The organism is Erythrobacter sp. S43, assembly GCF_057364955.1.
The window spans coordinates 560,109-675,451 of record NZ_CP200285.1 but is presented as its reverse complement, the minus strand read 5'-3'; the positions used below and the strand labels follow the sequence as shown (position 1 = coordinate 675,451).

The following is a 115,343-nucleotide window of genomic DNA, read 5'->3' as shown; positions in this document are numbered from 1 at the left end:
CCGTATGATGAGGCCGACATGTCATCACGGATCGCGCGGGCGAAGTCGCGATAGAGATTGGCGAAGGCCTCGACATACCCCTCCGGATGGCCTGATGGCAGGCGACAACGGGCAAGGGCCTCGTCGCAAAGGGGTTTATCGATTCCGGCGCGGTGGATGATGCTGGTGCCATCGCCGCGGTGCTCCGTTAGCGTGTTCGGCTCCATTTGGCGCCAATGAAGCCCGCCATTCGCGCCATAGACGCGGATTGAAAGGTCATTCTCATCTCCGGCGCACACCTGACTGGAGATCAGGGTGCCGGTCGCGCCGTTTTCCAGCGTGAAGGCGATCTCTCCGTCATCATCCAGCGGGCGGTTCGAGAAATGGCTGCGCAAGCGTGATGACAGGGTATCCATGCGGGAATTTGCGATGAACTCTGCAAGGCTATGGGCATGGCTGCCAATGTCGCCCAATGAGCCCGCTGGGCCAGCCAAAGCGGGATCAACACGCCAAGCCGCCTGCTTGCTGCCTTCGGCCTCTGCCGCCGAAGCGAGCCAGCCTTGCGTGTAGGAAACGATCACTTTGCGGATCGGTCCGAATTCCGGCTGGCTGGCGATGTGCCGCGCCTGCCAAACCATCGGATAGCCCAAATAGGTATGTGTCAGGCCGTACTGAGTATTGGAGTGAGCAAGCACTTCGGCGAGCTCTTCCACCTCGGCGAGGCTAACCCCCGCTGGCTTGTCCGACATCACATGCAGGCCGGATTGCGCCGCACCTTTGGCCATCGGCACGTGCAGATGATTGGGTGTCACAATCGAAATGCAGCGTGCGCCGTCAGCCCGCGCAGTTTCGTCTCTCAGAAGAGACTCGTAATCTGAATAGCATCGGGCAGGATCAAGTCCGAGTTGAGACCCGGTGTCGCGGCAGTTTTCCGCATCACGGCTAAAGGCGCCCGCGACCAGATCGATCTGCCCGTCCAGCGCAGCCGCCATGCGATGCACCGCGCCAATAAAGGCACCGTTACCACCGCCGATCATCGCCATTTGCAGGCGTGCAGACATAGAGTGCTCCCTCCCAAGAACATCCCTTTCATTGCAATCTTGTCTTACGTTGTCAATTTGTATTACAAGAACAGCAGCGCAAAGGACCATGTGTTCACAAGACTGCAATTGACATCGGCGGACCGCATGCGATCTTGGCGCTTGGGATAGAGGAGAGAGGCGTGCCACCGGGCGCCGCGGATAGATCAATCAACCATGTAGTCGTGGTCGGCGGGGGAACCGCTGGCTGGATGACGGCTGCCGGACTGGCGAGTATGCTCGGTCCAACGGGCTTGCAGATCACTCTGATTGAAAGCGAAGCGATTGGTGTCGTCGGCGTCGGCGAAGCTACTCTGCCGCATATCAAGCAGTTCAACGACACGATCGGCGTGGACGAAGCCGAGTTCATGGCGGCGACATCTGCCACGTTCAAACTGGGCATTGAATTCGTCAATTGGGGCCGCAAAGGCGACAGCTACATCCACCCATTCGGGGAGTTCGGTCTGCCCAATGATGGCGTGGCGTTTCACCAATATTGGCGCAAATTCGCCGATGCTGAATCCACCGGTCCGCTCGACGATTATTCGCTTCCAGTGATCGCCTGCCGACAAGGCAAGTTTCAGCCACCCAGCGATGATCCGCGATCTGTCTTGTCCACTTACCGCTACGCGTACCAATTCGATGCGCTGCAATATGCGCCTTTCATGCGGGCCCATGCAGAAAAGCGCGGGGTGACCCGGGTCGAAGGCAAGGTGGTGGATGTAGGAGTGGATGGTGAGAGTGGGGCGGTCACGGCGCTTACGCTCGACGATGGCCAGTTGATTGAAGGCGATCTCTTTATCGATTGCACCGGCTTTTTCGGATTGCTGATCGAGAAGACGCTCCAGACTGGATATGATGATTGGAGCAATTGGCTTCCGGCGGATCGTGCCGTTGCCGCGCCTTGTGAAAGCGCTGGGCCATTGCTTCCCTACACGCGGGCTACGGCGCATGAAGCGGGGTGGAGTTGGCGAATTCCGCTGCAACACCGCACGGGCAACGGGCATGTCTATTCCAGTCAGTTCCTTTCCGATGATGCCGCGCATGACACGCTCGTTTCCAACCTAGAGGGTCAGCCTCTCGCAGATCCGCGTGTGCTGCGCTTTGTAACGGGTAAGCGCCGTAAGCTGTGGAACCGCAATGTGGTGGCGATTGGCCTATCAGGCGGGTTTCTCGAGCCGCTGGAATCGACCAGCATTTACCTGATCCAGGAAGGCATCACAAAGCTGTTGGAGCTGTTTCCCGACACGCAAGACTGCGACGTGGAAATTGCCGAATACAATCACTGGATGGACCTGCAGTTCGAACGGATCCGAGACTTCCTGATCCTGCATTACAACGCGACCGAACGCGATGATTCCGACTTTTGGAACCATATGCGCACCATGCAGGTGCCCGACAGTCTGCGCGAACGGCTGGATCTGTTTCACGCACATGGCCATGTGTCAGCATATGAGCACGGCCTGTTTCTGGTCCCGAGCTGGATTGCTGTCTTGATCGGGCAGCGGTCCATGTCTGATGGATACGACAGCCGCGTTGATCGCTTGGATGATGGGCAAGTCCGTCAACATCTCGCTGGCCTCAAAGCGCATATGGAGAAAGCCGCTTCCAGCATGGAAGACCATGAAGCCTTCCTGCGGCGCTACACCAAGTTGAGCGAAGCCGCATGACTGTCAGGCCGATAATGGTGCGCGGGCCGGCGATGCGGGTTGGTATCATCGGTGCCTACCTTGCCGCCAGAGCGCTCCGTAAAGGGATGGAGATTTTCCTTGATCCCAAGGCTGAGGATGACGGCAAGGTGCTTTTGCGGCCTGACTTTGCTCGCTTTCATGCCGAGGTCGGGATCGAAGCAAAAGTGCAAGGCCAAGCCCAGTCTGTTCTTGCGACCACGGTCCGATCTCATGTTGGTGATGTGAGCCTGCCTTTCTCACCGTTTGGCCTCGCCAATGGCGGCGTGGAATTCCATCATTATTGGAAGCGCGCGAGCGGATTGTCTCAGCAACCAAAACTGAGCGCGTATTCGCTTGCGCTTGCCTTAGAAGGGCGCGCGCATTCTACGGATTTGTCGCGCCTGCCTCTTGTGGTCGGCACGCGGATCGACAGGTCGACTTACGCGAACTTGCTTCTGGATGAGGCGCAGGCGCGCGGTGCCAAGCTGATGACCGACGACACGCAGAGCGAAAGCCCTGATGGCTTAGTGATCGACTGCTCTGAATCGGATCACCCGCCGCTTTGGAAAGACAGCCTTATCCGTGTTGCAAGCGAAAGCGACATAGACGGGCTGGAGGCCCTCACAGCCCTGAACGCCGCAAAGCGTCTGGTCGGATTATCGGGTGATGTCAGCGCAAGAGGCGCCGAAGTCGTGGAGTACAATCGGCTGACGCAGGGTGAGGTCGAACGCATCGCCGATATGCGCGAGCTGTTGATGGGCGAGGACCCTCGCATGGTTCAAAGCCCAACTTTGAAGCGCAAGGTCGATCTGTTTGAAGCCTGCGGGCGCATTCCAACGGAAGACTTTGAAGTGTTCACTCCGCCCGAATGGCTGGCGGCACTAATGGCGCGAGGCGTGATGCCGCGCCGCTATGATCGGATCGCAAACCTTATGCCCGAAAGCGACCTGCTCAACTGGCTGTCTGCCCTTCGTCAGCAGATTGTGCAGATCGCCGTCAAAGGAGTTGCCGCATGAGCAATCGGCCTATCAAGCGCGTGGTCATTGCCGGCGGCGGCACTGCTGGCTGGATGACTGCAGCGGCCTTGGCCAAAATGATCATTCCTTCGGGTGTTTCGGTGACTTTAGTGGAATCCGAAGCGATCGGGACTGTCGGTGTTGGCGAGGCAACGATCCCGCCGATCGCCAAGTTCAATGCTCAGCTCGGCATTGATGAGAACACCTTCGTCAAAGAGACGCAGGGTACCTTCAAACTGGGCATCGAGTTTGTCGATTGGGGCGGGCTGAACGAACAGTATTTCCATCCATTCGGACGCTATGGATTCGATCTGGAAGGCGTGGATTTTCACCAGTTCTGGCTGCGCTCGCGCGGGCTGGGTGAAGCTGCCGGTTTGGAAGACTATTCACTCAATTCGAAGGCCGCTTACGCCGGAAAGTTCCTGAAGCCGGAAGCCGATCATGGGCAGGTGATCGGGCAAATTGGCTATGCTTATCATTTTGACGCGTCGCTCTACGCCGCGTTCCTCCGGCGCTTTGCTGAGGGGAAGGGCGCGGTCCGCATTGAGGGACGGATTGAGCAGGTCGAGCAAGACAGTGAAAGCGGCCTGATCGCGGCTCTTCAACTTGATGGCGCGCGCCGTGTGGAAGGCGACCTGTTTATCGACTGCACCGGGTTTCGTGGCCTTTTGATTGATGGCGCATTTGGCTCTGAACATGTCGATTGGATCCATTGGCTGCCTTGTAATCGGGCCGTCGCCGTCGCCTCCGAGAAGCATGGCGATCCCGTGCCCTACACACGCTCAACAGCGCGCGAAGCCGGGTGGCAGTGGCGCATTCCGTTGCAGCACCGGACTGGCAACGGTCATGTCTATTGCGATGAGCATATGAGCGCCGAGCGGGCCGAGGAGGTTCTGCTATCTAACCTTGATGGCGCCCCGATTAGTACGCCCAATCACCTGCGCTTTCGCACCGGCCATCGCCAGCAGTTCTGGGCCGGAAACTGTGTGGCGATTGGTCTTTCATCGGGCTTTCTCGAGCCGCTGGAATCCACCAGCATCCACCTGATTCAGATGGGCATTGCAAAGCTGGTCGCTTTGTTTCCCGGATCGGCGGAGGCTGCGGGCGAACGAGCGGAATACAACCGCCTGATGACCGATGATTTCACGCATATCCGTGACTTCCTCATTCTCCACTACAAGGCGACGAAGCGCGATGATGCGCCTTTCTGGGACTACGTCCGCAATATGAGCATACCTGACAGTCTTGAGCGCAAGCTGGAGCTGCTGAAATCACGCGGGCGCTTCTTCAAATATGATGCGGAACTGTTTGACCTGACCAGTTGGCTCGCTGTGGCAGAGGGACAGGGTTGGGGGCCAGAAGGTCACAGTCCCGTTGCCGAGCGGCTAAGCGAAACCAACCTCAACCAGAGCCTGTCCAATATGCGCGATGTTTACACCAAGACAGCGGCGGCGATGCCCAGCCATCAGGCGTATATTGATCGCTTCTGCAAAGCCGAAGCCGCCTCGATCAAGGCGAACGCCGCGTGAGTGCGCAGGTCCTCGATCGCGTTGTCATTGTTGGCGGCGGAACCGCCGGTTGGATGACTGCGGCAGCGCTCGGCCATGTGCTTGAAGGGTCTCCGACCAAAATCACGCTGATCGAGTCCGAAGCCATTGGAACGGTCGGCGTCGGGGAAGCCACCATCCCTCCGATCATTGCCTACAACACCATGCTTGGCATTGATGAGGACACTTTCGTTCGTGAGACGAACGCGACATTCAAGCTCGGCATTGAGTTCGTCGATTGGCTGGAACTGGGTCACAGCTACATCCATCCGTTCGGCGATTTCGGCCACGATTTTGATGCCATTCCGTTTTACCAATACTGGCTTCACCGCAATCTGGCTGGCGAGAAGGATGACTTGTTCGCCTATTCTTTGATGGTTCAGGCGTGCCGGTACGAGAAGTTCATGCGGCCGGTGAAAGACCGCCCGCAATCCGCCTATGCCGGTATCAATTACGCCTTTCAGTTTGACGCCTCGCTTTACGCTGCATTCCTTAGACGTTTTGCCGAGGCCAAAGGTGTCGAGCGGATCGAGGGGAAGATCGAGACCGTCAATCAGGACGCTGACACAGGCTTTGTGACTTCGGTGGCGCTGGAGTCCAAGCAGGAGATTGAAGGCGACTTCTTCATAGACTGTTCCGGTTTCAGGGGGCTGTTAATCGAGCAGGCTCTGCAAACCGGATATGAAGACTGGCGCAAATGGTTGCCATGCGATCGCGCGGTGGCGATCCCGTGTGAAAGCAACGGTTTTGCTATTCCCTACACACGGGCCACGGCGCGCGAAGCCGGTTGGCAGTGGCGCATCCCCCTTCAGCATCGCACCGGTAATGGTCACGTCTATTGCAGCGAATTTATGGATGACGACACCGCAGAGACCATACTTCGTGGCAATCTCGATGGTGCTCCGATAGCCGACGCCAACCGCATTCGGTTTATGACCGGCCACCGCAAGAAGTTCTGGAACAAGAACGTTCTCGCACTTGGCCTTGCGGCGGGCTTTATGGAGCCGCTGGAATCGACCAGCATCCATCTGGTGCAGACGAGCCTTGCGCGCCTGCTGACCCATTTCCCCGACAAACGCTTTAACGCGCCCGATATCGATGCGTTCAACGCGCGCACACTCAAGGAGTATGAGCGCGTGCGGGATTTCCTTGTGCTGCACTACACGGCAACAAAGCGAGACGATTCCGAATTCTGGCGTCATTGCCAGACCATCGAACAGCCAGAGGAGCTGAAACGGCGCATCGCCCAATTCCGTGAAGGCGGGCGAATATTCGAAGAACCGAACGACGTTTTTGGCACCGCGAGCTGGCTGGCGGTGATGTATGGACAGGGCATCGAACCCAAAGCCGCAAACCCGCTTATTGCGAAGCTGCCGATGTCGAGAATCGACTCGATTGTGCGGCAAATTGGGGCAACAATTGATAACGCGGCCAAAGAAATGCCATCGCATCGCGCGTTTATCGAGAAAAATTGCCAAGCTAATACAATAAATTAAATTTCGCCTGTGGCCATTCTGCAAGCCTACGAACAACTTTTGACAATTCACGTTGACAACGGTGTCAAGATTGGGTCAAATCAGGATAGAGAAGATTGTGTTTCCCGGTTATGGGATGCATTGGGGAGGGAAAATTGACAAAGAAGGCTCGCATGAGCGCCATTAGTGGCGACGTTTCGAAGGTTCTGCTTTCGAGTGTTTCAACCTTGGGCTTGCTCACGGCAGCCCCTGCATTTGCGCAGGACGTGGACGAAGATCCCGAAACGCAGGCGCAAGAGGAAGGTGAACCGATTATCGTCACCGGCCTGCGTGAATCGCTGGCTTCGTCGCAGGCGCAAAAGCGTAATGCGGACACGGTTGTCGATGTTGTGACCGCATCGGACATCGGCGCACTGCCCGACCGTTCGGTCTCTGAGGTCCTTCAACGCGTTCCCGGCGTCAGCGTTCTTCGCTTCGCAGGCGTCAACGATCCCGACCACTTTGCCGTTGAAGGCAGCGGCGTAAACGTTCGCGGCCTTCCCTTTGTTCGTTCCGAACTGAACGGGCGCGACGCTATTGCTGCAAGCAGCAGCGGTGTGCTGGGCTTTGAAGACGTTTCGCCAGAACTGCTTGGCAGCGTCGTTGTTTTCAAGAACTCTTCGGCCGACCTTATCGAAGGCGGCATGGCGGGCACGATTGACCTGCGCACGCGTCTTCCTTTCGATCAGAGCGGTCTGGTTGTCGCGGGTTCGATCGAGGCCAACTATGGCGACCTTCGTGAAGAGTGGTCACCATCTGGTTCGTTCCTGATCTCCAACACGTGGGACACAGCCGCTGGTCGCTTTGGTCTGCTCGGAAACATTGCCTACAGCGAGCTGCTCTCGCGCGCAGATGGCACCGGTCTTGTCGATTTTGTCGAAACCGCAAACGGCTTTGTTCCATCGGGCGGCAGCATTCGCACCCAGGAATTCGATCGTGAACGCCTGACGATGGCGGCGGCTGCGCAGTTCGAGACAAATGACGGTCGCTGGCTTGCCACGGCTCAGTTCCTGCGGTCAGATTCCGATCTGGTCTGGGGCGAGAACGTGTTCGAAACTGCTGCAGACGGTGCGGGCGCGCGTTCTAACCTTGATGCAAGCGATTTCACATTTGACCAAAACGGCATCTTCACCAGCGGTACGATCACTGACAACTCGCAATGGCGCGGCCCCAACGCTGCGGCGTCGCTGCTCGGTTCGACCGGTGGCCAGCAGCTGGCTCTCGATCGTCAACGTGCTGAGAACGACATTACCGAAGACTTCGGCTTCAACCTGAAGTTCTCGCCCACTGACAATCTGCGTTTCAACTTCGATGCGCAGTATATCAGTTCGACGACCGATGTGACCGACATAACGGTTCACCGTTCGATCTTTGCGCCTCTCTTCATTGATGGCCGGACCGGATCTGTTCCGAGCATCGAATACATCACACCCCCGGGTGAAGGCACCGACTACTTTTCCGATCCGAGCAGCTATTTCATCCGCTCGGCCATGGATCATCGCACTGAAAACGAAGCGGAATCGCTCGCCTTCCGTGGTGATGTTGAATACGATTTCTCAGGCGATGGCTGGATTAAATCGGTCCGTGCCGGTGTCCGTTATTCGCAAGAAGAATTTGAACTGCGTCAGTCGGACTTTAACTGGGGTAACATCTCGGAAGTCTGGAGCGGTCGCACGTTCAACGGTGGCGGACCTCTGCTCCTGGCAGGTGGTAATGCCGATGCGTCAATCGACGCTCTGGTAGCGCCGCTGTTTGGGACTGCTGATTTCAGCAACTATCAGCGTGGCTTGCCAACCGGTCTGGGCGGCCCAGTGCCGGCCTATGTCGGCCCGTTCGCGTCTGATTATGCTGGGTTTGAGACCACTTTTAACAACATCCTGAACGCCATCGGCGGCAGCCCGTCAGGCTGGACTCCGCTGGCTGGCCGTGCGGGTGTCATCCCGGGTACGCCATATCTGCCGAGTGAAATCGGTTCGATCGAACGCGACAACTTTGCAGCTTATGCCCGGGTGGACTTCGGCACTGACGAAGGTCAGGATGTGGTTCTAACCGGTAACATTGGTCTGCGCTATGTTCGCACCGATCGCAGCGTGGACTCCTCGCTCACGGTGAACAGCTTTGCGCAGTTCTTCCCGTTTGCAAACCTTTGCGATCCGGCCTTCACGCCAACCGATCCCTCGTTCACAATCCCGGATTTCTGTAATCTGGATCTGGTCGGGCTCGAAGCGGCGCTGGGCAATGGCTTTAATATCAGCCGGACGGTGTCACGCGATTATGATGAGTTCCTGCCAAGCTTGAACCTCAAGCTTGATATTCCGGGCGGTCATGTGCTGCGTACTGCGATTTCGAAATCATTGACGCGCCCCGGCGTGGACCAGCTGAACGAGCGCGTTGTGCTCCAGACGGTAACTGGCCCGGCAATTTCCGATGGTTCAGGCGGTACGATCAATCCGTTCGCCGGATTTGTCGGCAGCGCGACGGGCAATGCATCGCTCGCCCCGCAAACGGCATGGAACTTCGATATCTCGTGGGAATGGTATTTCAGCCGGACCGGTTCGCTTACGGTTGCTGGTTTCCATAAGGAAATCGACAACTACATCGCGTTCGCTCCGGTCGCTGTTACGATCCCTGCGGACGATGTGCCCGCTGACTTTGTCACAAACGGCGATATCAACCCGCTGCTTCGCAACACCGAGGTCAACTCGACAGAGAATGCAAGCGTTACCGGCTTCGAAGTTGCGTACCAGCAATTCTACGACTTCCTGCCGGGCTTCCTGAGCGGCTTGGGTGCACAGTTTACGTACACCTACATCGACTCCGAAGGGGTGGATAACCAGCTTGATCCGTCGATACCGAGCGATGATCCGCCAGCTGCGCGTTTTGCCATCGACGCAGGGATCTTCCCGCGCATCTCACGGCATAACATCAACGCGGTTGCTCTCTACGAGAAGGGCCCTGTCCAAGCACGTGTCGCGTATAACTGGCGCAGCGAATTCCAGCTGACACCGCGCGATGTGATCTTCCCGTTTGCGTCGATCTATCAACCGGCCACCGGTCAGTTGGATGCGTCGCTCTTCGTTGATCTGACCGACAACATCAAAGTCGGTGTGCAGGGTGTGAACCTGCTCGATGACATCACGGAAACAACGCAGACGGCAAATGATGCTGGGGTGCAGGCACCGCGGAATTACTTCCGTAACGACCGGCGCTACACCTTGATCCTTCGCGCCAACTTCTAAACCCCGGAAACCGCATGGTTTCCTCTCCAGGGACGCCCGGTCGACATGAGTTGGCCGGGCGTTCTCGTATCTGGATCAAAGCGCCGATCCGCGGGTGTCGGATCTTAGAGTGAAGCTAGATGCGCGGCGATCTCCGCCTCGGAAACTACGTCCGCATACTTGGCGTTCATATCGAACAGGTTTGCTTCATGCGGGGCCTCGTGCCTGTCTCCGCAAGCATCGCGCACCACAGTGGTGATGAAACCGTGCGACATCGCATCGACGCAGGACGCGCGCACGCAGCCGCTGGTTGTCAGGCCAGTCAGGATCACATGATCGACGCCAAGGCTGGTGAGTGTTGAAGCGAGCGAGGTACCGAAGAAGGCGCTGGGATATTGTTTGGAAATGACCAGCTCGTCAGCCTTCGGCTCCAATCCCTTGGCCCATGCACCCATCGGATTGCCTTCGACAAGATTGCGCAAGACAGGAGCTTTCTCGAAAAAGCGTCCGCCATTCGCGCCGTCGGGCTGATAAACCACATTGGTCAAGATCACGGGTATCCCCGCGGCGTGAGCTGCGGCCCGAATACGCAGAGCAGAAGCGAGGGCATCATCGACATCGGCGTAAAGGTCGCAATCCGGGTCGAAATAGCCCTGAACGAAGTCGATCAGGATGAGCGCAGGCGAGCGCCCAAACCCTGCCTTGCCGTCATACGCTTTTGCGTAGTTTGCACCGAGATTGTCAGACATACGGATTTATGTGCGCCAATTTATGCGCGGTTGCCAGTGCGCAGCGACTCTGCCTGAGGGCTCCGCACTGGCTGCGCAAGACGGTTTTAGAAGCGCATCCCGACCTCAACGCCGTAAAGGCGACGCGCTCCGGGTGAGATGAAAGATCCACCAAACTCGATCGCCGGAATGGCTTCGGCAATGTACTCGGTGCCCAGCACGTTGTCGCCGAAGGCGAAGATGCTGAAGTTGCCAATCTCGATCCCTGCGCGAACATCCAGAACACCGAACGCTTCCCGTTCGGCGATGCTGTAATTCGCATCACCAAAAGACGCGGGCAGGAAGTTCACCTGTGAAATAGGGATTAGGCCCGAGAAGATCGTCGGGCGATCCTGATCCTGAACCGAGTGGAACCACGTCGGGCCGGTGATGCGGTAATCGGCGCGGAAGATGAAATCGACCGTGTCGCTCATCGGCGTATCGATCTCTGTGCCGAGATTGATCGTGTAGTCGGCCGTGTAAGGCGACTCATTGCCGACCGTATACGGACGCGATGAGTTCGCCTTGATTTCGCTGTCGGTGACGTTGAACGAGCTGAAGAACTTCCAGCCATCGATCACTTCGGCGGTCAGGTTGAGCTCAGCGCCGAGCACTTCGACTTCATCGATGTTCGAAACTACGCGTAGCAGGCCGAAGCTGCCGACGAAGAACTCGAAGAACTGCATGTCGTCGATCTGGGTGTAATAGCCCGCGAGATCATAAGTGATCGCGCCGCCGGCAAAGTTGCCCTTGATTCCGACCTCGAACGCGCTCGATACTTCCTTGTCATATTGATCCAGGATGGTGACATCCGCGTCGATCGTGCCTGGCGTCACGCCGTCATTAAAGGCGGCGTCGATGATAGCAGAGGAACCTTGGTTGTTGAAGCCGCCAGACTTAAACCCGATGCCCCAGTTGGCATAAATGTTCATGTCCGGGTTGGGTTGCCAACTCAGACTGATCTTCGGCTGCAGCTGTCGGTAAGTTTCGCTTTGCGGTGTAAGCGGGCCGAAGGCTTGACCCGGGTTGATCGGGCCACCTGTAATCGGATCAAGGGCGTTCGGGACGAGTGACTCTGTTGAACGGTCTTCAATGTCGTAACGCAGCGCGACGCCAGCGGTGAAGTTACCTAACTCGTATTCGAGATTACCGAAAGCGGCGTAGACATTGGTATCGAAGCTGTCCGCGAGCAGAAGCGAAGTCGGGTTGATCGTGTTTGGGCCGTTGAAAAGCTGCGGGATCGCGCCTTGGCCAAGGTCCGCACCAAGACTGACACCCGTTTCACGGTCCAGCGTGAGGAAATAAGCGCCAAGCTGCCAGCTGAGCGGGCCGTCATTATTGGACGATAGACGGATTTCACCGCTGATATCGGTCTGCTGCCGCGACTGGAATTGCGTCCCGTCACACGTGCTCGGGCTATATGGGCCGAAGGTAGAACCGTTGACCGGATCAAACAGGAACGGCACCGGCGTCGGGCCGACAAAGCCCGGCTGGTTGACTGGAAAGCCCGTTAGGGCCGCGGTCGAAGCGAAGCATGCGCCGGCAACGTCCGCAGCGGTCTGTGTTGGGGCAGGGAAGGGAATGTAGCGAGCAAAGTCCGCCGATGTGCCATCCGCCAACAGCGCCTGATCCACGTCGGAATAAAGTGCCCATGCGGTCAGGCTTACCCCGCCGAAATCATGTTCGATCTTGGCCGAGATATCGATCGTGTCCTGATCGTTGGACGGTACGATATTGCCGTAATAGTTGAACGGGTGATCGTTCACGTTCTCATTAAACGCCGGGTTGAACGCGGCGAACTGCGGAAGGTGGAACGAGGCGTTGAAGTTGATCGAGGAGCCGCGCAGCTCGGAATAGCGCGCCTTCACATCGAGCTCTGTATCAGGCCCAAGATCGGCAATCACCCGACCATCGATCGACCAGACTTCTTGATTGTCGACATTGTTGGCGTTGAGGAAATCATTCCGGAAGAAGCCGTCTGTCCGGCGGTAATAGCCTGACAATACGAAACCGAGGCCGTTGCTGATTGGGCCTGCAATGTGGCCGGTTGCTTCGACAGTTTCCTGATTGGCGTAGGATGCGCGGACCGCGCCTTCAAACACGTCCGTCGGGCGTAGAGTTGAAAGGACAATCGCACCGGCGGCAGCGTTACGGCCGTATAGTGCGCCTTGCGGGCCTTTGAGGATTTCGACCTGACGAAGGGTCCCCTGCGTCTGATTTAGTTGCGCGGTGTTGGTTTTGAGGATGCCATCAACCACCAGCGCGACCGAGCTCTCTGCATCGCGTGCGCCGTTGATGCCGCGAATGTTGATCTGCGTGTCGCCCGCTTCAGCTGTGCCGGTGACGATGGTGACGCCTGGCACGAGGCCTACAAAATCTTCCGTATTAACGGCTCCGGTCTTTTCCAAAGCATCAGCAGTGATGACCGAAACGGAGGCGGGGACGTCCTGAAGCTGCTCGCTTTGGCGGCGTGCGGTGACGATGATTCCCGAGTCTTCGGCGCCATCGTCAGTGGCAGTTTCAGTATCCTGAGCCATCGCTGGCGTCAGTGGCAGCATCGCACCAGCGGCTGCTCCGATGGCAAGGATCGTCTTGAATTTGCGCATTAATCAGTTCCTCCTGAACCGTCATGATCTCGGCGCGCAGCGTTCAGGTAAGATCCCAAGCCTTCCTGCCCCGCAATTGTGTGACGCACACTCACCCCTTCAAAATCCAAGTGTTGCGCTGAGCTGCTCTTATTGTATACAATATTTCCGAGTCAAGCAGGAGTCTTCGTGGTCAAAGCATCTGACCTTGCCTATCAAACGATCCGCGCCATGGTGCTGTCTGGTGAGCTTTCGCCGGGGGAGCAGCTGCGCGAAGAAGCGTTGGCGGAACGGTGTGGTGTATCCAGAACGCCGGTCCGTGATGCGTTGCGGCGACTCGAGGCTGAGCTGTTGGTTCGCCGAAATGAGACGCAGCGGGTCTTCGTCGCAGATTGGTCGCTGGGCGATGTGACCGACGCATTTGAACTGCGCGCGATGATGGAAGGCTATGCCGCTAAGCGCGCAGCTGAACGGATGGACGAAGCAACGCTGCAGCGGCTTCATACTGAAAATAAATCACTTTATGAGGCAATTCAGGGTGATGAGCCGGACGTGGCCAAGTTCCTTGAGCACAATAAGAACTTCCACGAGATCGTGCTGGAGGCGGCAGACTCGCGGCGTTTGACCACGCTTTTGATGACGTTGATCGAGCAGCCGGTGATCTGGCGCACGGCCCAGCATTACGGGGATGAGGCGTTTCACCGCTCTTACAGCGAGCACGAAGATCTGCTCTCCGCCTTCGCGGCTGGAGACGGCGCTTGGGCCGAAGTGGTGATGGCTGGGCACATCAGACGGGCGTATCACGCCTATGCAAGGGCGCATCAAAGCCTTGCCAAGAAAGATGCGGCGTAACACAAATGTATACAGAAGGTTCCGAAAAAATTGAATTGGTCGAAGTGGGGCCACGCGACGGGCTCCAGAACGAGCCCGATATCGTGGCGACTTCTGACAAGCTTTCCCTGATCGATCAGATGCTTGCTTATGGCGCGCGGCGAATTGAGGTGAGCAGCTTTGTGCACCCTAAGCGTGTGCCGCAAATGGCCGATGCCGAGGATGTGATTGCTAGCCTGCCCAATATTGAGGGTGTGACCTACATCGGTCTCACGTTGAACAAACGCGGCGTAATGCGCGGTCTTGCGACCCGAGAAGGTGGGAAGCGCGGGATCGATCAAGCAGGTTGCGTTCTCGTAGCCAGCGACACTTTTGGTCAAAAGAATCAGGGCCAGACCATCGCGGAAGGCATTGCCGAAAACCGCGATATGATCCGCTTTGCCAAGGCAGAGGGACTATCAGCCCAAGTCACCATCAGCGCCGCTTTCGGCTGCCCCTTTGAAGGAGAGGTGAAGCCTGAGACCATCCTCGCCATTGCAGAGGAGATGGCCGCAGAAGAGCCAGTGGAGATTGCGCTGGCCGATACGATCGGCGTCGGCGTGCCCGCTCAGGTTGAGGATTTGTTTGGCAGGCTCGGCGAATTGCTCGGCGGACGCATCCCGACGCGCGCGCACTTCCACGACACACGCGGGACTGGCATCGCCAATGCATGGGCGGCATATCAATCGGGCGTACGCATCTTTGACGCATCTTTGGGCGGGCTGGGCGGATGCCCCTTCGCGCCCAACGCAACAGGCAATATCGCCACCGAAGACCTGATCTACATGATGGATCAGTCGGGCGTGGCGAGCGGGATCAATCTCGAGGCGGTGATCCGCGCCAACCGGGATTTTGCACAAATACTAGGAAGAGACTTGCCCTCGCGCGTGGCGCGGGCGGCCTGACAGCCGGTTTAGGAGCTGAAAGACGATATGACTTACAGACTGGGCGTCGATGTCGGCGGCACATTCACCGATCTGCTGCTGTTTGACGAAGCGAATGGCACGTTCTGGCGGCACAAGACGCCGTCGACACCGCATGACAGCTCCGAAGGCATCTTAAACGGCGTCAAGGCGATCACTGCCGAAGCGGGTGTTTCGGCGAAGGACATCGCCTATTTCCTCCACGGAACGACTGTGGCGACCAATGCCGTGCTGGAAGGTAAAGGCGCGAAAGTCGGCCTGATCACGACCGAGGGGTATCGCGACGTAATGCAAATCGCACGCAGCTTCGTTCCCGGCGGTCTGGCCGCGTGGATCGTGTGGCCCAAGCCGCAACCGCTCGCTCACCTCGAAGACACGGTCGAAGTGCCCGAGCGTATGGGCGCAGACGGCGCGGTGGTGCGCGAGCTGGACGAAGCCGCCGTGCGCGCGGCGCTGCAAAAGCTGAAAGGCCAAGGCGTCGAGGCGCTGACGGTCAGTCTGATAAACGCCTATGTGAATGGCGCGCATGAGGCCCGCATTGGCGAAATCGCCGCGGAAGAACTCCCTGGCGTTCCGGTTTCGCTGAGCCACGAGGTTCTGCCCGAGATGCAGGAATATGAGCGCACGCTCTCAACCGTCGCCAACGCGGCGGTGCGCCCGGTGGTGAGCAAATATGTCTCCAACCTGCGCACCAAGCTTGAAGAAGAAGGGCTGGAGGGCAAGCTCTCGCTGCTGCGGTCCGATGGCGGCTTGATGAGCAGCCACAAGGCCGAAGAGCATCCGGTCAACATCCTGATGTCCGGCCCCGCTGGCGGGGTGACAGGCGCGAAATGGGTCGCGAAGAATGCGGGGCTCAACAACATTCTGACGCTCGATGTGGGCGGCACGTCGACCGACGTTGCCCTGATCGAAGGTCTCGAGGCGCGGCGGGTGCGGACCACAGAAGTCGGGCACTTGTCGGTCCGTGCTTCGGCGCTTGACGTAAAGACTGTTGGCGCAGGCGGCGGCTCGATTGCCCACGTTCCCGAACTCACCGGTGCACTTCGGGTGGGGCCGGAGAGCGCGGGGGCGGTGCCGGGACCGGTTGCCTACAACAAGGGCGGCGAACTGCCGACGGTAACTGATGCGAATGTGGTGCTCGGCTATCTTCCGGAAGATTTGCTCGGAGGCTCGTTCAAGCTTGACCGTGAAGGCGCAGAAAATGCTGTGCAGACCATCGCCGATGCGCTGGGCGTGAGCCTGATGGAGGCCGCGCGGGGCATCATCGACATTGTGAACGAGAACATGTTCGGCGCGCTGCGCATGATCTCGGTCCAGCAGGGCTATGACCCGCGCGAATTCGCCCTGATGGGCTTTGGCGGCGCGGGACCTCTGCATGTGAATGCGGTGGCGAAGCTGATGGGCAGCTGGCCCGCCGTATCGCCGGTTTCCCCGGTGTGCTTTGCGCTCTGGGCGATGCGACGACGCAAATGCGCACCGAGACGGCACGGAGCTTCTCGAAACTCGCCAAGGATACAAGCATTGCCGATCTGCAAGCTGTTCTGGATGAAATGGCGGAGCAGACACGGGGTGAACTGATCACCGACGGGGTGGCCGAAGGGGACATAACCTCTCAGTTCGAAGTTGATGTCCGATATGCAGGCCAGGCCTTCGAGGTCCCGCTCACCATCGACAAAGAAGGGCTTGAGAAGGATGGCATCGAGGGTATTCTGGCCCGCTTTGATGAAGAGCACTTGCGGCTCTTCACCTTCAACATGGATACCCCGCACGAGATCGTGAACCTGCGCGCCGTGGCGCTGGGTCAGGCACCGGCGCTGCCGGCGAATGAGTTGCCCAAGGGGGACGGTGATCCCTCAGCGGCGAAGATCCGTGATCACACGCTATGGATGGATGGCAAAGAACAGGCGGCGGTGATCTATGACCGCGCCAAGCTGCGTCAGGGCGATACGATCAACGGCCCCGCCATCATCACCGAGATGGACTCGACCACGCTTGTCGAAAGCGGCTGCGTCGCGACGGTCGACACAGTCGGCAACATCCTCATCAATCCAGTGCAGGAGGGCTGATCCGATGCCAGCACAAATCATCGAAACCAACGATAAGCCCTTTGACAAGGTCGCCATCGATCCGGTGACGCTCGATATTATTGAGAACGCACTGCGCAATGCCCGGATCGAAATGGACGCCACGCTTGTGCGCACCGCCATGAGCCCCGGTATTCGCGAGCAAGGCGATGCTTTCCCGCTCATCGCTGACCCATCTGGGAAGATGATCGTGGGCCAGTTCGGCAGTTTCATCGACGGCTTTCTGAAAGGCTATGACGACACGTTGGAAGATGGGGACATGATCTTCCTGTCCGATCCATATTCCTGCGAAGGCGCGATCAGCCACTCGAACGACTGGCTGGTGCTGCTGCCCGTGTTCAAGGACGGCCGCCTAATCGCTTACACCGCGATGTTCGGCCACCAGTCGGACATTGGCGGTATGGTGCCCGGCTCGATGCCCATCGGCGCGTCCAGCATCTTTGAAGAAGGCGTGCGTATTCCGCCCGTCAAGATCTGGAAGAAGGGTGATTACAATGACGATCTGATGAAGCTCGTCATGCATCAGACGCGCAAACCCGATTGGTGTCAGGCAGACCTCAACGCCCTGATCGCCAGCTGCCGCGTGGCGGCGAAGCGGGTGGTCGAAATGGCCGACCGCTTTGGCGATGACGTCTATGTTTCGGCGACGCAGGAACTGCTCGATCGCAACCACCGCGCGATGAAGGCGCTGATCGCGATGGCCGTGGCCGAAGAGCCCAAGAGCTTTGAGGACTACATCTGCGATGATGGTAAGGGCTATGGCCCATATAAGATCAAATGCACGATGCGGCGCGAGGGTGAGAAGGTCATCCTCGATTTCGACGGCACCGATCCGCAATCGGCCGCTTCGATCAATTTCTACCTCAACGAGAACATGTTCAAGATGTTCTTCGGGATCTACATGATCATGGTCTTCGACCCGCAGATCATGTTCAACGATGGCTTCTACGATCTGATCGAAGTCCGCATTCCCGAAGGTTCACTCCTTAAACCGCAATTCCCCGCCGCGCTCTCGGGTCGTACCCATGCGTTGGGTCGGATTTTCGATATTCTCGGGGGCTTGCTGGGGCAGGGGACGCCCGAGTTTCTCAATGCAGCCGGGTTCTCGTCCTCGCCCCACCTTTTCTACTCCGGCTGGGATACGCGCGGAGACCGTGGCCGCGAATGGTTCCAGCTGTTCCAGATCGGCTTCGGCGGCATACCGGGACGTCCGCTGGGCGACGGGCCGGACGGGCACTCGCTGTGGCCCGGCTTTACCAATGTACCGAACGAGTTTCTTGAGCGGTATTTCCCGCTTCGGATCGAGCGGTATTCGACCGAACCCGACAGCGGGGGCGCAGGCCTTCATCGCGGCGGCAATGGCATTCACATGACCTACCGCTTCCTCGCTGATGGTGCGATTGCGATCCATGATGATCGTTGGTTCGTCCCTCCATGGGGCGTGAACGGAGGCCATCCGGGTGCACGGGCGCGCAAGGTGATCGAGCGCACCGATGGCTCCACCGAAATCGTCGGCAACAAGATCGAGGATGTCGAGGTTAAGGAAGGCGATTTGCTGCACTTCATCACATGGGGCGGCGGCGGCTGGGGTGACCCGCTGGAGCGTGATCCCGAGGCCGTTGGTCTGGAAATCCGCCAAGGATTGGTGACCGTGGAAGGCGCGCGCCATTACGGCGTTGTCGCGGATGAAGCTGGTGATATCGACACCGCTGCGACCGACGCTTTGCGTGCAGAAATCAAGGGGTCTCGCGGTGAACTGCCGCTGTTCGATTATGGCCCCGGCATCGAGGCACTGCGCGCTTCTTGTGAAGAAGAAACCGGTCTGCCTGCTCCTATCCAGCCCGTCTGGCATCAAGATGATCTTCGCGAGGCAGCCGAATAATGGGTGCATTGGAAGGCGTGCGTGTCGTGGAAATGGGTCAGCTTTTGGCTGGCCCGTTCTGCGGCCAATTGCTCGGCGATATGGGCGCGGATGTGATCAAGGTTGAACCGCCTGGAGCGGGTGATCCCATGCGCTTGTGGGGGCAAGGCGAAGAGAAAGTGCAATGGGAAGTGATCGGGCGAAACAAACGCTCGGTCACCTGCAATTTGCGCATTCCCGAAGGTCAGGAATTGGCGCGCAAGCTGATTGCGAAAGCCGATGTGCTGGTGGAGAATTTCAAACCGGGCACGCTGGAGAAATGGGGCCTATCGCCCGAAGAGCTGCACAAGGACAATCCCGGCCTGATCATCGCGCGAATGTCCGGCTATGGTCAGGACGGCCCGTATTCCAACCGCGCAGGTTTTGGCGGGATTGGCGAGGCGATGGGCGGCTGGCGCTACATTGTCGGCGACCCGGACCGTCCGCCCGCACGGATGGGTATCTCCATCGGCGACACTCTGTGTGCGTCCTATGGTTGCATGGGCGTGCTCGCCGCTCTGCATCACCGCGAGAAGACGGGCGTAGGGCAGGTGGTCGACACCGCGCTGTACGAATCCGTACTTCAGGTGATGGAGGGGCTGGTCCCCGAGTTCGACTTCAACGGCTTTATTCGCGAACGCTCGGGTTCAATCCTGCCCGGCATCGCGCCGTCCAATGTCTATCAATGCAAGGACGGGCATTTCATGATCGGCGCGAACAAGGATGAGATTTTCGCTCGCCTTGCCGCCGCCATGGGTCAGCCTGAGCTGGCCGATGATGATCGCTACGCCACCCATATTGCGCGCGGTAAGAACCAGACCGAGCTGGACGATATGGTCAATGCCTGGACAGGCACTTTGGCCGTGGATGAGGTCGAAGCGGCGATGATCGAGCACTCGATCCCCGCAGGCCGGGTCTACACCGCACCCGACATGCTCGCCGACCCGCACTTTCAGGCTCGCGAGGCGATCATCGAGGTCGAAACGGCTAACCGCGGCGCAATCAAAATGCAGAACGCCTTCCCGAAACTTTCCAAGACGCCATCAGGTGTGCGTCGGCCTGCACCCGCCACGCCGGGTGAGCACAACAGCGAAGTGTTCGCCGAAGTGCTGGGGTTCGGAGATGCTGAACTGGCCGAGCTGACGGCCAATGCAGCAATCTAGGTCGTCGGAGCCATCTGCATAAAGCCAAGATCAGGGCTGCCGAAACGCCCGATATTGGGCGAAATGCTCGGGACCTCTGATGGCGATACGCCAAACCACTGTGCAAGTGTCGATGAATACTCATCAACCGACGTGTCGGGCAGCAGGCGTCCGCGCCCGACCTGGTCAGCTGTTTCGACCGAAACGTGCGGTGCGCGGCCATAGTAACGGCCTCCATTGACGGCGCCGCCCATAACGAAGTGGTGGCTGCCCCAGCCATGGTCCGAACCATCGCCATTCGAAGCAAGGGTGCGCCCGAAGTCCGAAGCGGTGAAGGTCGTGACCTGATCAGCGACACCCAGCTCCATCGTCGCCCGGTAAAAGGCATCCATCGCGAAATCGAGGCCAGCCAGCAGACCTTCGTGCTGCCCGATCAAGCCGTCATGGTTGTCAAAGCCGCCCATCGAAACCAGGAACACCTGCCGTGTGACACCCAGCGAATTGCGCGCTGCGATGAGTGACGCGACGGTGCGCAGCTGATCTGCCAGCCGGTTCCCTTGCCCAAAGTCAGTCGCAACGCCGGAATTTTCCAACGCATCGTTGACGAAAGCGCCGTATTGTACGGACCGATCATTGATATGCGCGTAGTCCGCAGCAAGCACATTGCCCGAGCCACTTCGAAGGATCGTATCAAGCGAAGCAGCCGCTTCGTTTGAGCTGTATAGCCGGCCATTACGCAGCGGCCGCATCAGCGTCGCACCACTGGGAGACACTTGATACGGAACAGAGCTCTGGCCGCTCAGGAAAACTGCGTTGCCGGAAACGTTGATGCCCGTGAACATCGCATTGGTGTTGCCGCTTTGCGCAAGGTCACCCATCCGGCCGCCCCAACCAGTGGGAGCGCCTTCCGGTTGAGAGCTTTGCCAAGTTGCCTGTTGGTCGTTGTGCGAAAACAGCTTCGGTGGACGAGGGACGGAGTTGTTGTCGTATTGCGCCCGCGTCATCGGTGCGAGAAGTGGGCCAACGTTCAAGACTGGTGCAATCACGCCTTCGTCAAAACGCGTCTTCATCCGCCCGAGAGTTGGCGCCATCGCATATTGGATTCCGTCTGTCAGCGTCTGGTCGTCCGGCGTCGTCAGCACTGTGTTTGCGAGCGAAGCGCGAGACAATGCGATGCCGCCGCCGCCTTCGCCGCCTCCGCCACCGCGAATCTCAGAGTAGCGCGCGTAGTTATCCGGATCGAACGGGATCAGCGTGTTGCCGTGGTCATTTCCACCATAAAGGAAGATGCACACCAGAGCTTTGTAGCCACCAGAGGATGAAAAGGCTGCGGCCTCTCCCAATCCAGCAAGGCCCAGAGCGTAGGACGATGCCGCGCCCATAGCCGCCAACTGGCCGGAGCGACGCATGAACGCGCGACGCGATAGTTCTGCACTTTTGCCAATAAACATGCGTCGGTTCCTTACTTCTGGATCAGATAATCGGTGGAGGCCAAGGTCAGAAAAACCCCGACATGGACCCTGCGCAGCCGGTCTTCATCTTCTCTGTCCGCTCGAATTTCGACAGACTCGATGGCCGTCTGCATCGCATCGCGCACACTTGTAGAGAGTTGGTTTCCGGTAAGCAGCAGGTCGAGCCGATCGATCAGCGCGACAGCATTGTCGGCAAGGGCTGCTTCTTCGGAATAATCCAGCTCGATATCCCTGAACAGGAAGCCGGACGTTTCGACGGCGCGTTCCATGAAGTTGATGTAGCCCGCAACCGACGTTTCGTTCACCAACTGAAACTCCGGTGCAAGCAGGCTGTTATCCGCCACTTGCGAATTGGTGGGAAAATAAGTGGGCCGGAAGAAATTGAAAACGGATGGCGAGCGCAACGGCGACTGGCCTAGTCGGCTCGCCTTGTCGGACATGTCCCGCAATTCCCAATCGCCACTGATCGAGCGGATGCCGAAGGTGCGGCCCAACTGGGCAAAGCGCAGCATCGGTTCGCGAAGCTTGCCGAAACCGGCATTGCTGACATTGGCAGGATCAAGCGCTTCGTCATCCAACAGGATGGCTTTGAAAACCGCGCCAAGATCACCGCGTGCGCCAGAGCCGTTGTTTTCGAACACGGAAGCAACGCGCTGAACGTAACCCGGGCTCGGGTTACTCGTCACCAGACGCTGAATCATCTGCTTGGAGAAGAACGGGGCGACATTGGGATGATTGAACAGATGGTCCAAGGCCATGGTCAGACTGTCCGCTGCATTGGTACCTGCGGGAATTGTCAGTCCAAGGAAGGTCTTCTCTTCATCGGAATGGAAGCCCTCGCTTCGGGGATTGCGCCAACGCGAAGGATCAGCGGTCATAGGCTGATAGACATAGGCGACATCGGGGATCTGGCCGCTGCCATTCACTTCGGGCGTGAAGCCTATTCCAGTGTAGTCGAAGTCATAGCCGGTGAAGACCTTTGAAATGCCTGTGACATCTTCATTGGTGTAGGTTTCAATCGGCTGGCCGCCAGAAAGCCGCTGGGATCCATCGAGGTTGAGTTCGAACAACCCGATGGAGAAAAGCTGCATGATCTCGCGGCCATAATTCTCGTCAGGCACTCGTCCGCTGCGTGGATCTGCCTTACGGTTGCCACGCGTGTTCAGGAACACGCCCATGGCCGGGTTAAGTGTGATGTCTTCAATCAGATCGCGGAAATTGCCGAAAGCGTGCTGGTTTAGAACGTCCCAATAGGCGCCAATCGCCGAGCTTCGCCAAGTGATCTCGATACTGTTCAGGGACACAACGAAAAATTCAGAGAGCGCAAGGGCAAACCGTTTGCGCAGCGTATTCCCGCCCGTCATTAACTGTGACCAAATCATGTAGTCACCGACAGTGCGGTTAAAGTAGTAGCGGTTGGCATCAACCTGATCAAAACCGCGATCCGCCATGAACTGGCGTGAAGACTGGTCGTTCTGCGTCTGCATGCGACGATCCAGCCATGGCTCGTATCCCTGATCGCGCAATTGCGCGATGGCAGAGGTGCTTACGGCCAGATCGGCTTGAGACAGAAAGCGCGCAGCTTCCGCATCGCTTTGCGGGGCCCGGGCTTGTTGTATGGGAGGAGGGTTGCCGCCGGTGCCGCCACCGCTCGGAGGAGCGCTTCCGTCGCCTCCGCATGCTGCCGTGGCCAGCGCTGCTGCCCCTGCCACCGCGATGCGGGGTAGAGCGTTCTCTTGTGCCTCTGCTTCGCTGGATACTTCCGTGATCTCTAGTTCTTCGCTCGTTTCCTGAGCGTGCGACGCCGCCTGACCCGTCATCTCAATATCCCGTCGTTCCTGGTGCGACGCATAAAGCAGATCGATGCTCAACAGCGAATGATCATGGATACTTAATGCGGCTGTAAGGTTTTGACGCGCGATGAGCCGCTTGATTGCCCAATTGTTAGCAAGTTTGACTGACCATTCTTACAAACATCGCTTGCTATTGTTTGTCTGTTCCGTTCAATTGTTTCGACTTCCAAGCAGTATGGGGCGGCGGAGTGGAAGATAAAGAAGCGGCGGTCGCAGATCGCCCGGGGTTCAGCGCGTTTATTTCTTACAGCCACGCGGACGCGGCGGATGTTCGGAAGCTGCATGCAAAGCTTGAAGCGTATCGGCTTCCCAAAGGCTTGGGGCACATTGATGCTCTCAACTCACGAACGAACGGACTTGGGCTCGGCAAAGTCTTTCGGGACCGAGAAGATCTGTCCGCGGCGGAAAATCTCTCCGATGCTGTCACCGATGCGCTGTCCCGTTCCGAAGTCCTGATCGTCGCCTGCTCGCCCGACGCCAAAGCATCGCATTGGGTGGGGCAAGAAATCGCCTACTTCCGCGAGCACTGCCCCGGCCGCCCGATCCTCGCCGCGATCATGCGGGGGAGCCTGCCGAGGCATTTCCCGATGCGCTTATTGAAGGCGGCGTCGAACCGCTCGCCGCGGACCTGCGCAAGGACGGCGATGGATGGAAACTTGGCTTCCTGAAAGTGGTAGCCGGCATTGCCGGTGTGCCGCTCGACGCGCTGGTCCAGCGCGAAAGTCAAAGACAAATGCGCCGCGTGATGGCCGTCACGGGCGTGGTTGCACTGCTCGCCATAGTCATGGGCGTCATGACGACGATGGCAATTCAGGCACGCAGCAAAGAGCAAGCTCTACGGGAAAGCAGCGATGCTTTTATCGAGGAGCTGCTGACCGATGGACGGGAGGACCTGATTGGCCTCGGCAACCTTGAAGTGCTGGATAAGTTCAATGAACGCGCCTTGCGGTTTTATGAGCGTCAGGGCGATCCGGAGAGATTGCCGACCGACAGTCTGATCAACTGGGCGAGCATCTTGCACGATATCGGTGAAGACCAGACCAAGAAGAAGAACGGCGATCTCGACAAGGCTGAAGGTATCTTGGCGGATCCATTTCGGGCCACGACGATCCTTATGCAGCGCGATCCTGAAGAGCCGGATCACATCTATGCCCACGGCCAAAGCACCTATTGGGTGGGGCGGGTCAAGGAACTGCGCGGAGAATTTGAAGAAGCGGACAAGGATTTTCGCGCATACAGAACGCTCTCGCGCAAGCTTGCCAAGTTAGAGCCAGACTCGTTTCGCGCAGCCAAGGAGCTTGGCTTCGGAGAACTCAACCCGGGTATCATTCACTTCGAGTTCGGAAGGCTTGAAGAGGCCGCCAAAAGCTTCGATGCCGCGATTGCCTTCCTTACACTGGCAGACGAGCGCATGCCGGATCAGCGCGTGGCGGAAGAAGGTCTCGCCAATGCGAGAGCATGGCGTTTCGATGTCCACTACAACCAGGGCGAATTTGAACAAGCCCTCGACCAGCGACTGAAGAGCGCTGTGATCATCCGGAAAATCGCAAGAGATCACCCGGAAGACAAAGAAGCAGAATTCTCATTGTTGATCGCCGAACGGGCAATCGCGCTGACGCGGTGCAAACTGGGTGATGGTGATGAAGCGCGGCGCGAACTGACGCGCGTAGAGAACGGGGTCAAGGCGCTGGTCGCGCATGACCCGGAGAATTCGGACTGGTCTGATTTTTTGAAAAAGACGCGGTCTGACGTGGCGAAATTAAGCGGAAAGGAACAATGCGATGCCAATTCAAACTGAAGAAGAGATACAGGAGCTCATTGAAAAGGCCAATGGCGTTGCCACTTTTGCCGATCCTGACAATGAGGGAACTGAAGGTTCCAGATCAGGGAAATACACGGGACCTGGAGGGCGAGAGTACCGTCATCAAGGCCCTTGGATTGATGACCCACATGGATTTGCGAAACCTGAGCATGTTTACTTCTATTTCTTGAAGTTTGACTCTTCCGGTAAGCTTTCTAGCAGCATGACGTCCGAGGCGATTTCGGGAGACTTGGACTCTACCGTCAAGGGGCTCATTGAATCCGAATTGAGTGGTTCATCGATGGGCACGGCCGATATTGAAGACGTTCTCTGGTGGAAGCCCTCTTATCTGGTGGTGTATCTCGATTTCCCAGCTTGGGAGCTGATTGATCACTCAGATGCGAGTGACAAGAATGCGAAAAGAAGCTTCTCTCTGCATTTTCCTGAAGGGAAATACCGAGGCATTCCTCGCATAAAAAATGATAACTTCTTCAATGCCGAAAATCGCACTATTTCTATTGTGCGACCTAATGAATCCTCACCAACTAATGTGAGATATCTTTCGTGCCGAAACTTGCATCTTATTCCCCCGACTAATCGTCGGCGGAAACCGGGGAACCCTGCGCCCAACAATCAAAAAACGCACGACGACTACAAGTTTGATATTGCCTACAAAGTTCCGATTCCTGGCATCTCGTCAAACAAAAAGCTTGTTGTTACGATTGACCCAGGCGGCCGGAATACGGGGCCATAACCACTGATGCGATTGTACAACCAAATCCTCTCTCTCGCCCGTTCCGGCAATCCGGTTCGGGCGTGGGAGAGGTTTGGCTCTTCGGGGCTTGCGGAGGCCACCGGCGATATCAAGGCGCTCACGCTTAAGGGGCGCTTGCTTAAGGATCTTGCGGATCGAGCGGCGGGTGATGAGAAGTTGCGGCTCTATCGTGAGGCTGCGGATGCCTATCTCGCCGCCAATGCGATCCGCACCGATACCTATCCGCTGATCAACGCCGCGACGCTGGCTTTGCTTTCACAGGATACGCCAAAGTCGGCGGAGCTTGCGCAGCAGGTGCTCGGCCTGATCGAGAGCGATCCTGAGGAAGGCGAGACACCCTATTGGCGTGAGGCGACGCGGGCGGAGGCGTTGTTGCTGTTGGGCGAGCGGGCACAGGCCGAGGGCGCTCTCAAAGACGGCATCGTCAAACTTCCGCGCGCGTGGGAAGACCACGCCGCCACTATCGGCCAGTTCGAGCGTATTCTAACCGCGCAGGGCGGGGACGCCGCGTGGCTCGACGCATGCAGGCCCGCGCCTTCGGTGCATTTCACCGGGCTGATCGGGCTTGATCCCGACGATCCCACACTTGCGCGGGCGATCGAAGAAACAATCACTCAGCTCTCCCCCGGCTTCGCCTATGGAGCGCTGGCGGCGGGGGCTGACATTCTGCTGGCTGAGCGGTTGGTCGAGGCAGGCGCGCTGTTGCATGTCGTCTTGCCGTTTGACCGTGCCACGTTCCGCGCGGTCTCAGTCGAACCCTATGGCGCGCAATGGGCCCCGCGCTTTGATGCCTTGATGGAGCAAGCAGAGAGCATAGCCGAGCTGTGGCCCGAAGATGGCGCTCAGGAGCATCTGCACCCAATGGTCCACGCAGCCAATCTGGTCACGATGGGCCTATCCTTGCGCCGTGCGCACAGTTTGCGCACCGAGGCCCACGCGCTGGCGATCAAGGCCATTGGTGAACCACAACGATCGAACTTGGACATTTGGCAAAGCACTGGCGGGCAAGTGCATTGTGTGGAGACGCCTCGGGTTGCCAACGGCACGACCGGCGGCGTCACTCTTTCCGTTCAACTCAATGCTGTGCTGAGCGTGCGCGGCGCCGATCCCGCGAAATTGCTCGCCGGACAGGGGCTTGATGTGATGCCCGGCGATGAGACAGTTGAGTTTACCGGTTCGTTCGACCAATGTCTGGCGCTCTCCGCGCAATTGCATACCACTTTCCCCGAAGCGGCGGCAGGCTTCGTCACCTCGCTGATCCAGGCCGAAGACGCGCGGCAGTCAGCGGCAGCTCTGGCGTCCAGATTGGCGCTCAGCGCGGGCGAGGGACAGATCTATTCGGGGCCAAACGCGGCCATGATTGCCAAGGCGCTTGATCCGGCGCGGCGCGTCGAAGAACTTGGCGAGATCGGCACGCTGTCCGGCCCGCTCACGGTTTTCTCTATCGCCTGAGCAAAGGCTCAGAGCACCAAATCTTCCAGCATCCTTCGCGAAACGATCCTTAACCTATCTTCATCGCGTTCGATAATCCCGCGTCTTTCGAGGGCACTGATCGCGCGGGAGCCGGTTTCGCGCGTCGTCTGCGCGGTTAGGGCTAGGGCGGCGATGATCGGCGGCGGCGAGATTTCATCTTCGTCGCCAGCCATCCTTAGCAATTCGCGATAAAGTCGGCCCGTGGCAGACAGAGTCACGCGCGCGGATAGGCGATCGATCACAGCGCTCAACTGCGCGGCGTAAATCCGCGACATGCCGCCACCCAGATCAGGGCATTCTTCGATCAACCGCCGCAGGGTTTGCGTTTCAACCTGCAAAGCCTCGACCGCGCCGAAAGCCCGCGCGTCATAAGCGCTCTCATCCTCATGCTCGAACGCGCCGACCAGTTCGCCCGGCCCGAAAGAGGAAAGGACAGTGACCTGACCTTCCGCCGATACGGCTTGCAATTGCACCGTTCCGCCCAGGATCAGCCACAGCTGATCGGTCGCATCACCTTGGTGGATTAGGATAGCTTTGGCCGCAAACTCGCGCTCCGCCATGGCATCGGCAAGCGCATCGGCAGAGCCTTGCGAGCAATCCAGCACGCTTGCCAAAGCACCCGCTCTTTCAGCCTTTTGCCCGTTACCGCTCAACGAGAATTGCCCCTGTCTATCAATAAGACGGCAGCCTAACCATACCCGACCAAAACGCCAAGTGGGTTGCATTGCGCCACCCGCCAGCTAGGGTCGCGCTCGCATTCGGGATTATTCTGCCACGCGGCTACTCCATTCAGGGCCCTGCGAGAGAGCAGCAGTCGAATGCTGGCGAATAACACACGTTCATTCATGTCTGATACGCAAGACCAAGCATCACCCGAAACCGAAGCACCGATTGATCCGCCGCTGGTGGAACTGCCGATCGATACGCATGATCGCGGTTTCTATGACGGGTTCAGCCGTGAGGTGACGATCCCGGCAAAGATCATCGTCACGATGATTATTGTCTGGGCGCTGTTCTCTGCCGCATCGGAAACCCTGTTCGTTTCAATCTTTGGCGAAAGCGCAGAGCAGACGCTGGCCCGCGCCAACAGCAGCATCATTTCGCAGTTCAGCGGTTGGTATGTCTTTCTAGTTGCGGCCTTGATCGTCGTGTCATTGATCCTCGCCTTGGTGCCAAAGATCGGCAGTTTGCGGATGGGCGCGCCGGGAGAAAAGCCGGAGTTCTCGCGCTTTTCGTGGTTTGCGATGCTGTTTGGTGCAGGGATTGGCATCGGGATGCTGACCTTCTCGACCGGAGAGCCGCTGGCGCATTTCCAGAACAATCCGGATGTGATCGCGGGCAAGGTTGATGCTCTGACGGCGGAGAATGTCCGTTCTGCCTATATCTACACATTCCTGCACTGGGGCTTTGGTGCATGGTGCACGTATGCGCTGGTCGGTCTGGGGATTGGCTATGTCGCGCATCGCCGCGGGCTGCCGCTGACTATACGCTCCGCCTTGGCGCCCTTGTTCGGAGAGCGCATGTCGGGTGTCAGCGGGCACATCGTCGATATCGTTGCCGTGGTCGCGACCATCTTGGGCGTGGCTTACACGATGTCTCTGGGCGTGCAGCAATTTGTCGCCGGCCTGTTCCGTCTGACGGGCGCAGAGTGGCTGATGGTGGGTGACGCGGGGAGCGAGGTGGCTTCTAACTCTGCCATCGTTATCGCGCTGATAGCCCTTGTCGGTGCGTCGACGCTCAGCGCGCTTTCGGGCGTGGGGCGCGGGATCAAGTGGCTTTCCAATATCAATATGACCCTGTCCTTCGCGCTGCTGGCGCTGTTCGCGACGGTGGGCTCGGGAATGTATGCGCTCGAATTGCTGGGCGTTGGTATTTGGGATTACTTCGTCAACCTGCCGCAATTGTCGCTGACGCTGTTCAGCCGCGATGGCACGGAAGCGGGCGATGCTCTGGTCGATTGGCAGCTTGGCTGGTCGGTGTCTTATTGGGCGTGGTGGATCGCATTTGCGCCATTCGTAGGAATGTTCATCGCACGCATTTCACGCGGGCGGACGATCCGTGAATATATCCTTGGCGTCGCGCTCGTGCCTTCGCTGATGTGCTTTGTCTGGATGGCACTGGCTGGTGGCACCGCGATTGATTTGGAATTGAGCGGCGCTGCAAACGGAGAGATTGTCGGCGCAGCAATGGCGGACCAACTTTACGCCACGTTGGAAGTACTGCTGAGCCCGGGTGTTATGACTGTGGTGTCGGCCTTGGTAGTGGTGCTGCTGATGACTTATCTCGTCACCTCGGCAGACAGTGCGATCCTGATCATCAACACGATCAACGGCGCTGGCGAAGATGAAGGTTCGCGCCGGTTCCACATCATCTTCTGGGGACTGGCTCTGGCGTTTATCGTGGGATCGATGCTGATCGTGGGCGGGGTCGAAGCGATCCGGATCACGATGATCTTGGGCGCATTGCCGTTCTCATTCGTGCTTGTTGCGATGTGTGTGGCGATTGTGAAGGCCGTGGTGTTCGACCTGATCCGCAAGAAGCACGGTGTCCCGACAACCGCAGCAGCCTGCGAAGAGTGGGACGGGCAAGTATCGACTGGCGAGTAATTCGCGAGGTATGCTTCGCCTTCGCAAGACTAAATCAGGCTATGTTTGGTATAACTTAGAGTAACTTTGCCCGCTGTAAAAACAGAGCGCGTATAGCCGAAAATAAGTGCCAGCTGTACATCAGTACACTTGACCATTCTTCAATGAATTCATCAGGTCGTCGCGGATGTTGTTATTTTGCAACAGCGATTGCCCGACTTTCCAAAAGTCCGGATACGCCGGTGGTCGTCATGCATTAGGTTGCTTAGAGCCACCGACGTGGCGCGGAATGCTATTCCCTGCGCCCAAAAATATTAAAGGGTCTGCCGAGAGCTATTCTTGCTCCGGACCAAATTGTCTTAAGGGGACAAACAACATGATTAGATTTGCAAGCTGCGCCTCGGCGAGTGCGCTGGCTATTGCTGTCGCTACGCCTGCGTTCGCGCAGGATCAGGACACCACCGAAGAGAACGCGCAGGAACAGCGCGGCGGGGTGCAGAACATCATCGTGACGGCACAGCGCCGCAGCGAAGACCTGCAGGACGTGCCGGTTTCGGTTTCGGCCATCGGCCAGCAACAGCTCGAAGAGCTGAACATCGACACGTTCGAGGATTACCTTGAGCAGCTGCCAACTGTTACTGCTGGCGGCAACGGCCCGGGCCAAAGCACGATCTACATCCGTGGCCTCGCATCCACCACGCCGAACATCACCGTTGCCGGTGTTGCCGGTCTCGCGCCGAACGTTGCGCTGTATCTTAACGATCAGCCGCTGACGCAGCCGGGCCGTAACCTTGACGTATACGCCGCTGACCTTGAGCGTATCGAAGTTCTCTCCGGTCCGCAGGGTACGCTGTTCGGCGCCAGCTCACAGGCCGGTGTGGTTCGTCTGATCACCAACAAGCCGAGCCTCGGCGGGCTTGAAGCGTCGTTCAAAGGCGGCGTGTCCTTCACCAAGGGTGGTGAGGAAAGCTACCAGGGCGAGATCATGCTCAACGTTCCGGTGTCGGATACGATTGCCCTTCGCGGTGTCGTCTATCTCGACGATCAGGGCGGCTACATCGACAACGTTGCGGGCACCCGCGACCTGACCGAAAGCGCGCGCTTCCGTCCGGAAGGCTTCGTGCGTGAAAACGGTGTTCCAGTGAACGCAAACCGCGCCGGCTTCCAGTCGACCGCGGACCTTTCCGGTGTCACTTTCCTTCAGGCCGACAATGCTGGTCTGGCACAGGAAAACTTCAACGACACCACCTATTCGGGCTTCCGCGTCAGCGGCCTTTGGGAAATCGCTCCCGACTGGACCTTCAACGTTTCGCACCAGCGCCAGACGCTCGAGACCGACGGCGTGTTCTTCGCTGATCCGGAACTGGGCGGTCTTGATGACCTCCAGATCGAGCGTTTCGAAGAAGACCGTCTCGAAGACCGTTTCTCGAACACCGCATGGACCCTTGAGGGCCGCATCGCGATGCTCGATGTGATCTACACTGGTGCTTACACCGATCGCCGCAGTGAACAGCGCGCGGATTACACCGACTACCTGTTCGCCGGTCAGTACCTGCCGTACTACATCTGTGATGGCAGCGTGTCGTATCCAGGAGCGGGCAACAACCCGACAGGTACGTGTCAGGCGCCGAACCTCTACATCAACTCGTTCAGCAAGACCGAGGTGTTCACACAGGAATTCCGCGTCAGCACGCCGGAAGACTGGCGCGTTCGTTTCCAGGGCGGTGCGTTCTATTCGGACCTCAGCCTCGAAGAGCGCGTGGACTTCGCCTATCCGGGCAACACGCTGGCCAACCCGTTTGGCCCGTTTGCAACCAACTTCCCGCAAATGTCAGGCTTCATCTCTGATCCGGGCCCGTTCCCGGCTGAAACGATCTTCCGCAACGACATCCGTCGTACGGACGAGCAGTTCGGCCTGTTCGGTGAAGTCAATGTCGACATCGTTCCCGACCTTCTGACCGCTACCTTCGGCGCGCGTTACTACGACGTCGAAGTCGATTTTGAAGGTTCGGCGAATGGCTCGTTCTGTAACTCGGGCGCGGCGCAGGACGCCAACGCGTTCGGTACCGACATCAGCGATCTTTATGACGGTGATGGCCAGTTTACCTTTATCGGTTCGTGCAACGCAGCTTTGCGTCAGACATTCGATCTGAATGACAGTCTGGCTGACATCGAAGCGGCTGGCCTTTCTTCGGCACAGGCACAGCAGGTGTTTAACGCCATCCGCGCGCCCGACACCGCATCGACCGATGGTGTGATCGTCAAAGGCACAGTGACCTTGACGCCAAGCGAAGACACGCTGTTCTACGCCACCTATTCGGAAGGCTTCCGTCCAGGCTTCCTAAACCGTCCAGGCGGCGCAGTGGGTGCTGGCGGCTTTGTTGTGCCGTTTGAACTCGAAACCGACGAAGTGAAGAACTACGAACTTGGTTGGAAACTGGACCTTATCGATGGTCAGTTCCGTTTCAACGGTTCGGCCTTCTTCGTGGACATCACCAACCTGCAAACGCAGATTTTCGATCCTTCGATCACCAACCTGTTCTTCTCGTCTAACGCGGCGAATGCAGAGATCTACGGTATCGAAGCGGACTTCACGATCGCGCCTTACGCGGTTCCGGGTCTGACGATTGCCGGTGCGTTCTCGATCCTCGACACCGAGATCACAGAAGTTCTGATCCCGACCAACGATGTGATCGCCGGGGAAGAGCTGGCCTATGCGCCGAACTTCCAGGGTAACATCCGCGTTCGTTACGAATGGGACCTGTCGGACACGCTGGAAGCTTACATCCAGCCGCAGGTTTCGCACTCGGCATCGAAGTTCACCGACATCATCGAGATCAACAAGATCGAGCTTGATGCTTACACCGTGGCTGACCTCTCAATCGGCGTGAAAGCCGAGCAGTGGGGCTTTGAAATCTTCGGTGAGAACCTGTTTGACGAGCGTGCCGAAATCTCCGGCATCTTCGGCAACGACCGTGAACGCATCATCACCAACCGTCCGCTGACGATTGGTGCGCGTGTCTCGTTCGACTACTGATCCGAGACTAACCTGATCAAAGCGGCGGGAGTGGCGATGTTCACTCCCGCCGTTTTGCTGTCTAAGGCAGGCTTATGACGCGCGAGGAAACACTCAAACAGGCACAACAGGCGCTCCAATCGGGGCGCTTTGCCGACGGGCTGAGCCATGCGGACACCGTTCTGGCCGATGCGCCAGATGATGGCGAGGCTCTGTATATGGCCGCCGTTGCGGCGCGTTACTCGAAACAGCCCGATGCCGCGTCGTCATTTCTCGTCCGCTTGCATGCCGCGATGCCCGAATATGGCCGCGCGTGGCAGGAGGAGGGGCACCTTGCTCTTGCGCGGGGCAATAATGCAGCCGCGTTGGAAGCTTTCGCGCGGGCCACACGCTTCAACCCCGCCTTGGACGCCAGCTGGCGCGAGCAAGTTCGGCTTGGCGGTCCGGAGCAAGCGCAGGCAGCGCAGGCGCAGCTTGATCGCTTGCGCACTTTGCCGCGCGAATTGCTGGCGGTGACCAACCATTTGCATGAAGGCCGCCTGCTGCGGGCTGAAGAGTTCTGCCGTCACTTCCTGCGCCAGAACCCGCGCCATGTCGAAGGGATGCGGCTGCTTGCCAAGATCGGCGTGGAAATGGGCATATTCGAAGATGCCGAATTCTTGCTTGAAACCGCGACGCAGTTTGAGCCTGATAATGTGCAATTGCGGCTCGATTACATTGACGTTCTGCGTCGTCGCCAAAAGTTTGAGCGTGCCTGCGAAGAGGCCGAGGCGCTGTACAATCGCGACCGTGATAATCCGCTTTTCCAATCGCATTTCGCGATCGAGAGCATGCAAGCGGGCGAGTACAGCCGCGCCTTTGAACTGTTCGACAAGGTGCTCGAAAAGCTGCCCGGAGACCACGCGACGCTGACCAGCAAGGGGCACGCGCTCAAGACGATGGGACGGCAGGATGAAGCGGTCGAGAATTACCGCGCGGCCTTCGCGATCAAGCCCGACCATGGCGATGCCTATTATGCGCTCGCGAACCTCAAAACCTATACCTTCACCGATGCCGAAATGGATGCGATGCGGCAGCAGGCCGCACGCGGGGACCTGGCGTTTAACGACCGCGTCCACATCGCCTTTGCTTTGGGCAAAGCGCTGGAAGATCGTGGCGATTACGAGGGCAGTTTCCGCCACTACGAAGAGGGCAACACGCTCAAGCGCGCGCAGACGCGGTACAGCGCAGATGGGATGACCGAGGAGCTGGCGCGGCAAAAGGAATTCTGCGCGGCCGAGCTGTTCGCAAAACACGAGGGCGTTGGCCATGATGCGCCCGATCCGATCTTCATTCTCGGCCTGCCGCGCGCAGGTTCGACTTTGCTTGAGCAAATCCTTGCCAGCCACTCACAGATCGATGGCACGCTCGAGCTGCCCGATATTCTGGCGCTGGCGCACCGGCTGCGCGGGCGCAAAGCGGGCGAGCCGCAATACCCAGCGAACCTGCACGATCTTACGGCTGAGGATTTCGTCAAGTTCGGTGAGCATTTCATCGAAAGCACCCGCGTGCACCGCCAAGGTGCGCCGTTCTTCATCGACAAGATGCCGAACAACTTCCGGCATATCGGGCTGATCCATCTGATTCTGCCCAACGCCAAGATTATCGACGCCCGCCGTACTCCGATGGATTGCTGTTTCTCCGGTTTCAAACAGCTCTTCGCGCAGGGGCAGGAGTTTACCTACGGCCTTACTGAAGTAGGGCGGTACTACGCTGACTATGTCGATTTGATGGAGCATTGGGACGCGGTGCTGCCAGGCAAGGTTCTGCGCGTGCAGCACGAGGACGTGCTCGACGATCTGGAGGGGCAGACCCGGCGGATGCTCGATTTTCTCGAGGTGCCGTTCGAAGAGGCGTGTCTGGAGTTCCACAAAACCGACCGAGCGGTCCGGACCGCGTCGAGTGAACAGGTCCGACAGCCGATCAACCGCAAGGGGCAGGGCGCATGGAAACCGTTTGAGCCGTGGCTGGGTGACCTTGAGGCGGCTTTGGGCGACCTACGTTAGGCGCGCGCCATCGGGCACGTCTCTATCCGGTTCAACCAGCACAATCGCGCCTTCTGTGTTGGGAAATCCCAGCACCAAAACCTCCGACATGAACGGTCCGATCTGGCGGGGCGGGAAATTGACCACCGCCATGATGCGTTTTCCGATCAGCGTTTCGGGCGTGTAAAGCTCTGTAATTTGTGCGGAACTCTTCTTGCGTCCGATCTCTGTGCCGAAATCCAGCACCAGTTTGATTGCGGGCTTGCGCGCTTCGGGAAACGGGGCTGCTTCCATGATAGTGCCTGCCCGAATATCGGCCGAAAAGAAGGTCTTGGGCTCAATCGTCTCCATGGCGAGCTGTGTAGGAAATGACGCAATTGAAGTCGAGCAATTGCCAAGTCTTCGGAGGTGTTTCATCAACTAACCATGAGCGAAGGATGGCAATTCTGGATCGATAGAGGGGGCACCTTCACTGACATCGTTGCCCGCTCGCCCGACGGTGAATTGCTCACCCGCAAATACCTCTCGGAGAACCCAGAGCACTACGAAGATGCAGCCTTGCACGGGATGCGCGAACTGACCGGTGAGGACACACTGAGCTTCGACACCATTGACGCCATCCGTATGGGAACAACGGTCGCGACCAACGCTCTTTTGGAGCGCAAAGGGGAACCGACCATTTTGGCTATCACGCAAGGGCTGAGCGATGTTCTGGAGATCGGCACACAGGCGCGGCCCGATACCTTCGCGCTCAAGATCGAAAAGCCCGCACCGCTGTACGCCCATGTCGTCGAAATCGTCGAGCGTGTCCGGGCAGATGGGGCGGTTGAAGTCGCTATCGATGTGGAGCAGTCGCGCGAAGAATTGAGATCAGCTTATGCAAGCGGTCTGCGCGCCATCGCTATAGTCTTGATGCACTCCTATCTCCATCCCGCGCATGAGCGTCAACTGGCCCAGATCGCGCGCGAGGTCGGGTTTTCGCAGGTGTTGGTCAGCCACGAAGTCAGCCCGCTGTCCAAGATCGTCCCGCGCGGGGAAACCAGCGTGGTAGACGCCTACCTTACGCCCATCCTTCGCCGCTATGTCGACCGCGTGGCAGGGGCGTTCGCTGAAGAGCCCTCACCGGGCCAACTGCAATTCATGCAGAGTTCTGGCGGGCTGACCGACGCTGCGCAATTCCGTGGGCGCGATGCGATCCTGTCGGGACCCGCTGGCGGAGTGGTCGGTTGTGTCGAAACCGCCAAACGTGCCGGTTTCGATAGGGTTATCGGTTTCGACATGGGCGGCACTTCGACCGATGTGTCGCACTACGCTGGGATGTTTGAAAAGGTCTATGATACCGAAGTTGCAGGCGCGAAAATGCGCGTACCGATGCTGAATATTCATACGGTTGCCGCGGGCGGCGGGTCCATCCTGCGCTACGAGGACGGGAGGCTGCGCGTCGGCCCTGAGAGCGCGGCCGCCGATCCTGGGCCAGCGTGCTACCGGCGGGGCGGTCCTCTGGCAGTGACCGACATCAATGCGTGTCTGGGTAAGGTTCAACCCAAGCATTTTCCTGCAATCTTCGGCCCTGATCAGTCACAACCGCTCGATGCCGAAGCCTCTCGCAATGGCTTTGCTGCCATTGCCGAGGAACTGGGCGATGGGCGCTCGCCTGAAGAAGTGGCGGAAGGCTTTCTTGCCATCGCCAACGAGCATATGGCGCAGGCGATCAAGCAGATCTCAACCGCACGCGGGCATGACGTGAAGGACTATGTGCTCAATTGCTTTGGCGGAGCGGGCGGGCAGCACGCCTGCCTTGTCGCCGAGCGGCTCGGCATCGCAAGCATTATGGTTCACCCTTTCGCGGGCGTGCTGTCTGCATACGGCATGGGTCTCGCCAAGACCGAGGTCGAAGGCCAACGTGTCATCAACGCGAACTTGTCCGAAGAGGCCATCGAAAGCGCAAGGCAGACCGTCGCCGAGTTGCGCCAGGAAAATGTTGAGGCTCTGGGCGAGCAAGGTGTATTCGCGGAAACCACCACCCATAACGCCAGCGCAATGGTTCATTATGCTCGAACCGAGACGGCGATCCCAGTGCAAATCGGTTCGGTCGAGGCGATGAGGTCGGAGTTCGAGCGCTTGCACCGCCAGCAATTCGGCTTTTTCGCACCCGAGAAGCAGCTGGTGCTCGATACAGTTATCGTTGCGAGCGCAAGCGAAGGAGCTGCTGTCGATCCTATCGTCTCCAGTGCCTCTGCGGCGCATTCACCTGAGCCCGAAACTGTCACCCGCTTCTATTCAGGAGGAGAATGGCGCGAGGCGCCGCTGTTTGCGCGAGCAAAGCTTGCCCATGGTCACCACGTCAAGGGACCTGCGATCATTTCCGAGGACACGGGTACAACCATCATCGAACCGGGCTGGGAGGCGCGCGTTGATGCAGATGGCTGCCTGCTGATCGAGCACACCGCCTCGGCCAGTATGGAGCAGACACGCAGCACCGCGTTTGATCCCGTAACGCTCGAGATCTTCGCCAACCTCTTCATGTCGATTGCAGAGCTAATGGGCATTGTTCTACGCAACACCTCGCAATCGGTGAATGTGAAGGAGCGGCTCGACTTCTCCTGCGCGATATTCGATCCGACAGGCAATCTCGTCGCCAATGCCCCACACGTGCCGGTGCATCTTGGCTCGATGGATGCCAGCGTGAAGACGATTGTCGAGAGCGGGCAGGTGATCGCACCGGGCGATGCCTTCGTGCACAACAATCCGCACAAGGGCGGCTCGCACCTACCCGATGTGACGGTGGTTTCACCTGTGTTTGATGAAGCGGGGGAGGCGGTGCTGTTCTACCTCGCCAGCCGTGCGCACCACGAAGATATCGGAGGGATCAGCCCCGGCTCGATGTCGCCTCATGGTAAGAGCATCGGCGATGAGGGTGTGCTGCTCGACAATGTGAAGCTGGTTGAAGGCGGTGTGTTCCAGGCCGAGCGGATCGAGGCAATCCTTGGTGCGGGCGACTATCCCGCTCGCAACATCGCGCAGAACGTGGCCGACCTAATGGCGCAAGTCGCCGCCAATGCCGCTGGCGCGAAAGAGCTGCGCAAGCTTGTCGCGGTATACGGGCTGGAGGTGGTACACGCCTATATGGGCCACATTCAGGACACTGCCGAGGCTGCGGTGCGCCGAGTGATCGATGAACTGGATGAAGGCAGTTTCACCATCCACCGCGATTCCGGCGCTCATATAAGCGTAGCCATTCGCCCAGATCACACAGGCCGTAGTGTGGTCGTCGATTTCACGGGCACTAGCGCGCAGCAGGCGGATGCCTTCAACGCGCCACCAGCGGTGACGCGTGCAGCGGTGCTCTATGTCTTCCGCTGTCTGATCGATGATGACATTCCCTTGAATGCGGGATGCATGAAGCCAATCACGATCATCTTACCCGAAGGATCAATGCTCAATCCCGATGACAGCGCCGCCGTGGTCGCGGGTAATGTCGAAACCAGTCAGGCGATTACCGATGCGCTTTTCGCCGCGCTGGGACGGCTTGGCACCTCCCAGGGGACGATGAACAACCTCACCTTCGGCAATAAGCGCCACCAGTACTACGAGACGATCTGTTCGGGCGCGCCAGCCGGGCCGGGCTTTGACGGGGCGGCGGCGGTGCACACGCATATGACCAACACCCGCATGACCGATCCCGAGGTGCTGGAAGCGCGATATCCGGTCGTACTCGACGAGTTTTCGATCCGCCGCGGGTCCGGCGGCAAGGGCGAGTGGTGTGCTGGCGACGGGATAGCTCGCACAATCCGTTTCCTTGAAGAGATGGAATGCTCGATCCTGTCCGAAAACCGCGCGGTGGCACCTAAGGGAATTGCGGGCGGCGACGACGGTTTGACCGGTGCGAATTGGGTTGAGCGTGATGGCGCGCGCGTGCCTCTTATGGGCTGCGATGCGACAGTCGTCAGCCCCGGAGATCGCATCACCATTCAATCGCCCACCGGCGGTGGATTCGGGAGTAGAGTCGAAACATGAGTATTTTCCAGCGCCTCAAGAATTCGGGGCCCGGCGCGCTTGTCACGGCGGCCTTTATTGGGCCCGGCACAGTCACCGCTTGCACATTGGCGGGCGCGAATTTCGGCTATGCTCTGCTCTGGGCGCTTCTGTTTGCAACACTGGCGACGATGGCCTTGCAAGAGATGTCCGCGCGGCTGGGCGTGGTGACGCAGAAGGGGCTGGGTGAAACGCTGGCTGAATTACTGCGCGCCTCGCCATGGCGGTGGCCTTTGATCGGCCTGGTGTGCGTGGCGCTGTATCTTGGCAATGCGGCTTATGAAGCGGGGAACTTGTCAGGCGCAGCACTCGGCATTGCTGCCATCGGCGGTGAAAGCGACGGTGTGTTTCAGGGCAGCGTTATCGTCATCTCGATCCTCGCCGCACTGCTGCTGTGGTCAGGCACCTATCGTCAAATCGAGAAAGCTCTTGTGGTACTGGTGATCTTTATGGCGATCGCTTTTATCGCCACCTTTGTGATCGTGCGGCCCGATATCGCGGCGCTTTTCGCGGGGCTGGCGTTGCCGACCATTCCGGATGGCGCCCTTCTGACGATTGTCGCGCTGATCGGCACTACGGTGGTGCCGTACAACCTGTTCCTTCACGCCAGCGCGGTGCGCGAGAAGTGGGCAGGCGCAGAAGATCTTGCTGCCGCACGTACCGATACGATGGTCACAATCGGCCTGGGCGGGCTGATTGGCATTCTTATCGTCTCGACCGCCGCCGCGAGCCTATTTGCCGCTTCCGTAGAGGTCGAAAGCGCGGCCGATATGGCCAAACAGTTCGAACCGCTGTTCGGGCCAAGTGCCAAGTATTTGATGGGGGCGGGGCTGTTTGCTGCGGGCCTGACCAGCACTATCACCGCGCCGCTCGCGACCGGCTATGCGATCAGCGAGATATTCCAGATCGCGCCCGAGAAACGGGACCTCGCTATGCGCCTGATTGCGCTGAGTGTGATTGTCTGCGGCGCAGGCTTCGCCCTGACAGGTATCAAACCTGTCACAATCATACTCTCCGCGCAGTTCGCTAACGGTCTACTTCTACCGATTATCGCCGGCTTTCTGCTCTACGCCATGAACCAGCGGAGCATTCTTGGTGAATACGCCAATGGTAGGCTGGCCAACGCCATCGGGATAGGTGTGCTTTTGGTCGCCGCAGGGCTGGGCACACGGTCAATCCTCGCCGCAGCCGGAGCAATTTGAGAGGGCACTCTTCCCTTTGACCTTCCGGCAAGATAAGTTGCGTCAAGAAACCCAGCGATCAGTCGGAGAGAGCAGCAATGGCCAGTTTCACCCTCAACGGTAAGGAGACTTCTGCCGAAGTCGATCCGGCGATGCCGATTCTATGGGTCGTGCGCGAAAAGTTGGGCATGAATGGCACCAAGTTCGGGTGCGGCATTGCGCAATGCGGGGCTTGCACTGTGCATCTGGATGGTCAGCCGGTTCGCTCCTGCTCGACACCCATTTCCGAAGCCGAGGGCCGGGCGATTACGACCATTGAAGGCGTGGCTGGTCCGGATGGAGAGCTCAGCGCGATCCAGAAGGCATGGATCAGCGAGCAGGTGCCCCAATGCGGTTACTGCCAATCGGGTCAGATCATGAGCGCGACCGCTCTTCTTCGCGACAATCCAACGCCGAGTGATGAAGACATCGACAAGGCCATGTCGGGCAATATCTGTCGCTGTGGGACTTACACACGCATCCGCCGCGCGATCAAAGTCGCATCGGGTCAACTCGAGCCGCGCGAAGAGGAGGCTTGAGCCATGAACGACCAAACTTCTCCTGAGAAAAAAGAACGCGGCAAACTCGCCAAATGGAGTCGCCGCGGATTTATCGGCGCTGGCATTTTGGCGGGCGGCGGTCTGTTGATCGGCGTGGGTGTGCGTCCGGGTAACCCGATTGATGCGCTGATGCCAAAGGTCGCAGGCGGCGAAGGCGAGCAGCTGATCAACAGCTGGGTCAAGATCGACGCCGACAATATCGTCACAGCGATCGTCCCGCACTGCGAGATGGGGCAAGGTGCACATTCGGTTCTGGGTCAGATGCTGGCGGACGAGCTCGATGCCGCTTGGGACAAAGTCAAAGTGATGCAAGCGCCGACCGATGGCAGCTATGTCGTCGGTGATACCGCGCGCATGTTTGTCGCGCCGTTTACGATGCACGCCGCCGATTGGCTGGAGCCGACTTGGGACGGGCTGTTCACGCAGATCGGCCGGTTCGCTGACGTGCTGATCACGGGCGGATCGTCCTCAATCCGCACCACGGGTCAACATTCGATGCGCATTGCGGGTGCTGCGGCGCGGAAGATGCTGAAAGGTGCAGCGGCAGAGGAATGGGGCGTTTCCCCTGACGAAATCGAAACGCGCGACAGTATGCTGATCCACAAAGCATCGGGCAAATCGGCGCCCTATGCGGAGTTCGCTGCGAAAGCTGCTGAGCAACCAATGGATCAGACGCCGGTACTCAAGAAGCCTGCCGAATACCGCCTGATGGGCAAGAGCAAGGCGCGCACCGATATCCCGTCCAAGGTCGATGGCACCGCGGTATTCGGGATGGATGCAGCACCTGACGGGTTAGAGCTGTCCTATGCTGCAACCGTGCGTCCTCCGGTGCCGGGGCAGACTGTCAAAAGCATGGATGCAACCCGCGCCAAGGAAATGGGCGGAGTCTTGCAGATCCTTAATATGGGCGATTTCGTCGCGGTTGTGGCGGACAGTTACTGGCAGGCGCAGATGGCGCTGGGCACAATAAACGTGGAGTGGAGCGAGGCTGAAAGCCCGATCAAGACCACCAAGGATCAGTTTGACGCCTACGCCAAGGCGATCGACGAAGCAGGCGAAGACGGCGGCGAAGAAGCAGCGTCCAAAGGCGATGCCAAGGCTGCCTTTGATGGTGCCGAGACCAAACTCGAAGCCGAATACAAGGCGCCCTATCTCGCCCACGCACCAATGGAGCCGATCAATTGCACGGCCTTCGTGAAAGACGGGAAGGCCGATGTGTGGACCAGCACGCAGGTGCCACTGATGGTGCGCTCGGCGATTTCCGACGCGACCGGGCTTTCCAAAGACGATATCACGGTACACCACCCCTTTCTCGGTGGGTCATTCGGGCGGCGTCTTGAAGCGGTTTACGCGACGATGGCGGTGCGGATTGCGATGGCGACAGGCTATCCGGTCAAATCGGTTTGGAGCCGTGAGGAAGACACGCAGAAGGCGCTCTACCGCCCTGCAGAACTGAGCCGTTTCAAAGGCGGATTGGACAAGGGCGGCAAGCTGGTCGCCTATGACAACATCTTCACCCAGCGCAATGATCCCGCCGAGGCGAGCGTGCCGGGTATCTATGACATCCCGAACACGAAGGTGCGCGTCGCCGAAGCGCCATTGCACCTGCCCTTTGCGGCGTGGCGTTCGGTTGACCACTCACAGCACGGCTATTTCATAGAGAGCTTTATCGATGAAGCGGCTGCTGCGGCAGGTAAAGACCCGGTCGAGTATCGGATGGCCATGCTCGGCAAATCACCGCGTCATAAGGCCGTGCTTGAGAAGGTCGCCGAAATGTCAGGCTGGGGCGAGGAAACCGGCGAAGGCATCGGCAAGGGCGTGGCCATTGTCGAGAGTTTTGGCAGCATCGTGGCCGAAGTGATCGAGGTCGATATGTCTTCTGGCAAACCCCAAATGACCAATTGCTGGGCCGCATGCGACGCGGGTTATGTGATGAACCCCGATGGCTTCAGGAACCAGATTGAAGGCGGCATCGTCTACGGCCTGACCGCTGCGATGTACGGCGAGCTGGACCTGGAGGACGGCGCGATCAAGCAGAGCAACTTCCACGATTATAAGATGCTGCGCATGAACGAGACGCCCAATATCGAGGTGGCTATCATCAATTCGGGAGATGTTCCCGTTGGTGGTGCGGGTGAGCCAGGATTGCCCCCGGCAGCGCCTGCTCTGACCAACGCGATCTTTGCAGCAACCGGCAAACGCCTGCGCGAATTGCCAATTGCGAAGCAGTTTGCGTGAGGCGTTCTGAGATGGGTTTAACGATGCACAAAGGTGCAATTCTCGGCGCGAGCGCGCTTGTTCTAACACTCACGGCGTGTGGCAGTGATCCGGCCCCCGAGCCGGTCGAGCAGATCGTGGTCAGTGAGCCTGGCAAGGGCGCTACGCCTGTTTCCGCTCCTTCAACCGATGCGGGAGATCTTGTGGCGGCTGGTAAGGCCGCCTTTGCATCCTGCTCGGGCTGCCATGTTGCCGAGCAAGGCGCAGCTTCGATGGCTGGGCCAAACCTCTACGGCGTGGTCGGTCGCGAGGCTGGCGCGCTGGATGACTTCGCCTATTCCGATGCGCTCAAGGCTTCGGGCATCACATGGGACATCGCCTCGCTCGATAAATTCCTCGCCAATCCCAATGGGTATGTCGAGGGGACCAGCATGGTCGCGGGCGGTGTGACCGATGTTGAGCAACGCGCTGCGATTGTCGCCTATCTGCGCAGCTTGAGCGAGTAAGAGCACCGGCCCCCGCATGGAGCAGGCCAGCGTCTTCGAGTTTCTGGAAGAGTGTCGCCTGCGCAGGGAACGCAGCGTGCTGATTACCGTGTGCGCGGTTGAAGGCTCCTCCATGCGCAACCCCGGCACTGTGATGGGCGTGGCCGCAGACGGCAGCTTTGCTGGATCGTTGTCCGGTGGGTGTATCGAGCAAGCTGTGGTGGCCGAGGCGCTTAATGCGTTGAAAGCCGATGCGCCGCGCATGGTACGGTTCGGTGCTGGTTCGCCCTATCTAGATATCAAGCTGCCGTGCGGGGGCGGGCTGGACCTGCATTTTCAGCCCTTGCAGGAAAGCTTCCTCGCTGCCGATTGCGTCGCTTCTATAAGGGGACGGGAACCGTTTGCCATCCGCATCAGCGAGGACGGTGCGGAGCATATTGGGCGCTGGTGGCCTGCGTCTTTCGATCCGGAAACTGGGCATTCAACCTTCGGGCAATGGCCGATGCCCAAGCTGCAAATTATCGGTCACGGCGCAGGTGTTAGCGCCTTGGCGCAATTGGCCCGCACGCATGGCTGCGCGCTGCGAGTCCTGACACCGGATAGCGCGGTCATCGAAGAACTGGGCGAGCATGCGATCCACAGTCTGCTACTGGACCGCACCAGCCAGACCGACCTGCTGCTGAGCGATGCATGGACTGCCACGATCTTCCTGTTCCACGATCATGATTGGGAGATCGAGCTGATGGCTCATGCATTGGAGCAGCCGCATTTCTACATCGGCGCAATGGGCGGGCGCAAAGCGCATGCGTTCCGCACCGAGGCTCTGCTCGCCAAGGGTGTAAGCCAAGAAAAGATCGACACGATCCGCGCGCCGATTGGTGTGTTTCACTCCTCGCGCGACCCACAGACCTTGGCACTGTCCACACTGGCCGAAGTGATCCGTGCGTATCAGGACACTGACTTCGAGGCTGCACTTGGCTGATGACTTTCGTCTAGCGATCGCTGTTCTCGCAGCGGGGAAGTCTCGGCGGTTCGGTCATCAGGACAAGCTGAGCGCAATTTTTCGCGGTGAGCCGGTTGGGCTTCATGTGCCCGACACGCTGTCTCATGTTGCTGCCCATAAACGTGTGATCATCACTTCCAGCCTCGATCATGTCTGCAGGCCTCGTTGGGAAGCTTCTGGCTTCTCGGTTGTCAAAAATCCGAACGCCGATGAAGGCATGGGAACCTCTGTCGCCGTTGCTGCGCGCTTGGCTAGGCGCGCAGGAATGGATGCGATGCTGATTGCGCTCGCCGATATGCCGCTGGTCCCGCGAGAGCATTTTCTCGAACTGAGCGAGCGGGGACGGGCTGCCGGAAACGAGGCAATCCTCGCTTCGTTTGACAGGAATGCCAACATGCCTCCTGCCTTTTTTGGAAGTGACCACTTTGATGTGCTGAGCGAGCTTTCAGGAGATCGCGGCGCTGGTTATTTGCTTCGCAACGCACAGGCCATCGAGTGCCCACCCGAATGGCTCGCCGATATCGATACGCCGGAAGCCCTCGCCGCGCTGTCCTAGTTCATTGGCCTAGATCGCAGTGCTGAACCGGTGCTGCGTGTCGGCGCGGTAGCTGTCGAACAGTGAGGCGATCACGCGCGCGTAGGGCAGGCCGTCGGGTGTGATAGTCAGCTGCATACCATCCAACGTCGCTAGCCCACGATCCACGAACGGCGCCAGTGCGCCTTGGCTAGCTGTAAGCAGGCAAGGCGAGAGCGTCGCGCTGTTGTGGCACAGCAGCGCCTCGATCACGCGCCCGCGCAATTGATCCTGCGCCGAGCGGACAATGCCGTGCGCCGCCGAAAGCCGTCCTTGCGAAGACAGCATGCGGTACCGACCATTGTTCTTCTCGTTCTGTGCCAGCAGCTCGGGAAAGCCGCTGATTGACGAGGAGCCGAGGCCGATAAGCACATCCGACTGGTCATCGGTGAAGCCCTGAAAATTGCGCCTGAGAGTTCCTTCGCGCACTGCCTCGGCCATGGAATCTTTGGGAAGGGCGAAATGGTCAAAGCCGACCGCCTGATAACCTTCCCGGGTCAAATATTCGAAGCCATGTGCCGCCATCGCAAAGCGCGCTTCAGCGCCCGGCAGGTTGCTCGCATCGATCATCTTCTGCCGCGCGACCAAGTGCGGGACATGGGCATATCCGAACAACGCAATCCGGTCTGCTCCCAGCAGTTTGGTGTATTCGAGGCTGTCGCCGAGGTCCTCCTGCGCTTGTCCTGGCAGGCCGTACATCAGATCAAAGTTTAGCGAGGTGACGCCTGCGCCGCGAAGCCAGTCTATGTTGCGGCAGATCAGCGCATCGCTTTGTTCGCGGCCTATTGCTGTCTGGAGATGTGCGGCGAAGGTTTGCACCCCCATGCTAGCGCGGGTGATGCCCGCCTCAGCGATGGCTTCGCCCCACACGCTCGACATGCTCCGCGGGTCGAGTTCAATCGACCATTCGGTGTCTGCGAGGCGGAAATTGCGGTGGATCGCGTCGACCAGGTCGATGAACTCGCGCGGTTCGATGGCGTTGGGGCTGCCCCCGCCAAAGGCGATGCGGCGCACTCGCGCGCCTGCGGGTAGCTTGCCCGCGACAACCTCGATCTCGTTGTGCAGGGCGGAGAGGTAGCTTTCGCGTCGTTGACGCTTGCCCGATGCGCCGGTGTTACACCCGCAATAATAGCAGATCTTCTCGCAGAACGGGATGTGGAGATAGAGCGAGATATCCCCGCTCGCGCGCTCGATAGACTTGTCGATCAGCCCCTTCTCAAGCGGGCCGAAGTCAGCGGCGGTGGGATAGCTGGTGTAACGCGGCACCGGCGTTTCGAGCAGGTCTGAATGATAAGTCCACATGCAGACCTTAGAGCGGTCGAGAAGCTGCCCGTCTTTGCGCGAAATCAAATTGCTCGTTTGGATTTTTGGCGACAATTGCCCGCATGGCATCCCTTTTGGTGGCAATCCTTGGGCAATTCCTGATCGCGCTTTCCAAGAGGAATCTCGACCACTCCTCCTCCGCACATGGTGGCGGTGATCGTCCTCTCCGCTACGGGCAGTGGCCCGGTGATCATCGGAATCAGAGCGATAAAGGCGAGGGAGGAGAGGTTCATTCCGGCGTCTCCTCGTCGATCAGGATGCGGTTCGCCGCGCCGTCCATATCGTCATACTGGCCGCTTTTCATCGACCACAGGAATGCGGCGAGGCCGAGCGCGCCCATGGCGAGAGCGATGGGAATGAGGAAAGCAAGACCTGTCATGACCTGGGCTCCTTTGCGCTTCCCGCCAGTCGCAGCGAATTAGCTACCACTACGAGCGAGCTGATCGACATGGCGATGGCAGCGATGAGGGGGGTGACATAACCGAACAGCGCGAGCGGGACGGCGAGAACATTATACCCGATGGCGAAACCAAAGTTCTGTCGGACGATGCGCATGGTTGCCCGTGCGACGCGGATAGCGAGAGCAACCGGCATCATCTTCTCTCCCACAAAAACCGCATCGGCGGCCTGTTGGCTGGCATCGCTGGCGGTGCCGGGGGCAATGGAGGCGTGCGCGGCGGCAAGGGCGGGGCCGTCGTTGAGGCCATCTCCTACCATCAACGGTTTGTGACCCGCGTCGTGAAGGGCTTGAAGCGCTGCAATCTTGCCTTCCGGGCTTGCGGAAGCGGAGGCGCTGATCCCTAGTGCCCCCGCCACCGCGGCAACCGCTTCGTTGCGGTCACCCGAAATGATGCTGGCTTCGATGGCCTGTTCCGCGAGCGCAGTGATGGTGGCTTGCGCATCGGGGCGCAGCGGATCGCTAAAGCTGATCGTGTACCTGGTCTCACCAATGCTCAGCCGTGTGGCAAGCGAGGATGAGGCGGTGTCGGGGCGGCCCAGTGCGGCGGTGACCCCGTTCCATTCGCCGATCAGGCCCTCGCCGCTGACTTCTTTGACTTTGGTCAGTGATGCAGGCTCGACGCCCTCGGCGCGCAACGCGGTGGTGAGACCACGGCTGAGCGGGTGGCGGCTGGTTTGGGCTAGGCCGAGCGCGATCGAGCGCGCCTGTGCACTAAGTTCCGAGAGATCGGGGCGAGGCTCGCCCAGTGTCAGCGTGCCGGTCTTGTCAAACAAGGCCACATCGCATTCAGCAAGACGCTCGAGCGCGCTGCCATCCTTCACCAGCAGCCCGCGTTTGAGCAGCGCGCCGGACGCCACCACCTGCGCTGTCGGAACAGCCAACCCCAAGGCGCAGGGGCAGGTGATGATCAACACAGCGATCGCAATCACCAGCGATTGATGCCAACCCGCACCGGCAATCATCCAGCCAATGAATGCGATCAACGCGAGCGAATGGACGGCGGGTGCGTAGAGGCGGCTGGCGCGGTCGGCGATGCGGACATAGGCGCTGCGTGATTGGCCTGCCTCGTCCATCAGCCGCGCGATTTCGGCGAGTGTTGTGTCGCCGGCAACTGCCGTTACCCGCACGCGGACTGGTGAACCAAGGTTGATTGCTCCGGCATGGACTTCGCTGCCCACGCCGACGGGTTCAGGTGTGCTTTCGCCGGTCAGCATCGCGTTATCGATCGCGCTGCTGCCATCCTCAATCACGCCATCAGCGGCGAGCGCTTCTCCGGCGGCGACGAGCACCAGCATGTCTGGCTCCAACTGGTCGGCAGGGAGGCGTGAGGTGCTGCCGTCCGCTGCGATGACGCTCGCGCTCTTGCCCATCCGGCCCAGCAGAGCCCCGATTCCGGCGCGTGTTTTGGTGCGCATCGCTGCATCCAGCGCCCGGCCGATCAGCAGGAAGAACAGCAGCATGACCGCGCTTTCGAAGTAGGCGTGTCCGCCCCCTTCGACGGTCTCGTAAACGCTCAAGGCTGTGGCGAGCAGCACCCCGATGGAGATCGGCACGTCCATATTGGTGCGCCGGTATTTGAGCGCCATCCACGCGCTGGCAAAGAATGGACGGCCCGAATAGGCAATGACGGGCAGGGCGATGAGGCCTGAAAGCCAATGAAACAGCTCTCGCGTCGCGCCTTCGGCTCCGGCCCAGACGCTGACCGAGAGCAGCATGATGTTCATCATGCCAAACCCGGCAACGCCCACGGCGCGCATCAACTGCTTTCGCTCTTTGTCGTCCGAGCCGAGCGGATTGTCCGAAATCGCTTGTGACTCAAAACCGAGTTTGAGCAGCATTTGCGACAAAGCCAGATCGTCGAGTGCCGGATCATGCTCGATTGCGACCCGCTTTGCCGAGAAGTTCACCCGCGCTGCCGCGACTCCCTGTTGTTTGGGCAATTCGCGTTCAATCTTGGCGATACACCCGGCGCAGCGCATTCCCGGCACCGAGAAACGGGTGCTAACCTGTTCGACCTCGTGCAGATCATCAAGGGCGATGGGTGCGTTCACCGGATCTCGCTTTCCCCGGTCCAGTCGCTGCCCGCCGCTTTGATGGTGAGCCGCATGGTCCAGCGGCCCGGCTCGACCGGGGTGGTCGAGCGATAAGTACCTTCGATATTGGGCGCGAAGATCAGCGAGACGTATTCGCGCTCACCCAACGGGCGGCGCAGTTCGGCGGTCAGATCGGCGGCTTCTGGCACACCTTGCGTGGTGACAGTGACAAAGCCATCCGCATCGCGCGCAGCCGTCGCTTCCCAGCCCAGCGCCTTGTCGGCTTCGGCCTCGTCGATCCAATCGTTGAACTTCTGGCTCGCGACATAGGAGTTTTCGACCACGATCCCGTGAAAACCCCCCACGGCAAGGCTTGCCATGTAGAAATTGACCGCGATCACGATGCCAAATCCGCCGACCATGACCATCAGCATATGCTTGCCAGTGAAGGGGCCTTTGCGGTTTGTGGTGCTCATGGCGTGTCTCCTGCTCCGGCAAATTTGGTGGTCACCGCATCGCGTTCGGCCTGTTCGTCAAGCGAGGTGAGGCGGAAATCGAACTCGCTCGCGCTCTCGCCTGCGGGCACGGTGACATAGGCGCGCACGACCTGAATGCCGTCTGCGGGCACTTCGATGGTCTGGCTGGTGGCAGCATCATCGCGGCTGACGGCGTCGGTCCACATCACCGATCCTTCGGGAAGGCCAACCAGAGCCACTTCCATATCGCGCGGGCGCGCTTCCATATTGCGCAGGCGTAAGGTGTAGGCGTTTCGCACCGCGCCGTCCTTCATCAGCAGGAAGGGCGGGTTGCGATCGGGCGAGACGGTTAGGTCGGTGTGCGTGCGCGTGCCGAGCGAGAACAGCAGCGCAACGCCAATTGCACCCCAGATGCCGAAATAGATGAAGGTGCGCGGGCGCAGCAGCGCTTTCCAAGCCGGCTGTGCGGGAGCGCCACCAGCCTCGACCTCGCATTGCTCTAGAGTCGCATAGTCGATGAGCCCTCGCGGGCGACCGATATCCTTCATGACGCGGTCGCAGGCGTCAATGCACAATGCGCAGGTGATGCAACCGATCTGCTGACCTTCGCGAATGTCGATCCCCGTCGGGCACACCGCAACGCATTCGCGGCAGTCGATGCAGTCGCCGTACTTTTCAGGCTCTTTCTGCGCTTTCTTCAGGCTGCCGCGCTGTTCGCCGCGCCAGTCCTTATAGGTGACGATCAGCGAGTTCTCATCGAGCATTGCCGCCTGAATACGTGGCCATGGGCACATATAGATGCACACCTGCTCGCGCATAAATCCGCCGAGCCAGAAGGTGGTGAAGGTCAGGATGCCGACCGTGGCATAGGCAACGAAGGCGGCTTGTCCGGTGAAAAAGTCCACGAACAAGGTCGGCGCGTCGGCGAAGTAGAGGATCCATGCGCCGCCGGTCAGCAGACTGATGACAAGATACACCGTCCACTTTGAGCCGCGCCGCGCGACCTTACCTACGGTCCAGGGTGCCTTGTCGAGCCGCATGCGCGCGTTGCGATCACCGTCAAAGAAGCGATCGACATGCTGGAACACGTCGGTCCAGACGGTCTGCGGGCAGGCATAGCCGCACCATGCACGGCCCACAGCGCTGGTGACCAGGAACAAGCCGATGCCGGCCATGATGAGCAGGCCAGCCACGTAATAGAATTCATGCGGCCAGATCTCGATATCGAACATGTAGAAACGGCGGTTCGCGAGATCGACCAGCACCGCCTGATCGGGGGCATAGGGGCCGCGATCCCAGCGGATCCATGGCGTGATCCAATAGATCGCCAGTGTGACCGCCATAACCAGCCACTTGAACCGTCGGAAGGGCCCGTCGATCCGCTTGTTATGGACTGCCTTGCGCTTTTCATAGAGCTCGGAATGGCGCGGCGGTCCGCCCGAGCCGCCGCCACCTTTCTTGAGCGCGCCGCCCCAATCGCGAGGCGCAGCAGCGGTTGGGTTAGCGTTTGCCATTATCCCGCTCCGCCATCGCGATATCGTCTGCTTCGCTATCGGCTGGTTCGGCAGGCTTGGTCGCTTCGCCACCACCGCGCGAATGGACATAGGCTGCCAGCATCTTGATCGTCACCGGATCAAGCCGTCCTGCCCATCCGGGCATTACGCCGTGGCGCGGGGCCAGAATCTGGCGTTGGATCAGCTCCCTGCTGTCTCCATAAAGCCAAATTGCGTCGTTCAATGCCGGTGCACCCTGAATGCGGTCGCCTTCGCCATTGGCTTGGTGGCAAGCGGCGCAATTCTGCGCGTAGATTTCCGCACCCTTGGCATTCGCCTTGCCCTTGTCGCTCAGCGACAGGACATGCTCGGTGACCGCAGCCAACTCAGCCTTGTCCAGAATACCTTCATAAGCGGGCATGTAGTTGACGCGGGTTTTGTCCGAATCTTCCCAACGGATGCCGTGCACGAGCGTGTATTCGATCGCGTCGATATCACCGCCCCAGATCCAATCGTCATCGTTGAGGTTGGGATAGCCGAACTTGGCATACCCAGCGGCACCTGCACCGTGGCACTGCACGCAATTGACCTTGAACGCGGCCTCGCCGCCCGCAACCGCGCGCTGCATCAGCTCGGGATTGGCGAGCAGTTCAGCTATGCTCATTCCTGCCAGCTGCGCCCGGAAGTCGGCTTGCTTGGCTTCGGCGCTCTTGATGTCGGCAGCCAGATCGCCCCGGCTGGACCAGCCGAGTGTTCCGGCGGTCGCCTTTTCGATCATCGGCCATGCAGGATACAGCACGACATAGACTATGCTGAATGCGACGGTGGCATAGAAGGTCCACAGCCACCAGCGCGGCAGCGGGGTGTTCAGCTCCTCGATGCCATCCCACTCATGGCCGACAAACTCGGTGCCGGTTGGCTCGTCGATACGGGTTTTGCTGTTCTTTGGATCAGACATCATCGTCTTCCTTGAAAATCAGGTTCTTGGCATCGTCGACATGCTGGCTTGAGCGGGGCAGAAAATGCCAGATGCACAGCAGCAGATAGAGGCCGAAGATCATCACCAGCCCATAACTGTCGGCGAAGTGGCGGAAGAGTTCGTAGAAGCTCATCGGCCTTTCTCCTCGGCCAGTTCTTGCTGTGCGGCGGCGCTGTTCACATCGACGAGCGTACCGAGCATCTGCATGTAGGCGATGAGGGCATCCATTTCTGTCAGGCGGGTCGGATCGCCATCGTAATCGCGGATTTGCGCTTTGGGATAACGCTCCTCCAGATCACCGGCGTCGAGATCGGGGTTGCCCTGTGCCTTCAGGTCGACTTCCGCATTCTCGATATCCTTCGCCGAGTAGGGCACACCCACCGCGCTCAGTGCCCGCAAGTTCGCCGCCGGATCTTTGATCTTGAGATCATTGTCGGCGAGGAAGCTGTATGATGGCATGATGCTGTCCGGCACCACGCTGGTCGGCTCGATCAGGTGCTGTACATGCCATTCATCCGAATAGCGGCCGCCCACGCGTGCCAGATCGGGTCCGGTGCGTTTTGATCCCCATTGGAACGGGTGATCGTACATGCTTTCTGCCGCCAGCGAGTAAGGGCCGTAGCGCTCCACTTCGTCGCGGAACGGGCGGATCATCTGGCTGTGGCAGACATAGCACCCTTCGCGGATGTAGATGTCGCGCCCGGCCTGTTCGAGCGGGGTGTAAGGGCGCATCCCTTCAACCTGCTCGATCGTGTTGTCGATCCAGAACAGCGGAGCAATCTCCACAATCCCGCCGATGGCGACTGTCACCAGAGTAGCTGCACCCAGCAGGGTCACATTGCGCTCCAGCTTCTTGTGGCTGGCGAAGGCTTCTTTCTTTTCGGTTGTGTCTGTCATGATCCCGGATCCTATTCAGCCGGCTCGGGCGCAGCCCCGCTGTGCGGCGGGAGCGGGCGGTCGGCTTGTTCATCATGTTCGTTGTAACCAAGCGGCGCTTCGGCACGTTGATTGCCCGCTATGGTCATCCAGATGTTGTAGACCATGATCAGCGCGCCCAGCAGGTATAGCCCGCCGCCAAATGCCCGCATCCAGTACATCGGCTTCAGAGCAACAACGGTGTCGATGAAGCTGTTCACGAGGAAGCCAGTCTGCGGGTTGTATTCACGCCACATCAGGCCTTGCGTAATCCCGGCGACCCACATGCTGGCGGCGTAGAAAACGATACCAAGCGTCGCGAGCCAGAAGTGCCAGTTGATCATGCGCAGCGAATACAGCCGCTCCTTCTTCCACAGCTTGGGCACGAGGAAGTAGACGCACGCAAAGGTGATCATACCGTTCCATCCGAGCGCGCCGGAATGGACGTGGCCGATGGTCCAGTCGGTGTAGTGCGACAGGCCATTCACCGCTTTGATCGACAGCATAGGGCCTTCAAACGTGCTCATCCCGTAAAAGGCGAGCGCCAGCACCATCATGCGGATGATCGGATCGGTGCGGACCTTGTCCCATGCGCCGTTCAGCGTCATCAGTCCGTTGATCATCCCGCCCCAGCTGGGCATCCATAGCATGATCGAAAACACCATGCCCAGCGTCTGCGCCCAGTCGGGAAGCGCGGTGTAGTGGAGGTGGTGCGGACCGGCCCAGATATAAAGGAAGATCAGCGACCAGAAGTGGATGATCGATAGGCGATATGAGTAAACCGGACGGTTCGCCTGCTTTGGTACGAAGTAATACATCATCGCCAGAAAGCCTGCCGTCAGGAAGAACCCGACCGCGTTGTGGCCATACCACCACTGGGTCAGAGCATCCTGAACCCCGGCAAACACGCCGTAACTCTTCGCGCCCAGCAGGCTGACTGGCAGCGCGAGGTTGTTCACCACGTGCAGCATCGCAACGGTCAGAATGAAGGCGAGGTAGAACCAGTTGGCAACATAGATATGCGGCTCTTTACGCTTGAGCAGCGTGGCTACGAAGACAACGAGGTAGCAGACCCAGACAATCGTCAGCCACAGGTCGACGTACCATTCGGGCTCGGCATATTCCTTCGACTGAGTGATACCGAGTAGGTAGCCGGTTGCGGCCAGCACGATGAACAGCTGGTATCCCCAGAAGACGAAGCGGGCCATGCCTGGAAGGGCGAGTGTCGTACGGCAGGTGCGCTGGACGACGTAGAAGCTCGTCGCCAGAAGTGCGTTGCCGCCAAATGCGAAGATCACGGCCGAAGTGTGCAGCGGGCGCACGCGGCCAAAGTTCAGGTAGGGTTCGATATTGAGCGCCGGAAACGCCATTTGCAGCGCGATGAACACGCCCGCAAGCAGCCCGGCCACGCCCCAGAACATCGTCGCGATCACGCCCCAGCGGATCACGTCGTCGTCATACTTGTCCGGCCCCGGCGGCATCTTGAAAATGCTTTGGGCTTTGGCCAGCGGGTCATAGCGGTTGAGTGTGGTGAGCATCACCAGCACCACGGCAAACGCCACGATCCCCATATGGATCGCGAAGCCCGAGATCAGCGGCTCCGGCGATGGCTGCTATGCAGGCAAGCAGGATCAGTGCCCACATGCCTAAACGTCCGACTACAGCTTCCATGTCGATTATCCCTTTCGTCCCTGACGCCAATTAGCGCGGGGTGGAGTGGCGGTATTTGATCCAGATCAAGATTGAGGAGATTTCGTGGTCGAAGCCGGATTTCCGGCTTCCGTCGCCAGTTGGCGGATGTCTGTCAGGCGAACGCAGCTGCGCCCTTCGGTTTCGACAAGGCCCGCATCGCGCAGCTCGGTGAACTGGCGGCTGACGGTTTCAATCGTCAGGCCAAGGCTGTCGGCAATGTCGCGGCGGCCCATCGGCAGTGTGATCTCGCATGGTCCATTGGTGCGGCCAGTCAGTCGCGTGGCCATTGTCACCAGAAAGTCCGCAATGCGTTGCCGCGCGGACTTGTGACCAAGCTGCATCATCTTCGTACGGCTGCGATGCAGCGCTTCCAATGAGCGTGTCAGAACCGAGCGGAGCACCACCGGATCATCCTGCGCCACATCCAGAAATTGCTTTGCGGGAAAGATTACGAGCTCAAGATCAGTAAGCGCGATCAGGCGAAAATCCGTGTCGGATTGCCGTAGGACGGATACAATATCCCCATCAAAGTGGAATGCCAGAACATGGTCACACACTGCGCTGTCCGCACCTTGATCGCCGTCGCCCGGCTGAGCAGCGCCAGATAATGCAATGAGTTTTGCTGATCCTTCGGCTATATAGACCAAGCGGTCCTCGTCCCGGTTTCCGGCCAGCTCTTTCCCCTTGGAAAGAGCCTGATAGCGACCCACTGCGCACAGGCGCTCGGCAGTTCGCTCGGGTCCACTGCCAAACGGAACGCTCGCTCTGAAAGCGGCCATGCTGGCAAGCTCGGGAGAAGGGCTGATGGTCGCCATAATGGCACCGATCTGGCCTTAGAAATTCGATCCGTCTTTGATCCGTATCAATGTCGGGAAATTCCCCAGCGACCAAAAGCGCCCGCATGAGAGGCAATCTCCTGGGCCGCGACGGGCGGCCACTGCTTCTCATAGGAATGCTGCATTATGACAGGCGCAATGGTGCGTTCGCCACACGGTTTAGGCCATCAGGCCACCCGTTTGGCCGACGCTGACAACCAGCGCGCAAGCCTAAGCCCGATGCAGCGAAACTCCCTACGCTTTGCAATATCAAGGATCGAAAATCATGAAGAAGTCGTTGCTCCTATTCGGAATGGCCGCAGTAGCGATGGCCAGTTCACCAACCCTCGCGCAGGATCGCGCAGGAAAAGTTCAGCTGAAGGTTGTCGGCACAGCGGTTCTGCCTGATGGCGAAATCGATCAGGTCAATGTTGACACCGTTGGTCTCCCCGCAGGAACGGATACAGAGGCCAACGATAACTTCGTGCCAACGATCGCGTTCGAGTATTTCTTTACCGACAATTTCTCGATTGAGACCATCGCTGGCACCACGCAGCATGATGTTGATGCGGTCTCGGGCCTGCCGGTAGGTTCGGAACTCGTGTCTGACGGCCTATTGCTCCCCGCGACCGTCACGGCAAAGGCTCACGTCGATATCGGTGGTGTGAAGCCCTATGTCGGTGCGGGCGCGGCTTACTTTATCTGGCTGGACGTTGATCCCGGAGCGGCGACCATCCCGCTGGGAGTGACGCAAACCGATTTGTCCGATGAATTCGGCTTTGTGCTGCAGGCCGGTGTCGATGTGCCGGTTGGCGATAACGGCTTTGGTCTGACGCTGGATGCCAAGCGCTACTTTGTCGGCACAACCGCCCAGTGGTTTGCTGGAAACACGCTAGCCATTGAGACAGAGCACAACCTTGACCCGTGGGTGCTCAGCGCAGGTCTCAGCTTCCAGTTCTAATCACCACGGAGATAAGTTCCAATTCGGCCCCGCAAGTCACAGATGCTTGCGGGGCCATTTCGTTTCGATCCGAAAATCCCATCTGAAATGATGGACAGCGCCGCCAGCACGATTAAACCGGTGCGCGTATAGGAGAGAGTGAATGAACGAGTTTGTCCGTCGCCCGGAATCTTCCCGTGAGACGCATTGCACAGCCGAGCAATATGAGGCGATGTATGCCCGCTCGTTGAGCGATCCGGACGGATTTTGGTTGGAGCAGGCGCAGCGGCTAGATTGGTTCACTGCTCCGACACAAGGCGGCAACTGGTCCTATGACCCGGTCGATATTAAGTGGTTTGAAGATGGCACGCTGAACCTGTGTCACAATGCGGTGGATCGGCATCTTGAAACCCGAGGTGACGCAACCGCGATTATCTTTGAACCGGATGATCCGGCGACACCGGGCCGCACTCTGACCTATCGCGAGCTGCACGGCGCGGTGATCGAGATGTCGAATGCGCTCAAAGCCATTGGAGTGACCAAGGGCGAGCGGGTGACGATCTATATGCCCAATATCGTCGAGGGCGTGACCGCGATGCTCGCCTGCGCGCGACTGGGAGCGATCCATTCGGTTGTATTTGGCGGGTTCTCTCCCGAGGCACTGGCTGGGCGGATCGAGGATTGCGAAAGCCGCTTCCTCGTGACCGCCGATACCGGTTTGCGCGGGGCGAAATCCGTGCCGCTGAAAGCCAATGTCGATGCCGCATTGGATATCGCCGGCGGGGTCGAAGGCGTGCTTGTAATCAAACATACCGGCGCCGACGTATCCATGTCTGACGGGCGTGATCACTGGTATCATGATGTCAAATCCCACGCGGATTGCCCGTGTGAGGTGATGAGCGCAGAAGACCCGCTGTTTATCCTTTACACCTCTGGCTCTACCGGGAAGCCCAAAGGCGTGCTTCACACAACGGGTGGATACGGCGTGTGGACGGCGACCACCTTTAATTACATCTTCGATTATCAGCCAGACGAGGTGTTCTGGTGCACCGCAGATATCGGCTGGGTCACCGGTCATAGCTACATCGTCTACGGCCCGCTCATGAATGGTGCGACACAGATCGTGTTTGAGGGTGTGCCCAATTACCCCGATCACGGCCGTTTTTGGGACGTGGTCGCCAAGCACAAGGTCAACATCCTCTACACCGCCCCCACCGCGATCCGCGCTTTGATGCGTGAAGGCGATGACTTTGTGACGAGCCGCGATCGTTCTTCGCTGCGGCTGCTTGGCAGTGTTGGTGAGCCCATCAACCCCGAAGCGTGGCGCTGGTACTTCGATGTGGTGGGTGAGGGCCGCTGCCCGATCATCGACACGTGGTGGCAAACCGAGACAGGCGGTTGTATGATTACGACGCTTCCCGCTGCGCACGATATGAAACCGGGTAGCGCTGGCCTGCCAATGTTCGGCATCCGTCCGCAGTTGGTCGACAATGAGGGCGGCATGCTGGACGGCGCGACAGATGGCAATCTGTGCATCACGCACAGCTGGCCCGGTCAGGCACGCAGTGTCTACGGCGATCATGAGCGTTTCGTGCAAACCTATTTCAGCACTTACACGGGTAAGTACTTCACCGGTGACGGCTGCAAGCGCGACGATGATGGCTATTACTGGATCACGGGCCGCGTTGACGATGTGATCAACGTTTCGGGCCACCGCATGGGCACAGCCGAGGTGGAAAGCGCGCTGGTGCTGCACGATCTCGTCGCAGAGGCGGCAGTTGTCGGATACCTGCACGATATCAAAGGGCAGGGCATCTATTGCTACGTTACGCTGAATGCCGACGCTGATGTCTCAGATACAATCGTCGCTCACTTGCGCGCGCATGTGCGCAAGGAAATCGGCCCGATTGCGACGCCTGATCACATTCATCTGACGCCTGCCTTGCCCAAGACGCGCTCAGGCAAAATCATGCGCCGCATACTGCGCAAGATCGCCGAGAACGACTACGGTTCTCTGGGCGACACTTCGACGCTGGCTGATCCCGGCGTGGTCGATAGCTTGATCGAAGGGCGCCAGAACACCTGATCTGGCGCCGCTTCGCTTTCGCTTAGTGGACTTGAGCGTCCCCCGCGCCGCGCGGGACACGGATCGAGTCCACCAGCTTGCGGATTTCCGGCGGGGTCTTGGCCGTCATGCTCGCCACCGCGATGGCGACCGCGAAGTTGATCACCATACCGATCACACCGATCCCCTCGGGTGAAATGCCGAACAGCCAGTTTTCGGCGGTGTTGGCTGACGGTGCCCAGAGCTTGAAATAGGCGATGTAGCCAAAGGTGAAAGCCAGCCCTGATACCATGCCCGCGATTGCGCCCTCCTTGTTCATCCCTTTGAAGAAGATGCCCATGAAGATCGCCGGGAACAGGCTGGACGCTGCGAGACCAAAGGCGAAGGCCACAACCTGCGCCACCCATCCGGGCGGATAGATGCCCAGATAACCGGCTACCAGAATGGCAGCCGTAGCCGCAATGCGTGCTGCGAGCAGCTCGCCTTTCTCGGAGATGTCAGGTTTGAACGTCGTCTTCAGCAAATCGTGGCTGACCGAGCTGGAAATCACCAGCAGCAGACCCGCTGCGGTCGATAGCGCCGCAGCCAGGCCGCCGGCCGCCATCAGGGCAATCACCCAACCGGGCAGATTAGCGATTTGTGGGTTGGCCAGCACCAGCGTGTCGCGATCAACGTAGACCTCGTTTGCGTTGTCAGTGGTGGGAGCGTTGGCGATCACCCGTTCGCCATTGGGACCAGTCTCGCCGGTGAATTCGGGCTTGCCCTCAAAGGCAGGGCCCGGCCGATATTGCATGACGCCATCGCCGTTCTTGTCCGTCCACGCGTACAGGCCCGCATCCTCCCAATCCGTGAAAAAGCTCTCCACCTGAGCGTATTCGACATCATCGACCTTATTGATGAGGTTATACATGCCAAAGGCACCAACGGCCGGCGCGATGGTGTAGAGCATGGCGATAAAGACCAGCGCCCAGCCCGCTGATTTGCGCGCATCGGAGGCTTTGGGCACGGTGAAGAACCGCACAATCACATGCGGTAGACCCGCCGTACCCACCATCAGCGCCATAGTGATGCAGAAGATGTCGATCGTGCTCTTCTTCGCTGCAGTGTAGGCGCCGAAACCAAGTTCCACGAGCACATTGTCGAGCCGCTCCAACACGTAGGTGCCGCTGCCATCGTTCAGCTCTGACCCAAGGCCCAATTGCGGGATCGGGTTTCCGGTCAGCATGAAACTGATGAAGAAGGCGGGCACCATATAGGCGAAGATAAGGACGCAATATTGCGCCACCTGTGTGTACGTGATGCCCTTCATCCCCCCCAATACGGCGTAGATGAAAACTATGCCCATCCCGATGATCACACCCATCGTGATCTCGACCTGCAGGAACTGCGAGAAAACGATCCCCACGCCGCGCATTTGCCCGGCAATGTAGGTGAAGCTGATGAAGATCAGGCAGATCACCGCAACAACACGAGCAGCCTTTGAATAGTACCGTGTGCCGATAAAGTCAGGCACGGTGAACTGTCCGAATTTGCGCAAATATGGCGCGAGCAGCAGGGCGAGCATGACGTATCCGCCTGTCCAACCCATCAAATAGACGCTGGCGTCATAGCCCATGAAAGCGATGAGACCGGCCATGGAGAGAAAGCTCGCCGCGCTCATCCAATCGGCGGCTGTGGCCATGCCGTTGACAACCGGGTTCACCCCGCCGCCCGCGACATAAAAGTCCTTTGTCGATCCGGCACGGCTCCAAATGGCGATGCCGATGTAAAGCGCGAAGCTGGCGCCAACGAAGAGATAGATGAGGGTCTGCGTGTCCATTCTTTAGCGCCCCCTCAATCGTCTAAATCGTATTTGCGTTCGATCTGCCGCATGCGCCAGACGTAGAAGAAAATCAGCGCAATGAACGTGTAGATTGAGCCTTGCTGCGCAAACCAGAAGCCGAGCGGATACCCACCGAGGCTGAACTGATCGAGCCATTCACGGAAGAGGATGCCAGCGCCGAATGAAACCGTGAACCAGATCGTCATCAGGCCAATCAGAAGGCGCAGGTTCTCGCGCCAATAGGCACCTTCCGCTGCGCTCGTTTCTTGCGGCTTCTCTTCGGTCTGATTGTTGTTGCTATTGCTCATTGCTCAACGCCTCTCCCTTGCGCATTGTCATTACGCTATTCGCGCTCGGTGCGGCGGGCGAGAGCGGATGCGAGTTTATGCCCGATTGAGTTATGACGATCCGGCAAGCTTGATTACATCGCCAAGCGTCGGATTGGAGCGCAAACGCTTGCATTGTGCCATAAATAGCTCGGCAGCCGCGATCGCATCGGTCAGCGCATCATGTGCGCGGTATTCCGGCAAGCCATATCGGCTGCGGCATGCGCCCAGTCGGTAAGCGCCCGGCGCAGTCAGATTAGGGCTTAGATGCCGTTCTAACCTCAGGGTGCACAGGCTGCGCACCGGCACTGCGTCTCCGAATATTGAACGGGTCGAACGGGCGATGGCGGATTGCTCAATTCCAGCGGAATGCGCCACGACATAGTGGCCGCTCAATGCTTCAACCAAATCGGACAGTACGCGCCCGATTGGCTCACCCGCGGCGGCGCGTTCCTCACCGATGCCGTGAACAACCACTGCATCCCGGTCGAGCTCTGCCGAACTACGGATATCGCGCGACACAGCGCCTGCCATGGGAATGCCGCGTATACTGAATCTGACCCATCCGGCCTGAAGAAGGTGCGAGTCCCGCGTGAGGCCGTCCAGCTCAAAATCGAGCGCGAGCAAGGGCGCGTCGGCCAAAGGCGTTTCTGGCGATGGCCATGCCGCATTGGCGTAGTCACGCAATGCCGCATGGCGGGAGCCTGCAAGTGGCTTCAAGGCTCGCTCAAACCGCCAATTTGCGAACATCTCAGGCGATCCCGCCGGCAAAATTGCGTCGCAGAGCGTCCAGCGCTTCGCGGATCACTGCGAAAGCGTCTTTGAGATAATCACGTTCGAGCGGCGAGAGCTTTTCCGGCGCGATCAGGTTGTCAGGTGTTCCACCGCGCGCGATCTGTGCAGCCTGATGCTCAATGCGCAGTTCGTTGACCAGCAGCAGAGCATCCTCGAGGCTTTGCGCGTCCTCGCTGTTCATTTTGCCTGTTTTGACCAATGCGCGCAGCCGCCCGATTGTGCCGACTTCAGGTAAGCCTGCAGCCAAAGCCTGGGTCCGGGCAATGTCGACAATCGGCATGATCGCCTGCTTCTTCGCATTGAAGACCTTTTGCCCGTCCTCTGTCTTGTCCAGAACCAGATTACGGAAGAAGCCGAGCGGTACTTTGCTGCGCAACGCATCACGCGCGAGATAGCTAACGAATAGCGGGCTGTCTTTGAACAGACCCAAAGTATGCTCGCGCAATTGGCTCGAAAGCGCGTTGTCGCCATGCATGTGGCGCATATCGAAGAAGATCGTGGCGCGCAGGATCCGGTCTTCGTCAGGTCGCTGGATCCAATGCTCATAACGTTCTTGCCAACCCGACAAGGTGCGGCGCTGATCGGCGTTCTTCGCCATGATCCCGCCCCTGCAATAGACGTAGCCGCACTCATTCAGCACATCTGAGATTCGGGTGCCGAGCTTCTCGAAATAGGCGAATGCAGCTTCGTCCGCTTCGTCCGCAATCACAAACCCGTTGTCTTGATCAGAGCCAGTCAGCTGCTCTTCGCGCGCCAGCGAACCGAAAGCTACAAAAGCATAGGGACAGGGCGGCGGGCCAAGCTCTTCTTCAGCCAGCTGGGCGGCCCTACGATGGATTGCCTCGCCTAGTGCGGAGGTGAAGTGCATCACATGCGCGGCATCCATTCCTGACGCGACCATCTTCTCGAAGCTGTCGGGAACACTTTGGGAGGCCGCAATCAATTGTTCAGCGGTCTTCGCCTTAGCGATCAGCATTCCCGCATCAATGGCGCTGTGTCCGATCGCTGCCAGAATGTCGGTGGCGCTCAGGATACCGGTCAGGCCCCCATCCAGATCGACCAAAGGGATATGCCGGAACCCGCCCGATGCCATCATCGCCATCGCCTCTGCCGCCGTGCCATACATGGTAAGCGTGCGGGGACTTGCCGTCATGACATCGGCGATCGGGCGATCCAATGCGGTGTCGGCTGCCACAACTCGGCTGCGCAGGTCTTTGTCGGTGAAGATACCGGTCAATTGACCATCATCGCAGATCGCGAGCGTGCTGACCCCTTCGGCATCCATCAACCGGACCGCATCGCGAACGCTTACATTGCTGGAGCAGGAAACGGGGGTACGTGAGCCGATCAGCTCAAAGACCTGCTTTTTGGCGAGGTCAAAGCCGCTGTCTGCACGGCGGTGGGCGAGAGCATGTTTGAGCCGCTGCGCCTCGTCTTCGGCGAAGAACTGTCGAAACGCTGCTGATTTCTCGCGCAGAGCATGAAACGTCTCCGCGCTGACCGCATAGAGCAAGGTGTCTTCGAGCGCGGTCGTGGTGTTGCGAACCTCGCCGCCTCGCAACAAGGACGGATAGGCAAAACATGCTCCCTGTGCGAGCCGAGCGGTCAGTTCCTTACCCGCCAGCATCAATTCGACCGCGCCTGAACGGACCACATAGAGCCGTTCGTTGAGCGTGCCTGCTTCAAGGATGACTTCACCCGCCTTCCGATAGGTGACTTCGACCTGGCACGTGATGGCGGAGAGATCATCATCCTCAAGCGCATCGAACGGCGCCGATGCGCGCAGGAAGCTTGCGATTTCGCTGATCTCACTTGCCATCTCGTGTGCCTAGCCGATTACGGGGGCATTGGAAGTGAGACTTTGGTCTTGGAAACCTCAGTCCAGACCCAGCTCATCCAAGTTCATTGTCGCCGCATTGAAGCTGGCTGTAGCGAGCCGACCGGTCAACTCCGCGCGAATTGCCCGCACACGTGCATCGGCCGCGCTCTCTTCGCGAAGATTCACGAGGAAGAAATCGCCCGCGCCAAGGCGAAACCGCTTTCGTTCCGCATTGACCATGGCGGTGGCTTGCTCAACCTCCTGATCGGCGAGGTCAGCCAGACGCAGAGCCGCATTGAGATTGGTCAGGATATTGCCGAGCTCGACCTGAATCTGGTCAGAAATACGCCTTTGACGCAGCTCTAGCTCTCGCAATTCAGATTCCGCGCGCCGCAAGCGTCCGCGAGCCTCGCGTCGCTGGAGTGGCACGGTAAGGGTTACTCCGACGACAGTATCGGTGGAATCGAACGTGGGGCCGCCATCGCCCACGGCGCCGAAATCACGCGAAAGCTCAATCGATGCATCAAGGCGCGGTTGCATATCGTTCTGGCGCAGCGCGATCTTGTTGCGCGCGCGTTCCAGAGCGATTTTGAAATCCTGAAGCTCGGGGCGGTTTTCGAGCACTGCGTTGCGTTCCATCGCCATCAGCGTCTGAACATCGGGCAGATTGGCCAGCGTGTTTTCGTCGGGCAATTGCTTGCGCCCCGGCGTCACCAGCTTCCCGCTGTTATCGCGCAGATAGTATGACAGGCTATTCGCAGACGTTTCGAAATTCCGCTTCGCCTGTTCTAGCAAGGTCTTGCGCCGGATGATGTTCTGTTCGTTTTCGGTCAGTGCAATGCGCGGGATGGCGCCGGCACTGAACTGGCGCTGCAGACCGATGGCGCGCGCCTGTGCGATTTCCAAAAGCGCTTCGTAAACGCGGATTTCGCGCCCCGCGGCAACCCATGTCCAGTACGCCTTCAGCGCCTCATGCTGAACCTTCAGCTGGACAAGTAGGACATCGAGCCGAGCTTGTCCGGCGGCGAGGCGGGTGTCTTCGATGTTGAAGCGGCGCCTGTCGATATCCCGATCCCGCAAAAGCGAGAACAGCGCGCCCACTTTGAACTCGCCGACCTGGTTAGTGTTATAGATGTTCTCATAAATCGGGAAGCGACCGTCGGAGACGCGATAGCTCCCGAAAACTTTGGCCCCGTAAGGCTCCAGCGCTTGTGTAGCCTTTACTTCGCCAAAGCCGCCCGAGAACGTACCGGTGAAGCGGTCATAATACTCCGCCTCCAGCATCAGATCGAACGCGCCATCGGCAGCCAGTTGGTCTCCACGCGCTGCCGCTTCGCGCTCGAAGCTTTCAAGGATACTTGGAAACCGCAGGGCAGAGGAACGCAGAACCGTCTTGGGCATAAGCGGGCCGCTGCGAAGCGTCTGCTCAAGCGGTTGCTGGACCGGCTCGATATCCTGCGCCGACAAGGTCAAAGGGACTGCGCATGCCAACATGGCAAGCGCACCAGCGATCACGCCTCGGACGAGGCGGCGCATCATTGCGAAGCGCTTTGTCCGCCCGTGCCGTTTATGCCGTCATTGGCAGGGGGCAATTCGGGTGGGAAGTTGTTGAGTTGGCGCCAGATTTCATATCCGACGGGCACTGTCTCAAGCAGCACCCATGCCTGAACCGCTGCGCCAAAGCGGGCGTAGCGTTCTTCTGGCCAAGGGATCTCGGCATTCGGGTCCTCAGAGATCAAAACGCGGAAACGGCCATTGGGTTGGGCCTGCTGGTCGACACCGGTCACGATCCCTTCGAACGTGCCAACGGCGACTGAAGGCCAGCCGCTGAACTGGACCGCAGGCCAGCCTTCGAACTGAATGCGCGCAGGCTCTCCATACTGGATCAGCGCCACATCGCGCCCATCGACGAAAATTTCGACAACGCGCTCGGACGTTTCAGGCACAAAAGTCGCCAATACGTCTCCAGCACTCACGATGGTCGCGCTGTCACCCGCGTTTATGCTCTGAATGAATCCATCGCGCGGGGCGACGATGGTTTGCTCTGACTGGCGCGCAAGCCTGGTTTCGATCTGAGTGATCCGCGCTTGTGCTTCGGCGACCTTTCCGCGCATTTCGGCGACTTTGATTTGGGCGAGTTCATAATCGCGCCTCGCGGTCAGCCCTTCGCGGAAAAGCTCGTTCATGCGCCGCTCGTCTATCTCGGCAGTCGATTGGGCGTTCTGCGCCGCCTGGATCTGGATTTCAGCTTGTGTCTTTTCTGCGCGCAGTCGTTCCAGAAGATTGGGATCAACATCAGCGATGCGTGCGATGGGATCGCCTTTCAGGACCGCGCTGCCATCGCGCACGAACCATTCAACGATCCGGCCCGGTACAACCGCATTGATCTCTTGCTGCCGTTCGTTGGGATTGAGCGTCGTGACCACGCCGCGTCCGCTGGTGGTCTGCACCCAAGGAACGTAAATCAGGAATGCCAGAGTCGCGAGAAGACCGAGTAGCACGATGATAAAGACGGCGCGGAAGACGCGCGGTGGCTGCAGCTTCGCCAGCGTTTTGAAGTGCGCCATATCCTGTTCGAGTGTGGCCATCTTACTTGCCCACCTTTCCAGCAGGCGCGCCGTCTGGATCACCATCTATCAGCTTGGTGTTGTCCCCGCGCAAAGGCGAGCAGCCGTTCACAACCTGACAAAATTCGTCGAAGTTCTCGAAGAAGCGTTGCTGCTGCGCTTCGAGATACAAGAACCGGTCGAAACCAAGATCGATCCGACGGTTCGAGAAGTAGATGACCGTGGAATAGGCTTGCTCGCGCAGCTCGTTCACCGCCCTGGCTAACGGCTCTTCGTCAAGAAGATCGAACAAACGGCTCAGCACCAGAATACGGGGCTGTTCAAGCAGAGCATTGGCGAGCTTCAACTGCTGCAATTCAACCGAAGAAAACGGGTATCCGGTTGAGGCGATGCGCGTATCGAGCCCGTGTTCGAAAGTCGAAATCGTGTGCGTCAGCCCGACCGTTTCGAGTGCCCCGACCATCCGCCGCGTCGCGCTGTTCGGGCATGACAGGCTGAGATATTCGCGGATGGTCATGTCCACGAAGGATGCGCGTTCCAGCACGTGGACATTGTTGCGTAGGTTGTGCGCTTCGATGTCTTGAAGATCGATCCCACCCATCGTTGCAAAACCGCTTCTAGGAATGTCGTGAAGCTTCAGGACATTGGTGAAGAGTCGCTGCATTCCATGATGGCTGGCAGAGGCCATGACGATCGACCCGCTGGGGATTTCGAAGTTGAGTTCAGCCTCTTCATGTCGAGCCATGCCGCGAACGCCATTGAAGACGAGAGTGTGATCATTGCCGGTGACTGGATCATCGCCGCTCGGATCTTCCTGTTCCACATCGTAGAACAGCGAAAGCTCCTCGATCGCCGCGCACAGATCATAGAAATAGGTCAGATATGTGCCGAGTTGGGCAACGCCGAAAAACGCGACCGAGAGCACCAGTTCGGCCGCAACCAATTGGCCCAAGGTCAATTCACCTTGGATGACCAGCCAGCCGCCCAATCCCAGCAACACAGCACTGGCCGCCGCATACATAAACAAAAAGGCGAGCGCCTGCGCAAAGTGTTGCCGGAAATGGCGCTTTCGTTCTTCGATGTATTTGGCGGTGTAGTCGTCTGTCTTGTCGAGCGCATAATCGATGCGCCGCTGCGACTTGAAGAAGCCGTTGGAGTAGCCGATGGATTCCAACCAAGCTGCCGTGCCATGCTTAGCGTGCGACAGGTCAATCCCTGTGCGGATCGCACGCGCGCCCCAGACGAGCCAGATCAGCCAAATGAAGGCGATCAGGACCAGCGTGAAGCCAAGGAACCATGGGTGATACAGCGAGACGAGGAGGAATCCGACGGCGACTTGAAGCAGCACGGTGAATCCGCCGACGAACAGAACCGGGATCGCCTTTTGGACGTTGACCACGTCGAAATAGCGATTGAACAAAGCGCCCTTGTTCGCGTCCGTGAAAAACGGGTTCTGTGCGTAGACCGAAATAAGCGAAATCTCGGCCACCATACGGGCGTAAAAGCGGCGCGCGAAAATCTCGAGCAGGTGAATGCGCAGCGCATAGAGCAGGGCGAAGATCATCAGCAGGCCGAAAAGCGTGCTGGAAAGCAAAACCAAGGGTGCAGTCAAAGCTGTGTTAGCCACTGTATTCACGAGCATCTGAACCGAAATCGGTGTGGCCAGTGAAAGCACACTGATCCCAACGCCGTAGACGATGGCGAGCCAGTAAAAGCTGCTTTCCGGCTTCAAGATTTCAAAAAAGCGACGGAAAAACCGCACCAAAGATAGGCGGCTGCCGTAGCTCGGATTGTCAATGGCCATTGCCGTTACCCGTCAAATCCTGCGTTCCGCCATGGTGGCGATGGAGAGTGCAAAATCGAAACCGCGCGGTATCCCGGGCCAAACGCGGGGGCAGGCTATTGCCCACCACAACACCGAAAGAACGCACTGATTAAGTGGCGGTTCCATGGTCTGGTGATCCGCGGATGGTCGCCATTCTTCATCCGTGCGGCTAAGCGTCTGCGAATGATTGCGGACTCACTTCACCCGTCGGTGCCGGATTGACCGAAACATCGATCCTTTTGGTCGGAGGCGGCCATGCGCATGTCGCCGTGCTGGTGGACTGGATTAAGCGAGGGTGTCCGGGCCGCGCGACGTTTCTGACGCCTTATCCGACCTTGCGATATTCCGGCATGGTCCCCGGCTGGATAGCGGGCGAACATGATAGGGATGATGGGGTGGTTGATCTTGTCGGACTGGCGCGGAATGCGGGCGCCGAACTGGTTCCGGATCGCTGCGCGCAATTTGATCCGGATGAGCGGGTCGTGACCTGTGAAAGCGGTCGGGAAATCGCGTTCGATATCGCTTCCATCGACACCGGTGGTGTGGGCAGAGCGGCCGCTTTGCTCGGCGATGATCCGCGTATCCTTGATGTGCGTCCAATCGACCAATTTGTCGATGCGATTGCAGAAAAAGAGAGCAGCGAAGAGGTCGCTGTCATTGGCGGCGGCGCAGGAGGCGTTGAACTCACCTTGGCGCTACGCAATCGAGACAGAGGTAGTGCCACACAGGTCACTCTTATTGCCGGTGAAGATGGCCTTTTACCAGGCTTTTCGCCGAAGGTGATTGCGCTGGTCGAGAACGAACTGAGGCGGCAAGGCCTCACCATGCTCGAGGTGAATGCCAGGATTAAAGATGGGGCGCTGTGGGCCTCCCAATCCCGATTGAATCCGGACCTAATTGTCGCCGCACTGGGCAGCGCGGCACCTGATTGGCCGAGTGAGAGTGGTCTTGCGGTGGATCACGACGGCTTCATCGCGGTCGACGGCCACCAACGATCAACCTCGCACCCGCATATCTTTGCCTCAGGAGATGTGGCGGCGCGACAGGATATCGCCGTGCCGCATTCTGGCGTCCATGCGGTGCACACTGGGCCAATTCTGGCAGCAAATTTGCGCGATGCAATCTCAGGCAATAGTCCCGGAAGGAGCTACACACCGCGCAGCGCCAGCTTGTACCTGATTTCAACCGGCGATGGCGGCGCAATTCTCAGCTATGGCCGGTGGGCATTACAGGGCAAATGGGTCGGACGGCTCAAACGCTTCATCGACAAACGCTGGATTTCCAAATACGCGAAGCTGGCAAGCGGCTCGTAACGTTTCAGACGAAGCGCGCGAACCGTAAGGCGAACAAGGGGTACGCATGAAGAAACTGATTATCCTTGCAGCGCTCGCGGCGCTCATTGCGGCTTACTTTATCTTCGATCTAGGCAGCTATCTGACCGTTGAAGGGATCAAAGGGCTGGTTGACCAGTGGAAGGATTTCTACGCTGAGAACCCGGTGCCGGTTATCGCTGGTTTCTTTGTGATCTACGTCGCGGTCACCGCCGCATCGCTGCCGGGTGCTGCGATCCTGACATTGGCGGCTGGTGCGATGTTTGGCCTCGTCACCGGCACAATCATAGCCTCTTTCGCCTCGACACTTGGTGCCACGCTTGCCTTCCTTTCGGCACGCTATGTCCTGCGCGATACGATGGAAGACCGCTTCGGCGAGCGGCTGAAATCAATCAATCAGGGGCTGGAGCGCGACGGGGCGTTTTACCTCTTCACCCTGCGCATGATCCCGGCGGTTCCGTTCTTTGTCATCAACCTTGTGATGGGCCTGACCCGCATCAAGACTTGGACCTTTGCGTGGGTCAGCCAGATCGGCATGTTCCTTGGTACGATTGTTTACGTGAACGCAGGCACGCAGCTTGCGCAGATCGATAGCCTGTCGGGCATCGCGACCCCGGCTGTGCTCGGCTCTTTCGTACTGCTTGGCATCGCCCCGTGGATCGCGAAGGGCATCATTGGCGCGATCAAGCGGCGCAAGGTCTATAAAGGCTTTACGAAGCCCAAAAGCTATGATCGCAATATGGTGGTGATCGGTGCGGGCGCGGCTGGCCTTGTCTCGTCACTGATCGCATCGACCGTGAAAGCCAAAGTAACGCTGGTTGAAGCGCACAAGATGGGCGGCGATTGCCTCAACACCGGCTGTGTCCCGTCTAAGGCGCTGATCAAAAGCGCCAAGGTCGCAGCCCAAATGCGCAATGCGGACAAGTATGGCCTTGAAAGCCATGAGCCGAAGGTTCCCTTCAAACACACCATCTCCCGCGTGATGGACGCAGTGAAGGCTATCGAGCCGCACGACAGCGAGGAGCGCTACACCGGCCTCGGCGTCGATGTAGTGAAGGGCTATGCCAAGATTATCGACCCTTGGACGGTCGAGATTGCGCGCAATGACGGCAGCACGCAGCGCCTGACCACCCGCTCGATTGTGATTGCGGCGGGCGGTGAGCCGTTTGTGCCGCCGATCGACGGGTTGAAAGACAGCAATTACCTGACCTCTGACACGATGTGGGATGCCTTTGCCGAAATGGATACGCCGCCTGCGCGTGTGGCCATTCTAGGCGGCGGCCCCATCGGCTGTGAAATCTCGCAAAGCCTTGCGCGGTTGGGTTCGAACGTGACCCAGATCGAGATGATGGACCGCATCATGGGCCGTGAAGACCCCGAAGTTTCCGAGCTGGCCAAGAAGGCACTGGAGGAATCGGGCGTCACCGTGCTGACCGATCACAAGGCGGTGCAAGTCACTGGTTCTGCGGTGATCGCGGAACATGGCGGCTCCAAGGTCGAAGTGCCTTACGATGCGTTGATCGTGGCAGTGGGCCGTGCGGCACGCCTCTCCGGATATGGCTTGGAAGAGTTGGGCATCGACACCGCCAAAACGGTGGTGACCGACGAATTCCTCGCCACCAAATTCCCGAATATCTTCGCGGCTGGTGATGTAGCCGGACCATACCAATTCACCCACACCGCCAGCCACCAAGCATGGTTTGCTAGCGTCAACGCGCTGTTCGGCCAGTTCAAGAAGTTCAAGGCGGATTACTCGGTCATTCCGGCCGTCACCTTCCTCGACCCCGAAATTGCCCGCGTTGGCATCAATGAGACCGAGGCTGAAGAGCAGGGTATCGAGTACGAGGTGACCCGATACGATCTCGACGATCTTGATCGAGCGATTGCCGAGCATGAGATCAAAGGTTTTGTCAAAGTGCTGACAAAACCCGGCAAAGACACTATCCTGGGTGCGACCATCGTGGGCTACAATGCGGGCGAGATGCTGGCCGAATACACGCTGGCAATGAAGCACAAGCTGGGCCTCAACAAGATCCTCGGCACGATCCACCCCTATCCGACGATGGCGGAAGGCAACAAGTTCGCTGCTGGCGAATGGAAGAAGGCGCGCAAGCCGGAGAAGCTGCTGGCGCTGGTCGAGAAATATCACGACTGGATGCGCGGGTGAGCCTTTAAGTGGAACTGTTTGATCAATTCCGTGGCGTCATCGGGATCGCCGTTCTGCTCCTGATTGCTTGGGGGTTGAGCGAAGATCGGGCGGGCCGCCCGGGATGGCTCTGGATTGCGGGCGCGCTGGCTCTACAAGGCGTGCTGGCGCTAGCGATTGTGCGTGTCCCATTCATTTGGGACCTGATGGAATATGCGCAGAACGGCGTGGCGGCGATAGAGAAAGCTACCCTCGACGGCTCGTCCTACATGTTCGGTTATCTCGGCGGAGCGCCTCTGCCATTTGAGCTGAAAGAAGGCGTCGATGCGCCTTTGATCGTCGCGTTCCAGATATTGCCACTGGTTATCGTGTTCTCCGCGCTCGCGGCGCTGTTGTGGCATTGGGGTGTGCTGCGCTGGCTGGTGAATGGTCTGTCGTTCCTTCTGCGCAAGTCGATGGGTGTGAGCGGCGTTGTCGGCCTGTCCGGCGGGGCGAACATGTTCCTTGGTGTGGTCGAGAGCCCATTGGTGATCCGTGCCTATTTCGCGAAGATGAGCCGCGCCGAGCTGTTTCAGGTGATGGTGCTCGCCATGTCCACGATCAGCGGCGCGACTTTGGTGCTCTATGCAACGACCCTGAGCGAAACCGTGCCTGACGCGACTGGCCATATGATCTCGGCCTCGTTGGTGTCGCTGCCCGCCGCTTTGCTGATTGCGAAGTTGATGTTGCCGGGAAGGGCAGATGACGACGCAACTGAAGTCGAGAAAGAAGAACCAGGGCTCAAGTACGAAAGCAGCATCGATGCCATTGTGAAGGGCACGATGGACGGGATGCAGCTGTTCCTTGCGGTGATTGCTGTGATCATCGTGGTGTTCGCGCTGGTGTCGCTCACTGACATGGTGCTCGCGCTTCTGCCGCTCGTGGGAGACGAGCCGCTGACCTTGAAGCGCATTTTCGGCTGGTTGTTCGCCCCGCTGATGTGGCTGATCGGGGTTCCTTGGGCAGAGGCGCAGGCGGCTGGCGGCTTGATGGGGACCAAAGCGATCCTAAACGAATATGTCGCTTTTCTAGAACTCAAAGACATCACTGACGGTACGCTTGGCCCGCGCGGGCTGCTCATCACCACCTATGCTTTGTGCGGTTTTGCCAATTTGGCCAGCATCGGTTTGCTGGTGTCGACCATCGGCACTTTATGCCCTGAACGCCGCGCTGAGGCAGCAGGGCTGGGCATCAAGAGCTGGATCGCGGGCAACATAGCTACAGCGATGACGGGGGCCTGGATCGGGCTGGTGACCTTCTGATGCTCGATGCGAAGCTGCGCCCGCTGATCGATCCGCCGCTTAATCGAGCGGGGCGCGTACTGGCGGGTTGGGGCGTTACAGCGAACATGCTCACCTTCACCGGCTTGGCAGTGGGATTGGGCGGCGCCGTGGCGATTGCTTTCGGCCATGTGTGGATGGGTCTCGCGCTCATCATCGCAAACCGCGTACTGGACGGGCTCGACGGAGCTGTGGCACGCGCCTCTGCCCCGACTAGCTTGGGTGGTTATTTCGATATCGTTGCGGACTTTGCGTTCTACGTTTCCGTCCCGCTCGGCTTTGGCGTCATGGCATCGGCGAACACACTGCCGGCTTTGGTGTTGGTCGCCAGCTTTGTTCTTACCGGCGTCAGTTTTCTTGCTTTCGCCGTGATCGCGGCCGAGCGCGGTGACAGCACTCAGGCACATGGTAAGAAGAGTTTCTTCTATTCCACTGGCCTTGCCGAGGGCACCGAGACCATTGCGGTGTTTATCGCAATGTGCCTGTTCCCCGTATGGTTCGGCGTCATTGCCTATGCCTATGCGGGGCTATGTGTGCTGACGGTGTTTCAGCGCAGCGCGATGGCTGCGGCGCTGTTTCGCGACTGACTTAACGCTGTCCGATCCGCGCCTGTGTGGCTTCGCGCAGGTCTGCGATCCGCTTGGAATTGGCGCCAAGGTCGCTGGTGCCGACGCGGCTGACCGAACGGAAGTCAATCTGCGCCTCGCCCACGCGGGCGACCACATCGTCCTTGAACCCGAACCAGAATGTGGTGGCAACGCCCTCGACGCGGCCTTTTTCTACATCTGATGTGATATCGGAAAAGCCCAAATCAGCCATCGCTGCCGCCACAGCCTCGACCGCGTCCTCTTTCCCGGCACCTGCGAGTGGGAGCGGTGAAAGCGAGGCATAACGATCCGTGATAATCTGCGCGTGCGACTGAATGGCGAGTTCTTTGTCCGCGCTTTTCCACTTCTCCAAACGACCAATTGGCGTTTCGTAATCGGGCAGCGGGTTCGCGCCGGAATCTTCACGCGCCTTAATTTTCGCCTTTGAAAATGCGGGAGGGTTCGCCGTATCAGTTGCCACATCGTATATCGGGTTCTCAGCCGCCGTGCCGCGCGCTGAGATACCCAGATACGCAAAGAAAGCTGGCCCAAGCAGGGCAACTATGCCGATGGCGATCTTGGTTTTATCCCGCGGCGTTTTGAAAATCCCGATCAGAAGCACGGCGAGTGCTACAAGCGCCACTGCGCCGACCACCCACATGCCCCCGCCAAAGATCATGGTGCCCAATCCGAATTGCCAGCTCCAGAGGCCGAACTTCGTGCCCAACGCTGCAATCGCGAAATAGGCGGGAAGGAAAACGGTCAGCCCGAGGGCGAGTTTCGAATACCATGCGAGATTTTTCATGGCGTCTGTTTAGCGGCGTGATCGATCAACGCAAACCGACTTTCGCAACGCCTGGTGCGCCTCATGCAACTTTTTTGTCCTTTTACCGCCACATTCGGGAAACGCATTGCGTTTTGAACGTTTAGGGTTCGCATGGGCAGGCCAAGCGGCATCGGATCGCGACCGCAACAGCCTTCCTGAATGCCTTGGGATATTCATCTGCGGCTCGTCAAGAAGGGGGTCGCTTTAGATATTTAAGGGAATAACGACATGAAACGTAACGCCTTTCTGAGCGCAGTGGCAGTCACCAGCCTGTTTGCTGTTTCGGCATGTGGTGGCGAAGCCACTGACGCGCCGGCAACGGAAGAAACCGAAGAAGCGGCAACTGAAGAAACCGCGACTGAAGAAGAAGCCACCACAGAAGAAGCAGCCGAAGCAGCACCTGCTGTTGAAGCCAACGGCACCGTTATCGAAGTCCAGATGTATACGAAGGATCCGGACGATGCGAGCGGCCTTCAGGTCTTCAAACCGCGCCTCGTGAAGGCAAAAGTCGGCGATACAATCAAGTTCGTCCCGACCGACCCGACCCACCAGTCGGCTTCGATCGCAGGTATGATCCCTGAGGGCGTCGAAGGTTGGGAAGGCAAGGTCAACGAGGAAGTTTCCTACGTTGTGCCGAAGCCTGGCGTATACGGTTACAAGTGCACGCCGCACTACGCCGCAGGCATGATCGGTCTGATCGTGGTTGAAGGCGAAGGTTCGGACGCCAACGTCGAAGCTGCCAAGGGTGTCAGCCACCCGGGTCTCGCCGGTCGTGAGTTCGACGAGATCTTCACCGAAGCTGGCCTCTAAGCCAAACGGTTACGGCGAAAGCCAAACAGAAAAGGGCGGTGTGGTATGCCACACCGCCCTATTTCTTTGCTTCTGAGAACGCTTGGTCAGGCAGCGACTTCCATTCGTGCCAATTCGCACTGAGACCAGATTTCGCTGAGCGCGTTGATAAGGCGGGTGATGTCGCCGCTGTCATGCACTGGCGAAGGTGTCAGTCGCAGACGCTCTGTCCCTACTGGCACGGTCGGATAATTGATCGGCTGCACATAAATGCCGTGATTATCCATCAGCCAGTCGCTGATCATTTTGCACTTCTTCGCATCGCCCACCATCACCGGAATGATGTGGCTAGGGTTGTCGAGGTGCGGAATGCCCATCGTATCGAGCTGGCGACGAACCTCTTTGACACGCTCTTTTTGCGTGTCACGCTCGTGGTCGCTTTCTTTGAGGTGACGAATGCTGGCCGCTGCCCCGGCTGCCACAGCCGGAGGCAGGGCGGTCGAAAAGATAAAGCCGCTGGCAAAGCTGCGCACGAAGTCCACCAGGTTGGAAGAGGCTGCGATGTAGCCGCCCATCACGCCAAATGCCTTGCCCAGAGTGCCTTCGATCACGGTAATACGATCCATCAAGCCTTCGCGTTCGGCGATGCCGCCACCGCGTGGACCATACAGGCCAACGGCGTGAACCTCATCGATGTAGCTCATCGCGCCATGCTTCTCACACACGTCGAGGATCTCGGCGATGGGGGCGATGTCGCCATCCATCGAATACACGCTTTCAAACGCCACCAGCTTGGGAATATCCGCTGGGTATTCGGACAGCAAGCGGTCGAGGTCCTCGACATCGTTGTGCTTCCAGATCTTGTACGGCGCGCGGCTGTGCCGGATGCCTTCGATCATCGAAGCATGGTTGAGCGAGATCTGAGAAGACTACGCAGCCTGGGATCTTAGCTGCGAGTGTTCCCAGACCCGCCCAATTCGAAACATATCCAGAGGTGAAGAGAAGCGCGCTTTCCTTGCCGTGAAGGTCGGCAAGTTCGCGCTCCAGCTCTACGTGATAATGGTTGGTGCCCGAGATGTTACGCGTGCCGCCTGCGCCTGCACCGCATTCATCAAGGGTGGAGTGCATAGCCTCAAGCACCTTCGGGTGCTGGCCCATGCCCAGATAATCATTTGAGCACCAAACGGTAACCGCGCGGGTTTCATCGTCGACAAAGCGCGTGGCGTGCGGGAACTTGCCGCAATGCCGCTTGATATCAGTGAAGACGCGGTAGCGACCGTCTTCGCGAACGGTGTCCAGCTCGCTTGCGAAAAAGGCTTCGAAGTCCATGGCGTTACCCTCTGTTTCCATGTTGTCGTTCTTGAAAGTCATGACGGCGTTCCCGTCTGATTGCGTTGTTTTGAAAAGGCCCAGCCCCACAGCATTCCATCGCGAAATGGCAGGGCGAGAAAGATATGTTCGAGCGCGCCGAGCAGGCACAATGCGGTGAGCAGGCTGGCGCCAACCATCTCGGCGCTGCCAGTGGGTGCTGCGATGGCGAGGCTGGCAAACCACCATGCAACCGCAAGGATTGCCGCAATGGAACCCGCGAGGAGCACAGTCATACGATTGCGCCCGAAATAGCTCTTCAGATAGGAAAGATGCACCGGCAGCATCTCCGTGGAGGTGTTGGGTACACCAACGAACAGATTGATTTTTGAAGAGAGCCGCAGACCGAACATCAACACGAAGACGGTCGCGCCGATCTGGTTCGGTGCATTCCAAGCCAGTGAGATCAACATCAGTGCGGTGAGCGCCAAAGCGACTTCGTGGTGGATCACCGTCGCGCTTGCTTGTGTGAAACGTTCGATACCGCGCGCTTGCGGATCGGCTTCGATCCGGCGTGGACCCGCAGCGGCACCGGTAAGAAAACCGATTTCGTGCCATGCCCATACGAGCAATGCACCGCCAAAGGCTGCGTAAACCGCAAGTTGGGATATCGACCACGAGGCGATCAGAATCACAATCAAGCCGACCAAGCCACCAATTCCGCCCAGCATCAGGCTGCGACGGAAGGTCGCGCGCTCACGGCTATCCGCCCAGGCGATAAGGCCCGTTGCGAAAAACCAGATCGCGACCGTCACGATGAACGGTACAATATGACCGCTCCAGCTTACCATGCAGGATGAAGCCTGATCGATTGCGGAAGCGTGTTCGGCTTGACCGTCTGGAAGTACATCCGCGCGAAGTTGAAGCCTGCGCCTGCGGCACCGGTCATGCGTTTAAAGAAGCCGCCAATGCCGCCCTGCGCCTTGCCATCGTCGATCCGGTTTGAAGCCTTGCGCAATGCTTCCATCCGCGCGCGGAACTTCGGATCATCAATGTCGAGCTCAACAGGGAAGACCTGCTTGCTGATCTCGTTGCAGATGCGGAAGACTTCGTAGTCATACTCGGTCGGATCGACACCAAGCGCCTTATGGAACACCGGGCGGGCATGGTCGCGGACATACATCGTCGCATAGACCGAAAGCAGGAAGAACCGAATCCACAGCTTGTTACGCCCTTCGAGCAGCTGCGGGTCCGCGCGCATCAACATGGCGAAGGCTTCGCCGTGGCGGAACTCGTCATTGCACCATTCTTCAAACCAGTCGAAAATCGGGTGGAACTTGCGATCCGGATTGCGCGCGAGGTGGCGGTAAATCGTGATATAGCGGGCGTAGCCGATCTTCTCTGACAGATAGACCGCGTACCAGATGAACTTCGGCTTGAAGAACGTGTATTTCTTGGTCTTCGTCAGATAGCCGAGATCCACACCGATCCCTGCATCTTTAAGGCTTTCATTGATGAAACCGGCATGGCGGCTCTCATCGCGTGCGAGCAGTTTGAACAGCTGCTTCACGTCCGGGTTCTTTGTCCGCTTGGCGATCTCGGCATAGAGCACGCAGCCGGAGAATTCCGAGGTCATCGAGCTGACGAGGAAATCGGTGAATTCCTTGCGCAGTTCGGGCTCCAGCCCTTCGATAATGCCAGCGAAATCATCCTTGTGGCGGAAGTGCTTCTTGTTCGGGTCGCCCACCATATCCGCGATAAGCTGGTCCCACTCTTCGCGGACCAGCGACACATCAATCGCGTCCAGCGCGTCAAAATCGGTGGTGTAGAAGCGCGGCGTCAGGACGGTGTCCTGCGTCGCCAGCGCCATCGCCTCTTCGCTCGTCATCATTGCCTGATCATTGGCTTTGATTTGGGTGTGAGCGTTCATTTGATCCTCCCAGCGTTGAAGCTGACTTCGTACAATTCTGCCAAATCGAAATAGGCTGCTGCCTTCACGAGCAGGCGCTTGAATGGTCCGGCGCGGGTCACCGTGGCGGTTCGGTAAAACACTTCCTTGCTGCCGAACGGGATGGAGATCGGGTCTCCATGGACGCGCACCTTGTCACCCGGCTCCATCTCGATGTCGTCGGGCAGATCGACATGCGCGTGAAAATGCTCGCTGCTCTGTTCGACCGTAATGGTGCACGGCGTCTGGAATTCGCGCGCACTGGTATCAATCGGGGAAGGGGCGACACTCGCCATCACTTGGTCCCCTGCGGCAGCATTTCAGCGAACACGCGGCGGTTGTCTTTGCCAAAGGACGCAACCTCCACCGTTTCGCCCGTGGTGCTGTCGCTCAATGTCAGGTCGCCATTGGTCCATTCGATCAGATCGAATGCGACTTCCGGGCCGATTGCGCGGATGCGGCGCTGATGAACGAGACTGCGCGCGGTGGAGCGAATAAAGCCGCCCGTGCCAGGACCGTAGCTGGCGAGGACTTCGCCGCTCGCGCCGTCCTCAACGCGGACCGTGCCGCCCTGTTCGTCAAAGAAGCGGATCGTCCGGCTCTGAGCCATCGTTACGCCATCCGCCGCGCGCACTTCGCTGGGGATCGCTTGGCGTTCGAAGAACCCGAAACTGACCATTGCCGTTAGCACCACCGACAAAGCGACAACCGCGCCCATGAACATGAGCGGGAGCTTGTGGACGGCAAACTCGTCTTCTTCGTAAGTCCGGACGATTGCGGCGATGATCATGCAGGCGCTCCCTTAAGGCCGCCTTCGGTCATAGTGCCTTGGGCGACGCTATCTTTGATCTGCGTCAAATTTTGGTCGATTGCCTCATGCTGGGCACAGGCCTCGGCCAGAAGCGCGGCGACCTGATCGACATTGGGGATGGCGCGCAGCATTGGCTGCGGGTGCGAATAATGCAGCGGGCGGTTATGCGGCCACAGCAGCAACCATCCCAGCATACGTTCACCATTCACCTCGACAGCGATGTCGCCGTGACCATTGCCACGGTCTTTCAGATGGGCGGAACCGATATGTTTGAGCGGGATGTTGATCCGCGTCTCGATTGCCATGCCGATGCGCATGATAAGGCGAGCATCGGTGATGATGTATGTTGTTGTGCGCACACTCATCCAGGCCAGGCCTTGCATGATCGCGAGCGCGACAACGCCGAGCACCGCGCAAACCAGCGCGGCGTTGGGATTGCCGAGGATCACCGCGATCCCGATCAAGAGCACGAAGTAGAGGGCGAACTTGCGTGTGTGGAATGCCGAGCGGGCAAGGACGGCCAGATCAGGCCGCCCTTTCCACAATACGGTTTCGTTCGCCGCAGGCGTGCCCATTGGGTCGCCGTCTGCGCTCGGCCCGTCGATCTCATCAACCTCCGGGCGGGTCTCTGCGTGATCGTTTAGAGCCACGGTTCGCCCCGATCCGGCGTCGCATACATGTAGCCGCCGCCGTAGTAGGCCATGATCTTGTCTTCCTCGAGACGGGTGATCTGGCCTGCGGTTGCCACCTGCGGAACGTCGTCAAACTGCTCCGAAGTGATTGAGTCGATGTCGATCAGAGGAACCTGGTCATCCACCAGCGGCGTGATGCCACCAAGGAAGCCTTTCCCCTGAACCGCACATACAAACATCGGCGCAAGAACCTTCTTGCCCGACTTGGTTGTCACTTCGAGATAGCGGATGATGTGCTCCGACTGGTCGACCCAGATATCGCTGACTTCACCGGCCAGTTTCTTGTCGACGCCGTACACCGGCAGGCCAACAGGGTTCATGTCCTGCTTTGCAACCACGATGTCATGGCTGTCAGCGATAGGAACGATGCGCGGACGACCATCAAAGGTTAGGTCAGGGTAGTCCTCACGCTCTGCATAAGCACCCGGACCCATGGCTGACTTCATACCGTCGCCATTGGGTACCCATGGTGCCCCAGCAGAACCGAACGCTTGTTGCGCGTCGATACGATCCAGCTTGGATTGCGGATCGCGTGGCAGATCTTCGGGGGTGTAGGTGCCCCGGCCATGCGGCAGCTTGAAGGTCTTTTTGCCTGCATCCGACAGCGGAAGGCCGCGTTCAACAACGCCGGTCTGCTCATGCTCCAGCGGATAGCCTTCACGGCGGCTCTCGCGATTGAGATAAATCACGAGGCCCACAAAGAAGACGAAAAAGGCGAGGAAGGTCAGCTCGGCCACGTCGAACGTGCCGACAATGTAGGTTATACCTTCAGATTGCATTGTACTTTCCTTTCATTCGGAATCGGTGGCTGAGGCGGCAGCCGCCGGGGATCAAAATCCGTCATGTCGGGAACTCCCTCAGGCCAAATGGCTGGCCTGCATTGTCCCTAGGATCGTTGGTGGTTCTGCGAGCGTGGCCGACCAACGGTCCGATCGCGGCGAGACCTGCAAGAAGCAGCAGGATTTCGAGGATGTAGACAGTTCCGTAACCCGTCGCCCGGGTTGCCAGAACGGCGGAAAGGCTGCCGTCAGCGGCGAGCCATGCGAAGATGTCACGCAAACCCCCGCCAAGCGCGATCCCAGCGCCTGCACAGGTGGCTTGCACAGCACCCCATGCCCCCAACGCCAAACCGGCGGTGGAGGACTTTGCGAGGGCCATGGCTTCGATCAGTGTCCCGACGGAAAACAGACCAAGGCCAAGGCCGATTGCGGTTGCTCCAAGAAAGAGCATTGTCGCGGAGCCAAACGGTGCCGCGAAGATAACAAGCAGAAACGCCATCACGCCGGTCACCAGACCAGCACCCGCGATACGCAGCGGGTCACCGCCCCGAGAGAGTGAGCGTCCAGAAAGAACAAAGCCGACCAGCGAACCAAGTGCCCAAGCTCCGGTAAGCGAGGTAGTCGCGCCGACGGAGAGGCCAAGGACCTCGCCGCCATAGGGTTCGAGGAGCGCATCCTGCATTGCAAAGCCCGCCGAACCGATACCGATGCCGGTCAGAAGGCGCGCATTGCGGCCATCTTTGACGAAGTCGTTCCACAATTGGCTGAACGTCGGTGCGTCGGGGTCTTTCTTCGCCCGGTCACGAGTGCGCGCTTCTTGCTTCCACAGTGCGGTGAGGTTCAGGACAAACGTGACCACAGCGCAGCCTTGAATGACTTGCACAAGGCGCGTGGGTGAGAAGTCCATCAGCAGTCCGCCGATGACAAAGGCGCTGAACATCATGCCGACAAGCAGCATGACGTAAAGCAGTGCGACGGCGCGTGGACGCTTGTCTTCAGGCGCCAGATCAGTGGCCAAGGCGAGGCCAGCGGTCTGCGTGATATGGAAGCCCGCGCCTGTCAGCAGGAACGCGGCCGCAGTGCTCGTTATGCCAAGGATGAAGTCGGCCTCACGGCTGAGCAGCAGCAGTGCAAACGGCATAATGGCGAGGCCGCCAAACTGCATCAGAGTGCCAAACCAGATGAACGGCACACGCCGCCAACCAAGGGCAGAGGCGTGGGTGTCTGACTTGTGACCGATCAGAGCGCGGAATGGCGCGATCAGCAGCGGCACAGCAATCAGCAGCGCAACGATAAAACTGGGCACGCCAAGCTCGACAATCATCACGCGGTTGAGCGTGCCGTTGAGCAGTACCGCCGCCATGCCCACGCTGAACTGGAACAGAGACAGGCGAAGAAGCTGCGACAAAGGCAACTCGGTACTCGCCGCGTCTGCAAAAGGCAGAAACTTGGCGATCGCCTGGAAAATCTCCGGTGCAGGGCGGGGCGTGTCGGTCATGTCAGTTTGACAAGCTCCAATGCCTGACTGGTGTAGAACCCACTCGAAACACGCTGGGTGCGGCCAATCTTCCAGCCTTTGATGCGAGTCAGTTTGGCGCGCAGGGCGACTTCAGCGACCGGCACAATCGCGGGGGAGCGGTCACTTTTCGGGAAGACCTTGCCAACCTTGTGCATCGCGCCGAGCAGCTTTGTGTGCGGGGCGAAGGTGAACAGGATCGAATGGTTAGTGCGGCCGGCAAGTTCTTCGAGCGCGGCGACCAGGTCGTCCGGCTCGTAATGGATCAGCGAGATCCATCGCGACGACGTGGTCAAACGTTCCGAAGGCAGGATCGAGCATGTCACCCGCTTCCCACTTGATATGGCCGTGGCCGGTAAAACCCGGCTCGCGATCACGCGCGACTTCGACAAGGCCGCCAGCTACGTCGACACCGGTGACTTCGGCTCCGCGACATGCTGCACCAACAGCAAGTGCGCCTGTGCCGCAGCCCGCATCAAGCAGACTTGTACGGCGCATATCGGCGGGCAGCCAATCAAGCAGCGTCTTGCGCATCTCGTCACGCCCGGCACGAACCGTGGCGCGGATGCCGCTAACCTTTTTGTCCGACGTCAGATCAATCCAAGCTTGCCGGGCCGTGCTATCAAAATAGGTTGCAAGCGCCTCTCGCTTGTCAGCGTAGGCGCCCGTTTCGAAGGGTGTGGGAACGCGGCTGGCCATCATTCAAACCCCAGAAAATCAAAGATGTCGCGGTCTTTCATCGGCTCGGCCGCTTGCGGTTCGACGCCCGCCCAAAGCTGTGCGGCAAGGCGGAGATATTCGTCCTGCGCCTGCTTTACCTCGGGGCTGTCGTCCATTTCGAACAATGTGCATTTTTTGAGGCGCGAGCGACGGATCGCATCGACATCGCGGAAATGCGCGAGGCGTTGCATGCCGATTTCGTCGCAGAAACGGTCGATCTCGTCGGTTTCGCGGCTGCGATTGGCGACCACACCTGCAAGACGCACATCGTAATTCTTCGATTTCGCGCCGATGGCCGCGACGATGCGGTTCATGGCGAAGATGCTGTCAAAGTCGTTGGCAGCGACCACCAATGCCCGCTCTGCGTGTTGCAGCGGAGCCGCAAAACCGCCGCACACCACATCACCCAGCACGTCGAAAATCACCACGTCGGTGTCTTCGAGAAGGTGGTGCTGTTTGAGCAGTTTCACCGTTTGGCCCACGACATAACCGCCGCAACCTGTGCCCGCCGGAGGCCCACCAGCCTCCACGCACATCACGCCGTTATAGCCTTCAAACATGTAGTCATCGGGCCGCAGCTCTTCGCTATGAAACTCGACCGTTTCGAGAACGTCGATCACCGTCGGCATCAGCTTCTTGGTAAGCGTAAACGTGCTGTCATGCTTGGGGTCACAGCCGATCTGGAGCACACGGTGGCCGAGCTTTGAAAACGCCGCCGATAGGTTGGACGAGGTGGTCGATTTGCCGATCCCGCCTTTGCCATAGACGGCGAAAACCTTCGCGCCTTTGATCTGGTCGCGCGGGTCAAGCTGGACCTGGACCGAACCCTCGCCGTCTGGCTGCGAGAAACCGGATTTCGGTGTGTGCAGGTTCATAGTTAGCCGTCCCTCTCTTATTCGGCCACGAACACGCCTTCGAGGCGGTCTTCGAGTTCATCATTGGCTTCGCGCAGTGCGGCGAGCGTCGCGTCATCTGGCTCCCACAGTTCGCGGTCGCATGCTTCGAGCAAGCGCCCTGCGACCCGCGCGGACGCCTTTGGATTGAGTTGCGAGAGGCGCGCGCGCATCTCTTCGTCGAGCACGAAAGTCTCGGAAATCTTTTGATAGACCCACGGCGCGACTTGGCCGGTGGTGGCGGACCAGCCGAGCGTGCTGGTCACGTGCCCTTCGATCTGGCGCACACCTTCAAATCCGTGATCGAGCATCCCTTCAAACCACTTGGGATTGAGTGTGCGCGTACGCGCTTCGAGGTCGATCTGTTCGGAAAGCGTGCGAACCTTTGGCTTTCCGCGAGTTGCATCGAGGATGTAGACGGGGGCGTCTGCACCTTTGGCTTTCGCTACCGAGCGGCTGACCCCACCAAGCCCGTCCACATATTGGTCGACATCGTTGATGCCTAGCTCGACGCTTTCGAGGTTTTGATAGGTGAAATCGACGCCCTTGAGCGCGCTTTGAAGCAGATCGCGCTGTTGCACAGGTGTGCCGCTGACCCCGTAGGCAAAGCCCTTATTGATTTCGAATGCGTTGGCGAGTTCGTCAGGATCGGCCCATGCCCCGCCTTCGATCATCTGGTTGACGTTCGCACCGTAGGAGCCCTCGGCATTAGAATAGACGCGCAACGCCGCAGTTTCGATGTCGCAACCATGCTGCTGCGCATGGGCGAGACTGTGTTTGCGAACGAAGTTCTGTTCGAGAGGCTCGTCCGCTTGCGATGCCAGCAGCGCAGCCTCGGCAAGCATCCGGGTCTGCAACGGCAGCAAGTCGCGGAAGATGCCCGACAGTGTCATGACCACGTCGATGCGCGGACGGCCCAGTTCTTCGAGCGGGATCAGCTCGGCGCCTGCCAAGCGACCATAGCCGTCGCGGCGCGGTCGGGCGCCCAACAGCGTCATCGCCTGCGCGATTTGCACGCCCTCGGTCTTCATATTGTCCGTGCCCCACAGCACCATGGCGATGCTTTCAGGGTAAGGCTCGCCATTCTCGACGTGGCGTGCGATCAGTTTGTCGGCCTGATCGGTGCCCTGCATACAGGCATAGGCACTGGGAATACGGAACGGATCGAAACCGTGAATGTTGCGGCCGGTGGGCAGAACAGCCGGATTGGCAACAATGTCTCCGCCCGGTGCCGGCTGGACATAACCGCCATCTAGCGCGTGGATCAGTGAGCCGAGTTCGTCGCAGGCATCGATGGCGCCGCCCATCGTATCTCGGTCGCCATCCTCTGCGGCGTCGAGCATGGCGTCGAGCATGTCCTCGCGCTGTTCGCCTTGCGGATTGCGACCCAGCACATGCAAGCCATGCGGGATCAGGGTCTGTTCGAGCTCATAGAGACGACCCGAAAGGTCCTCAATCGCGCCCATTTCGATATCGAGCGCTTCGCATTGCACTGCGATCAGTTCGGCAAGGTCGGCGCGTTCGGCTTCGTCATCCGCGCCGGTCATGCGCCAGCGTTCGACGCTCGCCTTGAGCTCGGCGAGACCTTTGTAAAGGCCGGCCTGTGCCAGCGGCGGGGTCATGTAGCTGACCAGCGTGGCGGCGCTGCGACGCTTCGCCAGCATCCCTTCGGAGGGATTGTTCGCGGCATAGAGATAGTAATTGGGCAGATCGCCGATAAGCCGTTCGGGCCAGCAATCGCTGGTCATGCCAGCCTGTTTGCCCGGCATAAATTCAAGCGCGCCGTGAGTGCCGAAATGCAGAACGCTGTGCGCACCGAAATCCTCACGCAGCCAGCGATAGAATGCGCTGAAGGCATGTGTGGGGGCGAAGTTGCCCTCGAACAGCAGCCGCATTGGATCGCCTTCGTAACCGAAGGTCGGTTGCACCCCGACAAAGACATTTCCGAAGTGCGCGCCGTAAACATGGATGTGGCCACCATCGGCCTGCGCTTTGCCAGGGGCGGGGCCCCATTGTGCTTCGATCTCGGCCAGATGTGGCTCGCGGCGCACGTGCTCGTCCGCCGGAATACGGGCGGCGACATTGGCATCGGCACCGAAGCGTTCCGAGTTGCCCTTCAGGATGGCATCGCGAAGCTCATCGACGTTCTGCGGCAGTGCGACCGAGTATCCCTCGTCAGCCAACCTTTGCAGTGTCGCAAACAGCGATTCATAGACCGAGAGGAACGCTGCCGTGCCTGTCGCGCCCGCGTTCGGCGGGAAGTTAAACAGCACCACAGCGAGTTTGCGTGTCGCGCGCTCTGAACGGCGCAACTCGATCAGTTTCAGGGCCCGCGCAGCCAGTGCTTCGGCGCGCTCTGAACAAACCTGCATCGGGCGGATTTTCTCGGACACGGTGCGCTCACAACGTCGCTCGCACCCTTCGCATACGCCGCTATCACCGATACGCCCGCCAAACACGCTGGGGACGGTGGAACCGTCAAGCTCGGGCAATGCGACCATCATTGTCGCTTCGAGCGGCAGAAGACCTTGTTCGCGGCTGCGCCATTCTTCGATGGTCTGAAATTCGATCGCGTGAGCGGCGAGATAAGGCACGTCGAGATTGCCGAGCACTTCGCGCGCAGCGTCAGCATCGTTGTAAGCAGGGCCGCCCACCAGTGAGAAGCCGGTGAGGTTGATTATGGCATCCACGGTCGGCTTGCCGCGCTCGACAAAGAACTTCTCAATCGCCGGGCGTGCATCGAGACCGCTCGCGAAGACCGGAACGACCTCCATGCCTGCCGCCTCAAAAGCTTCGATCACGCCGTCATAATGCCCTGCGTCATGTCCAAGCAGGTAAGAGCGAAGCAGGATCAGACCGACGGTGCCATTCTTGCCGTCACCGCGCTTCTTGGCGGCGGCGAGAAGACGGGTGCTGTCCCCGATCTTTCCCTTGGCATGCGGATGATAGACGCCGGTTTCGGGGTATTCGAGCGGTGCCTCGGCAGGGGTCTCGCCCCGCCGCGCCTCGCGCTCGCCCGCCGCATAGCGATCGATCAGCGCACGGACCATGGCGATCACGTTCTCGTCCGACCCGGCTAGCCAATATTGCAGCGTCAGGAAATAGGCTCGTACATCCTGCGCGGTGCCGGGAATGAACTTTAGGATCTTCGGCAGGCGGCGCAGCATCTTCATCTGGCCAGCGCCAGAGCTTGCGCCTTGTTTCTTCGACCCGCGCAATTTCTTCAGCAGCGCCAGCGGGCCCTTTGCGGGCGCATCCATGCGATATCCACCCATGCGAGTGAGCTTCACGATCTCGCCCGCTGACATCAGGCACACCATCGCGTCACAGTCTTCGCGCCGCGCTTCGAGCGCGGGCAGGATTGCGCGCATGTGATCGTCGAGGAAGATCATCGTCGCGATGACGATGTCCGCTTCGGCAATTGCGGCTTTCACTTGTGTTAGCGCGTGCTCATCGCTGCCCCATTCGCTGGCTGCGTGAAGCTCCAACGAAATGCCATCCTTGGAAAGCGCATCATCTGCGCGTTCGACCGCCCCTTTCAGGTGATTGTCCAGCGTGACAATCACCACCTTGACCGGAGCAGGTCCGGAGAGGGAGGTCGAGACGCTACCGTGCATAATGCGCCTTCGCGTCGTAGAGCGTGTCTAGGTCGATTTGTGGCCGCCCTTGCTCGGCGGCAAAAGCTTCGGTGTTACGGCGCGCCTTGCCCCGCACGAAGAACGGGATTTTCTTTAACTCGCGCTGCGCTTCGTCGGTCCACATGGCGCCATCATGCGCTGTGACGAGTGGCTCTTCGGGTGCAGGCTCCGCTGGCGCGCTTGCGGGCTTCTTTGGTGCATGCGCCGCATGGTGTGAGGGGCCATTCTCGTCTGAAAACTCGAAGTCTTCGCGAAACATGGTGAGCAAGTGCTCTTCAAGACCCATCACCAGCGGGTGCACCCACGTGTCAAAGATCACATTCGCGCCTTCGAAACCCATTTGGGGTGAGTGACGTGCGGGGAAGTCTTGCACATGCACTGGCGACGAAATCACGGCACAGGCCATGCCAAGACGTTTGGCAATGTGGCGTTCCATTTGCGTGCCCAGCACCATTTCCGGTGCGGCTTCGATGATGGCTTCCTCAACCTCCAGATGATCGTCCGTGATCAGCGGATCGAGGCCATATTCCTTCGCTGCGGCGCGAATGTCGCGGGCGAATTCGCGGTTGTAGCAGCCGAGGCCAACAACCTCGAAGCCAAGCTCTTCCTTGGCGATACGCGCTGCGGCAACGGCGTGGGTGGCGTCTCCGAAGATGAAAACGCGTTTGCCGGTGAGATATGTCGAGATCGACACTGCGGCTCCACCATGGAAGCCGGGAATGGGTGTCGCCGAGGGCAGGCGTGGGATCTGCACCTGCCAACTCGGCGACGTCGACGATGAAACGCTGTGTAGCGCCAACGCCGATAGGGATTGAGCGAACCGCGGGCTGCTTGAACGTCCGTTCGAGCCAGCGGGCCGCTTCATCTGCAATTTCGGGGTAAAGGACGATGTTGAAATCGGCATTGCCGATCCGCGTGATGTCCTGCGGGGTCGCATCCAAGGGTGCGACGAGGTTCACTTCGATATCAAGCGTATCGAGAATCTTGCGTATCTCGACCAGATCATCGCGATGGCGGAAGCCAAGCGCACATGGTCCAAGGATATTGGCGCGCGCCTTACGCCCCTCTCGAGGGCCTGCGCCAATATCCTTGTCTGCAAGATGACGAACGATTTGGTAGAATGTTTCTGCCGCGCCCCAGTTTTCCTTGCGCTGGTAGCTCGGCAGCTCAAGCGGGATGGCGGGGCAGGGCAGGTCCATGGCTTCGGAAAGACCGCCAGGGTCATCCTGAATGAGTTCGGCAGTGCACGATGCGCCAACGATCATGGCCTGCGGCTTGAACCGCTCGGCGGCGTCTTGCGCGGCGTCTTGAAACAGCTGCGCGGTATCCTTGCCCAGATCGCGTGCTTCGAATGTGGTGTAAGTCACTGGCGGGCGCTTGTTGCGCCGCTCGATCATGGTGAACAGCAGATCAGCGTAGGTATCACCCTGCGGCGCATGGAGAACGTAATGCAGGTCCTTCATCGCGGTTGCCACGCGCATCGCGCCGACATGGGGCGGGCCTTCATATGTCCAGACGGAAAGCTGCATCGCCTACACCTCCAGCACGTCACGGCGCCGCAATGGCCGTGCAAAGAGTTCGGCGAGATCCCCAGCTTGATCGAAGCCGTGGATGGGCGAAAAGACCAGTTCGATGGCCCATTTGGTGCTGAAGCCTTCAGCCTCCAGCGGATTGGCGAGACCAAGGCCGCAAACAGTTAGATCGGGCTTGTCAGCGCGCACGCGGTCAAGCTGTTTGTCGACATGCTGGCCTTCGCTGATCCGTGCGGATGGCGGGATCAGATCAAGCTCCTGCGCGCAATGCGTGCGGTGCAGATATGGCGTGCCAACCTCGACCGGTTCCATGTCAAGCTCGGTTGCAAGGAAGCGCGCTAGTGGCACTTCCAGCTGCGAGTCCGGAAGGAAACTGATACGTTTGCCTTCAAGTGCTGCACGCGAGTGTTCGATGGCCCGCTTTGCGCGTTCTCGGCCTGGTGCACATACCGCATTGGCATGCGCTTCATCGATGCCGAAGGCGGCAGCGGCTGCTTTGAGCCATGCGGTTGTCCCTTCGGCACCAAAAGGGAACAGCGCGTCAATGCGCTGCGCGCCGCGATCCTCCAGCGCCATCGCCGTGTCCGACAAGAAAGGCTGAGCGAGAAGATATCGGGTGCTTGGACCCACGGCTGGCAGGTCGCGGGCGTTGCGCGCAGGCAGAGAGCCCACCCGCTCAATCCCGAGCTGTTTGAACAGCCGCAGGAATTGGTCTTCGACAATATCGGGAAGCGAGCCCACCATCAGCAGCTCTTGCGGAGCGTCTGCAGCAAGAGCAGGCATTTCCGGCACCAGCGCGGCGAGGCAAGCGTCTTCCCCTTGCGTGAAGGTGGTTTCAATGCCGCTGCCCGAGTAATTCAGGATGCGCACATTCGGCATATGCCGCGCGCCGAGGCGTTCGGCGGCTTTGCCAAGGTCAAGCTTGATCACTTCCGACGGGCAAGAGCCGACGAGGAACAGCGTCTTGATATCAGGGCGACGGGCAAGCAGGCGGTCAACAACACGGTCCAGCTCGTCCTGACAATCGACCATGCCAGCAAGATCGCGCTCTTCCATGATGGCGGTGGCAAAGCGCGGTTCAGCAAAGATCATCACACCCGCGGCGGATTGAAGTAGGTGGGCGCAGGTGCGGGAGCCGACGACAAGAAAGAAGGCGTCCTGCATTTTGCGGTGCAGCCAAACGATACCAGTTAGGCCACAGAAGACTTCGCGTTGACCGCGTTCACGAAGAACCGGACGGGCCGTCTCAGCCGGTTTTGCGCAGCCTTCCAGAGTACTCGCGACATTCATGCTGGCACCGCCTGTATTTGCGTGCCTTGAAGGCGCGCCATCCGAAGTTTCCAGAGGAACTGGCCCGCATTGATGAGGTAAGCGCTGTAAGCGGCGAGGGCGACAAGAAGCCTCTCTTCCATCGTACCGATGCCGCCAAACAGCATCACGAGGTAAAGCGTGTGCAACGCCAGGACGAGCATGGAAAACACGTCTTCCCAGAAGAAAGCGGATGCGAACAGCCATTTGCCGAACACGACTTTCTCCCAGATCGAGCCGGTTACCATGATGAGATAAAGAACAAGAGTTTTGACCACGATGGAGAAGTCGGCGGCGAGGGCGCCTTCGCCGGTGGTCAAGGTGCGGATGACAAGGCCGAGACTGACGAGAAAGACAACGAATTGGAGCGGAGCAAGGACACCTTGAACAATTGTCCAGACCGATTCGTCCCGTCTCCGGCGCTCATCTACTGTGTAGAGCGCTTTCCCCTTCCCCTGTGTGTCCGCCCCCGCAGCCTTTGCCGCTGGCCGGACCGGAGTCGTGTGGTCCGTGGTCGCCATTCCTCGCGATTGGCCTTTCTTGTCAGAGTCGCTTTGTAGAACTGCGACACATTCAGTGTCAAATATATTGGACGCCCAATTAAATTGACACTGTTTCAATGCTGAACAGCGTCGTTTGCCTATGAAGGGAAAAGCGCGTACACGGAGTCGTCCGCGCATTTTGACAATGGGATCCAGCCAACGTGCGCATGACGGCGTAGTTCGCCAGAACGCAGGCTATTCGGCCTGTCAGGCTGGGAGAGGCATAGTGCCACCCGAAGGTAAGTCCGGGATGATTGAGGCGGGGTCTGCTGCCCTTCGCAAAGTCATGTCCGGCTCGCTCATGCGCCGCAAATCCGAAACGGACGCTCCCGAGGCTAAGGAAGGTTGTTCCTCTCTCGGTGAAGACACGATCAACACGATCATCGAGAGCGAGATCATTCCGCGCCTTTTGTTGGCCCATTCTTCCGGCACAGTCGAAAAGTCGGGCGATCACAGAACTGAGATCGCGCTATCCGAAGCCAATCGTTTTGCGACCCTGCCCCTTGAGCGTGAAGCTCCTGGTTTGCTCGAGGAAGTCGACCGCTTCCTTGATGAAGGCGTCAGCATCGACGCGATCTATATTGACCTGTTGGCTCCTGCGGCGCGTCGTCTTGGTGAGATGTGGAGCAATGACGACTGCGATTTCGTCGATGTCACCATGGGCCTTTGGCGTCTACAAGAGGTCATGCGAGAGATCGCTGCGCGCACGCCCAATGTGACGAATGCGCTTAGCAGTCCGCGCAGTATTCTAGTCGCCCCGATGCCCGGCGATCAGCACAATTTCGGTGCCCAAATGGTTGAAGAGATATTCGCGCGTGGTGGATGGGACAGCCAATTGCTCTCCCGCCCCGAACGGCGAGAGCTTCTGGATACTCTTTCAAGGCGCGCTTTTGACGTGGTCGCGCTATCGGTTACACGAGATACACCAACGACCGCGATATCGAGCCTGATTAAGGCGATACGCGGCGTTTCAAGCAATCCACACATTTCTGTCTTGATTGGCGGAAATTCAGTGAACAACAACCCGGGCATGGTTGCCGAAGTTGGAGCCGATGGGACAGGCTCCGATGCACGCGCCGCCTTGGAGACAGCGAACCGGCTGTTTTCCGATGCGCCCGTCCAGGCTTATGAAATGCGGTAGGTCCCACTCCGAATGCTAACACGCAAGCATAGTATCAAAGGCAAGAGTCCGTTCGGGGCTGCAGCCGAGCTTTTTGATAGCCTCGACGCCGATGCGGCGATGAAGCTTGCCATGGTTGCTGGCGATATCACGCTCGTGCTCGACGAAGCCGGCACCATTGTTGATGCGGCTATTGATCATGGCGACTATCCCGGTTTTGAAAACTGGGTCGGGACCAACTGGCTCGATACAGTCAGCGACGAAACGCGGCCCAAAGTCATGGAAATGCTCGCCGCCGCGCGTCGCGGAGAAGTGCAGCACTGGCGTCAGGTCAATCATCCGACCCGTGAAGGCGATATTCCCATCCGATACGCCGTCCTGAATGTGAACGGTGGTGAACACCGCATCGCGTTTGGCCGCGATATGCGGGAAAATGGCCAAATTCAACAACGGCTTTTGCAAGTACAACAATCACTTGAACGTGATTACATGCGGATGCGCCAGTTGGAGCTTAGGTACCGACTGTTGTTCGAATTGTCTGGTGAACCTGTTCTCATTCTTGAGGCGGGTTCATTGCGCATTCGTGAGGCGAACCCGGCGGTGCACACGCTGCTTGGCGCGCGGGCTGGCTCTCTGCCTGGCAAGAAGCTGCTGACTGTGATCGACAAGAATTCAAGAGATGATGTCCAGACTGTAGTCGGCGCGGCGCTAGCGTCAGATTCGGTCGCGCCGGTAAAGATCAAGATCTCGAAAAGTGCGGGCGAAGTTCAGGCGATCGCGACAGGCTTCAGGCAAGATCGCGGACAGTTTATCCTGCTGCGCCTTATACCCGATATTGAGCATGCAGCGGTGCCTGCTTCGCCGGTTCCTACCTTGGTGGAGGAAATGCCGGACGCCTTCGTTGTTGCGAATGCAGACCTTGAAATCTCGCATGCAAATAGTGCCTTCGTAGATCTGGTTCAGGCTGCGAGCGTTGATCAATTGCGTGGTCGGCACCTGTCCGAAACGATCGGACGTCCCGGGATCGATCTGGACTTGATCCAGGGGCAGCTTGATCAGCATGGCGTGGCGCGAAATATCAGCACGGTCTTGCAGACTGGCGGCGATTTCGAAGGGGAACCGGTTGAAATTTCAGCGGTTCGTGGTTCTCATGAAGAGGCGACGTTTGCCTTCGTCATCCGCCCGACTGGCCGGCGTCTGCGTGACCTGCCTCCCGGTGCGCAAGACCTGCCTCGCTCGGTCGAGCAGCTGACCGATCTCGTTGGTCGCATGTCCCTGAAGGATATTGTACGCGAAAGCACCGATCTGATTGAACGGCTGTGTATCGAAGCGGCGCTTTCTTACACCTCGGACAACCGCGCCTCGGCCGCAGAAATCCTCGGCCTTTCAAGGCAAAGCCTATATTCGAAGCTGCACCGATACGGCTTGGGCAACCTAGGCGCCGAAGAGGAATAGTTTGGTTTCAATGCTTTAACGGCGTCGGGCGGCGCCTTCTCACTGAGGTGCGCGACCTTGTCCTGATTGAGTATCCGGAAGGCGCTTGGTTTCTTCTCCCCCGCTGCGACATATCCACAGAACTTGACGCTTAAACTCCGCTGAATTCAGGCGGAATTTCGGTGTTTTGACCGTACAGCGTCCAAAAATGAGACGAATGGCACGGCCATGTGTCAAATTTATTTGACGCATGGCTATGTCAGGCATAGCCTCACGCCATGGAACCATCCGTGGCCACGACTCGTCCCGCGCCGATCCCGGCGCCACGCGACGTTGTCGAGTTGCTACGCCCGATTACGTGGTTCCCGCCCATGTGGGCGTTTATGTGCGGTGCGGTTTCGTCTGGTGCAGGATTGGAAGGTCGTTGGCTGTTTGTGCTTGGCGGCGTGATGCTGGCCGGACCGCTGGTATGCGGCACATCGCAAGCGGTGAATGACTGGTTTGACCGCCATGTTGATGCGATCAATGAACCGCATCGCGTGATCCCTTCAGGACGGATTGCGGGCCGATGGGGCCTTTACATCGCAATCATCGCGACCGGGCTCTCGGCGCTAGTGGGCTGGATGCTTGGTCCGATCGTCTTCGTCGCATCGCTCGTGGGGCTCGCGCTGGCATGGGCTTACAGCGCGCCGCCGTTCCGGTTGAAGGCAAGTGGCTGGACCGGGCCTGCGGTCGTCGGGCTGACCTATGAAGGGCTAAGCTGGTTCACCGGTGCGGCTGTTATGCTTGGTGCGATGCCATCGACCGAATTGATCGTTGTGCTCGTGCTCTACAGCATCGGCGCGCACGGCATCATGACGCTGAACGATTTCAAGGCCGTGGAAGGCGACCGTGAGACAGGCCTTCGCTCCTTGCCGGTCACCATGGGTGTCAGCGGCGCGGCGAAATTCGCTTGTGCCACGATGGCGCTGGCACAAGTCGTGGTAATCGCGTTGCTTGCCATGTGGGACTACTCGCTATCCGCAGCGCTCGTGGCGGGCGTGTTGCTGGCGCAATTCGCTGCCATGCCGCGCTTGATCAGCGATCCCAAGAAATACGCCCCATGGTATAACGGCGTGGGTGTCACGCTCTACGTGCTTGGCATGCTTGCAGCGGCGCTGGGACTAGGGGGCTATATCTGATGGCCACCGCGCAACCTTTGGGTCTCAGCTGGCTTGGCATTATCCGCATCGGTTTGGTGCAAGCCAGCATAGGTGCGCTCGTCATGCTCTCGACCACGGTCCTGAACCGTTTGATGGTGGTTGAGTATGCGATGTGGGCTGCGATCCCCGCAGGATTGGTTGCTTGGCATTATGCGGTGCAGCTTACACGGCCATTGTGGGGGCAGGTTTCGGATCAAGGGCGCAAACGCGCGCCTTGGATCCTTGGCGGTATCTCAATTCTCGCCGCGGGTGGACTGCTCTCTTCGCATGCCACATTGATGTTGGCGGATGACTTTGTCACCGGCTTCACGCTTGCCGTGATCGGCTACACCTTGATCGGCGTTGGAGTGGGGATGGGCGGAACATCAGCTTTGGCCTTGCTCGCTTCGGGCGTCGCTCCGCAAAGGCGCGCGGCAGCGGCAGCGACGACATGGATCATGATGGTGGCCGGGATTGTGGTCTCCGCCATAACAGTGGGTGAACTACTTAAGCCGTTCTCTCCAGAACGCTTGATCGAAGTAGCGACTGGCCTCGCAGCGGTCACTATCGGTATCTCTGCGGTTGCTACCTTCCGCCTTGAACAGGGTCATGTCGTCTTCGAGGAAACGAAGAAAGACGAACCCGCGCCGGACTTCCGCGAAGCATTGCGAGAAATTTGGAACGAAACCGCTGCAAAGCGCTTCACCATTTTCATTTTCGTTTCGATGATTGCCTTCAGCATGCAAGATCTGATCCTGGAGCCCTTTGCAGGTCTCGTGTTCGGAATGGAGCCGGGCGAGTCCACGCAGCTGGGTGGTCAACACCAAAGCGGCATTCTGATCGGCATGATTGTCGCCGGGATCGGTGGCAGTGCGTTCAAGGGTAAGCTGACATCGAACCTGCGCCTATGGATCATTGGCGGGTGCATGCTATCCGCCCTTGCTCTCTCGGCGCTTGCGCTATCGGCGATGGTCGGGCCAGGTTGGCCGATCATTCCTAACGTAATTCTGCTCGGCTTTGGCAACGGCGTGTTCGCGGTGGCCGCCATCGGTTCGATGATGGGTCTAGCCGGAGCGGGCAAGAAGACGCGCGAGGGCGTTCGCATGGGCGTGTGGGGCGCAAGCCAAGCCATCGCGTTCGGGTTGGGCGGCCTGATCGGCGCAGTCGGTGTCGACATTGCGCGTGAGGCGATGGGGCATGACGGGCGCGCCTTTCAAATCATCTTTTCATTGGAGGCTGCGCTGTTCGTCTGCGCAGCAGCGCTTGCCGTTCGAGCAACGGGACAAGCAATTGGGAGGGGCGCAAGCGCGCCTGTGCGGGAGGTCGTGAGGGCATGAGCGAGAAACTTTATGACGCAGTTGTTGTAGGCGGCGGACCATCCGGAGCGACGGCAGCCAATGATCTGGCGATGGCCGGGCATTCGGTGTTGCTTATGGAACGCGGCGGACGGATCAAACCGTGTGGCGGTGCAGTGCCTCCGCGCATGATGGAAGATTTCGACATCCCGCAAAGCCTGCTGGTCGCGCGTGCGCGTTCGGCGCGAATGATCTCACCGTCAGGCCGCAAGGTCGATATGCCTGTGGGTGAGATCGGCTATGTCGGCATGGTCGACCGCGACGAGTTTGACGAATGGCTGCGTGAGCGTGCTTGCAAATCGGGCGCCGAGCGCCTGACTGCGGTGTTCGAGAAGGTCGAGCGCGATGACGAAGCCCATCCCATCGTGACCTTCCGTCGCAAGCGTGGCGGCCCGATCGAAAAGGTTCGCGCGAAAGTCATCATCGGTGCGGACGGCGCACGATCCTCTGTCGCCAAGCAATGTCTGCCCGGCGCCGAGCGGGTGCCATGCGTCTTTGCCTATCACGAGATCATCAAATCGCCCGAATTCGCCACCGAAGCCTTCGACGGTGCGCGCTGCGATGTGTTCTATCAGGGCCGTCTATCGCCTGATTTTTACGCCTGGGTCTTCCCGCATGGCGACACTGCAAGCATCGGTGTGGGCAGTGCGAACAAGGGCTTTTCCCTGCGCGGTGCCGTCGCCGATATGCGCGATGATCTCGACCTGTCACGCTGCGAAACCGTCCGCCGGGAGGGCGCGCCAATTCCGCTAAAGCCGCTGAAGAAATGGGACAATGGCGCGGATGTCATCGTCGCTGGAGACGCTGCTGGTGTCGTGGCACCTGCTTCGGGCGAAGGCATCTACTATGCTATGACCGGCGGGCGCTATGTTGCCGAGGCCGCGAGCGAATTCCTCGTCACCGGAGAAGCCAAAGCCCTGCGAAAGGCGCGCAAACGCTTTATGAAAGAGCATGGCCGCGTCTTCTGGGTGCTCGGGATGATGCAGTATTTCTGGTATTCGAGCGACAAGCGGCGTGAGCGGTTTGTGACCATGTGCGACGACAAGGACGTTCAGCACCTCACATGGCAGGCTTACATGAATAAGAAGCTCGTGCGGTCCAAACCGATGGCTCACGTGAAGATTTTCCTGAAAGACACAGCCCACCTTCTCGGGCTGCGTGCAGCAACGAGGTAATCGATCATGGCAAGCTTACCGATGCGCAGAACCTGGGTTCTACCTGGACTGCTCGCCGCCTTCGCCGCGTTGATTGTGGCAGTCATGGGCTCCTTCATCACCGATTTGGGGCCATGGTATCAAAGTCTCGAAAAGCCCGGCTGGCATCCGCCTGACGCGCTTTTCCCGATGGGTTGGACGGCGATTTTCGCGTTTAACACGTATGCGATCGTGGCTGCTTGGCGCGCGGCTCCCACCAGCGCGGTGACCGACCGGATCCTTGGTCTGTTTGCGCTCAATGCGTTTCTCAACATAACTTGGTCCATGCTGTTCTTCCGTCTCCAGCGTCCCGACTTCGCGTTTATCGAAGTGATGGCGCTGTGGCTCTCGATCCTCGCACTGATCTGGTATTGCGGACGCTATTCAAAGACGGCGGCCTTCGCCTTTGTACCGTATCTGGCGTGGGTGACCTTCGCTGGCGCGCTCAACTGGGCGGTGGTCGATCTGAACGGTCCGTTTGGCTGAGCATACGGGAAGGGCGTACGCATCGACCCGCTCGAAAACCTGATCACACAGTACTTTGAACCGCTTTTCGCGAGCGGCCATGCAGCTGACATCGTGCTGGCGGTGCTGGCGCTCGAGGCTTTGTGGTTGAAACTCGCCAAAGGTTGGGGCTTGCGCGCCATCGCAGGCCTGCTTGGCCCTGCGGTGTTTATTGTGCTGGCGGTCAGAGCCGCGCTAGTAGGCGCTGGCTGGGAGTGGGTTGCGCTGCTGCTTGCACTATCGTTTCCATTGCATGTGATGGATTTGCGGGCGCGGTTGGCGAACCACGACTGACGCCAAGCGGACTTTCCCGCTTCCCGTACTAATCGTTCGAGCCAAAGCGTGCGATGCAATGCCAAACCCATTTGGCCGTTTGATAATCCAGTTGTTTATCGCGAGCATGGCCAATGTCGGCAGGGGTGCTGATCTTCAGCTCGGTTATGGCTTCAAGGGCAGGCTTGGGCCGAAATTCGTGATAGGCGAGCAATTGTCCAAGCTGTAACTGGTAACCGCTGTGCCATTCAACATCACACCCCAATCGCGATGCCGCTTGCTCGATGGCTGTGCCGCGAAAGCTGGGATCTAGCACGACAGCTTCCACGTCCTCTTCGATGCTCAGCGGTCCATGCACATGGGCTTCGATATAGTTGTCGAGGATTGGATCGAGCCCGGAGGCATTCGCTTCGGCAAGCTGGATCAACGCCATGCGATCCGCCACGCCAAAGTCGCCCGGTCTTAAATGACTATCAGGATAACAGAATGTCGTTCGGGCTTGGACATGCGGGCGTAGTCGCAAATGGCAGGAGCCAAACCGCGATGATCCGCCGGTCATGCTGTTCCGGAAGTTGAGCGCTCCATACTTGGGTCTCAGCGCTGGATCAGCATCATCATAGGCACCGCCAAAGATATCGCTTTCCCATTCCCAACGGTCCCCGTCAGGCTTTGCAGAGAGGCCACCATTGCTGGTCCCCGTTTCGAATTGCGATTTGTAGAACCCTTCACGGGCAAGGCGTTCGATGGTGAGCTCGCCCTGAATTCTCGCGTCCGGATGGAAGTTCAAGGTGATCGGCATGACTTCTGTCATAGGCTGGCCGTGCGAACGCGAACGGACATGATCAATTGCTTGTTCGACGGGCGAGGGCATGGAGCCAACCTAAGCGGTGTCTTCAGGAATGGCCATGCAGGTGCTGCCACAACATCGGAACTTCCCACCAAAAAGCCCGGCCGCGTTCTCACGCAACCGGGCTCTTGGTTTGACCTTGCTATGGGGCCTGGGATTGGAGCCCCATGCCGGTCGGAAGTGCTATCCAGCTTTCGGAGCGAGGTAGTGCTCCTGTGCCCAGACGTACCAGTTATCGACCACTGTGCCTGACAGCAGGATACCGATCCCGCCGGTCAGAGTGGTGAGGACTGCGAACCACCACGCCCAGCGGTGGATCGATTCCATCGTGGCGTTGAAGCCCATCGTCCAGCGCCAGAACAGGCCAGCGCGTTCGGACGCCGTGCCGCGGTCCGTGATCTGTTCAATCTCGCGTTCACCGCCATAGCGGCCCACTGCAAGGATCGTTGCCCCGTGCATGGCGAACAGCACTGCTGAGCCATAAAGGAACGCGATCGAGAGCGCGTGGAACGGATTGTAGAACAGGTTGCCGTGGATCAGCGAGAAGTTGTTGGTCCAGTCCAGATGGCTGAAGATGCCGTAAGGCACAGCTTCTGACCAGCTTCCGAGAAGTGCGGGGCGGATGAAGCCCAACACCAGGAACAACCAGATCGCTGAAGCAAAGGCCCAAGGGATGTGCATCCCCATGCCCAGAGCTTTGGCCCGCATATAGGTCCGCACCCACCAGCACAAAACAGCGATGGTAAGGAAGGCACCCGTCAGGATGAACCAGCCGCCTTCATTCAAAGGCACCATGAAGCTGAAGCCGTATTCCGGTCCCGGAGGGTTCAGCGAAAGCCAGAACAGCTCACGAATGAACGTCTGCGGGCTCCACCCGGCCTGAGCCCAGAAATTGAACCCGATGATCAGGATCGCAAGCGACCCGAATGCCAGCGAAATGGTACCAAGCCAGCCAAGATAGACCGGGCCCAATTGAGCCTGACCGATCTTGCCCATCCAGTAATTGTAACCGGTGGCGTTGATGCGCTCTTCGCTCCCATCAAGATGCGGAACACCCGCTTCGGGCGGCCCCTTCACCTGAATCTGGGTAAAGATGTTTTGGTACGAACTCATGATACCGGACCTCCTGACCAGATTGGGATTTCACGCCAGAACTCCCAGAATTCCGGCCAACTGCCGACATAAAGGGTGCCTGAGATCACGATGCAGATCGCGCTCCAGAACGCTGCGTTCAGCGCCAGGAACAGACCCACACGGTGGATGCCGAGCGTGCCGACTGAATAGCCGATGAAGTCACGGAAATAGGTGTCTTCATACTCCGGGCCCTTCACGTCGGTGTCACCCGACGGGTTAACCGCCGACAGAACCAGACCGCCGTGAAGTGCCAATGCGAGGCAGTTCGTGAAGAAGAACGTGATCGCCAGCATATGGACCGGGTTGTAGTGGAAGTTCACATACATATACCCGGTGTTCGACACCCAATCGAGGTGCGTCCAAATGCCGTATGGGAATGCATGTCCCCATGCGCCCATCCAGATCGGACGGATCACATTCAGTGTTACGAAGGCGAAAACTGCGACGCTAAAAGCGATAGGAACATGGTAACCCATGCCCAGCTTGCGCGATATTTCCGCTTGTCTGAACACCCATGAATAAAAGGCGACAATCGCGCAGGCCGTTATGATCTGCCAGTAGCCCCCCTGATTTAAAGGCATGAGTGCGAGCCCGGCTTCGATAGCAGGTGGCTGAATATCGATTTGCCAGGGGTTGAGAGTGGGACCCTGAGCGGCAGCGGCGAAAATCAGCGCAATGCCAAGCAGCGCGCTAATTGCCGTCGTTACCCCAAAGAATCCGACATAAAACGGTCCGACCCAAAAATCGAATAGGTCGCCACCGATCAATGTGCCACCGCGCACGCGGTATTTCCGCTCGAAACTAAGGAGCGCCATAGGTCCATCCTTCCCGCCTCAAGGGCGGGTGTTAATCGTGTACGATCGAAACTCTATCCAAAGCGGTAGGAGGCAGGCAGGCGAACCTGCCCCCTCGCTTTTTCATCGATCAATCAGCCGGCGCCGGAAACGCCGCCAAGCCAGTTGTACCTCTCCGTGCTGAGCAGGATGAAGTGGATCGTGAAGGCCAGAACGGCCAGTCCGACATGCATCGCAACCAATGTGCGGCGAATGTCAAAGTGATGCCAAATCTTGTACATTTTCAATTCCTTTATGAATCGTCGTGGAAATCCAAAGACTGGTGCAAGCACCAATCATCGGTTCATCACTGGCCCCAGGGCAGGTTGAACCAAGGCTTCCAGGCGTACATCAAGGCATGCGCTACAAGCGCAATCGTGACGTAGAGGCCAAACATACCCATGAATGCACCATGGATCTCTTTCGCTTCGTCGTCAGTCAGATACGTTCCCACGCTTGGGCGATCAGGATCGTTCATTGCAGTTACTCCATATTATGGTGTTGGAGCGGGAGCCGGATGGCCCCCGACGAGTATCCGCGTGTGATCCCTTCCACGTGGATTGGTTTTGCCCCGAACGGGACAAACTGGTGAACCTGCTGGCGGAAAGGATGTGCGTCATGCGCTCTCTCCTTCCGCCAATGCGCCGACTTGATCGGCTGGCAGGCAATCTTTGGTAACTTGAGTTTCGCCTCGCGCGCGGGCGGTTGCTTCGGCGGCATCGCGCAGGCGTTTGGCGGCAGAAATACGCACCAGAACCGGTTGCGCTTCGACCAGCCGGTCGAGCAGCGCCTTGGCATCTGCGTCCCATGACACCTCGGCTTTGGCGGGTGTCGGGTCAATCTGGTCGAGATCGGTGCCGAGTGGCAGGATATGGAACAGCGCATCGAACAGCGCATTGCACACTTCCTGCACCAAATAGGTCGCACCGGAATACCCCATGAAAGGCGTGCCCGTATGGCGACGGATCGCTGCACCGGGGAAGCTGGCGGGAATGAACTGACCCTGCGGCCCGTGACCACCGCCGCCTGATGCAGCCTCGGCCATATACATCCGCTCGTTATAGCTGCCGAACATCACCAATGGCGGGTTGGCGCGGATTTCTGCGCGCACTGCTTCGTTATCGGGCTTTACGCCAGCCGAGCGGCTGAACGCGAAGGCACAGGGCAGCCCCATATCCTCTTCAAGGAAGTGGCGGATGCCGCGTGCGTATGTTTCGTTGGCGACGATGCCGAAATTGGCAGTGCCGAAGAAGTCTTGAGTGACCGAACGCCACAGATCCCACAGCGGCTTGATGGTCGTGTGCTTTTCGCGCTCGATAAACGGTTCGGGGTCAAGCCCCAGCTCTGCTCCCAAAGCGCGGAGGAACTTGGTTGTGCTCGAGAGGCCTACCGGCGCCTGGAAGTAAGGCCGCTCCAGCGTCTCGCACAGATTGCGGCCGAACTCGCGGTACATGCAGACATTGGCGTCTGCCGTGCCAAGCTGGCGGATATCGGCAAGGTGACAGCCGAGCGGGAAGACCACGCCGACTTCCGCGCCGATCCCTTCGATCATGCGGCGGATTTCCGCCAGATCGGATGGCATGTTGAACATGCCATAGGACGGGCCAATGATGTTGACCTTGGGTTTCTCGCCTTCCTTGCGCTCGCGCGGTTTGGGCGACTTTTTCGGGCCGAACTCGGTCCAAAGCCACGTCAGTGCACGGTCCGCGCTTTGCCACTGATCTTCGTCGATGGTGCGCGGCAGGAAGCGTTTGATGTTGGTGCCTTCGGGCGTAACGCCGCCGCCGATCATCTCGGCAATCGAGCCAGTCACCACCACCGCAGGCAATTCCGGGTCGAGCGTTTCCCAAGCGCGTTTCATCGCGCCTTCGGTACCGGTCTTGCCGAGCTCTTCCTCGCCCAGGCCGGTCACCACGATGGGCAGCTCATGCGGAGGTAGTGCATCGGTATAATGAAGCACGCTGGTCACTGGCAGGTTCTCGCACCCGACAGGGCCATCAATGATCACCTGTAGGCCCTTGACCGCCGTGAAGACGTAGGTCGCCCCCCAATAGCCGCCTGCGCGATCATGATCCAAGACGAGCGTCATGTGCCGACCGCCTCGGACGCCTTACGCGCCGCTTCGTTCAAGGCCGCATATTTCTTGCGGAATTTGGGGCGATCAACCGGAGTGTCTTCCCACACACCAGCAGCATGGGCATCGCCCACGCCTTCGAAAAAGTCGCGCATTTTGTCGAACCGATCCTTATTCGACATGGCCGCACCAACGACCTGCGCGAGACTCCCTGCTCCAGCGGGCCCCATGAGGGGGCGGGCAGAGATGAGATTGGTGAAGTAGAGCGCCGGAATGGCTTTCGCCTTGGCGTGCTGAACCACAGGCGTGGTCCCCACGGCGAGATCCGGACGGTATTCCTCGACTGCGGCGATGTCGTCTTCCAGACTTGCGCGGAAATTGACCTTCACGCCCTTGGCTTCGAGCCATTCGCAGTCTGCATCGGACCATTTGGTGCGCGGACAGGCGCTGCCGACATAGGGTACGTCCGCACCGCTTTCGATCAGCAGGCGGGCGACCAGCAATTCGGAGCCCTCATAGCCCGAAACGGTGATACGGCCGTTGATCGGTTTGGCAGCGAGCGAACCTTTGCACGCTCCGATCATGGCGTTCTTCACACCATCGACTTTGTCCTGTGGCAGTCCCAGCGCATCGCCAACCGACTGCAGCCATGCAGCCGTGCCATCAGCACCAACCGGAGCCGATCCGATGATCGGACGACCAGCAGCCTCGAATTCTCGGATGCTGGCGGTGTAGAACGGGTGGATTGCTGCGGCGAGCGAGCAATCGAGAGCGGAATAGAGTTCGCGCCATTCGCGGGTCGGGACTACGGGTCCAGCAGCAAGGCCGAGCGGTTCGAGCATCTGCCCGATTACCACCGGATCAGCGGGGAACATCTCACCTAGCAGCGCCACAGTCGGCTTGTCCGAACGTTCTTTTGGAGCGGCAACGGGGCCTGCGGCGATTTCTTCGCGCGCATATTTGAGCATGGCTCCCGCAAGCACATCCTTCGCCTCGGCATGGGTCGGAATGCCAAAGCCGGGCACGTCAATGCCTACAATCCGCACGCCGTTAATCTGATCGGGCAATAGCCGCAGCGGCACGCCGCTTGCAGTAGGGACGCAGAGATTGGTCACTACGATTGTGTCGTATTGCGCAGGATCGGCGAGGTCTTCGACCGCTTGCTTGATATCCTCGAACAGCTTGCCGGTGACGAGCGTTTCTGAGGAGAAGGGCACATAGCCCACAGTCCGCCGCGCACCATAGAAGTGCGAGGTGAAGGTGAGGCCGTAAACGCAGCACGCACTGCCCGATAGGACCGTCGCGGTGCGCTTCATCCGCAGTCCGACGCGCAATGACCCAAAGGCCGGGCACATTGATTGCGGCTGGTCGTGCGGGCCAACGGGATAGTCAGCCTCGTACTGGTCGAGAATGTCGCTCTTGCCTGCTTTGCGCGCAGCCTCTTTCATCGTCTCGGTAGACGAGCAGCCGCCAGCACTACCACCGCTCAGATCGAGCGTGTCAGGGGTGCGTTCCGCGTTAGAGGCGCCAAGGTCAGTCATCAGACGGTGTCGTAAATGACCTCCAGGCTTGGCTTCTCTTCAAAGGTTCCGCCGCGCATATCGGCCTGGGTGGCTGGGATCAGCTCGACATTCCCGCCGGTATCTTCCGGCGAAAACAGATCGAGGAGACCATCCTGGTCGAGAGGTTTGGGTTGGCGCGGCGGCGCCTCGGCGACATTGATGGCAAGCTCTTCGAAAAGACCTCCCCATTCGCCGCCCGGCTTTCCGATAATCTGGTAATTGGCGCTTTTGCGCCTGATGTCTTCGTCCGCTGGGATCGCGGTGAGGACCGGGATGTCGACCGCGTCGGCGAAGGCTTTCGCTTCACCGGTGCCGTCATCCTTGTTCACGATCATGCCAGCGACACCGACATTGCCTCCCATTTTGCGGAAGTATTCAACCGCGTGGCAGACATTGTTGGCGACATAAAGCGACTGAAGATCATTCGATCCGACGACGATCACTTTCTGGCACATGTCGCGCGCAATCGGTAGGCCGAAGCCGCCGCAGACAACATCGCCAAGGAAATCGAGCAGGACGTAGTCAAAGCCCCATTCGTGGAAACCGAGTTTTTCAAGCAGTTCGAAACCGTGAATGATCCCGCGACCGCCACATCCGCGACCAACTTCGGGACCACCCAGCTCCATTGCGAAGACGCCGTCACGTTGGAAGCACACATCTTCAATGGTGACATCTTCGCCGGCGAGCTTCTTCTTGGAAGAGGTCTCGATGATCGTCGGGCAGCTCTTGCCGCCGAACAGCAAGCTGGTGGTATCAGATTTAGGATCGCAACCGATCAGCAGCACACGTTTGCCCTGCTGCGCCATCATGTAGCTGAGGTTGGAAAGGGCAAAACTCTTGCCGCTGCCGCCTTTGCCATAGATGGCGATGACCTGCGTTTCGGAGGTTACTTCGCCGGTGTGCACCGGATCGGGCTCGTGCGAAGCTTCTTCGCGCAGCGCCTGATCATGTGTTTCAAGCATCGTCATTCGGCTGCACTCCAATCGAGAACCATTTTAAGACAAGCCGGATCGTTGAATGCCTGAGGATAGGCATCCAGCGCTTCGGTGGCCGGGCGACGGTCTGTGACCAGACCGTCCAAATTCAATTTGCCGCTTTCGATCAGCGCCTTTGTCTTGGCGAGATCATCGGGCTGCCATTCAGCCGCCACCCGAAAGCGGGCTTCCTTCATGAAGGCTGGCGGGAAGGCAAAGTTGATCCGTTGGGAGTAGAACCCGGCCAGCGTCACTTCGCCGCCCTTCGCGAGGCTGCCGATGAGAGTGTCGAAGATTCCGGAATCGCCGCTGGCATCATAGATCGAGGCGTAGTCGCGGCGCTCGTCGAATTCGGGGGCCATCACGGCATAGCCGCTAACTCCGCCGCGCCGCTGAGAATTGGTTTCCCAAACGGTCGGGACAGGGTTGCCGAGAGCGATGGTCAGGCGCGCGAGCAAACGTCCGAGTACGCCGTGGCCAACGATCAGATCTGGCGCTGCACCACCTTCGATCGCGTGCAAGGCAGTTGCTGCGAGAGCGCAAAGTACGCCCGCATCGCCAAGATTTTCAGGGATCGCGAGAGCCCGCGCCGATGGCACCACCAATTGGCTGGCTGTGCCACCAAACAGGCCGCGTGCATCGGCGTAACAATTGGCTCCGGGCACAAACACCCAATCGCCGATCCGTCCGCGCGCATCCGCGCCTGCGTCAATGATACGTCCGATGGATTCATAGCCGGGGACGAGTGGGTAACCCATGCCAGGGAAATTCGGCATTTGCCCGGTAAACAAGAGCTTCTCTGTGCCGGAGCTCACGCCGCTCCACGCCACATCAACGAGCACATCGGCAGACTGCATCGGATGCAGCTCAAGCTCCCGCAGCGCCAAACGCTCCGGTCCCTCAAGCAAAACAGCCAATGCGTTCATTCGTATCGGTCCTCTCCGACCATGGCCACATCAAGCCGTTTTCCACGACTCGCCTATTGCCATAATTCACCGATCCCACGGTTGTGCTACGCCTCACACTCTTAAGTGTCAATTCACGTGGACAGATTTGTTGTCAGGCAAACGCGATCACTATGCTGGCGTTGACCGGTTGCAGGGTTGCGACGGGCTGAGTGCGGGCAAATCCGGCTTCCAGCATCATTCCGCTGATTTCTTGAGGTGAGCGGGGGCGGCCGGACCCCATCGCCCAAAGATATAGACCGAAGAATGCTTCTCCCATGCCTTCGGCGCCCGGTATGCGCGCCATGGGTTCGGCTATCATAAGGCGTCCGCCTGGTTTCAGACTCTTACGGATATTGCGCAGCAGGCGCATTGCCGGCTCATCGTCGTGATCGTGCAGAATGCGCACGAGACTGATGATGTCGTATCCCTCGGGTATAGCGTCCTCGAAGAAGTTGCCTGGGTGAGTGGAAAGGCGATGCGCGCCGACTTCTTTGGCCAACGCGTCACGGCCTGTTGCAACCACCTCGGGCAGGTCGAACAGACCAAGTTCAAGATCAGGGTATTCGGCGCCGATGTGCTTCAGGAATGCGCCATGCCCGCCGCCCACATCAAGCAACCGTGCTCGGGGCGGGAATTTAAACGACGCCAACACCTGATCAGCGACGAAATGCTGGGATGCCGCCATCAGCTCCGAATACTCGGTGGTCTCTTCTCCGCGCTCTGCGGCGCCATGCAGCGCGCCGGCATAAGACCAAAAGCGCGAGAGTTCGGTGCCTTCACGTTTGTCGCTACGCAGCAGGGCAAGCGGATCCATAAGGTCACGGTACATGAGGCGGTGATGCCGGATCATCGCCTGCGCGCCATAGTCATGGGCCAACACCGCGCCTTGCTCGCCCAGCATCCACAGGTCTGGTCCGGGTTCCTCGGTCAACTGCAGGGCCCGGCCTGCGCGAAGCAAGGTCAGCGCAGCCTGTTCGGACAGGTTAATTCGGTCGGCGACGTGTGATGCGTTGACGGGGCCTTCCTTCAACACCTCGAACAAGCCGCTTTCCACCGTGGCGCGCAGGATTTGCGAGTATGAGAAGCCTGCCACGAGGTCGAAAGCTCCGCCTGCACGGTCCCGCGCAATGCGGCGGATCAGCGGCAATTTGGCTGCCCAATATTGGAATTTTGGATGCGCGAAGGTGGCGTTGCGACGCCTGATCCAGCCAATTTTCAGCTTCGTCCAGTCCACCCGTGATCCCAACTTTACAGTGTGTATGTCTATTTTGTTGGACAGATGATACAGTAAGGTCAATCATAATGTCGACTTATCGAGTCTCTTAAGGCTCGAGGGGAGGGAGGAACCTATCGCGCGCATCGCGATCATCGGCGCAGGAATTGGCGGGCTGACCAGCGCGGCTCTGCTGGCTTCGCGCGGGCACGATGTGACGGTTCTGGAGAAGGAAAGCTGGCTGGGCGGTAAGGCGCGCTGCGTCGAGGTCGATAGCGAACAGATCGCCGCTGGTCCCACAGTCTTCACTATGCGCGATGTGTTTGACGGCGTGTTCCACCAATGCGGCGCGCGGCTCGATGACTATGTGAACATCCGTCAGGCCGAGGTGATTGCGCGCCATGCGTGGGATGATCGTGGGACTCTTGATCTGTTTGCCGATCCTGTCCGCAGCGAAGAGGCGATCGGAGATTTCGCCGGGGCTGAGGCTGCTGCGGGATACCGATCCTTCCGCAACGAAGCGCGGCGCATTTACGAGGTGCTGGACGTACCATTCCTGCGCGGGGACAAGTCTTACACGCCGTTTCCGATGATGTGGCGCATCGGGCTGCACCGCATCGGCGACGCTATGGCGATGCGACCGTTCGACAATTTTTGGAAGGCGCTGGGCGGCCATTTCAAGGACCCGCGTCTGCAACAGCTGTTTGGCAGATATTCTACCTATTGCGGCTCTGACCCGTTTCGCTCTCCCGCGACCCTGATGCTGATCGCGCATACCGAGGCGCGCGGCGTGTGGCTGATCGAAGGCGGCATCCATGCGCTCGGCCGCGCGTTAGGCAAACTGGCCGAGGCAAAGGGTGCGCGGATCAAGACCGGAGCATCGGTCGCGCAAATCCTGACCGAAGGTAAGCGCACCAGCGGAGTGCGGTTGACCAATGGCGATGTAATTCAGGCCGATGTGGTCATCAGCAATGGCGATCCTGCCGCGCTGACCGCTGGCAAGTTTGGAGAACAAGCGGTGCGATCGGTGCCCGCAATGGCGCCGGACAAACGTTCGCTATCCGCCTGCGTCTGGTTTGCGCATGCCGAGACATCCGGCTTTGATCTGCAACACCATAACGTCTTTTTCTCGCGCGATTACCGCGCCGAATTTGAAGCCATCGCCGCTGGCCAGCCGCCGTCTGAACCCACTGTCTATGTCTGCGCGCAAGATCGCAGCGCCGATGCGGTCCAGAACGACGTGATCGGGCGCGAACGCATCCAGATCATCGTCAATGCGCCCGCCAATGGCGACACGCACACCTATTCCACCGAGGAGAGAGAGCAATGCACGCGAGCAATGAGAGCAACGCTGACGCGGTGCGGGCTGACGCTCGAGCAGGAGATGCCGCACGAGTTGGCGACACCTCAGGATTGGGAAGCGCTGTTCCCGGCAACGGGCGGCGCCCTTTATGGCAGAGCCTCACACGGTTGGGCGGCCTCTTTCCTTCGACAAGGGCCGAAAACGAGAATTCCGGGGCTCTATTGCGCTGGGGGAGCGACCCATCCATCCGCCGGGGTGCCGATGGCCGCCTTGTCCGGGCAACTGGCCGCCAAGACGGTCGAACGGGACCTCGCTTCCATGAAGACATTCCACCCGGCGGCTACACCTGGTGGTATGTCGATGCGATCAGCGCAGACGGGCAACACGGGCTGACTATCATCGCGTTTCTGGGAAGCGTTTTCAGCCCCTATTATAAGCGCAGCGGCCGGGGCGATCCGCTCGATCATGCCTGCATCAACGTGGCGCTGTATGGCCCGAATTCCCGCTGGGTGATGACCGAGCGCGGGCGTGCGAGCGTGGAACGGGACGAAGCCAATCTGGTCGTCGGCCCAAGCGCGGTGCGCTGGGATGGCAATGTACTCGAGATCACTATCGAGGAGCGCGACAAACGGCTGTTCAATCCCTTCCGCCGTGCGGTGCGTGGCAAAGTGCGCGTGCATCCAGAGGCGCTTAATCCCACCAGCTTCGCGCTTGATCCGGCCAAGAACCACATTTGGCACTGCATGGCCCCGCGCGCGCGTGTCGAAGTGGAGATGGAGGAGCCAGGTCTATCATGGTCGGGCAGCGGATATTTCGATCACAATCGTGGCTCTGAACCGCTCGAAGAAGGGTTTAAGGTTTGGCACTGGTCTCGCGCTCATATGAAGCGAGGCGCGGTGGTCTGTTACGAAGGAGAGCGCGGCGACGGCTCGCTGTTCGCCAGCGCAATCCGCTTTGGCGCGGACGGTATACCGGATGAAACGCCACTTCCGCCAACCGCCGGGCTCGACAACAGCAGGTGGGGCATAGAGCGGCGGACCCGATCTGAAATCGGAGTCGCCGAGGTGCGACGGACATGGGAAGACACCCCGTTCTACGCGCGCTCTGAACTGTCATCGCAGCTTTATGGCGAAGACGTGATCGCGGTTCAGGAAAGCCTCGACATGCGCCGCTTCGCATCAGGCCTGGTGCAGTTTATGCTTCCGTATCGGATGCCTCGGGAGAGGTAGCGCCAGCACTGGCGTCTTTCTCAGCCGCCTCACGCGCTTTGCGCTCCCGGCTTTCTCGCAATTCGCGGCGCATCTTTGACCATTGCCAGAACGCGATGCCGATCGCGATGCCGTAAAAGAACAGCAACTCGATCAGTCCGAGGTATGCTCCCATGATCTGGCTCCTTTCCTGCGTCGAGGCGTGGTGGCACCGCTGTCTGCGAAGTCCAAGATGAACTGCGCGGCTTTTTCCGGTGCTTCTTCGTGCGCAAGATGGCCATAGCCTTTCATCACTTCAAGTTGAGCATTGGGTAGCCAGCTGCGCGCTTCTTTGGCCCAGTCGAGCGGGATGGCCTTGTCGCCATCAGAATGGACCATCAGCACCGGATTATCGATCTCTTTCATTCGGGTGCGCAGCGTTGGAAGGTCCCAATTCGCCATCATCGCCAAGGCCCCTTTGGTGTGGCGCGAATTGCGCAGGAGCGCTTGGTAACAGGCCATGCCCTCGGCATCGATTTCGGAACCGGTGGAGCGATAGAGGAAGCGTTCTCCTTCTTCCCGAAAGCTTGCGGCAGCCGAGAAGATGCGCGGCACGAACGGATTAACGAACAGCACCTTGGCCAAAGCGGGAAACAGCTGCGCGGCGGGACCTGGGAAGGGACGCAATGCCGAATTGAGGCCCACAATCGGTCCGTCAAAACCGTGGTCCAGCGCCAGTTGCAGCCCCAAAGCTGCACCAGCCGAATGGCCAACAATCATCGCGGGATGGAGGCTTTCCCGCAGGATCAGATCAGCCACCGCGCACGCCATGGTGGGCAAGGCCATATCTTCCGGAGGGTGGCCGGTGGTGAAGGCGTGGCGCGGCAGGTCCATCGCGATGACATTGTATTGCTTGGCGAGCAGCGGCATCAGCCCGCGCCATGAATGGATCGATCCGCCGGTGCCGTGGAGCAGAAGCAATTGCGCCGCGCCTTCATCATCGGGCCCCATGCGCTGGACATGCCAAGTGGCTGACCCTGCTTTGACAAAGCGGCTCGCATCACGGTGCGGCCAGATAAGGCCATCACTGTTCCAGTCGAGCGCGCGGCTCATGCGTTGGCGCTCTGGGAGGCGTTGATGGCGTCGTGCAGTTTCTGTGCATCGGCGCGGGGCAGGGCAAGGAACCGCGCCTGCATCGCATCGGCCAGTGCAGGCCCTTCGCGGCCCGGTCTGGCGGATATATCGACCACAAGCGCGTCTATCCCTTCCCGCGCAATGGCCTTGGCGGCGGCCTCGGCATCCTCGGCGGCCTGTTTGCGCCCTGGTTGGCCCTCTGCATCGAGATTGGCGCGGCCATCAGTTAGGATAACGAGGCTGGGCGTGCGACCGCGTGAGGCGACCTGTGCGGCGACTTCGCGCGCAGCGTTTAGGCCCATCGCCAGAGGCGTGCCGCCGCCTCCGGGAAGCTCAGCCAACGCGCGGCGGGCGCGGGTGAGCGAGCGGGTTGGAGGCAGGAGCAAGTCAACGCTTTCGCCTCGAAAAGCGACCAAGGCGACTTCGGAACGCGTGACATAGGCCTGCGCCAGCATCAGCTCGACTGCACCCTTGGCTTCTGCAAGCCGTGCGGCGGCGGCGGAGCCGCTGGCATCGACGGCGAAGATGGTAACGCGGGCGGCCTTCTCTTCGAAACGGCGGATGCGTAGGTCGTCCTTGCGCATCAGGATCTGGCTGGTGTCGGACGCGTCAGCTTCGCGCCGTCGGACCTGTTGCCACGGCACTGCTGCACGCAATGTGTCGATCAGCGCGATCCGCGCACCGCCACGCGGCATGCCGGGACGGGCACCCAAAGGCTTTCCGCGAAGACCCGCCTTTTTCTTCTGTCCGGAACCCGAGCCACCAGCGCGGCGCGGGGCGTTGCCCTTGGCGAGCTGCGCCAGCAAGTCGGCAGGGATTGCGGCCTCTGCTGCCTCGACCAGCATATCCTCGAGAGGTTGGTCTTGTTGATCAGCGTTGCTCTCTTCCTTGCTCTCACCATTCTCCGGCGGCGGTTCGGGTGGTTGCTCGGGAGCTTCTTCTTGCGGCGGCAATTGCGTCGCGCGCGGTGCGAGCACGAGGCGGACCGCCGCTTCCAGATCGGCTTTCTCCGCCTTGTTGCGCCCGTAGAGTGCAGCATGTGCCCGCGCTGCCTCGCCGGCGAAAAGCAGCGGGCGGATACTGGTGATACCGAGCGCGGAGGCGGTGCTGGCTAGGGCTTCGAGTGCGGCATCTTCGAGCGGCGCGACTTTGAACAAGGGAAGCGATTTCCCCTTGGGCAGCGCCACATCCTCCCAAACCCGCGAATGCGTCAGGTCGCAATGGAACGCGCAGCGTTCGGCCAGCGCGATTGGTGGCGCATCATCGGCTTCCACGCTGTCATCGAGCAAGACCAGCGCGGGCCCGCCTTCGTCCATGGCTTGTGTCAGCCGCCCCGATATCGCTTCGGGCAGCCGCTCGGCCATCGGCACCAGAAGCGCGCCGTCCATTGCCTCCTCGAGCAATCCCGTCTGCATCACCGGTTTGCCCGCCGAAAGGCTCGCAGCAATATCGATCCCGCCTAGCAATCGGTCGTCATCGACATGGCCGGGCATCCGGCGCAGCGTCATGACGTCACTCAAAACCGTAACCAGAGCATCACGCGCCGGGCTGCTTCCGCGCAGGATGATCCCGCCAAATGAGCGGGGCGAGAAGGCCAGCAATCGGGCCGCGAGGGCGGCGTCGGTGATGGGGTCGGGGGTTTCCCCGCTGTTCACCCGAACAGCTCGTCAAGCGCGCGGGTGATGCGTGTGGTGGAGCCCGTTTCGTCGAGAACGTCGCGGCGCAAACGGTGGCGCAGCGCGCTGGGTGCAACTGCGATGAGATGCTCGCGTTTCACCGTCCGTGCGCCCTTGAGCGCGGCCAAGGCCCGTGCAGCTCGCATCAGGGTCAACTCTCCGCGCAGACCATCAGCGCCCACTGCGAGGCACAGATGCGCGCAATCGGTCAGCACGTCTTCGGACGGCTCCAGCTTCGCAAGCCGCGTCTTCCCTCGTGCGATCTGCTTGAGGATCTTCGCGTCTTCATCGGCCCATTCGGCGGCGAAAGCTTCGGGGTCGCGTTCATTGGCGGCGACCAGACGCATGATCTCGACCCGCGTTTCGATCTCGCTGGGTGTGCGCACTTCGACCGACAGACCGAAGCGGTCGAGCAGCTGCGGGCGCAATTCGCCTTCTTCGGGGTTGCCGCTGCCGATCAGCACAAATTTGGCAGGGTGGCGGACAGAAAGTCCTTCGCGCTCAACCACGTTTTCGCCAGAGGCTGCCACGTCGAGCAGTAGGTCGACCAGATGGTCTTCGAGCAGGTTGATCTCGTCGATATAGAGGAACCCTCGATGGGCCTTGGCCAGCAAACCCGGCTCAAAACCCTTTTCGCCCGAGCGCAGCGCCTTTTCGAGATCGAGCGAGCCGACCACACGGTCCTCGGTCGCTCCCAGAGGTAAGTCGACAAACGGCACTGGTCGTTTGCGTAAAGGTCCGCCGCCGCACACGTCTGGGTAGCGCTCGGCATCTTCTTTGGAGCCGCCATAGGGGCAATTAAGGTGCGCGGTGATCGGTGGCAGCAGACTGGCCAACGCGCGCGCGGCGGTCGATTTGCCCGTCCCGCGGTCGCCAAACACCATCACACCGCCGATGCTGGGGTCCACCGCAGCGATCAGCAGGGCCTGCTTCATCTCGTCCTGACCGACGATAGCGGAGAAGGGAAAGCGTGCCATTTCTCGCACCTTGTGGACGTTTGGCGGCGATTGGACAAGTTAAAGTGACAATTCAGCCTGACACTTTTCGCGCGCGTCCCTTTACCGCTTCGATGCGCGGGCGAGGAGCAGCACCGGGATCAGGCCCGCTGCAAACAGAATCAGCGCGGGGATCGATGCTTCAACGAGGCGTTCATCGCTTGCCAATCGGTAGGTGCGTGTCGCCAATGTTTCGAGGTTGAACGGGCGCAGGATCAGCGTTGCGGGCAATTCGCGAACGGTGTCGATGAACACCAAAGCGGCGGCGGCGAGCAGGCTGGGGCGCAGCAACGGCGCGTAGATGCGAATGAGCACGCGGGCAGGCTTTGCTCCGAGCGAACGCGCAGCTGCATCGAGCGAGGGCGGAATCTTTGCCAATCCACTATCGACCGAATTGTACGCCACGGTCAGGAAGCGCACCGAAAGCGCATAGATCAGGATCAGGCTGGTGCCCGTCAGCAGCAATCCGCCGCCGTACCCAAATGTGTCTCGGGCAAAGCGGGAGATGCCAACATCCACCGCGCCGAGCGGAGCGAGCAGTCCCACCGCCAGCAACGCGCCGGGCAAAGCGTATCCCAAGGTAGAAAGCCGGATGGCGCCGCGCACCATGCGGCTGTCAGACCGCTTCTTTGCGAAGCCCAGAACCAGCGCGGTGACCAGACACAAAGCCGCCGTTGCGAGGCCGAGCCACAGGCTTCCCTTTATGTAGGTCCAAAGCTCTCCCATGGCGGCGATGGCGCGTTCGTCGAAAGAGAGGCCTGCAAGGTGCAGGGCAGGGATCACGAAGCCTAGTAGCACCGGCAGAAGACATGCGATCAGCGCCGAGGCTTTGCCCCCGGCTGAAAGCTCGATCAATGGGCCAGCGTCTCGCTCGGCGAGTCCGTCTTTGCTGTCCGTCCGTCCGCCGCGTGTTGCTGCCTCGAAGGCGATCAACGCAACGACGAACAGCAGCATGATCGCCGCCAACCCCATCGCCGCCTGCTTGTCTCCCATCGAGAGCCACGTGCGGAAAATGCCGGTGCTGAAGGTGGGAATGGCGAAGTATTGCGCCACGCCAAAGTCGGCGAGTGTCTCCATCAGCACCAGCGCCAATCCGCCCGCAATGGCTGGCCGCGCGGAGGGCAAAGCGACTTGCCAGAATGCGCGGCGCGGTGTCGCCCCGAGCGAGCGTGCGGCGCGGAATTGCTGCTGGCTCTGGCGTGCAAAAGAAGCACGCGTCAGAAGGTAGACATAAGGGTAGAGCACAATGCCCAGAACGAACGCGCCGCCGACCAGCGAGCGGATGTCGGGGAACCAATACTCGCCCGCATTCCATCCCGTCAGGCCGCGAATCCCCGACTGCACCGGACCTGAAAAGTCGAGCAGATCGGCATAGATATACGCACCGATATAGGCCGGTACCGCCAGCGGCAGAACCAATGCCCAGGCGAGAACTTTGCACCCTGGAAACTCTGCCGCGCTGACCAGCCACGCACAGCCCACGCCGATCACACCCGCAATCGCGCCGGTCATCGCCATCAAGGCCAAAGTGTTGGCGATGTATTGGGGCAGAACGGTCTGTGAGAGATGCGCCAGCGCGCCGATGCCGCCACTCGCCCCGCTGACCACCACGGCGATGATCGGCACGGCCGCCAATGCGGCGATAAGCAGCGCGCCAAGTGTCCAGCCATTCAGGCGCAGGCCCGCGCGGCTTTGTGCAAGCCCGCTTGCCTCTGCGCCGTCAATCTGACTAAGGCGGCTCACCATTGATCGATCCGGACGGACAATTGAGTCTCGAATTTCGTCATATTGCCCATGCTTACGGCCAAGGAGCCAGTGAGACGCGCGCGCTGGAGGACATCAGTCTGACAGCGCAGGCGGGTGAGATTACGTGCCTGCTTGGCGCGTCGGGTTGCGGAAAGTCAACCTTGCTGAACCTCGCCGCTGGAATGTTGACGGTGCAAGCCGGCAGCATCCATCTGGACGGCGTATTGCTGGCTGACAGCCG

94 protein-coding genes and 3 pseudogenes (2 of these 97 cut by a window edge) are annotated in these 115,343 nt (G+C 59.2%); 41 read left to right on the top strand and 56 right to left on the bottom strand.

The genetic code is table 11. The features are described from left to right. Positions 1–1,040, bottom strand: partial view of a Gfo/Idh/MocA family protein gene (locus tag AC0V6K_RS03385; RefSeq protein WP_472624786.1) — the 5' portion only. Its footprint begins 136 nt before the window's first position; the window shows 1,040 of its 1,176 coding nt (coding positions 1–1,040); the start codon lies at positions 1,038–1,040; its stop codon lies off the left edge, out of view. Between the two features lie 161 nt (positions 1,041–1,201). On the opposite strand from AC0V6K_RS03385, the gene AC0V6K_RS03380 reads away from it, so the two are divergent. From AC0V6K_RS03380 to AC0V6K_RS03360, 5 genes are all read left to right on the top strand, one after another. Further along, the gene (locus AC0V6K_RS03380) at positions 1,202–2,728 is read left to right on the top strand and encodes a tryptophan halogenase family protein (RefSeq protein ID WP_472624784.1); all 1,527 of its coding nucleotides are present in this window, start codon (positions 1,202–1,204) and stop codon (positions 2,726–2,728) included. Further along, a complete protein-coding gene (locus tag AC0V6K_RS03375) occupies positions 2,725–3,744 on the top strand; it encodes a tryptophan 7-halogenase (RefSeq protein WP_472624782.1) in 1,020 nt (339 codons plus the stop codon). The genes AC0V6K_RS03380 and AC0V6K_RS03375 overlap by 4 nt, the downstream gene beginning before the upstream one ends. Next, complete coding sequence (locus tag AC0V6K_RS03370) at positions 3,741–5,273, top strand: tryptophan halogenase family protein (RefSeq protein ID WP_472624780.1); 1,533 nt, start codon at positions 3,741–3,743, stop codon at positions 5,271–5,273. Before AC0V6K_RS03375 ends, AC0V6K_RS03370 begins: the two co-directional genes overlap by 4 nt. Next, complete coding sequence (locus AC0V6K_RS03365) at positions 5,270–6,787, top strand: tryptophan halogenase family protein (RefSeq protein ID WP_472624778.1); 1,518 nt, start codon at positions 5,270–5,272, stop codon at positions 6,785–6,787. Before AC0V6K_RS03370 ends, AC0V6K_RS03365 begins: the two co-directional genes overlap by 4 nt. A 152-nt stretch (positions 6,788–6,939) precedes the next feature. Then, the gene (locus AC0V6K_RS03360; protein WP_472624776.1) at positions 6,940–10,044 is read left to right on the top strand and encodes a TonB-dependent receptor; all 3,105 of its coding nucleotides are present in this window, start codon (positions 6,940–6,942) and stop codon (positions 10,042–10,044) included. 104 nt (positions 10,045–10,148) lie between these two features. Here the strand turns inward: AC0V6K_RS03360 and AC0V6K_RS03355 are convergent, their stop codons facing one another. Next, a complete protein-coding gene (locus AC0V6K_RS03355) occupies positions 10,149–10,772 on the bottom strand; it encodes an isochorismatase family protein (RefSeq protein ID WP_472624774.1) in 624 nt (207 codons plus the stop codon). An 86-nt stretch (positions 10,773–10,858) separates the two neighbouring features. Next, entirely contained in the window at positions 10,859–13,396 is a 2,538-nt protein-coding gene (locus AC0V6K_RS03350) for a TonB-dependent receptor (protein ID WP_472624772.1), read from the bottom strand. Positions 13,397–13,564: 168 nt separating this feature from the next. On the opposite strand from AC0V6K_RS03350, the gene AC0V6K_RS03345 reads away from it, so the two are divergent. From AC0V6K_RS03345 to AC0V6K_RS03325, 5 genes and pseudogenes are all read left to right on the top strand, one after another. Next, complete coding sequence (locus tag AC0V6K_RS03345) at positions 13,565–14,227, top strand: GntR family transcriptional regulator (RefSeq protein WP_472624770.1); 663 nt, start codon at positions 13,565–13,567, stop codon at positions 14,225–14,227. 5 nt (positions 14,228–14,232) lie between these two features. Beyond that, on the top strand, positions 14,233–15,150 hold the full coding sequence (locus tag AC0V6K_RS03340; protein WP_472624768.1) for a hydroxymethylglutaryl-CoA lyase: 918 nt from the start codon (positions 14,233–14,235) through the stop codon (positions 15,148–15,150). A 27-nt stretch (positions 15,151–15,177) separates the two neighbouring features. Beyond that, a pseudogene (locus tag AC0V6K_RS03335) lies at positions 15,178–17,234 on the top strand (hydantoinase/oxoprolinase family protein). A gap of 4 nt (positions 17,235–17,238) precedes the next feature. Further along, on the top strand, positions 17,239–19,134 hold the full coding sequence (locus tag AC0V6K_RS03330; protein WP_472624766.1) for a hydantoinase B/oxoprolinase family protein: 1,896 nt from the start codon (positions 17,239–17,241) through the stop codon (positions 19,132–19,134). Then, positions 19,134–20,315, top strand: a complete 1,182-nt coding sequence (locus AC0V6K_RS03325; RefSeq protein WP_472624764.1) for a CaiB/BaiF CoA transferase family protein — start codon at positions 19,134–19,136, stop codon at positions 20,313–20,315. Before AC0V6K_RS03330 ends, AC0V6K_RS03325 begins: the two co-directional genes overlap by 1 nt. On the opposite strand, the gene AC0V6K_RS03320 is transcribed toward AC0V6K_RS03325, so the two are convergent. Both AC0V6K_RS03320 and AC0V6K_RS03315 read right to left on the bottom strand, forming a co-directional pair. Next, positions 20,312–21,745, bottom strand: a complete 1,434-nt coding sequence (locus AC0V6K_RS03320) for a DUF1501 domain-containing protein (protein WP_486172549.1) — start codon at positions 21,743–21,745, stop codon at positions 20,312–20,314. The two genes, AC0V6K_RS03325 and AC0V6K_RS03320, sit on opposite strands and share 4 nt — an antisense overlap. 11 nt (positions 21,746–21,756) lie before the next feature. Next, positions 21,757–23,637, bottom strand: coding sequence for a DUF1800 domain-containing protein (locus AC0V6K_RS03315; RefSeq protein WP_472624760.1), 1,881 nt, complete (start codon positions 23,635–23,637; stop codon positions 21,757–21,759). A 119-nt stretch (positions 23,638–23,756) separates the two neighbouring features. On the opposite strand from AC0V6K_RS03315, the gene AC0V6K_RS03310 reads away from it, so the two are divergent. The 4 genes from AC0V6K_RS03310 to AC0V6K_RS03295 are packed head-to-tail and all read left to right on the top strand — an operon-like array spanning position 23,757 to position 27,647. Then, positions 23,757–24,287, top strand: a complete 531-nt coding sequence (locus AC0V6K_RS03310; protein WP_486172548.1) for a toll/interleukin-1 receptor domain-containing protein — start codon at positions 23,757–23,759, stop codon at positions 24,285–24,287. Positions 24,288–24,289: 2 nt separating this feature from the next. Continuing rightward, entirely contained in the window at positions 24,290–25,417 is a 1,128-nt protein-coding gene (locus AC0V6K_RS03305; protein ID WP_472624756.1) for a tetratricopeptide repeat protein, read from the top strand. Continuing rightward, positions 25,401–26,174, top strand: coding sequence for a hypothetical protein (locus AC0V6K_RS03300; protein WP_472624754.1), 774 nt, complete (start codon positions 25,401–25,403; stop codon positions 26,172–26,174). Before AC0V6K_RS03305 ends, AC0V6K_RS03300 begins: the two co-directional genes overlap by 17 nt. 6 nt (positions 26,175–26,180) lie before the next feature. Then, on the top strand, positions 26,181–27,647 hold the full coding sequence (locus AC0V6K_RS03295; protein ID WP_472624752.1) for a tetratricopeptide repeat-containing protein: 1,467 nt from the start codon (positions 26,181–26,183) through the stop codon (positions 27,645–27,647). 8 nt (positions 27,648–27,655) lie between these two features. Here the strand turns inward: AC0V6K_RS03295 and AC0V6K_RS03290 are convergent, their stop codons facing one another. Then, on the bottom strand, positions 27,656–28,273 hold the full coding sequence (locus tag AC0V6K_RS03290) for a Crp/Fnr family transcriptional regulator (protein ID WP_486172685.1): 618 nt from the start codon (positions 28,271–28,273) through the stop codon (positions 27,656–27,658). Positions 28,274–28,513: 240 nt separating this feature from the next. On the opposite strand from AC0V6K_RS03290, the gene AC0V6K_RS03285 reads away from it, so the two are divergent. The 3 genes from AC0V6K_RS03285 (at position 28,514) to AC0V6K_RS03275 (ending at position 35,314) form a co-directional block, all read left to right on the top strand. Further along, the gene (locus tag AC0V6K_RS03285; protein WP_472624748.1) at positions 28,514–30,274 is read left to right on the top strand and encodes a BCCT family transporter; all 1,761 of its coding nucleotides are present in this window, start codon (positions 28,514–28,516) and stop codon (positions 30,272–30,274) included. A 355-nt stretch (positions 30,275–30,629) separates the two neighbouring features. Beyond that, on the top strand, positions 30,630–33,290 hold the full coding sequence (locus AC0V6K_RS03280; protein WP_472624746.1) for a TonB-dependent receptor: 2,661 nt from the start codon (positions 30,630–30,632) through the stop codon (positions 33,288–33,290). A 74-nt stretch (positions 33,291–33,364) separates the two neighbouring features. Beyond that, complete coding sequence (locus AC0V6K_RS03275; RefSeq protein WP_472624744.1) at positions 33,365–35,314, top strand: sulfotransferase; 1,950 nt, start codon at positions 33,365–33,367, stop codon at positions 35,312–35,314. Here the strand turns inward: AC0V6K_RS03275 and AC0V6K_RS03270 are convergent. After that, complete coding sequence (locus tag AC0V6K_RS03270; RefSeq protein ID WP_472624742.1) at positions 35,306–35,644, bottom strand: tRNA-binding protein; 339 nt, start codon at positions 35,642–35,644, stop codon at positions 35,306–35,308. The genes AC0V6K_RS03275 and AC0V6K_RS03270 overlap by 9 nt on opposite strands. Positions 35,645–35,719: 75 nt before the next feature. On the opposite strand from AC0V6K_RS03270, the gene AC0V6K_RS03265 reads away from it, so the two are divergent. The 7 genes from AC0V6K_RS03265 to AC0V6K_RS03235 all read left to right on the top strand — a co-directional run bounded on the left by AC0V6K_RS03265 (position 35,720) and on the right by AC0V6K_RS03235 (position 45,369). Continuing rightward, positions 35,720–39,310 carry a hydantoinase B/oxoprolinase family protein gene (locus AC0V6K_RS03265; protein WP_472624740.1) on the top strand — a complete coding sequence of 1,197 codons (3,591 nt, stop codon included), beginning with the start codon at positions 35,720–35,722 and terminating at the stop codon, positions 39,308–39,310. Continuing rightward, positions 39,307–40,530: an Nramp family divalent metal transporter gene (locus tag AC0V6K_RS03260; RefSeq protein WP_472624738.1), complete on the top strand. Its 1,224-nt coding sequence runs from the start codon at positions 39,307–39,309 to the stop codon at positions 40,528–40,530. Before AC0V6K_RS03265 ends, AC0V6K_RS03260 begins: the two co-directional genes overlap by 4 nt. A 77-nt stretch (positions 40,531–40,607) precedes the next feature. Further along, a complete protein-coding gene (locus tag AC0V6K_RS03255; protein WP_472624736.1) occupies positions 40,608–41,087 on the top strand; it encodes a (2Fe-2S)-binding protein in 480 nt (159 codons plus the stop codon). Positions 41,088–41,090: 3 nt separating this feature from the next. Continuing rightward, positions 41,091–43,346, top strand: a complete 2,256-nt coding sequence (locus tag AC0V6K_RS03250; RefSeq protein ID WP_472624734.1) for a xanthine dehydrogenase family protein molybdopterin-binding subunit — start codon at positions 41,091–41,093, stop codon at positions 43,344–43,346. A 23-nt stretch (positions 43,347–43,369) separates the two neighbouring features. Next, positions 43,370–43,831: a c-type cytochrome gene (locus AC0V6K_RS03245; RefSeq protein WP_472624732.1), complete on the top strand. Its 462-nt coding sequence runs from the start codon at positions 43,370–43,372 to the stop codon at positions 43,829–43,831. Between the two features lie 16 nt (positions 43,832–43,847). After that, positions 43,848–44,792 (top strand): XdhC family protein, encoded by a 945-nt coding sequence (locus AC0V6K_RS03240; RefSeq protein WP_472624730.1) that lies wholly within the window; start codon positions 43,848–43,850, stop codon positions 44,790–44,792. Then, on the top strand, positions 44,785–45,369 hold the full coding sequence (locus tag AC0V6K_RS03235; protein WP_472624728.1) for a nucleotidyltransferase family protein: 585 nt from the start codon (positions 44,785–44,787) through the stop codon (positions 45,367–45,369). Before AC0V6K_RS03240 ends, AC0V6K_RS03235 begins: the two co-directional genes overlap by 8 nt. Positions 45,370–45,378: 9 nt before the next feature. On the opposite strand, the gene AC0V6K_RS03230 is transcribed toward AC0V6K_RS03235, so the two are convergent. From AC0V6K_RS03230 to AC0V6K_RS03180, 11 genes are all read right to left on the bottom strand, one after another. Further along, on the bottom strand, positions 45,379–46,689 hold the full coding sequence (locus AC0V6K_RS03230; RefSeq protein WP_472626008.1) for a radical SAM protein: 1,311 nt from the start codon (positions 46,687–46,689) through the stop codon (positions 45,379–45,381). A gap of 44 nt (positions 46,690–46,733) precedes the next feature. After that, positions 46,734–46,943, bottom strand: a complete 210-nt coding sequence (locus AC0V6K_RS03225; protein ID WP_472624726.1) for a hypothetical protein — start codon at positions 46,941–46,943, stop codon at positions 46,734–46,736. Further along, positions 46,940–47,089 carry a cbb3-type cytochrome oxidase assembly protein CcoS gene (gene ccoS, locus AC0V6K_RS03220; protein ID WP_472624724.1) on the bottom strand — a complete coding sequence of 50 codons (150 nt, stop codon included), beginning with the start codon at positions 47,087–47,089 and terminating at the stop codon, positions 46,940–46,942. Before ccoS ends, AC0V6K_RS03225 begins: the two co-directional genes overlap by 4 nt. Next, positions 47,086–49,221, bottom strand: coding sequence for a heavy metal translocating P-type ATPase (locus tag AC0V6K_RS03215; protein ID WP_486172547.1), 2,136 nt, complete (start codon positions 49,219–49,221; stop codon positions 47,086–47,088). The genes ccoS and AC0V6K_RS03215 overlap by 4 nt, the downstream gene beginning before the upstream one ends. Next, positions 49,218–49,679 (bottom strand): FixH family protein, encoded by a 462-nt coding sequence (locus AC0V6K_RS03210; protein ID WP_472624722.1) that lies wholly within the window; start codon positions 49,677–49,679, stop codon positions 49,218–49,220. Before AC0V6K_RS03210 ends, AC0V6K_RS03215 begins: the two co-directional genes overlap by 4 nt. Next, positions 49,676–51,193, bottom strand: a complete 1,518-nt coding sequence (gene ccoG / locus AC0V6K_RS03205; RefSeq protein ID WP_472624720.1) for a cytochrome c oxidase accessory protein CcoG — start codon at positions 51,191–51,193, stop codon at positions 49,676–49,678. The genes AC0V6K_RS03210 and ccoG overlap by 4 nt, the downstream gene beginning before the upstream one ends. Further along, positions 51,180–52,130, bottom strand: a complete 951-nt coding sequence (gene ccoP, locus AC0V6K_RS03200; protein WP_472624718.1) for a cytochrome-c oxidase, cbb3-type subunit III — start codon at positions 52,128–52,130, stop codon at positions 51,180–51,182. The genes ccoG and ccoP overlap by 14 nt, the downstream gene beginning before the upstream one ends. Next, positions 52,123–52,284 carry a cbb3-type cytochrome oxidase subunit 3 gene (locus AC0V6K_RS03195; RefSeq protein ID WP_472624716.1) on the bottom strand — a complete coding sequence of 54 codons (162 nt, stop codon included), beginning with the start codon at positions 52,282–52,284 and terminating at the stop codon, positions 52,123–52,125. Before AC0V6K_RS03195 ends, ccoP begins: the two co-directional genes overlap by 8 nt. Further along, positions 52,281–53,048, bottom strand: coding sequence for a cytochrome-c oxidase, cbb3-type subunit II (ccoO, locus tag AC0V6K_RS03190; RefSeq protein ID WP_472624714.1), 768 nt, complete (start codon positions 53,046–53,048; stop codon positions 52,281–52,283). Before ccoO ends, AC0V6K_RS03195 begins: the two co-directional genes overlap by 4 nt. 11 nt (positions 53,049–53,059) lie before the next feature. Beyond that, on the bottom strand, positions 53,060–54,637 hold the full coding sequence (gene ccoN, locus AC0V6K_RS03185) for a cytochrome-c oxidase, cbb3-type subunit I (RefSeq protein ID WP_472624712.1): 1,578 nt from the start codon (positions 54,635–54,637) through the stop codon (positions 53,060–53,062). A gap of 165 nt (positions 54,638–54,802) precedes the next feature. Further along, positions 54,803–55,573, bottom strand: a complete 771-nt coding sequence (locus AC0V6K_RS03180) for a Crp/Fnr family transcriptional regulator (protein ID WP_472624710.1) — start codon at positions 55,571–55,573, stop codon at positions 54,803–54,805. A 286-nt stretch (positions 55,574–55,859) separates the two neighbouring features. Here AC0V6K_RS03180 and AC0V6K_RS03175 point away from each other — a divergent pair, with 286 nt between their 5' ends. Both AC0V6K_RS03175 and acs read left to right on the top strand, forming a co-directional pair. Next, positions 55,860–56,534 carry an OmpW/AlkL family protein gene (locus AC0V6K_RS03175; protein WP_472624706.1) on the top strand — a complete coding sequence of 225 codons (675 nt, stop codon included), beginning with the start codon at positions 55,860–55,862 and terminating at the stop codon, positions 56,532–56,534. Positions 56,535–56,676: 142 nt separating this feature from the next. Then, positions 56,677–58,599: an acetate--CoA ligase gene (gene acs / locus AC0V6K_RS03170; RefSeq protein ID WP_472624704.1), complete on the top strand. Its 1,923-nt coding sequence runs from the start codon at positions 56,677–56,679 to the stop codon at positions 58,597–58,599. A 22-nt stretch (positions 58,600–58,621) separates the two neighbouring features. On the opposite strand, the gene AC0V6K_RS03165 is transcribed toward acs, so the two are convergent. From AC0V6K_RS03165 to AC0V6K_RS03135, 7 genes are all read right to left on the bottom strand, one after another. Beyond that, on the bottom strand, positions 58,622–60,397 hold the full coding sequence (locus AC0V6K_RS03165) for a sodium:solute symporter family protein (RefSeq protein ID WP_472624702.1): 1,776 nt from the start codon (positions 60,395–60,397) through the stop codon (positions 58,622–58,624). Positions 60,398–60,411: 14 nt separating this feature from the next. Continuing rightward, positions 60,412–60,708 carry a DUF4212 domain-containing protein gene (locus AC0V6K_RS03160; RefSeq protein WP_472624700.1) on the bottom strand — a complete coding sequence of 99 codons (297 nt, stop codon included), beginning with the start codon at positions 60,706–60,708 and terminating at the stop codon, positions 60,412–60,414. Between the two features lie 90 nt (positions 60,709–60,798). Further along, the gene (locus tag AC0V6K_RS03155) at positions 60,799–61,446 is read right to left on the bottom strand and encodes an exonuclease domain-containing protein (RefSeq protein ID WP_472624698.1); all 648 of its coding nucleotides are present in this window, start codon (positions 61,444–61,446) and stop codon (positions 60,799–60,801) included. Positions 61,447–61,477: 31 nt separating this feature from the next. After that, on the bottom strand, positions 61,478–63,340 hold the full coding sequence (locus AC0V6K_RS03150) for a DUF294 nucleotidyltransferase-like domain-containing protein (RefSeq protein ID WP_472624696.1): 1,863 nt from the start codon (positions 63,338–63,340) through the stop codon (positions 61,478–61,480). A gap of 57 nt (positions 63,341–63,397) precedes the next feature. Next, positions 63,398–64,879, bottom strand: a complete 1,482-nt coding sequence (locus tag AC0V6K_RS03145) for a TolC family protein (RefSeq protein ID WP_472624694.1) — start codon at positions 64,877–64,879, stop codon at positions 63,398–63,400. Next, complete coding sequence (locus AC0V6K_RS03140) at positions 64,876–65,928, bottom strand: HlyD family secretion protein (protein ID WP_472624692.1); 1,053 nt, start codon at positions 65,926–65,928, stop codon at positions 64,876–64,878. Before AC0V6K_RS03140 ends, AC0V6K_RS03145 begins: the two co-directional genes overlap by 4 nt. A 1-nt stretch (position 65,929) precedes the next feature. Then, positions 65,930–67,711: an ABC transporter transmembrane domain-containing protein gene (locus AC0V6K_RS03135; RefSeq protein WP_472624690.1), complete on the bottom strand. Its 1,782-nt coding sequence runs from the start codon at positions 67,709–67,711 to the stop codon at positions 65,930–65,932. A gap of 239 nt (positions 67,712–67,950) precedes the next feature. On the opposite strand from AC0V6K_RS03135, the gene AC0V6K_RS03130 reads away from it, so the two are divergent. Genes AC0V6K_RS03130 through AC0V6K_RS03115 form a run of 4 tightly spaced genes read left to right on the top strand, consistent with a single transcriptional unit; the run spans position 67,951 to position 73,115 of the window. Next, entirely contained in the window at positions 67,951–69,045 is a 1,095-nt protein-coding gene (locus tag AC0V6K_RS03130) for an FAD-dependent oxidoreductase (protein WP_472624688.1), read from the top strand. 46 nt (positions 69,046–69,091) lie between these two features. After that, a complete protein-coding gene (locus AC0V6K_RS03125) occupies positions 69,092–71,230 on the top strand; it encodes an FAD-dependent oxidoreductase (RefSeq protein WP_472624686.1) in 2,139 nt (712 codons plus the stop codon). Between the two features lie 8 nt (positions 71,231–71,238). Next, positions 71,239–72,510, top strand: coding sequence for a NupC/NupG family nucleoside CNT transporter (locus tag AC0V6K_RS03120; RefSeq protein ID WP_472624684.1), 1,272 nt, complete (start codon positions 71,239–71,241; stop codon positions 72,508–72,510). Then, on the top strand, positions 72,510–73,115 hold the full coding sequence (locus AC0V6K_RS03115; protein WP_472624682.1) for a CDP-alcohol phosphatidyltransferase family protein: 606 nt from the start codon (positions 72,510–72,512) through the stop codon (positions 73,113–73,115). Before AC0V6K_RS03120 ends, AC0V6K_RS03115 begins: the two co-directional genes overlap by 1 nt. A 1-nt stretch (position 73,116) precedes the next feature. Here AC0V6K_RS03115 and AC0V6K_RS03110 read toward each other — a convergent pair whose 3' ends face one another. Further along, positions 73,117–73,920, bottom strand: coding sequence for a DUF1499 domain-containing protein (locus AC0V6K_RS03110; protein WP_472624680.1), 804 nt, complete (start codon positions 73,918–73,920; stop codon positions 73,117–73,119). A 249-nt stretch (positions 73,921–74,169) separates the two neighbouring features. On the opposite strand from AC0V6K_RS03110, the gene AC0V6K_RS03105 reads away from it, so the two are divergent. Continuing rightward, positions 74,170–74,751 carry a pseudoazurin gene (locus tag AC0V6K_RS03105; RefSeq protein ID WP_472624678.1) on the top strand — a complete coding sequence of 194 codons (582 nt, stop codon included), beginning with the start codon at positions 74,170–74,172 and terminating at the stop codon, positions 74,749–74,751. Between the two features lie 86 nt (positions 74,752–74,837). Here AC0V6K_RS03105 and hemA read toward each other — a convergent pair. From hemA to bchF, 15 genes and pseudogenes are all read right to left on the bottom strand, one after another. After that, positions 74,838–76,059, bottom strand: a pseudogene (hemA, locus tag AC0V6K_RS03100) (5-aminolevulinate synthase). Between the two features lie 38 nt (positions 76,060–76,097). Further along, complete coding sequence (gene puhE / locus AC0V6K_RS03095; protein WP_472624676.1) at positions 76,098–76,889, bottom strand: putative photosynthetic complex assembly protein PuhE; 792 nt, start codon at positions 76,887–76,889, stop codon at positions 76,098–76,100. Next, complete coding sequence (gene acsF / locus AC0V6K_RS03090) at positions 76,883–77,968, bottom strand: magnesium-protoporphyrin IX monomethyl ester (oxidative) cyclase (protein ID WP_472624674.1); 1,086 nt, start codon at positions 77,966–77,968, stop codon at positions 76,883–76,885. The genes puhE and acsF overlap by 7 nt, the downstream gene beginning before the upstream one ends. Beyond that, positions 77,965–78,282 (bottom strand): hypothetical protein, encoded by a 318-nt coding sequence (locus AC0V6K_RS03085; protein WP_472624672.1) that lies wholly within the window; start codon positions 78,280–78,282, stop codon positions 77,965–77,967. The genes acsF and AC0V6K_RS03085 overlap by 4 nt, the downstream gene beginning before the upstream one ends. Next, positions 78,282–78,776 carry a photosynthetic complex assembly protein PuhC gene (puhC, locus tag AC0V6K_RS03080; protein WP_472624670.1) on the bottom strand — a complete coding sequence of 165 codons (495 nt, stop codon included), beginning with the start codon at positions 78,774–78,776 and terminating at the stop codon, positions 78,282–78,284. Before puhC ends, AC0V6K_RS03085 begins: the two co-directional genes overlap by 1 nt. After that, entirely contained in the window at positions 78,773–79,447 is a 675-nt protein-coding gene (gene puhB, locus AC0V6K_RS03075; protein WP_472624668.1) for a photosynthetic complex putative assembly protein PuhB, read from the bottom strand. The genes puhC and puhB overlap by 4 nt, the downstream gene beginning before the upstream one ends. Beyond that, entirely contained in the window at positions 79,438–80,268 is an 831-nt protein-coding gene (gene puhA / locus AC0V6K_RS03070) for a photosynthetic reaction center subunit H (protein WP_472624666.1), read from the bottom strand. Before puhA ends, puhB begins: the two co-directional genes overlap by 10 nt. Before the next feature lie 61 nt (positions 80,269–80,329). Next, positions 80,330–81,766 (bottom strand): BCD family MFS transporter, encoded by a 1,437-nt coding sequence (locus AC0V6K_RS03065; RefSeq protein WP_472624664.1) that lies wholly within the window; start codon positions 81,764–81,766, stop codon positions 80,330–80,332. After that, positions 81,763–82,110 (bottom strand): hypothetical protein, encoded by a 348-nt coding sequence (locus AC0V6K_RS03060; protein WP_472624662.1) that lies wholly within the window; start codon positions 82,108–82,110, stop codon positions 81,763–81,765. The genes AC0V6K_RS03065 and AC0V6K_RS03060 overlap by 4 nt, the downstream gene beginning before the upstream one ends. Further along, the gene (locus AC0V6K_RS03055) at positions 81,992–82,486 is read right to left on the bottom strand and encodes a methyltransferase domain-containing protein (protein WP_472624660.1); all 495 of its coding nucleotides are present in this window, start codon (positions 82,484–82,486) and stop codon (positions 81,992–81,994) included. The genes AC0V6K_RS03060 and AC0V6K_RS03055 overlap by 119 nt, the downstream gene beginning before the upstream one ends. Next, positions 82,483–83,379, bottom strand: coding sequence for a ferredoxin:protochlorophyllide reductase (ATP-dependent) iron-sulfur ATP-binding protein (gene bchL, locus AC0V6K_RS03050; RefSeq protein WP_472624658.1), 897 nt, complete (start codon positions 83,377–83,379; stop codon positions 82,483–82,485). The genes AC0V6K_RS03055 and bchL overlap by 4 nt, the downstream gene beginning before the upstream one ends. A 17-nt stretch (positions 83,380–83,396) precedes the next feature. Next, positions 83,397–87,014 carry a magnesium chelatase subunit H gene (locus AC0V6K_RS03045; RefSeq protein WP_472624656.1) on the bottom strand — a complete coding sequence of 1,206 codons (3,618 nt, stop codon included), beginning with the start codon at positions 87,012–87,014 and terminating at the stop codon, positions 83,397–83,399. Then, a pseudogene (gene bchB / locus AC0V6K_RS03040) lies at positions 87,004–88,564 on the bottom strand (ferredoxin:protochlorophyllide reductase (ATP-dependent) subunit B). The gene AC0V6K_RS03045 and the pseudogene bchB overlap by 11 nt, the downstream one beginning before the upstream one ends. 3 nt (positions 88,565–88,567) lie before the next feature. After that, positions 88,568–89,857, bottom strand: coding sequence for a ferredoxin:protochlorophyllide reductase (ATP-dependent) subunit N (locus AC0V6K_RS03035; RefSeq protein ID WP_472624654.1), 1,290 nt, complete (start codon positions 89,855–89,857; stop codon positions 88,568–88,570). Continuing rightward, positions 89,854–90,396 carry a 2-vinyl bacteriochlorophyllide hydratase gene (gene bchF, locus AC0V6K_RS03030; protein WP_472624652.1) on the bottom strand — a complete coding sequence of 181 codons (543 nt, stop codon included), beginning with the start codon at positions 90,394–90,396 and terminating at the stop codon, positions 89,854–89,856. The genes AC0V6K_RS03035 and bchF overlap by 4 nt, the downstream gene beginning before the upstream one ends. Positions 90,397–90,562: 166 nt before the next feature. Between bchF and AC0V6K_RS03025 the strand changes: the two genes are divergently transcribed. The 7 genes from AC0V6K_RS03025 (at position 90,563) to AC0V6K_RS02995 (ending at position 97,498) form a co-directional block, all read left to right on the top strand. Further along, a complete protein-coding gene (locus AC0V6K_RS03025) occupies positions 90,563–91,558 on the top strand; it encodes a cobalamin B12-binding domain-containing protein (RefSeq protein ID WP_472624650.1) in 996 nt (331 codons plus the stop codon). Between the two features lie 12 nt (positions 91,559–91,570). Continuing rightward, positions 91,571–92,992, top strand: coding sequence for a transcriptional regulator PpsR (gene ppsR / locus AC0V6K_RS03020; protein ID WP_472624648.1), 1,422 nt, complete (start codon positions 91,571–91,573; stop codon positions 92,990–92,992). Between the two features lie 257 nt (positions 92,993–93,249). Then, positions 93,250–94,152, top strand: coding sequence for a chlorophyll synthase ChlG (chlG, locus tag AC0V6K_RS03015; protein WP_472624646.1), 903 nt, complete (start codon positions 93,250–93,252; stop codon positions 94,150–94,152). Continuing rightward, positions 94,152–95,489 (top strand): BCD family MFS transporter, encoded by a 1,338-nt coding sequence (locus AC0V6K_RS03010; RefSeq protein WP_472624644.1) that lies wholly within the window; start codon positions 94,152–94,154, stop codon positions 95,487–95,489. The genes chlG and AC0V6K_RS03010 overlap by 1 nt, the downstream gene beginning before the upstream one ends. Further along, positions 95,486–96,682 carry a geranylgeranyl diphosphate reductase gene (locus AC0V6K_RS03005; RefSeq protein ID WP_472624642.1) on the top strand — a complete coding sequence of 399 codons (1,197 nt, stop codon included), beginning with the start codon at positions 95,486–95,488 and terminating at the stop codon, positions 96,680–96,682. Before AC0V6K_RS03010 ends, AC0V6K_RS03005 begins: the two co-directional genes overlap by 4 nt. Before the next feature lie 6 nt (positions 96,683–96,688). Further along, the gene (locus AC0V6K_RS03000; RefSeq protein ID WP_486172546.1) at positions 96,689–97,186 is read left to right on the top strand and encodes a TspO/MBR family protein; all 498 of its coding nucleotides are present in this window, start codon (positions 96,689–96,691) and stop codon (positions 97,184–97,186) included. A gap of 93 nt (positions 97,187–97,279) precedes the next feature. Then, positions 97,280–97,498 (top strand): hypothetical protein, encoded by a 219-nt coding sequence (locus AC0V6K_RS02995; protein ID WP_472624638.1) that lies wholly within the window; start codon positions 97,280–97,282, stop codon positions 97,496–97,498. Between the two features lie 28 nt (positions 97,499–97,526). Here the strand turns inward: AC0V6K_RS02995 and AC0V6K_RS02990 are convergent, their stop codons facing one another. The 10 genes from AC0V6K_RS02990 to AC0V6K_RS02945 form a co-directional block, all read right to left on the bottom strand. Next, entirely contained in the window at positions 97,527–98,288 is a 762-nt protein-coding gene (locus tag AC0V6K_RS02990; protein WP_486172545.1) for a DUF3626 domain-containing protein, read from the bottom strand. A 219-nt stretch (positions 98,289–98,507) separates the two neighbouring features. Beyond that, positions 98,508–99,437 (bottom strand): photosynthetic reaction center subunit M, encoded by a 930-nt coding sequence (gene pufM, locus AC0V6K_RS02985; RefSeq protein WP_472624634.1) that lies wholly within the window; start codon positions 99,435–99,437, stop codon positions 98,508–98,510. Next, the gene (gene pufL / locus AC0V6K_RS02980; RefSeq protein ID WP_472624632.1) at positions 99,434–100,273 is read right to left on the bottom strand and encodes a photosynthetic reaction center subunit L; all 840 of its coding nucleotides are present in this window, start codon (positions 100,271–100,273) and stop codon (positions 99,434–99,436) included. The genes pufM and pufL overlap by 4 nt, the downstream gene beginning before the upstream one ends. A gap of 113 nt (positions 100,274–100,386) precedes the next feature. Then, a complete protein-coding gene (gene pufA / locus AC0V6K_RS02975) occupies positions 100,387–100,533 on the bottom strand; it encodes a light-harvesting antenna LH1, alpha subunit (RefSeq protein ID WP_472624630.1) in 147 nt (48 codons plus the stop codon). A gap of 65 nt (positions 100,534–100,598) precedes the next feature. Then, positions 100,599–100,769, bottom strand: a complete 171-nt coding sequence (gene pufB / locus AC0V6K_RS02970) for a light-harvesting antenna LH1, beta subunit (RefSeq protein ID WP_472624628.1) — start codon at positions 100,767–100,769, stop codon at positions 100,599–100,601. 138 nt (positions 100,770–100,907) lie between these two features. Continuing rightward, positions 100,908–102,380, bottom strand: a complete 1,473-nt coding sequence (bchZ, locus tag AC0V6K_RS02965; RefSeq protein WP_472624627.1) for a chlorophyllide a reductase subunit Z — start codon at positions 102,378–102,380, stop codon at positions 100,908–100,910. After that, positions 102,377–103,906: a chlorophyllide a reductase subunit Y gene (gene bchY, locus AC0V6K_RS02960; RefSeq protein WP_472624626.1), complete on the bottom strand. Its 1,530-nt coding sequence runs from the start codon at positions 103,904–103,906 to the stop codon at positions 102,377–102,379. Before bchY ends, bchZ begins: the two co-directional genes overlap by 4 nt. After that, positions 103,906–104,895 carry a chlorophyllide a reductase iron protein subunit X gene (locus tag AC0V6K_RS02955; RefSeq protein WP_472624625.1) on the bottom strand — a complete coding sequence of 330 codons (990 nt, stop codon included), beginning with the start codon at positions 104,893–104,895 and terminating at the stop codon, positions 103,906–103,908. The genes bchY and AC0V6K_RS02955 overlap by 1 nt, the downstream gene beginning before the upstream one ends. Continuing rightward, a complete protein-coding gene (gene bchC / locus AC0V6K_RS02950) occupies positions 104,892–105,827 on the bottom strand; it encodes a chlorophyll synthesis pathway protein BchC (RefSeq protein ID WP_472624624.1) in 936 nt (311 codons plus the stop codon). Before bchC ends, AC0V6K_RS02955 begins: the two co-directional genes overlap by 4 nt. Positions 105,828–105,960: 133 nt before the next feature. Further along, positions 105,961–107,082: a methyltransferase gene (locus AC0V6K_RS02945; RefSeq protein ID WP_472624623.1), complete on the bottom strand. Its 1,122-nt coding sequence runs from the start codon at positions 107,080–107,082 to the stop codon at positions 105,961–105,963. Between the two features lie 115 nt (positions 107,083–107,197). On the opposite strand from AC0V6K_RS02945, the gene crtD reads away from it, so the two are divergent. Together crtD and AC0V6K_RS02935 are read left to right on the top strand one after the other, a co-directional pair. Beyond that, on the top strand, positions 107,198–108,757 hold the full coding sequence (crtD, locus tag AC0V6K_RS02940; protein WP_472626004.1) for a 1-hydroxycarotenoid 3,4-desaturase CrtD: 1,560 nt from the start codon (positions 107,198–107,200) through the stop codon (positions 108,755–108,757). Beyond that, complete coding sequence (locus tag AC0V6K_RS02935; protein ID WP_472626002.1) at positions 108,691–109,593, top strand: hydroxyneurosporene dehydrogenase; 903 nt, start codon at positions 108,691–108,693, stop codon at positions 109,591–109,593. Before crtD ends, AC0V6K_RS02935 begins: the two co-directional genes overlap by 67 nt. Here AC0V6K_RS02935 and AC0V6K_RS02930 read toward each other — a convergent pair. The 5 genes from AC0V6K_RS02930 to AC0V6K_RS02910 form a co-directional block, all read right to left on the bottom strand. After that, a complete protein-coding gene (locus AC0V6K_RS02930) occupies positions 109,559–109,747 on the bottom strand; it encodes a hypothetical protein (RefSeq protein ID WP_472624622.1) in 189 nt (62 codons plus the stop codon). The two genes, AC0V6K_RS02935 and AC0V6K_RS02930, sit on opposite strands and share 35 nt — an antisense overlap. Next, positions 109,726–110,664, bottom strand: a complete 939-nt coding sequence (bchO, locus tag AC0V6K_RS02925) for an alpha/beta fold hydrolase BchO (protein ID WP_472624621.1) — start codon at positions 110,662–110,664, stop codon at positions 109,726–109,728. Before bchO ends, AC0V6K_RS02930 begins: the two co-directional genes overlap by 22 nt. Beyond that, positions 110,661–112,340 (bottom strand): magnesium chelatase subunit D, encoded by a 1,680-nt coding sequence (locus AC0V6K_RS02920; RefSeq protein ID WP_472624620.1) that lies wholly within the window; start codon positions 112,338–112,340, stop codon positions 110,661–110,663. Before AC0V6K_RS02920 ends, bchO begins: the two co-directional genes overlap by 4 nt. Further along, entirely contained in the window at positions 112,337–113,338 is a 1,002-nt protein-coding gene (gene bchI, locus AC0V6K_RS02915; protein WP_472624619.1) for a magnesium chelatase ATPase subunit I, read from the bottom strand. Before bchI ends, AC0V6K_RS02920 begins: the two co-directional genes overlap by 4 nt. Positions 113,339–113,419: 81 nt before the next feature. After that, entirely contained in the window at positions 113,420–115,102 is a 1,683-nt protein-coding gene (locus AC0V6K_RS02910; protein WP_472624618.1) for an ABC transporter permease, read from the bottom strand. Between AC0V6K_RS02910 and AC0V6K_RS02905 the strand changes: the two genes are divergently transcribed. Continuing rightward, a protein-coding gene (locus AC0V6K_RS02905) for an ABC transporter ATP-binding protein (RefSeq protein WP_472624616.1) crosses the window boundary here: on the top strand, positions 115,102–115,343 show its 5' portion. Its footprint extends 499 nt past the window's final position; the window shows 242 of its 741 coding nt (coding positions 1–242); it begins with the start codon at positions 115,102–115,104; the stop codon falls past the right edge of the window. The two genes, AC0V6K_RS02910 and AC0V6K_RS02905, sit on opposite strands and share 1 nt — an antisense overlap.

Bases quoted from the DNA above. Each gene is read 5' to 3' on its own strand.
- ccoS (WP_472624724.1), bottom strand. From the start codon at position 47,089: ATGACAGGTCTTGCTTTCCTCATTCCCATCGCTCTCGCCATGGGCGCG.
- AC0V6K_RS03005 (WP_472624642.1), top strand. From the start codon at position 95,486: ATGAGCGAGAAACTTTATGACGCAGTTGTTGTAGGCGGCGGACCATCC.
- puhA (WP_472624666.1), bottom strand. From the start codon at position 80,268: ATGCAATCTGAAGGTATAACCTACATTGTCGGCACGTTCGACGTGGCC.
- AC0V6K_RS03110 (WP_472624680.1), bottom strand. From the start codon at position 73,920: ATGAAAAATCTCGCATGGTATTCGAAACTCGCCCTCGGGCTGACCGTT.
- AC0V6K_RS03265 (WP_472624740.1), top strand. From the start codon at position 35,720: ATGAGCGAAGGATGGCAATTCTGGATCGATAGAGGGGGCACCTTCACT.
- AC0V6K_RS03245 (WP_472624732.1), top strand. From the start codon at position 43,370: ATGCACAAAGGTGCAATTCTCGGCGCGAGCGCGCTTGTTCTAACACTC.
- AC0V6K_RS03370 (WP_472624780.1), top strand. From the start codon at position 3,741: ATGAGCAATCGGCCTATCAAGCGCGTGGTCATTGCCGGCGGCGGCACT.
- AC0V6K_RS03125 (WP_472624686.1), top strand. From the start codon at position 69,092: ATGAAGAAACTGATTATCCTTGCAGCGCTCGCGGCGCTCATTGCGGCT.
- AC0V6K_RS03280 (WP_472624746.1), top strand. From the start codon at position 30,630: ATGATTAGATTTGCAAGCTGCGCCTCGGCGAGTGCGCTGGCTATTGCT.
- acs (WP_472624704.1), top strand. From the start codon at position 56,677: ATGAACGAGTTTGTCCGTCGCCCGGAATCTTCCCGTGAGACGCATTGC.
- AC0V6K_RS03010 (WP_472624644.1), top strand. From the start codon at position 94,152: ATGGCCACCGCGCAACCTTTGGGTCTCAGCTGGCTTGGCATTATCCGC.
- AC0V6K_RS03115 (WP_472624682.1), top strand. From the start codon at position 72,510: ATGCTCGATGCGAAGCTGCGCCCGCTGATCGATCCGCCGCTTAATCGA.
- bchI (WP_472624619.1), bottom strand. From the start codon at position 113,338: ATGGCACGCTTTCCCTTCTCCGCTATCGTCGGTCAGGACGAGATGAAG.
- ccoP (WP_472624718.1), bottom strand. From the start codon at position 52,130: ATGTCTGATCCAAAGAACAGCAAAACCCGTATCGACGAGCCAACCGGC.
- AC0V6K_RS03350 (WP_472624772.1), bottom strand. From the start codon at position 13,396: ATGCGCAAATTCAAGACGATCCTTGCCATCGGAGCAGCCGCTGGTGCG.
- AC0V6K_RS03160 (WP_472624700.1), bottom strand. From the start codon at position 60,708: ATGAGCAATAGCAACAACAATCAGACCGAAGAGAAGCCGCAAGAAACG.
- AC0V6K_RS03165 (WP_472624702.1), bottom strand. From the start codon at position 60,397: ATGGACACGCAGACCCTCATCTATCTCTTCGTTGGCGCCAGCTTCGCG.
- AC0V6K_RS03255 (WP_472624736.1), top strand. From the start codon at position 40,608: ATGGCCAGTTTCACCCTCAACGGTAAGGAGACTTCTGCCGAAGTCGAT.
- AC0V6K_RS02910 (WP_472624618.1), bottom strand. From the start codon at position 115,102: ATGGTGAGCCGCCTTAGTCAGATTGACGGCGCAGAGGCAAGCGGGCTT.
- bchL (WP_472624658.1), bottom strand. From the start codon at position 83,379: ATGAACCTGCACACACCGAAATCCGGTTTCTCGCAGCCAGACGGCGAG.
- AC0V6K_RS03375 (WP_472624782.1), top strand. From the start codon at position 2,725: ATGACTGTCAGGCCGATAATGGTGCGCGGGCCGGCGATGCGGGTTGGT.
- bchZ (WP_472624627.1), bottom strand. From the start codon at position 102,380: ATGACGCTCGTCTTGGATCATGATCGCGCAGGCGGCTATTGGGGGGCG.
- pufA (WP_472624630.1), bottom strand. From the start codon at position 100,533: ATGTACAAGATTTGGCATCACTTTGACATTCGCCGCACATTGGTTGCG.
- ccoN (WP_472624712.1), bottom strand. From the start codon at position 54,637: ATGGGGATCGTGGCGTTTGCCGTGGTGCTGGTGATGCTCACCACACTC.
- AC0V6K_RS03295 (WP_472624752.1), top strand. From the start codon at position 26,181: ATGCGATTGTACAACCAAATCCTCTCTCTCGCCCGTTCCGGCAATCCG.
- AC0V6K_RS03275 (WP_472624744.1), top strand. From the start codon at position 33,365: ATGACGCGCGAGGAAACACTCAAACAGGCACAACAGGCGCTCCAATCG.
- AC0V6K_RS03175 (WP_472624706.1), top strand. From the start codon at position 55,860: ATGAAGAAGTCGTTGCTCCTATTCGGAATGGCCGCAGTAGCGATGGCC.
- AC0V6K_RS03260 (WP_472624738.1), top strand. From the start codon at position 39,307: ATGAGTATTTTCCAGCGCCTCAAGAATTCGGGGCCCGGCGCGCTTGTC.
- AC0V6K_RS02930 (WP_472624622.1), bottom strand. From the start codon at position 109,747: ATGGGAGCATACCTCGGACTGATCGAGTTGCTGTTCTTTTACGGCATC.
- AC0V6K_RS03230 (WP_472626008.1), bottom strand. From the start codon at position 46,689: ATGTGGACTTATCATTCAGACCTGCTCGAAACGCCGGTGCCGCGTTAC.
- AC0V6K_RS03045 (WP_472624656.1), bottom strand. From the start codon at position 87,014: ATGCACGGTAGCGTCTCGACCTCCCTCTCCGGACCTGCTCCGGTCAAG.
- bchY (WP_472624626.1), bottom strand. From the start codon at position 103,906: ATGACTGACCTTGGCGCCTCTAACGCGGAACGCACCCCTGACACGCTC.
- AC0V6K_RS03085 (WP_472624672.1), bottom strand. From the start codon at position 78,282: ATGGCGAGTGTCGCCCCTTCCCCGATTGATACCAGTGCGCGCGAATTC.
- AC0V6K_RS03140 (WP_472624692.1), bottom strand. From the start codon at position 65,928: ATGGCCACACTCGAACAGGATATGGCGCACTTCAAAACGCTGGCGAAG.
- puhE (WP_472624676.1), bottom strand. From the start codon at position 76,889: ATGGTAAGCTGGAGCGGTCATATTGTACCGTTCATCGTGACGGTCGCG.
- AC0V6K_RS03025 (WP_472624650.1), top strand. From the start codon at position 90,563: ATGGGATCCAGCCAACGTGCGCATGACGGCGTAGTTCGCCAGAACGCA.
- pufB (WP_472624628.1), bottom strand. From the start codon at position 100,769: ATGAACGATCCTGATCGCCCAAGCGTGGGAACGTATCTGACTGACGAC.
- pufL (WP_472624632.1), bottom strand. From the start codon at position 100,273: ATGGCGCTCCTTAGTTTCGAGCGGAAATACCGCGTGCGCGGTGGCACA.
- AC0V6K_RS03250 (WP_472624734.1), top strand. From the start codon at position 41,091: ATGAACGACCAAACTTCTCCTGAGAAAAAAGAACGCGGCAAACTCGCC.
- pufM (WP_472624634.1), bottom strand. From the start codon at position 99,437: ATGAGTTCGTACCAAAACATCTTTACCCAGATTCAGGTGAAGGGGCCG.
- bchF (WP_472624652.1), bottom strand. From the start codon at position 90,396: ATGGCGACCACGGACCACACGACTCCGGTCCGGCCAGCGGCAAAGGCT.
- AC0V6K_RS03150 (WP_472624696.1), bottom strand. From the start codon at position 63,340: ATGGCAAGTGAGATCAGCGAAATCGCAAGCTTCCTGCGCGCATCGGCG.
- AC0V6K_RS03065 (WP_472624664.1), bottom strand. From the start codon at position 81,766: ATGACCGACACGCCCCGCCCTGCACCGGAGATTTTCCAGGCGATCGCC.
- AC0V6K_RS03270 (WP_472624742.1), bottom strand. From the start codon at position 35,644: ATGGAGACGATTGAGCCCAAGACCTTCTTTTCGGCCGATATTCGGGCA.
- ccoO (WP_472624714.1), bottom strand. From the start codon at position 53,048: ATGACAGACACAACCGAAAAGAAAGAAGCCTTCGCCAGCCACAAGAAG.
- AC0V6K_RS03210 (WP_472624722.1), bottom strand. From the start codon at position 49,679: ATGAGCACCACAAACCGCAAAGGCCCCTTCACTGGCAAGCATATGCTG.
- AC0V6K_RS03330 (WP_472624766.1), top strand. From the start codon at position 17,239: ATGCCAGCACAAATCATCGAAACCAACGATAAGCCCTTTGACAAGGTC.
- AC0V6K_RS03240 (WP_472624730.1), top strand. From the start codon at position 43,848: ATGGAGCAGGCCAGCGTCTTCGAGTTTCTGGAAGAGTGTCGCCTGCGC.
- AC0V6K_RS03360 (WP_472624776.1), top strand. From the start codon at position 6,940: ATGAGCGCCATTAGTGGCGACGTTTCGAAGGTTCTGCTTTCGAGTGTT.
- ccoG (WP_472624720.1), bottom strand. From the start codon at position 51,193: ATGGCAAACGCTAACCCAACCGCTGCTGCGCCTCGCGATTGGGGCGGC.
- AC0V6K_RS03135 (WP_472624690.1), bottom strand. From the start codon at position 67,711: ATGGCCATTGACAATCCGAGCTACGGCAGCCGCCTATCTTTGGTGCGG.
- AC0V6K_RS03035 (WP_472624654.1), bottom strand. From the start codon at position 89,857: ATGAATGTCGCGAGTACTCTGGAAGGCTGCGCAAAACCGGCTGAGACG.
- AC0V6K_RS03285 (WP_472624748.1), top strand. From the start codon at position 28,514: ATGTCTGATACGCAAGACCAAGCATCACCCGAAACCGAAGCACCGATT.
- AC0V6K_RS03340 (WP_472624768.1), top strand. From the start codon at position 14,233: ATGTATACAGAAGGTTCCGAAAAAATTGAATTGGTCGAAGTGGGGCCA.
- puhC (WP_472624670.1), bottom strand. From the start codon at position 78,776: ATGATCATCGCCGCAATCGTCCGGACTTACGAAGAAGACGAGTTTGCC.
- AC0V6K_RS03145 (WP_472624694.1), bottom strand. From the start codon at position 64,879: ATGATGCGCCGCCTCGTCCGAGGCGTGATCGCTGGTGCGCTTGCCATG.
- AC0V6K_RS03320 (WP_486172549.1), bottom strand. From the start codon at position 21,745: ATGTTTATTGGCAAAAGTGCAGAACTATCGCGTCGCGCGTTCATGCGT.
- AC0V6K_RS02990 (WP_486172545.1), bottom strand. From the start codon at position 98,288: ATGACAGAAGTCATGCCGATCACCTTGAACTTCCATCCGGACGCGAGA.
- ppsR (WP_472624648.1), top strand. From the start codon at position 91,571: ATGCTAACACGCAAGCATAGTATCAAAGGCAAGAGTCCGTTCGGGGCT.
- bchC (WP_472624624.1), bottom strand. From the start codon at position 105,827: ATGAACGCATTGGCTGTTTTGCTTGAGGGACCGGAGCGTTTGGCGCTG.
- AC0V6K_RS03180 (WP_472624710.1), bottom strand. From the start codon at position 55,573: ATGGCGACCATCAGCCCTTCTCCCGAGCTTGCCAGCATGGCCGCTTTC.
- chlG (WP_472624646.1), top strand. From the start codon at position 93,250: ATGGAACCATCCGTGGCCACGACTCGTCCCGCGCCGATCCCGGCGCCA.
- AC0V6K_RS03105 (WP_472624678.1), top strand. From the start codon at position 74,170: ATGAAACGTAACGCCTTTCTGAGCGCAGTGGCAGTCACCAGCCTGTTT.
- AC0V6K_RS03355 (WP_472624774.1), bottom strand. From the start codon at position 10,772: ATGTCTGACAATCTCGGTGCAAACTACGCAAAAGCGTATGACGGCAAG.
- AC0V6K_RS03225 (WP_472624726.1), bottom strand. From the start codon at position 46,943: ATGAACCTCTCCTCCCTCGCCTTTATCGCTCTGATTCCGATGATCACC.
- AC0V6K_RS02955 (WP_472624625.1), bottom strand. From the start codon at position 104,895: ATGACGATGCTTGAAACACATGATCAGGCGCTGCGCGAAGAAGCTTCG.
- bchO (WP_472624621.1), bottom strand. From the start codon at position 110,664: ATGAGCCGCGCGCTCGACTGGAACAGTGATGGCCTTATCTGGCCGCAC.
- AC0V6K_RS03195 (WP_472624716.1), bottom strand. From the start codon at position 52,284: ATGAGCTTCTACGAACTCTTCCGCCACTTCGCCGACAGTTATGGGCTG.
- AC0V6K_RS03055 (WP_472624660.1), bottom strand. From the start codon at position 82,486: ATGATGGCCAGCCGCGTTCCCACACCCTTCGAAACGGGCGCCTACGCT.
- AC0V6K_RS03325 (WP_472624764.1), top strand. From the start codon at position 19,134: ATGGGTGCATTGGAAGGCGTGCGTGTCGTGGAAATGGGTCAGCTTTTG.
- AC0V6K_RS03300 (WP_472624754.1), top strand. From the start codon at position 25,401: ATGCCAATTCAAACTGAAGAAGAGATACAGGAGCTCATTGAAAAGGCC.
- acsF (WP_472624674.1), bottom strand. From the start codon at position 77,968: ATGAACGCTCACACCCAAATCAAAGCCAATGATCAGGCAATGATGACG.
- AC0V6K_RS03000 (WP_486172546.1), top strand. From the start codon at position 96,689: ATGGCAAGCTTACCGATGCGCAGAACCTGGGTTCTACCTGGACTGCTC.